General features: G+C 43.8%; 82 protein-coding genes, 1 pseudogene and 1 riboswitch. Of the genes and pseudogenes, 13 read left to right on the top strand and 70 right to left on the bottom strand.

Annotation, left to right across the window (positions count from 1 at the left end):
• Positions 1-202: 202 nt before the first annotated feature.
• The 12 genes from ABF487_RS08455 to ABF487_RS08400 form a co-directional block, all read right to left on the bottom strand.
• Positions 203-724, bottom strand: a complete 522-nt coding sequence (locus tag ABF487_RS08455) for a LysE family translocator (protein ID WP_415635012.1) — start codon at positions 722-724, stop codon at positions 203-205.
• A gap of 230 nt (positions 725-954) precedes the next feature.
• On the bottom strand, positions 955-1,665 hold the full coding sequence (locus ABF487_RS08450) for an ABC transporter ATP-binding protein (RefSeq protein WP_415635011.1): 711 nt from the start codon (positions 1,663-1,665) through the stop codon (positions 955-957).
• A gap of 10 nt (positions 1,666-1,675) precedes the next feature.
• Positions 1,676-3,157, bottom strand: a complete 1,482-nt coding sequence (locus ABF487_RS08445; protein ID WP_415635010.1) for an ABC transporter permease — start codon at positions 3,155-3,157, stop codon at positions 1,676-1,678.
• Between the two features lie 432 nt (positions 3,158-3,589).
• A complete protein-coding gene (locus ABF487_RS08440) occupies positions 3,590-4,840 on the bottom strand; it encodes a tyrosine-type recombinase/integrase (RefSeq protein WP_415632988.1) in 1,251 nt (416 codons plus the stop codon).
• Complete coding sequence (locus ABF487_RS08435; protein WP_415632987.1) at positions 4,827-5,060, bottom strand: DUF3173 family protein; 234 nt, start codon at positions 5,058-5,060, stop codon at positions 4,827-4,829. Before ABF487_RS08435 ends, ABF487_RS08440 begins: the two co-directional genes overlap by 14 nt.
• 16 nt (positions 5,061-5,076) lie before the next feature.
• Positions 5,077-5,916: a hypothetical protein gene (locus ABF487_RS08430; protein ID WP_415635009.1), complete on the bottom strand. Its 840-nt coding sequence runs from the start codon at positions 5,914-5,916 to the stop codon at positions 5,077-5,079.
• A gap of 29 nt (positions 5,917-5,945) precedes the next feature.
• On the bottom strand, positions 5,946-7,424 hold the full coding sequence (locus ABF487_RS08425; RefSeq protein WP_415632985.1) for an FtsK/SpoIIIE domain-containing protein: 1,479 nt from the start codon (positions 7,422-7,424) through the stop codon (positions 5,946-5,948).
• A 153-nt stretch (positions 7,425-7,577) separates the two neighbouring features.
• Entirely contained in the window at positions 7,578-7,967 is a 390-nt protein-coding gene (locus tag ABF487_RS08420; protein ID WP_415632984.1) for a hypothetical protein, read from the bottom strand.
• Between the two features lie 187 nt (positions 7,968-8,154).
• The gene (locus ABF487_RS08415; protein WP_415632983.1) at positions 8,155-8,931 is read right to left on the bottom strand and encodes a hypothetical protein; all 777 of its coding nucleotides are present in this window, start codon (positions 8,929-8,931) and stop codon (positions 8,155-8,157) included.
• Positions 8,932-8,963: 32 nt separating this feature from the next.
• Positions 8,964-10,055 carry an HNH endonuclease family protein gene (locus ABF487_RS08410; RefSeq protein WP_415632982.1) on the bottom strand — a complete coding sequence of 364 codons (1,092 nt, stop codon included), beginning with the start codon at positions 10,053-10,055 and terminating at the stop codon, positions 8,964-8,966.
• Positions 10,052-11,002 (bottom strand): adenine-specific methyltransferase EcoRI family protein, encoded by a 951-nt coding sequence (locus ABF487_RS08405; protein ID WP_415632981.1) that lies wholly within the window; start codon positions 11,000-11,002, stop codon positions 10,052-10,054. The genes ABF487_RS08410 and ABF487_RS08405 overlap by 4 nt, the downstream gene beginning before the upstream one ends.
• Positions 11,003-11,067: 65 nt before the next feature.
• Entirely contained in the window at positions 11,068-11,973 is a 906-nt protein-coding gene (locus ABF487_RS08400) for an abortive infection family protein (RefSeq protein ID WP_415632980.1), read from the bottom strand.
• Positions 11,974-12,091: 118 nt separating this feature from the next.
• Here ABF487_RS08400 and ABF487_RS08395 point away from each other — a divergent pair.
• Positions 12,092-12,175, top strand: a pseudogene (locus tag ABF487_RS08395) (IS6 family transposase); the annotation flags it as partial.
• Positions 12,176-12,318: 143 nt separating this feature from the next.
• Here ABF487_RS08395 and ABF487_RS08390 read toward each other — a convergent pair.
• Entirely contained in the window at positions 12,319-12,870 is a 552-nt protein-coding gene (locus ABF487_RS08390; protein ID WP_003680030.1) for a tyrosine-type recombinase/integrase, read from the bottom strand.
• A 292-nt stretch (positions 12,871-13,162) separates the two neighbouring features.
• Positions 13,163-15,082 (bottom strand): heavy metal translocating P-type ATPase, encoded by a 1,920-nt coding sequence (locus ABF487_RS08385; protein WP_003680028.1) that lies wholly within the window; start codon positions 15,080-15,082, stop codon positions 13,163-13,165.
• 253 nt (positions 15,083-15,335) lie between these two features.
• Between ABF487_RS08385 and ABF487_RS08380 the strand changes: the two genes are divergently transcribed.
• A complete protein-coding gene (locus ABF487_RS08380; RefSeq protein WP_086270979.1) occupies positions 15,336-15,656 on the top strand; it encodes an ArsR/SmtB family transcription factor in 321 nt (106 codons plus the stop codon).
• 479 nt (positions 15,657-16,135) lie between these two features.
• Here the strand turns inward: ABF487_RS08380 and guaA are convergent, their stop codons facing one another.
• The 34 genes from guaA to ABF487_RS08210 all read right to left on the bottom strand — a co-directional run bounded on the left by guaA (position 16,136) and on the right by ABF487_RS08210 (position 54,170).
• The gene (gene guaA / locus ABF487_RS08375) at positions 16,136-17,689 is read right to left on the bottom strand and encodes a glutamine-hydrolyzing GMP synthase (protein WP_415635008.1); all 1,554 of its coding nucleotides are present in this window, start codon (positions 17,687-17,689) and stop codon (positions 16,136-16,138) included.
• Positions 17,689-18,252 (bottom strand): hypoxanthine phosphoribosyltransferase, encoded by a 564-nt coding sequence (gene hpt / locus ABF487_RS08370; protein WP_415635007.1) that lies wholly within the window; start codon positions 18,250-18,252, stop codon positions 17,689-17,691. Before hpt ends, guaA begins: the two co-directional genes overlap by 1 nt.
• Positions 18,249-19,550, bottom strand: a complete 1,302-nt coding sequence (gene purB, locus ABF487_RS08365; protein ID WP_415635006.1) for an adenylosuccinate lyase — start codon at positions 19,548-19,550, stop codon at positions 18,249-18,251. The genes hpt and purB overlap by 4 nt, the downstream gene beginning before the upstream one ends.
• The gene (locus ABF487_RS08360) at positions 19,547-20,857 is read right to left on the bottom strand and encodes an adenylosuccinate synthase (RefSeq protein WP_415635005.1); all 1,311 of its coding nucleotides are present in this window, start codon (positions 20,855-20,857) and stop codon (positions 19,547-19,549) included. Before ABF487_RS08360 ends, purB begins: the two co-directional genes overlap by 4 nt.
• 86 nt (positions 20,858-20,943) lie before the next feature.
• Positions 20,944-22,092 (bottom strand): IMP dehydrogenase, encoded by a 1,149-nt coding sequence (guaB, locus tag ABF487_RS08355; protein ID WP_415635004.1) that lies wholly within the window; start codon positions 22,090-22,092, stop codon positions 20,944-20,946.
• 66 nt (positions 22,093-22,158) lie between these two features.
• A riboswitch (purine riboswitch) is annotated at positions 22,159-22,253 on the bottom strand.
• A gap of 51 nt (positions 22,254-22,304) precedes the next feature.
• Positions 22,305-23,585 carry a phosphoribosylamine--glycine ligase gene (gene purD, locus ABF487_RS08350; protein ID WP_415635003.1) on the bottom strand — a complete coding sequence of 427 codons (1,281 nt, stop codon included), beginning with the start codon at positions 23,583-23,585 and terminating at the stop codon, positions 22,305-22,307.
• Between the two features lie 23 nt (positions 23,586-23,608).
• On the bottom strand, positions 23,609-25,138 hold the full coding sequence (purH, locus tag ABF487_RS08345; RefSeq protein ID WP_415635002.1) for a bifunctional phosphoribosylaminoimidazolecarboxamide formyltransferase/IMP cyclohydrolase: 1,530 nt from the start codon (positions 25,136-25,138) through the stop codon (positions 23,609-23,611).
• Complete coding sequence (purN, locus tag ABF487_RS08340; RefSeq protein WP_415635001.1) at positions 25,135-25,725, bottom strand: phosphoribosylglycinamide formyltransferase; 591 nt, start codon at positions 25,723-25,725, stop codon at positions 25,135-25,137. The genes purH and purN overlap by 4 nt, the downstream gene beginning before the upstream one ends.
• Positions 25,722-26,774: a phosphoribosylformylglycinamidine cyclo-ligase gene (purM, locus tag ABF487_RS08335; protein WP_415635000.1), complete on the bottom strand. Its 1,053-nt coding sequence runs from the start codon at positions 26,772-26,774 to the stop codon at positions 25,722-25,724. The genes purN and purM overlap by 4 nt, the downstream gene beginning before the upstream one ends.
• The gene (gene purF / locus ABF487_RS08330) at positions 26,767-28,299 is read right to left on the bottom strand and encodes an amidophosphoribosyltransferase (protein ID WP_415634999.1); all 1,533 of its coding nucleotides are present in this window, start codon (positions 28,297-28,299) and stop codon (positions 26,767-26,769) included. The genes purM and purF overlap by 8 nt, the downstream gene beginning before the upstream one ends.
• Before the next feature lie 10 nt (positions 28,300-28,309).
• Positions 28,310-30,532: a phosphoribosylformylglycinamidine synthase subunit PurL gene (gene purL, locus ABF487_RS08325; protein WP_415634998.1), complete on the bottom strand. Its 2,223-nt coding sequence runs from the start codon at positions 30,530-30,532 to the stop codon at positions 28,310-28,312.
• The gene (gene purQ, locus ABF487_RS08320; protein WP_263779005.1) at positions 30,522-31,196 is read right to left on the bottom strand and encodes a phosphoribosylformylglycinamidine synthase subunit PurQ; all 675 of its coding nucleotides are present in this window, start codon (positions 31,194-31,196) and stop codon (positions 30,522-30,524) included. Before purQ ends, purL begins: the two co-directional genes overlap by 11 nt.
• A gap of 1 nt (position 31,197) precedes the next feature.
• Positions 31,198-31,461, bottom strand: coding sequence for a phosphoribosylformylglycinamidine synthase subunit PurS (gene purS / locus ABF487_RS08315; RefSeq protein ID WP_263779006.1), 264 nt, complete (start codon positions 31,459-31,461; stop codon positions 31,198-31,200).
• Positions 31,462-31,463: 2 nt separating this feature from the next.
• The gene (gene purC, locus ABF487_RS08310) at positions 31,464-32,189 is read right to left on the bottom strand and encodes a phosphoribosylaminoimidazolesuccinocarboxamide synthase (RefSeq protein WP_415634997.1); all 726 of its coding nucleotides are present in this window, start codon (positions 32,187-32,189) and stop codon (positions 31,464-31,466) included.
• Positions 32,186-33,301: a 5-(carboxyamino)imidazole ribonucleotide synthase gene (gene purK, locus ABF487_RS08305; protein ID WP_415635015.1), complete on the bottom strand. Its 1,116-nt coding sequence runs from the start codon at positions 33,299-33,301 to the stop codon at positions 32,186-32,188. The genes purC and purK overlap by 4 nt, the downstream gene beginning before the upstream one ends.
• A 1-nt stretch (position 33,302) precedes the next feature.
• Complete coding sequence (gene purE, locus ABF487_RS08300; RefSeq protein WP_415625554.1) at positions 33,303-33,797, bottom strand: 5-(carboxyamino)imidazole ribonucleotide mutase; 495 nt, start codon at positions 33,795-33,797, stop codon at positions 33,303-33,305.
• A gap of 235 nt (positions 33,798-34,032) precedes the next feature.
• The gene (gene ileS, locus ABF487_RS08295) at positions 34,033-36,798 is read right to left on the bottom strand and encodes an isoleucine--tRNA ligase (RefSeq protein WP_415634996.1); all 2,766 of its coding nucleotides are present in this window, start codon (positions 36,796-36,798) and stop codon (positions 34,033-34,035) included.
• 245 nt (positions 36,799-37,043) lie between these two features.
• Positions 37,044-37,817 (bottom strand): RNA-binding protein, encoded by a 774-nt coding sequence (locus ABF487_RS08290; protein ID WP_415625556.1) that lies wholly within the window; start codon positions 37,815-37,817, stop codon positions 37,044-37,046.
• Positions 37,817-38,098 (bottom strand): YggT family protein, encoded by a 282-nt coding sequence (locus tag ABF487_RS08285; protein ID WP_263779014.1) that lies wholly within the window; start codon positions 38,096-38,098, stop codon positions 37,817-37,819. The genes ABF487_RS08290 and ABF487_RS08285 overlap by 1 nt, the downstream gene beginning before the upstream one ends.
• On the bottom strand, positions 38,085-38,612 hold the full coding sequence (locus tag ABF487_RS08280) for a cell division protein SepF (protein ID WP_263779015.1): 528 nt from the start codon (positions 38,610-38,612) through the stop codon (positions 38,085-38,087). The genes ABF487_RS08285 and ABF487_RS08280 overlap by 14 nt, the downstream gene beginning before the upstream one ends.
• A 19-nt stretch (positions 38,613-38,631) precedes the next feature.
• A complete protein-coding gene (ftsZ, locus tag ABF487_RS08275; protein WP_263779016.1) occupies positions 38,632-40,017 on the bottom strand; it encodes a cell division protein FtsZ in 1,386 nt (461 codons plus the stop codon).
• A gap of 9 nt (positions 40,018-40,026) precedes the next feature.
• On the bottom strand, positions 40,027-41,358 hold the full coding sequence (gene ftsA, locus ABF487_RS08270) for a cell division protein FtsA (RefSeq protein WP_415634995.1): 1,332 nt from the start codon (positions 41,356-41,358) through the stop codon (positions 40,027-40,029).
• 104 nt (positions 41,359-41,462) lie between these two features.
• Positions 41,463-42,245, bottom strand: a complete 783-nt coding sequence (locus tag ABF487_RS08265) for a cell division protein FtsQ/DivIB (RefSeq protein ID WP_415635014.1) — start codon at positions 42,243-42,245, stop codon at positions 41,463-41,465.
• Between the two features lie 28 nt (positions 42,246-42,273).
• Positions 42,274-43,386, bottom strand: coding sequence for an undecaprenyldiphospho-muramoylpentapeptide beta-N-acetylglucosaminyltransferase (murG, locus tag ABF487_RS08260; RefSeq protein ID WP_415635013.1), 1,113 nt, complete (start codon positions 43,384-43,386; stop codon positions 42,274-42,276).
• 2 nt (positions 43,387-43,388) lie between these two features.
• The gene (gene murD, locus ABF487_RS08255) at positions 43,389-44,705 is read right to left on the bottom strand and encodes a UDP-N-acetylmuramoyl-L-alanine--D-glutamate ligase (protein WP_415634994.1); all 1,317 of its coding nucleotides are present in this window, start codon (positions 44,703-44,705) and stop codon (positions 43,389-43,391) included.
• On the bottom strand, positions 44,693-45,658 hold the full coding sequence (locus tag ABF487_RS08250; protein WP_415634993.1) for a phospho-N-acetylmuramoyl-pentapeptide-transferase: 966 nt from the start codon (positions 45,656-45,658) through the stop codon (positions 44,693-44,695). The genes murD and ABF487_RS08250 overlap by 13 nt, the downstream gene beginning before the upstream one ends.
• An 8-nt stretch (positions 45,659-45,666) precedes the next feature.
• On the bottom strand, positions 45,667-47,814 hold the full coding sequence (locus ABF487_RS08245) for a penicillin-binding protein (RefSeq protein WP_415634992.1): 2,148 nt from the start codon (positions 47,812-47,814) through the stop codon (positions 45,667-45,669).
• Positions 47,814-48,188 (bottom strand): cell division protein FtsL, encoded by a 375-nt coding sequence (locus tag ABF487_RS08240; RefSeq protein ID WP_415634991.1) that lies wholly within the window; start codon positions 48,186-48,188, stop codon positions 47,814-47,816. The genes ABF487_RS08245 and ABF487_RS08240 overlap by 1 nt, the downstream gene beginning before the upstream one ends.
• Positions 48,188-49,135 (bottom strand): 16S rRNA (cytosine(1402)-N(4))-methyltransferase RsmH, encoded by a 948-nt coding sequence (gene rsmH / locus ABF487_RS08235; RefSeq protein WP_415634990.1) that lies wholly within the window; start codon positions 49,133-49,135, stop codon positions 48,188-48,190. Before rsmH ends, ABF487_RS08240 begins: the two co-directional genes overlap by 1 nt.
• A complete protein-coding gene (gene mraZ, locus ABF487_RS08230) occupies positions 49,132-49,563 on the bottom strand; it encodes a division/cell wall cluster transcriptional repressor MraZ (RefSeq protein WP_415634989.1) in 432 nt (143 codons plus the stop codon). The genes rsmH and mraZ overlap by 4 nt, the downstream gene beginning before the upstream one ends.
• A gap of 123 nt (positions 49,564-49,686) precedes the next feature.
• Positions 49,687-50,040: a hypothetical protein gene (locus ABF487_RS08225; protein ID WP_415625563.1), complete on the bottom strand. Its 354-nt coding sequence runs from the start codon at positions 50,038-50,040 to the stop codon at positions 49,687-49,689.
• A 55-nt stretch (positions 50,041-50,095) separates the two neighbouring features.
• Positions 50,096-52,465, bottom strand: coding sequence for an FtsK/SpoIIIE family DNA translocase (locus ABF487_RS08220; protein ID WP_263779027.1), 2,370 nt, complete (start codon positions 52,463-52,465; stop codon positions 50,096-50,098).
• A 53-nt stretch (positions 52,466-52,518) separates the two neighbouring features.
• Positions 52,519-53,025: a tRNA (cytidine(34)-2'-O)-methyltransferase gene (locus tag ABF487_RS08215; protein WP_263779028.1), complete on the bottom strand. Its 507-nt coding sequence runs from the start codon at positions 53,023-53,025 to the stop codon at positions 52,519-52,521.
• Entirely contained in the window at positions 53,022-54,170 is a 1,149-nt protein-coding gene (locus ABF487_RS08210; RefSeq protein WP_263779029.1) for an AI-2E family transporter, read from the bottom strand. Before ABF487_RS08210 ends, ABF487_RS08215 begins: the two co-directional genes overlap by 4 nt.
• Positions 54,171-54,225: 55 nt before the next feature.
• On the opposite strand from ABF487_RS08210, the gene ABF487_RS08205 reads away from it, so the two are divergent.
• Complete coding sequence (locus tag ABF487_RS08205) at positions 54,226-55,242, top strand: lactonase family protein (RefSeq protein WP_263779031.1); 1,017 nt, start codon at positions 54,226-54,228, stop codon at positions 55,240-55,242.
• Positions 55,243-55,247: 5 nt separating this feature from the next.
• On the opposite strand, the gene ABF487_RS08200 is transcribed toward ABF487_RS08205, so the two are convergent.
• From ABF487_RS08200 to ABF487_RS08180, 5 genes are all read right to left on the bottom strand, one after another.
• Positions 55,248-56,147 (bottom strand): RluA family pseudouridine synthase, encoded by a 900-nt coding sequence (locus ABF487_RS08200; RefSeq protein WP_263779033.1) that lies wholly within the window; start codon positions 56,145-56,147, stop codon positions 55,248-55,250.
• Positions 56,144-56,950 (bottom strand): NAD kinase, encoded by an 807-nt coding sequence (locus tag ABF487_RS08195; RefSeq protein ID WP_318528701.1) that lies wholly within the window; start codon positions 56,948-56,950, stop codon positions 56,144-56,146. Before ABF487_RS08195 ends, ABF487_RS08200 begins: the two co-directional genes overlap by 4 nt.
• 108 nt (positions 56,951-57,058) lie before the next feature.
• Entirely contained in the window at positions 57,059-58,870 is a 1,812-nt protein-coding gene (gene pepF / locus ABF487_RS08190) for an oligoendopeptidase F (RefSeq protein WP_263779035.1), read from the bottom strand.
• Between the two features lie 26 nt (positions 58,871-58,896).
• Positions 58,897-59,985 (bottom strand): competence protein CoiA, encoded by a 1,089-nt coding sequence (locus ABF487_RS08185; protein WP_415634988.1) that lies wholly within the window; start codon positions 59,983-59,985, stop codon positions 58,897-58,899.
• Between the two features lie 31 nt (positions 59,986-60,016).
• Positions 60,017-60,742 (bottom strand): adaptor protein MecA, encoded by a 726-nt coding sequence (locus ABF487_RS08180; RefSeq protein WP_263779037.1) that lies wholly within the window; start codon positions 60,740-60,742, stop codon positions 60,017-60,019.
• Positions 60,743-60,796: 54 nt separating this feature from the next.
• Here ABF487_RS08180 and ABF487_RS08175 point away from each other — a divergent pair, with 54 nt between their 5' ends.
• Complete coding sequence (locus ABF487_RS08175; protein WP_263779039.1) at positions 60,797-61,279, top strand: hypothetical protein; 483 nt, start codon at positions 60,797-60,799, stop codon at positions 61,277-61,279.
• 96 nt (positions 61,280-61,375) lie between these two features.
• Here ABF487_RS08175 and ABF487_RS08170 read toward each other — a convergent pair whose 3' ends face one another.
• Genes ABF487_RS08170 through alaS form a run of 4 tightly spaced genes read right to left on the bottom strand, consistent with a single transcriptional unit; the run spans position 61,376 to position 65,074 of the window.
• On the bottom strand, positions 61,376-61,702 hold the full coding sequence (locus ABF487_RS08170; protein ID WP_007746269.1) for a DUF1292 domain-containing protein: 327 nt from the start codon (positions 61,700-61,702) through the stop codon (positions 61,376-61,378).
• Positions 61,695-62,129, bottom strand: a complete 435-nt coding sequence (ruvX, locus tag ABF487_RS08165; protein ID WP_263779040.1) for a Holliday junction resolvase RuvX — start codon at positions 62,127-62,129, stop codon at positions 61,695-61,697. The genes ABF487_RS08170 and ruvX overlap by 8 nt, the downstream gene beginning before the upstream one ends.
• On the bottom strand, positions 62,126-62,407 hold the full coding sequence (locus tag ABF487_RS08160; RefSeq protein ID WP_263779041.1) for an IreB family regulatory phosphoprotein: 282 nt from the start codon (positions 62,405-62,407) through the stop codon (positions 62,126-62,128). Before ABF487_RS08160 ends, ruvX begins: the two co-directional genes overlap by 4 nt.
• Before the next feature lie 18 nt (positions 62,408-62,425).
• Entirely contained in the window at positions 62,426-65,074 is a 2,649-nt protein-coding gene (alaS, locus tag ABF487_RS08155; protein WP_415634987.1) for an alanine--tRNA ligase, read from the bottom strand.
• Between the two features lie 333 nt (positions 65,075-65,407).
• On the opposite strand from alaS, the gene ABF487_RS08150 reads away from it, so the two are divergent.
• Complete coding sequence (locus ABF487_RS08150) at positions 65,408-66,859, top strand: amino acid permease (protein ID WP_263779044.1); 1,452 nt, start codon at positions 65,408-65,410, stop codon at positions 66,857-66,859.
• A gap of 1 nt (position 66,860) precedes the next feature.
• Positions 66,861-67,289, top strand: coding sequence for a universal stress protein (locus tag ABF487_RS08145; RefSeq protein WP_415625574.1), 429 nt, complete (start codon positions 66,861-66,863; stop codon positions 67,287-67,289).
• Positions 67,290-67,336: 47 nt separating this feature from the next.
• Here ABF487_RS08145 and ABF487_RS08140 read toward each other — a convergent pair whose 3' ends face one another.
• The 4 genes from ABF487_RS08140 to ABF487_RS08125 are packed head-to-tail and all read right to left on the bottom strand — an operon-like array spanning position 67,337 to position 71,606.
• On the bottom strand, positions 67,337-68,488 hold the full coding sequence (locus ABF487_RS08140) for a trans-sulfuration enzyme family protein (protein ID WP_263779046.1): 1,152 nt from the start codon (positions 68,486-68,488) through the stop codon (positions 67,337-67,339).
• On the bottom strand, positions 68,485-69,369 hold the full coding sequence (locus ABF487_RS08135) for a homoserine O-acetyltransferase/O-succinyltransferase family protein (RefSeq protein ID WP_415634986.1): 885 nt from the start codon (positions 69,367-69,369) through the stop codon (positions 68,485-68,487). Before ABF487_RS08135 ends, ABF487_RS08140 begins: the two co-directional genes overlap by 4 nt.
• Positions 69,366-70,478, bottom strand: a complete 1,113-nt coding sequence (locus ABF487_RS08130) for a trans-sulfuration enzyme family protein (RefSeq protein ID WP_415634985.1) — start codon at positions 70,476-70,478, stop codon at positions 69,366-69,368. The genes ABF487_RS08135 and ABF487_RS08130 overlap by 4 nt, the downstream gene beginning before the upstream one ends.
• Positions 70,479-70,481: 3 nt before the next feature.
• Entirely contained in the window at positions 70,482-71,606 is a 1,125-nt protein-coding gene (locus tag ABF487_RS08125) for a 5-methyltetrahydropteroyltriglutamate--homocysteine S-methyltransferase (protein ID WP_415634984.1), read from the bottom strand.
• A gap of 458 nt (positions 71,607-72,064) precedes the next feature.
• On the opposite strand from ABF487_RS08125, the gene ABF487_RS08120 reads away from it, so the two are divergent.
• A complete protein-coding gene (locus tag ABF487_RS08120) occupies positions 72,065-72,694 on the top strand; it encodes a superoxide dismutase (RefSeq protein ID WP_415634983.1) in 630 nt (209 codons plus the stop codon).
• 57 nt (positions 72,695-72,751) lie between these two features.
• On the opposite strand, the gene ABF487_RS08115 is transcribed toward ABF487_RS08120, so the two are convergent.
• Positions 72,752-74,092, bottom strand: a complete 1,341-nt coding sequence (locus tag ABF487_RS08115) for a dihydrolipoyl dehydrogenase family protein (protein ID WP_415634982.1) — start codon at positions 74,090-74,092, stop codon at positions 72,752-72,754.
• 146 nt (positions 74,093-74,238) lie between these two features.
• Here ABF487_RS08115 and ABF487_RS08110 point away from each other — a divergent pair, with 146 nt between their 5' ends.
• Positions 74,239-75,084, top strand: coding sequence for an aldo/keto reductase (locus ABF487_RS08110; protein WP_415625580.1), 846 nt, complete (start codon positions 74,239-74,241; stop codon positions 75,082-75,084).
• Positions 75,085-75,121: 37 nt separating this feature from the next.
• Here ABF487_RS08110 and ABF487_RS08105 read toward each other — a convergent pair whose 3' ends face one another.
• Positions 75,122-75,949: an alpha/beta hydrolase gene (locus ABF487_RS08105; RefSeq protein ID WP_415634981.1), complete on the bottom strand. Its 828-nt coding sequence runs from the start codon at positions 75,947-75,949 to the stop codon at positions 75,122-75,124.
• Between the two features lie 30 nt (positions 75,950-75,979).
• The gene (locus ABF487_RS08100; RefSeq protein WP_415633227.1) at positions 75,980-76,666 is read right to left on the bottom strand and encodes a flavodoxin; all 687 of its coding nucleotides are present in this window, start codon (positions 76,664-76,666) and stop codon (positions 75,980-75,982) included.
• Positions 76,667-76,950: 284 nt separating this feature from the next.
• Here ABF487_RS08100 and ABF487_RS08095 point away from each other — a divergent pair, with 284 nt between their 5' ends.
• On the top strand, positions 76,951-77,727 hold the full coding sequence (locus ABF487_RS08095) for an SDR family NAD(P)-dependent oxidoreductase (protein ID WP_263779054.1): 777 nt from the start codon (positions 76,951-76,953) through the stop codon (positions 77,725-77,727).
• A gap of 67 nt (positions 77,728-77,794) precedes the next feature.
• Here the strand turns inward: ABF487_RS08095 and ABF487_RS08090 are convergent, their stop codons facing one another.
• From ABF487_RS08090 to ABF487_RS08080, 3 genes are all read right to left on the bottom strand, one after another.
• Positions 77,795-78,835: a zinc-dependent alcohol dehydrogenase family protein gene (locus ABF487_RS08090; RefSeq protein WP_415634980.1), complete on the bottom strand. Its 1,041-nt coding sequence runs from the start codon at positions 78,833-78,835 to the stop codon at positions 77,795-77,797.
• A 68-nt stretch (positions 78,836-78,903) separates the two neighbouring features.
• Positions 78,904-81,693, bottom strand: coding sequence for a cation-translocating P-type ATPase (locus ABF487_RS08085; RefSeq protein WP_415634979.1), 2,790 nt, complete (start codon positions 81,691-81,693; stop codon positions 78,904-78,906).
• Positions 81,694-81,789: 96 nt separating this feature from the next.
• Complete coding sequence (locus tag ABF487_RS08080) at positions 81,790-82,755, bottom strand: choloylglycine hydrolase family protein (protein WP_415634978.1); 966 nt, start codon at positions 82,753-82,755, stop codon at positions 81,790-81,792.
• Positions 82,756-82,860: 105 nt separating this feature from the next.
• Here ABF487_RS08080 and ABF487_RS08075 point away from each other — a divergent pair, with 105 nt between their 5' ends.
• Complete coding sequence (locus tag ABF487_RS08075) at positions 82,861-83,010, top strand: hypothetical protein (RefSeq protein WP_263779059.1); 150 nt, start codon at positions 82,861-82,863, stop codon at positions 83,008-83,010.
• A gap of 3 nt (positions 83,011-83,013) precedes the next feature.
• On the opposite strand, the gene ABF487_RS08070 is transcribed toward ABF487_RS08075, so the two are convergent.
• The 3 genes from ABF487_RS08070 to ABF487_RS08060 all read right to left on the bottom strand — a co-directional run bounded on the left by ABF487_RS08070 (position 83,014) and on the right by ABF487_RS08060 (position 86,273).
• Entirely contained in the window at positions 83,014-84,165 is a 1,152-nt protein-coding gene (locus ABF487_RS08070) for a TPM domain-containing protein (protein ID WP_415634977.1), read from the bottom strand.
• A 118-nt stretch (positions 84,166-84,283) separates the two neighbouring features.
• Positions 84,284-84,955, bottom strand: a complete 672-nt coding sequence (locus ABF487_RS08065) for a hypothetical protein (RefSeq protein ID WP_415633512.1) — start codon at positions 84,953-84,955, stop codon at positions 84,284-84,286.
• Between the two features lie 469 nt (positions 84,956-85,424).
• A complete protein-coding gene (locus ABF487_RS08060; protein WP_415625588.1) occupies positions 85,425-86,273 on the bottom strand; it encodes a leucine-rich repeat domain-containing protein in 849 nt (282 codons plus the stop codon).
• 369 nt (positions 86,274-86,642) lie between these two features.
• Here ABF487_RS08060 and ABF487_RS08055 point away from each other — a divergent pair, with 369 nt between their 5' ends.
• The 3 genes from ABF487_RS08055 to ABF487_RS08045 all read left to right on the top strand — a co-directional run bounded on the left by ABF487_RS08055 (position 86,643) and on the right by ABF487_RS08045 (position 89,618).
• Positions 86,643-87,707 (top strand): restriction endonuclease subunit S, encoded by a 1,065-nt coding sequence (locus tag ABF487_RS08055; protein ID WP_415634976.1) that lies wholly within the window; start codon positions 86,643-86,645, stop codon positions 87,705-87,707.
• A gap of 48 nt (positions 87,708-87,755) precedes the next feature.
• Positions 87,756-88,613 (top strand): GIY-YIG nuclease family protein, encoded by an 858-nt coding sequence (locus tag ABF487_RS08050; RefSeq protein WP_415618435.1) that lies wholly within the window; start codon positions 87,756-87,758, stop codon positions 88,611-88,613.
• A 75-nt stretch (positions 88,614-88,688) separates the two neighbouring features.
• Positions 88,689-89,618: a tyrosine-type recombinase/integrase gene (locus ABF487_RS08045; RefSeq protein ID WP_415634975.1), complete on the top strand. Its 930-nt coding sequence runs from the start codon at positions 88,689-88,691 to the stop codon at positions 89,616-89,618.
• Positions 89,619-89,724: the final 106 nt, after the last annotated feature.

Raw genomic sequence — 89,724 nt, 5'->3', positions numbered from 1 at the left:
TACATAGATTTAATGCAACTTTTAATTTGTGTTTTTTTAAAATTACAAATTATGTATTAAAAAGCAGGCTATCAAATTGGTAACCTGCTTTTATTTACTAGATTAGATTCATTCCAAGAAAACAAAAATCTTCAATTTTCATTGCCACATCTCCACCGTCGCATACAGCAGCAAGACTGCCAATATAATGTTCAACACATGTTCATGACGCAGGAACAATCTCTGAAACAGAGAGCCCGCGCCGGCCCAAAGCAAGTTGCAGACAGCGGTGATCGAGCACATCACGATACCGAAAATAATAATCAGAAGGCGATTGTTCTGAAACAGAGGGATTAAAAAAGGAAATATAGCCAATTAAAAAATAGAGGATCACTTTCACGTTTGTTAGATTTAAAAGCATACCTGCCCAAAATTGCCTATTGGATGACACTATTTTCTGTTTCCCATGCGTATCACTCTTGGTTCTGAAAAGATCCAGGATCAAATGAATCAGATACAAGGAACCGAGGATTTTCATCAGCAAGACCGCTGTGGCAGAGATCGATTTTAAAAAATCAGTAAAAAAGAAAGCCAGAAAATCCAAGATAAAAAAGCTGACAAACAGACCGTTTAAAAACGGTATCGAGCCGCGAAAACCGTGCTGCCTGCTTTCTTGTAAAGCCATCAAATTATTCGGGCCGGGAGTGATTTCCATAATGATACTGTAAGAAAAAAAGCCGAACATTTTGAGGCCTCCCTATTGATAAATGGCTCTACTATAACACGATGAGTATGTGCGCACTGATTTGTTACCAAATAATCTCCTGAGTGTTTGTCTACATCATTGGTTACCCGTCACTTTAGAAAAATTCTGCATGGATGACGATCAAATAACTTAAATTTCGTCCTCCTCTCCACAAAAAAAGAGCAGCCAACAATGCGACTGCCCCCTTATTTACTTTTATAAAAATGTTTTTAGTTTATCGAAACTGCTGGAGGTTTATCATCTGAAACCTTATCGGGTGAATTTTTAACAGTAAATTGCCGATTTTCTAACGTAATCTTCACATCCGCCATGTCAGCTACTTTTTGATCATGAGTGATCATAATGACGGTTTTTTTCGATTGATGAGCAACGCGCCGGAAAATCTCAGTAATCTCTTTTGTGTTCTGCTCGTCTAAATTACCGGTTGGTTCATCAGCTACTACGATTGGTGCATCTACAGCTAAGGCGCGTGCGATCGCCACACGTTGTTGCTGGCCACCCGATAGTTTTTGCACGTTTTTTGTTGCCAATTCTCCTTCAATACCGACAGAAGCTAATAAGTCAATCGCGTACTGCTGATTACCAGCATGTTTTGATTTCGTGATTGATAGAGCCGAAACAACATTTTCTAAAGCGGTCATATAATTCATCAAATTATAGGCCTGAAAAACGACCGTCACGTCTTGATTTCGATATTTAGTTAAACCGATTTTACGAATGTCTTTGCCATTGTAGCAAATCACACCAGAAACAGGTGAATCCAATCCTGCTAGAAAACTGACAAAGGTTGTTTTTCCGGATCCGGATTCCCCAACAATTGCATATAGTGTGGCAGGATCGAATTTCAGACTGACATTTTTGTATAGGTAATCATCTGGATGGTTGAAATAATGTGTTAATTTTTGAACAGTTAATGTCATGGTTTTTCCTTCATTCTGAAATTAGAATCCTTTTTGGTTTGAGACTGATAATAGGAATCGCTCCTAATAATGTGGCTATAGCAACGATAACTAAACCGAAAGCGCCGAGTTCAAGCAAGGTTCCAATGTTAACGTGAGTTGAGAGTTTATTTAATTGAGAGTTTCCAGTGAGAGTCGTACCAAATTGACGCATTTGACCACCGAAAGCTCTTGAATTACTTGGGTTTCCTGAGCCAGTAGCATTGCCATTCGGACCAGCTTGGTTTGGATTCCCGCCTCCAGGCCCTCCAAATCCGCTTCGTAGACTTTGCTGCGATGTATTTTGCTGAGAAATTAGTTGCTGGCCAACGCTATTACCAAAGAAACTGCCAAAAACACCAGCGAAACATAATGAAAGTACTAGCACAGAGATCGTTTCAACAAAAATTTGACCAATAATTTTTGCTTTTTCTTCACCTAAGGACATCAAGATACCAATTTCATGCCTTCTCTCACGGACCATTAAGATAAGAATGAGGGTCAGGATAGCAATCCCTGCAATGCCTACGATCCAGACAATTTTAGACGCAATCGATTCAATTGATTTCACCGAACTAGTCAGCATTTCGTAAATCTGGTCCGAAGTGGTGAGTTGCAGGTTGCCTGAGATAATTTTTTTGGCCGATTTCACAAAAGCTTTTTCTTTGCTAGAGTCTGTCAAAGTGTAAACAACGTTGGAAACTTTTCCAGCATCTCCTGCCAAACTAGAGGCAAGCGTATAACTCGAAAAAATCGTATTTGAAGGATCTTGCATCTGGCCAAAAGTCTGATCAGTGCTTGTTTTCGCCTGGTAGATGCCCACAACCTTCAAATTTTTCACATTACTTGATGAATCCTTCACTTTAATCGTGTCACCCACATTGATGTGGTTATTAGAAGCTAATACTTCTTCAATAATGACGTTATTTGTATTAACGTCTGAGCTGGTAATACCTCTGCCCTTTTTCATTACATAATTTTTATTTTTGAAATTGGAATTGGCAGCAGTGGATGAAAGTCCCGAGACACTAATATCACCAGAGTCCATGCCTTGCATCCTGCCAAATCCACCATTGCTATTTGAATTACTGCTTAAGACAGCTGTGAAAGATGAAGCATTAACACTAGCGCTAGCCGTAATCTGGTAAGCTGCGACGTTTTCTAATGAAGCTATTTTTTTGGCAGTGTTAAGTCCAATGATCGCCTCATTAATACGAAAACGGCCTACAGGCGGAGTCTGCGTTGACGAACTTGCCGAACCTTGATTCTGCTGGAACAATTTTGCCCGATTCGCAGAAAGCGTCACGGTAGTTCCAACTGCATTTTTACTGTTATTAACAGCCGTTAAAGCAGCATTCTGGATAATTAATCCCGCCAACATAAAAGTTAGTATGGCAGTCATCACCAGTACAAGTAATAATGTTTTTCCAATCCTACGCCTAAGATAAAGAAAAGCGCGTTTCACATAATCCATATATTATATTCTCCTAACACAAAAGAGGTTATGGCTAGGGCATTAAAGAATGATTAAACAAAGACTAAATTAAGATTAATTGCACCGAACATTTTCAATCGGGTTCTTCTATCGAGTTCTTTATTTAATCTAGGTCGCTCTAAAGCTCTTTGGCTCCCCTATAATGAATAAGTAGTCAAATATTCAATATCACAAAACACTACCTGTCATGGTGTTTTTTATTCACTAACTAGTACAAAAAAACTTCTAACCTATCGTTAGAAGTTTTTATTTTGACATCTATTTGCAAATTGCCATACCTCACGGGTGATTGTTAGCTCTTTGTTAGCTCTAACCGCTACAGAGTGCTTAGAAAGCCTTTAAACAAGGGATTTTTTCTAATAACTCATTATTCCCACTCGATTGTAACGGTCGATTACAATCGTTGATATATCAAGCTTTCTGCACGTTCAAACTCTGTGGGCGGAGTTTCAGCGGAGCAACTGCTTGATTTCCGGTAAAATTTACCCTCGTTTTTGGTGGTGTTGAAAATGCTATATGACCTGACATCATTTTAGCAAGTTCTCTATCCGCACCGACATACATGTGTGCATAATGCCTCAACGTAATTTCCGGCGATGAATGACCTAATCGTTTGGATAAAACTAAAACAGAAACATTAAATTCATTAATCAAATAGCTAGCATGGCTATGTCGAAGGCCCTTGCCTTGAATTGGATGAACATTGGCTAATTTGGCGTATCGCTTAATTATTCTCATCAAAGTTGACTTAAGCATAGGATTTCCATCATAACTGAAAATGAAATCATCTGGATTTCCGAAGCCATTATTTCTTTGTCTTTTCTTCCACACACGCAGTATTTCTAACGTATCTTGATCTAGTGAGATTGTGCGCAATCCAGCTTCTGTCTTCGTGTAATTATGCCTTTCCCAATTATTTTTGCTCTTGAGGACTAGCATATGGGTCACACGCATTTGTTCATGAGTAAAGTCCACATCAGCCCATTGTAAAGCCATCCCCTCATTCACTCTAACGCCGGTCATGAAATAGCAGTACAACATCACAAAATTCAAATGTTCATAGTAATCAGCAATACATATCTGATTTAGCACTGCTTGAAATTCAGCTTTTGTCCAATATGGGACGGTAGCGCGACCCTTTGGAACGGCTTTGACCCTTTTAGATATATTACTGGGCAAATAATTCATTTCAACGGCAAAATCAAGAGTCTTTCGAAAAGTTCCGAAAATCATGCTCGAATAACTTTGTGAATACCCAGTACGGCTCATTAACCAATTTTTAAAATCCTGAACCATTCGAACGTCAATTTTACGAAGCTCAATTTCATCGAACCTATTTATCAAAGTATTGAGTACTTGCTTGCGTGATTCAAATGTGGCCGGCTGAACACTCGTTTGATAGGATGGGACATAAGTTTGACGCATAAAGACACCATAGGTTAAGGCATAAGCCGTATGGCCGCTATTGCGATCATACTCTGCTTTTAATCTAACAACTTCTTTATGTGCAGCAGTGGCTGATGTAAAAAATTGACCATCCGCATCTTTGGCACTCTTCTTTCTAATTCGTTTCCCTGTAGTGGTATCAACTCCTAACTGAACATCAAAGTAAAAGCGGCCATCTCGACTGCTATATACTCCTGCAAACTTAGTCTTTGCCATCTCTTTTCACATCCTTTATTTTTGTTAAAGATAAAGGTGCTCCAATAATTGCCTCGACTGCTTCAATCGGGACCCGACCAAGGCGACGATTGGCGTAAAACTCATATCCTTGTTTTATCATGCTTCTCTTTGCTTGTCTAATTATTTCTATTGCTGTATTCTCACGATAGCCCAGTTCAACAAGATCTAGCTTTGTAATCGTGCTGTTATTTATTAGCATCTGTTTTGCCCTCCTTTCAAACTTTATTTAATTTCCATATCGTCTCAGGTGGAATTTCCTGTCTTAGTTCACCATCTTTGGTAATTTCGATTTGATACATTGCCACATCTGTCTCCAAACGATTGGTGTTTACATCAATATGTCCAGCAACGAATTTAGGTTTAAACATTTTTAAATCGTCACCTTTGATATTGCCAAAAGATATTTTCGGTTGCTTGAGTCCGCGACCCACAAAATATCGAGGTTGATGATAGGCAGTCGGTATTTCCATCAATTCCTTTGTAATGTACTTTGCAATGTAGTTCGCGGTTTTATTCTTGTCCTGAATAGTACTAACAGTACTAAAACCGTTTTGCCAATTATCAGCGTTAAATATCTGTACCCCGTTCTTTACAATTAGTCTTCCGCTCTTGGGATATCTCGCTTCTGTTAAGGGCGGAGCTAAGCCACCGGTTACACCATGAAAGTGAATTCGGCCAGATTCAGGATGCAGTTCTGGGACAAACAGATACGCAAATTTACCATACTTCTCACGCTGATATTTTAGCCAAGCTTGAAGTCGTTTTCTTGAATAGATATAATCCTTAGCATTTACTTTTTGATCGTCAAAGGTGAGTGTCCAAAACAAATCAAACGAATTTGCTTTGAGATAATAGTTAATCTTGCGCTTGATCTTAAAAGCCTGTTCACTAAGTTGCTGATCACGGGTCTGCGCATCAATTGATGTTTGTTGCCTATTTTGTTTTATTGATTTATCACCAGCGGCTCCAACCAATCGAGTTCGTAAATGTCCATAGTATAGAATTTCAATGTGATCATCGAACCTGACAAACTTGGCGTTATAATTTTTTTCCATCAGCTCAGTCAGCTTATCTTGCCTGTCTGTCAAGTAACAGGCAAGTCCTTACTTTTTGCCGTAGCTTGTGGCGTTCCGCCACCGCCACGACGACCTTCAGCAAGTTTTGATAGAGTGGCTTTGAACGGCAATTTTTGATCATCATATCTAGATGGCAAAAACGCTCTTGGTCCATCCCAGTTCAGTCCGTCCAACCAGATTAGTCCGCCATAATTTGCGACGTCTACAGAAGGTAATTCACGACTACTAACCCCGAAGACTTCTTGTGCTTGCTGAGGTGATGTGCTACCCAAACTAATACGCATTCCAAGAGAAATTCTGGCCTCTGTTGGCAATATCGTTGCCGGAATCATTTGCCCAGACACCACCACTGAAATCGAACTTTGGCGTCCTTTATTAATTAAAGACAATAGGTTTGCGTTGAAACGTGGATATAGCCTCTCAGATGGACTTATTTGTCGATCGCTGGCCTGCATATTCGTTATCAATGCTAGTATTTCGTCAACAACCAGAAGAACGCTGCCGTTGTGAAACTTTTCAGCATAAGTAATGTCCCGCTCATCATTAACATCCGAATTAAGTTCTTGATATCGTTCTGCCATAATCTGACATAATTTATCCGTTAACTGGACAGCCTCGGCTGGATTCGTCGCCACATTGCCCAAACGTTTCATAGATTGTCCAAGAAATGCGGCCTTGCCGTCAATCGTATAAACTCTGTTATTTTTGTCATTGACCAGGAAAGAAATGATGATTGATTTCAGTAAACTTGTTTTTCCCGATCCTGTGGGTCCGACAATCTCCCCCATCTGCTGTCTAGCAGTCCATGAGAGCTTATGAGTCAACTGTATATTCACTTGCTCACTTCTTCTTAGCTTTGCTAAGTCGTCAATAATAATTCGTTTGTCTCGAAGATGGGTAAGTCGGATTGTAATCACGCCATTTTGATTGCCCGTATTTACAAGTTCCCAATAGTTAGTTGTCTCTTTAGCGAGAAAGGCAACCAACCGGCGACTGATGTCGTGCTCTATCTCAGAACTTAAACTGCCACCTGCTAGAAGGACAAGTGTGACCTCTGGAAAGGTAGTAATATACTCCCATCTAATAGATTTTTTGGAATTACCTTTGTCTGAATTAAGAAGAGACGCAGTCTCCGAAAACCGCCAGAGCAGGTTTGCTAGCTGCCAACGCTCGATGGGTGAGTTTTTACCATGGAGGTATTTCCATAAAGCATGGATTAACACAGAAAAGCCCAATCCGACCATCATTAAAATAGTTGGCTGCATGTCCAGAGATTCTTTCTGACCATTAATTTGTGACCATATCAGTCTAAGTACTTCCCAAAAGCTGATTGCAGTTGTCACAATCAACCAAATTTTGAAAAAAAGATGTCTACGCAAGCGTGCTCTTTGGTTTGCGCGTTCCATAGTTTCATACAGGTTCAATTTTGCTTTATGGGTAGATATTGGCATTAGACGACTCATGATCTCTTTTAGTTGTTCTATCATTCGAAAAATCCCCTTTCTCCAGTTAAAATCTTAAATACTGACTCAAACAACGATTCAGTTTGGCATCTATTAAATAACTGAGAATTTTCTAAATGATGCTTTTTTGTTTTCGTAAGACCGAGCAGAATATTTTTATTTGTATTCATTTAATGCCTACTTTTCGTTACTAATGTTCATAACTAGTTTCAACTCACGCCAACCACTAGTTCGGCCAGTGCTCCACTTCAGCATCACTTTGGCGTTCGCTAGCTGAATATCCGTCCCAAGAAGGGATGCCTCTGATACTTCTAACAAATCTTTTTCGTCTCCGACCAGCTCCAAGCTAAAAGTCTTGAGGTCACTTACGTCATCCCCTGCTTTTTCAAGGAGGATTGCTTTGGTCGAATCAACCACTTGACAAGCTATTTTTGCAACAGAACCATTAATCGGCTCGCCGTTGTCTCCATACCTTGGGCTCTTCGAGACTGATACCACACGCGCTTCTTTTGGCTTTTCAACATTACTAATTTCGACTTCAGAGAGTTTTGCTTTTCCTAATTTCATGATAATTACGTCCTTAAATTTGATTTCGCCAGGCCTGGCACATTTAGTTTCTCAAGTTCTGCTCATAACTAAAATGTCTGCAATTTTCAAGGCTCTTTTTTTTGTCACCATTGACAAACCTAAACTTTTGCAAATAAAAAGCTCACCTTTGTATTAGGCGAGCTTCACATAATCAATATGTAATATTCTATTTCTTGTCGTAAATTCCTTGTCCGATTATTCTGAGCAACGGGCCCTCTGCAAAACTACACAAGGACCGATTGATCTCCGCAAACCCTCTATACTCATTAGGAACAGAGTCATTGACCTTATCATTGCCTTCAATTCCCGATACTTCAGACTCCGATCGATTTTCGACAATAGCAAAATTGTTCTCAGTTTGATTCGTTGTAAAAATAACCCAATCTTCAAGGACGGAAACACGCATGATTCTATAAACATCTTCGCATTGGTCCTCGAAGTTCTTACCAGAGAAATTTTCTAATCTCTTTTGAATAGGTGTCATATTTTCAGTCAGTTGGTCATTGCTCTCTTTATCAGACATCAATTTTTTCTCTAACCTGCACTCTGCCTGACATAATTTCACAAATATTGTCGGCAAATAATTACAAATTTCTGACATAGTTCCCCAAAGAATTTCATAGGGACCTGGAAATCCAAGTTCTTCTTGAAAGGCCAGATAATATTTTTTAGCACTTAAAACTGGAAACAAGAATTTGTTCTTACCTTCTTTATGGTTGTTTTTTAGGATGCGATTAATTGCACCAACATCAACATCGGGCCGCGTAAAAGATTTACTCAGCGCAGTTTGCTCTTGAGTAATTTTGTTACCACTGATTTGCTCTAGAAAACCAATTCGGTTATTAATTCGATCTGAACATAATTGAAAAATAGTATCGGACACTTCTGAAAAAATGTCCACATATTCTGCACGTCGATTATTAGATAGCTTCTGTTCTATCAACCTACTTTCTAACCTGCTCCTTTTCGTCATGATCAAATACCAGATTTTTTTCGGTTATCGTCCTTACACAACATCTGTAAATTGGAAATAACCGTATGTCCACCTTGAGACCAAGGGGTGATATGGTCACCTTCCATTTCATCAAATTCAAAATGCTTTCCGCAAACAGGACAAACCCCCCGTTGCTTTTCATATACTAATCGCTTGTCTTTATCTTTAAATCCCCTGATTGACAATAAACGCTCTGGTCCACCAAGCACATATTCAAAAATGCCCTTTGGTTTAGACACATCTTCGTCTTCAAGTAATCCTACAATCCTATCTTCAAGCTCTTTGGGATTGTAATTGCCAGAATGATATTTATCGTAAATCGGACCCCAATCTAGGCCCTTCATTAGGTTTCGATAATTAGGAAAAATTGATTTTACCCAGTTAATAACATTTTGAAAGTATAACCAGAGCTCAATTGCGCTTTCATCAAACTGATGAGCCGCCATATATTCTTCAATTTCAATTTTCTGTTGTACAGACAACCATTTAAGGGCAGTTTCCAAAAATTCCTGGCGAATAGTTGAACCAGATAAATAGTCCGCACCGATTTGATAAGCAGGACACTGAGACTTGGAAAAATACTTCTTTGCATCAGTTAACCATGGTCCTGTGTAAATAGCATTACGTAATTCCTGCGTTGTTAGTTGTTCGCCAACGGTATTAATAACTTTAAACCAATCAAGCTTTTCTCGATCAGTACCTGTGCATATATAAACGGTCAAAGGATAATCTAAAATCTCGTCTTGTTCTTCTTTTGTTAACGTGTGGAAATATTTAAAGTTAATAGAGTAGTCACCCTGTACATACTGACAAATAGAAACGGTTCGCTGTTGACCATCCAAAATTTCATAATGTCCATCGTCAGCAACCACCCAGTACATCACATTAAGTGGAAAACCTTTACGGACAGTATTAATAACTTCATCTCGCTGCTTTGGTTTATACACAAATTCACGCTGAAAAGCAGGCCTTATGTTCAGCTTACCATCATAACCAAAAACACCATTTTCCTCCGAATCTACATAGCCATTAATTACATCTCGTATTGGTATATCTAATTTTTCAATTTTCATAAGCCCTGAACCCTCTTGTTTTTAATCAATACGCGCTTATACATAGATTTTACTGTTCCATTACCTTGGGTTAGCAGCAACCCAGAACTTTTAACATCTACAATTTCAAATTGGTCCGGATTGAACCTTGTTAAGAAAGTAATCGGAACCCCCATAACACCCTTGTAATCACTTGGGATATCAGAAACCTTAGGGACTTCGATTGCTTCGTAATTATCATATGATGGATATAATTCAGGTCTATATTTTTTGAAAATGGTTATATCTTCATGACGACTTGCGGTATCTAAATTGGTATACCAGCATATATTGCCCATCCTTCGCCATTTCTGGCCATTTTCATCGATTTTAAAATCTGTTCTTTTTTCTTCATAACTTTGAGGTACTTTGAACCAAAAATGCCCAGACGTATAACCTAGCCAAATTTCATTTGACCTAATAGAAGGTAATACTTCCTTATAGGTCACCGCATTAAGATTGCCAATCACCAAAAAGTCTTTATGAAAAGCCTTTAATTGAGCCATATAATCTCGAAATAAGCTAAAAGGTGGATTTGTAACAACGATATCGGTTTGTTTCAACAATTCAACTGCTTCAGGACTCCGGAAATCTCCATCACTCTGTAACGGCGTTTGAACATAATCCGGCAAAAATGCTAATTGTCCAATCTTATCATCTTGTCTAATAATTTCTAATTTATAGCTTGGCTTATCTTTTTCAAAGTGGGTAGAAATTAATTTTTTTAAACCAAGCATATAAAAATTGATTTGAAAATATCTCCAAAAATTACTCATCGCGGGATCATCACAATTACAAAACACAATTTTATCTTTAAAATATTCTCTATAATGTTTCAACTCATTTTCTACCATTGAAATATCTGTATAAAATTCATCAGTCTTTCCAGCTCGTGAAACATGCAGATTTGTATTACTTTGATCTTTCACGTTATTTCCTCCTAGTTTTCTTTCGCCTTTTATTTTTCTTCTTGATTAATTTTGAGACCGTAGCTCTACAAATGCCGATCATTAATTCTAAGATAATATGTAGCTAGGCTAACAGAGGTGTTCAATAATAGTTCAGCTTCAGCAGCCTGTATCTTCACACGTTCACTACTTGCATGTGCATCACTATCTTTGTTGCGCATTTCAGCAATTAAATCTGTAATGGCATTCAGATGACTAACCATTTTTGTTATCCGTGGATTCCAAACTTCAGACGGCCTCATACCTAGCAATTTAATCACCAAATTACGATACTGGGTTATGTTGCCATTTTGTTTAAACTGTATGTGATTATCCTCTAATATTTGCAAAAAAACATCTTCAATGAGTGTCCGAGACTTTGTCACAATGCTATCAAAGTCCTCATCTTTTAATGCATCAAGGCCATGGGATAATAGTTCGGAAATATAACCTGCATTTATTCGTTGCGTTGGAACAGAAATTGTAACTTCTGCGTCTACAGAAATAATACTCCACGAATTGCTATTAGATACCAGCTTGGCACCACTGTATAACAATATCCCATTTATTTTTTCAAGAATAACCCGTTGAATTTCATTAGCAACGATTGCGATATCTTTGGAAACATCTCCAGAGAGACCGACCGGATTGAACTCCTCGATTTCATTTAACTGGGAGTATGGGGCTCTATTAAGGTACTCTGTGATAATCGGACGCAATTGAGATGTGGAAAATAAAAAAGTTAATAGAGCTCCCGTCCGATTATTCGCATGTGCCGCTGCGATTATAGAGCTCATTTTAGAAGCTCTATTCGAACCCTCTGGATTCGGTACTCCAAATCGAAATCCTAGCGAATCGATATTTGAATTAGTGCGATATACAATCCATGGCCGATCGATAAAAAACGTTGTAATATCTGTATTTTCCAGCAGTTCAAATTTAGCTGATTCCAAGCTAATAATTCCTCCCAAATCCTGAAAGATTCCTCTTAATTGGGTTCTGTTGCAAAGTTTTTCTGATAAGTTTATTTTAGGGTAAATTAGAGTAAAAGGATAGCTTGGAGGAATGAAAATGGATCATTTTAAAGGCAAACAATTTCAAAAAGATGTGATTATTGTAGCCGTTGGCTATTATCTTCGTTATAACCTCAGCTATCTTTTTCTATTATTCTACCTTATTTGATAGTAGATTTAAAACTTTGCAACAGAACCAAGATATCTATGCTATCTTAGATACTTTTTTCGTGAATTTATCTAGATATCAAAAAACAATGAATTCTTGAAAATATTGTCTTAAAGTTAGAAACCTAAACGGAAGTTCAACAATGTCTCACTGATTTCATCTTCATTGATCCCGATATAGCGTTTGGTGATTTTTTCGCTGCTGTGACCGAATATTTCCATGAGTGTAGCCACGTCTTTGGTTTTCTTGTAATAGTGGTAACCAAATGTCTTGCGCAGCGTGTGCGTGCCAATATCGTCCCGATCTAATAATGCGGCGACCTTTTGAAACATCTGATAGACCGTATTGACTTCTAAATGACCGCCTTTAGTACTGGGAAACAAATAATCTTCTGGCTTCAGGTCTTTCGTGTAGTCCTGGATCAACTCCTGCAGGCTGCTTAAATATAAAATGCGTGTTTTTCCGGTTTTTTGCTCCACAATACGTGGGTTTTTCGAGGAAATCACGTCTTTTTTCTTTAATTTCACGATATCAGACATGCGTAAACCGCTATTAATGCCGATCAAAAACAAGAAAACGTCGCGTTCGGCGTTTTTGTTGCGTCTTAAACAGAATAAAAAGTCGTTGATTTCTTGCTGCGTTCGTAATGGTTGTACATTATAACTCATTGAAATGGTCTCTCCTCTCACAAAAAAGATACATGATTTCATTCATTATACCACGAAATCGTGTATTGGACACCGGTATAAAAAAAGAACCCTATAGATATAGGATTCTCGATACACGATTTTATATAATTTCATGTGTCTTGTATTCAAGTCACGCCACAAGAGTATGGTTGACATATCATTTTGACTTTGAACATCTAGATAAATATAAATAAATAATAGAGATAAAAAATGTAGTGTAATCCTTAATTATCTCTATTACTCGATTAATTTGAAGGTGTGCAATCATTCTTTAGACTGCCCTTAGCAATCGAAGTCCATTCAAAATAACAACCAATGTACTTCCTTCATGAATAATGACACTGATGGCAATATCCGTTAAGCCCAAGAAACTAACGACAATTAAAAAAGCAACAACGGCCATTGAAAAAATAATATTCTGCCAAATAACACGGTTCATTTTCGAAGAAATATTATGAGATTGTACCAATTTTGATAAATTGTTTTGCATTAAAACTAAATCAGATACCTCTACTGCCACATCAGTCCCATCTCCCATAGCGATTCCCACATCTGCATTAACAAGAGCAGGAGCATCATTTACACCGTCTCCAACCATGGCGGTCACACCGTATTTTTCTTTTTGTTCGTCTATTATTCTGGATTTGTCTTCCGGCATGACATTTGCAATCACTTCATCTATTCCCAATTGTTTAGCAACCGCTTTTCCCGTCATTTCTGAGTCACCAGTAATTAATGTGGTGTGTATACCTTGTTTTCTGAAATACTCAATGGTTGCTTTTGCATGTTCACTTGGAATGTCCATGAGGGCAATAAGGCCTAGAACCTCTTCATCTACTGCTACGTACACGACTGTCTTACCTTCTGAAGCCCATTCATTATTTAAACGACTATACTCATCTGAAACATCATCAAACGAAGTCGGTTTTCCTATACGATAATTTCTCCCTTTGTAATCTCCTGTCAATCCTTTACCAATCTGGTTTTCTACATCAATAGTTAGTTTGTTTTTTTGCTCAAACTTTCTTAGAATAGCATCTGCTAAAGGGTGATTGGATTCTTTTTCAAGAGCTACTACGATATCAATCATGTTTTCTTCGTTCACGGAATCAGCAAAATAATAATTGGTTACTTCAGGTTTTCCTTTGGTCAAGGTGCCCGTCTTATCAAATGCAATTGCTTTAATATCGGCTAATTGAGACAGGTAAGAACTACCTTTTGAAAGGACTCCTTTTTTGGCTAAATTAGAAGTCGTCGATAGCGTTGCCGAGACAGTAGCTGCTGCTAAAGCACACGGTGAAGCTGCAACTAAAAGGACTAATCCTCTATAGACACTTTGTGACCATGTCCAATCAAGTAGAAAAGGTGCCAATAACATGAATAACGGAATGGCAATTAAAACAACTGTGACGTATTTGGGTTCAAATTTTTGGATAATACTCGCAGCTTTTGTTTGGTTATCTTGGTTCTGGTTCACTAATTGTAAAATTTTTGAAAATACTGTATCTTCGTTTTCTTTGGTGACTTTCATCGTGAAGCTACCTGTTCCATTAATTGTACTCCCGAAGACGCCATCTCCTTTGTATTTCTCTTTCGGGATACTTTCTCCATTAATAGACGACTCATCAATGGATGTAGATCCAGACAAAATGACGCCATCAATAGGTACTTGATCGCCATTCAAAACTTGAAGTTGATCTCCCACTTTTAATTCACTGACATCTACATTTTTTGTACTGCCATCAGGTAGGATTAACCGGGCAGTCGTTGGATTCATTTCGAGTAATTTCGTTATTTCTCGTTTGCTTCTTCCTTCTGCATAATCTTCCAAAAAATGTGCTCCAGAAAAAATAAGAATCAATAATGTTCCTTCCCAAAAATTCCCCATTAAAGAAGCTCCGATTGCCGCTAATCCCATTAAAATATGAGAATTAGGCATGAACTTTTTTTGGTTTTTTGAGTTCTCAATTGTTTCTCCAAGGCCTTCAAGAACAATGACATGATACCCAGCGCTGATTGTAGCGAGTGAGAACATGATGTTTTTTATGAATTGATATTCGTCACTTAAGAACAGCGCAACAATTGCCAATGCTAAACCAATAAAGTACAAAATAATTGGCATTTTCCCATGATCATGGTCATGATCGTGACTATTATTTTCGTGTGAGTGTTGCTCTTGAATCTCTTTCATTTCTATCACCCTTCTTAATAAAACTATTTTTTTGAAATCGTAACGCTTACGAATTACATATGAAATAACATTCATATGTTTATGCGTTCATTATATATTGCTCTATCTGATTTGTCAAAAAAATAGTTATCTTATTTAGTTAATAAAAAAATTGGACTATAAAACAGCTCTGCTTATGGAAAAACCTTGCTTTATAAAAATCTTGTGCTAACCTAAACATGAACGAACACACATATGAAAGAGAGGAAGTTTTATGAAATCATCATCAACTTCTCCGTTAACAAATGATTCTATCCAAGAGGTAAGTAAGATATTTAAAATGATTAGTGACCCTACACGTCTTTCAATTTTATTTCTTTTACAGAAAGAAGAACTTAGTGTTGGAGTAATTGCGCAGTCTTTAAGTATGGAACAATCAGCCATTTCTCACCAGTTAAAAACTTTAAAGACTTCAAGATTAGTAAAATCAAAAAGAGCTGGTAAAAATATGATTTATAGCCTTGACGATCTTCATATTTTTAGTATTCTTGAGCAAGTTTCAACTCATATCGAAGAACAAGAAAAAGAAAAATAAAGACAAACTACAAGGTTAAAATGATTTTACAATTCATTAGTTCAAATAAAAAAAGACAGCGAGTTAAAATCTCGCTGTCTTTTTTTATTTGAACTTCACTATCGTAGTTGTTTATATAAAATTTAATAGTGTTTGAATCGTCATTCCTCCTGCTATCTTTTTCTATTATTCTACCTTATTTGATAGTAGATTTAAAACTTTGCAACAGAACCTTTTAATCCTATAGCCACCAACAAATGGCCTGACCATTTAAAGGAAAAATTACCATTATTTTTAATCTCAACAAAAAAACGCCAGAACCAGTTAAGTTCCAGCGAATTTCCATGAGTTTTACAAGCGGCAGTCCTAATCCACCGGATTCTAGCGGAGTTGCGGCGGAGCACCTTATAATTTTGGCGGATTTGGCGGAGTTTGAACCCAATAATAAAAATCTAAAACGCCTTTATACCGCTGTTTAAGCTTCAAATATGGTTACTTAATTATTCCCACTCTATCGTTGCGGGTGGCTTGCTCGTGATGTCGTAGACAACGCGATTAATATGGCCGACTTCATTGACGATGCGTTCAGAAATCTTGCCTAATAAGTCCCATGGCAGTTTGGCAAAATCAGCCGTCATACCGTCAATGGAGGTAATGGCGCGGATGGCGATCGTCCAGTCATACGTACGGCCGTCGCCCATAACGCCAACAGAGCGCAGGCCGGTCAGGATCGTGAAATACTGCCAGACGTTGTCTTCAAGACCGGCTTTAGCGATCTCGTCACGCAAAATCGCATCGGAATCACGAACAATCGCCAGTTTTTCTTCGGTAATTTCACCCAAAATACGAATAGCCAATCCTGGACCTGGGAATGGCTGACGCCAGACCAAGGCATGCGGCATATCCAGCTCTTCACCCAATTCACGGGCTTCGTCCTTAAATAAGGTGCGTAAAGGCTCGATCAATTTGAAGTGCATGTCTTTAGGCAGGCCACCGACATTATGATGGGATTTGATCGTCTGAGCCGTATCCGTCCCAGATTCAATCACGTCCGTGTACAGAGTGCCCTGAGCTAAAAATTCAATCCCTTTCAGCTTCTTGGCTTCGTCATTAAAGGTCTCGATAAATTCCCTACCAATAATCTTGCGTTTTTTCTCAGGCTCGGTCACATGCGCTAATTTAGACAAAAAACGCTGCTGTGCGTCAATTTTGATAATGTTCAAACCAAACTTGCCGACCAAAGAATCCATGACCATTGCGGCCTCATTTTTACGCAAGAGGCCATGATCAACGAAAATACAAGTCAGTTGTTTACCGATAGCTTTATGTAAAAGAACAGCGACGACTGAAGAATCGACACCGCCGGAAAGTCCCAACAGGACCTTCTTGTCACCGACTTCAGCACGGATTTTTTCAATCTGGTCTTCGATGAAATCTTTCATCTGCCAATTAGCCTGGCAGCCGGCAATCTTGAAGACGAAATTCTTTAAAATCTGATTACCATATTCAGACAAGGTCGTCTCGGCGTGGAATTGGACACCATAAAGTTTCTTGGCATCATCAGCCATGGCCGCGATTTTCGTCTTGTCCGTGCTGGCTGCAATGACAAAACCATCCGGCACCGTCTCGACAGAATCACCGTGGCTCATCAAGACTTTTTGGTCTTCGGGTGTGTCAGCAAACAAAAGCGACTTTTCATCAAAATGCAATGCTGCCTGGCCGAATTCGCCGTTTCCCTGATTGGCAGTGACTTTACCGCCTGGCAAGCGATAGGCAATCAACTGCATGCCGTAGCAGACACCTAGTAGCGGAATGCCCAATTCAAACATCTCTGGATCAATCGTAAAAGCATCCTCGGCGTAGACGGATTTTGGCCCACCGGATAAGATAATCGCCTTTGGTGCATAGGCTTTGATTTCGTCAATCGTCATCTTGCGCGATTTCAATTCGGAAAAAACGCCGAATTCACGGATTCTGCGTGTAATCAATTGATTATATTGGCTGCCGTAATCCAGCACCAAGACTTTGTCGTATTTTTTATCGATTTCTACCATTACTTAATCGTATCCAATTTTGTCGTATCAATGATCGCAATCACGGGCAGATTGCGAAAATAACTATTGTAATCCATACCGTAACCGACCAAGAATGAGTTCGGCACTTGCAGACCCGCGTAATCAATCGGGACTTCGACGATGCGAGCGGCCTTTTTATCAGTCAAGACGACCGTTGTGACTGACTTGGCGCCTTTTAACATGAAATAATCGCGCAGCCACTTCATTGTGCGGCCAGTATCGACAATCTCATCAACGACCACGACATCACGGCCCGTCATATCCGTATCGACATCATGGGTGACGCGAATATTGCCAGTCGACTCGGTATTATTGTAGGACTTGACGTCGATGTAATCCAAATCAACATCGACAGTCATCTTCCGCAACAGATCGGTCGTAAAAATCGCTGCCCCTTTTAGCACAGAGATAAAAAGCGGCCGTGGATCAGAGTCAGCAAATTTCTCGTCCAATTGATCAGCTAGATGCTGGACAACTGCCGAGATATCCGTTTCCGTGGCTAAGACTGATTTAATCGCCGGGTGGCTCACTAACGCGTTCATGATTCCTCCAAACCTATCCGTTCAAATATTTTGTCGACATTGCGCAGATGATAGTGATAATCAAAAGCGTCGTCGATTTCTGCTTGAGTCAAAATTTTTGTTACTTTGCTATCCCCTTCGACCAGATCCTTGAACATCTTGTGTTCGTCCCAGGAACGGGCTGTCAAAGGCTGAATTGTATCGTAAGCTTCTTCTCGGCTGAGGCCTTTATCGATCAGCTTCAACAGCAGACGCTGCGAATAAATCAGGCCGTAAGTCCGGTGCATGTTTGCCTTCATCGTCTCCGGAAAGACAGCCAACTTGCTGAGGATGCCGGTAAAACGCTGAAGCATGTAATCGATCAGGATCGTCGTGTCCGGCAGGATAATCCGTTCGGCCGATGAATGAGAAATATCGCGTTCATGCCACAAAGTGATGTCATCCATGGCTGTCTGCATGTGGCCGCGAATCACGCGGGCCAGACCGGTCATGTTTTCCGAACCAATCGGATTTCTTTTATGTGGCATCGATGAAGACCCTTTTTGACCGGCCGCGAAATTCTCTTCGACTTCATGAATTTCTGAGCGCTGCAGGCCGCGAATTTCCGTGGCAAAATTCTCAATCCCAGTCGCAATTAAAGCAATGTCATTGATATAAGCCGCATGCAGATCACGCGGTAGGACTTGAGAAGCGATCGGCTGAGGCGTCAAGTCTAATTGGGCCATCGCGTCCTCTTCGACTTCCATCGGGATATTAGCAAAAGTCCCGACAGCACCGGATAGTTTACCCGTCTCTAGTGCTTTAGAGGAGATATTAAAACGCTGGATGTTTCGCAGGGTCTCTTCATAATAACGTGCCACAACCAAGCCAAAAGTCGTCGGCTCAGCTTGAACACCGTGTGTCCGGCCCATCATGACAGTCTTTTTGTATTTCAGCGCCATGACCTTGATTTGGGCCAGATAGGCAGCTAAATCTTTTTTTATGATTTGATTAGCTTGTTTTAAACGCAAGCCTTGTGCGGTATCGACAACATCAGTGGAGGTCAAGCCAAAATGGATCCAGCGTTTTTCTGGACCCAAAGATTCTGATAAATCACGCGTAAAAGCGACAACATCATGATGCGTCTGTGCTTCGATCTCTGCGATTCGGTCAACATTGAAATGTGCCTTAGCGCGAATGGCGTCCACATCAGCTTGTGGAATCGCGCCATAATTGGCCCAAGCTTGGTCAACGGCAATTTCAACTTCCAGCCAGGTCTGGTACTGATTCTGCAGTTCCCAGACGGCGCCCATTTCCGGATTCGTATATCGATCAATCATGCGCTATGCATCGCCTCTCTGCCGTCAGACCAAAGATCTTTCAGCAAGTGAGTCTGTTCGGCATGCGGGCCGACAGCAAAGCTCAATAGCGGCCGCTCCAGCAATTCGGAAATCCGTTTTAAATAATTTTGTGCATTGACTGGCAGATCCTCAAAATGCGCGTCATCACTAATATCTTCCGACCAGCCCGGCAGCGTCTCATAGATCGCAGTCGCGCCTTTTAGCAAACGCAGATTGGCTGGGAAATTGTCGATACGCTGGCCGTCTTTTTCGTAGGCAACCGCGATTTTAACTTCTTTTAAGCCGGATAACACATCCAAAGAATTAACTGCTAATTCCGTGATGCCGGCGACTAGAACCGCGTGACGCAAAGCAACTGTGTCCAGCCAACCGATCCGGCGGGGACGCTTCGTAATGACGCCGTATTCGTGACCGATTTCGCGGATATGGCTGCCCATTTCGTTTTTCAATTCAGTCGGGAATGGCCCTTCACCGACACGCGAAGTATAAGCTTTGACAACGCCGGCAACTTCATGGATTTTATCCGGGCCGACACCTGTGCCAACAGCAGCACCGGCACCAACGGGATTTGATGAGGTGACAAAAGGATAAGTACCGTGGTCGATATCCAGCATGACGCCTTGAGCGCCTTCAAAGACGATCCGCTTGTTTTCCCGCGTCAATTCGTCCATAAGAACCGTGACATCCGTCACATATTTGGCTAGTTCTTTTCCGTAGGCGCTGTATTCGTTATAAACAGTCTCATAATCAAAAGGCTGTCCGCCGTATAATTTCGTAATTTCATTATTCTTTAAAGGCAGCACTTGTTTTAGTGCTTCGGCAAAGGCTTCTGGATCAATTAAATCCACCATGCGAATGCCCTGCCGATTGATTTTATCAGCGTAAGTCGGACCGATGCCCTTTTTCGTCGTACCGATACGGCCGCCGCTGGCTTCTTCTGCCAAGCCGTCCAAGGCAATATGATATGGCATAATCACCTGTGCTCGATCCGAAATGCGCAAGCCGGATAGATCAATACCGCGCTCCAACAAGCCTTTCATTTCTGTCAGTAATTCTTTTGGATTGACAACTTCACCGTTGCCGATAATTGCTAAATGTTTGGGATTGATAATACCCACCGGCAGCGCCGACAATTCGAATTTATTGCCGCCATGATATACCGTATGACCCGCGTTATCACCACCTTGATAGCGGGCGACTGCGTCAGCCGTTTGGCAAAACAAGTCAACAACCTTGCCTTTGCCTTCGTCTCCCCATTGCGATCCTACTACGACAATTCCAGCCATAAAATCTCCTAAAGTTCTAAATAATCAAAAAAACACGTCGTTGTTCTCGACGTGAATTACTATATGCGATTAGAACACGAACGTTATCAAATCCGGACGTAATTTGGGGCAGCTTTTGTAATATGGACATCGTGCGGGTGAGATTCGATCAAGCCAGCATTTGTAATCTGGACAAATTCAGCTTTTTCGATCAGATCTTTGATGTCGGCAGAACCTGTGTAACCCATGCCGGCACGGATGCCGCCAAGGTCTTCAAAGATCACGTCGTCGACAGTGCCTTTATAAGCAGTCACGGCTTCGATGCCTTCAGGAACCAGTTTGTTGACCTCTTTGACTTCGCCTTGGAAGTAACGGTCTTTAGAGCCATTCTGCATGGCAGCCATTGATCCCATGCCGCGGTAAGTCTTGTATTGTTTGCCGTCTTCGCCTGTGATCACTTCACCAGGCGCTTCTTTGGTGCCGGCCAACATGGATCCCAGCATGACGGCATTGCCACCGGCAGCGATGGCTTTGACGATATCGCCAGACCACTTCATACCGCCATCAGCAATGATTGTCTTGCCATAATCAGCCGCAGCTTGAGCAGCATCTGTGATAGCTGTAATTTGCGGAACACCAACACCGGCAACGACACGTGTCGTGCAGATCGAGCCAGGGCCGATACCGACTTTAGCAACATCAGCACCGGCATCGAATAAGGCTTTGGCGCCGGATTCAGTTGCGATGTTGCCGCCAATGATATTCAGAGTCGGATAAGCGCTGCGAATGTCACGGATTTTTCTTAAAACACCAGCCGAATGTCCGTGAGCTGAATCAACGACGATCGCGTTTACGCCAGCTGAGACTAAAGCAGTGACGCGATCTAAGGTATCGTTTGTCACACCAACACCAGCCGCAACGATCAGCTGGCCTTTTTCATCTGTGGCCGCATTGGGATACTTGGTCAGATCAACAGCTGTTGCCTTGACTTTGGCAACTTCGGCAGCTTGATCTGCAATCAGCATATTCTTGTGAATCACGCCCATGCCGCCATTTAGAGCCAGTTGCGCGGCCATGGCGTGTTCTGTAACCGTATCCATGGCTGCGCTTAGAATCGGAATATTCAAATGCAGGGTTGGCGTCAGGTCAGTACCCAGTTTGACTTGGTCAGGTGTCACGTCTGAAGCGGCCGGGATCAGAAGTACATCGTCAAAAGTCAATCCGAGTTTCTTATATTTGTTAGAAAAATCTGTCATATTATCCTCACGTTTATATACAAAAAGGCATTCGCAGAAAGCTTCAAGAAGTCCCTGCGGATGCCAAAAAGAACCACATCCACAGATAGTCCAGCATAGGTGCTGGGTAGAAACTGTCAGCCATTATCCGACGATATACCTGCTTGATTGTTATTTATCTTACCAAAGATCAGTAAAAAAGCAACAGCTAAATTGACCGAGGAGGTCAAATCTTAGTGCTGCCGGGAAAAATTCTTTTGGAATGCGGCCAATTGATAACCGATATCGTGACGATAAGCCAGTTTTAAATGTGCCTGATCTAAATATTTATAAATTTTTTCTTGTGCCGCCAGCATTGTCGCAGCGTGCACCACGATCGTCGCCACACGCCCGCCAGTCGATAGGAATTGCTGGCCGGACTTGCGAACAGCTGCATAATCAATCTCAAAACCATCTGGCAAGTCTGCTGGCAGTGGCGTTAGGAAGCCCGGCTGAACATCTTCGGGATAACCCGGAGCTGCGATATCAACGCCTAAATACACGTCTTGATCTTGCCAAGCTGCCTGAGTCGTTTTGCCAGCAAGCAGATCTGAGATCAATTCGTAAAAATCCGAGGTCAGCTGAGGCAGCACCACTTGTGTTTCCGGATCGCCAAAACGCACATTGAATTCGACGACTTTAACACCAGTTTGCGTCAACATCAAGCCGGAATACAAGACCCCGACAAAAGGCGTCTGATTAGCGGCCATGGCGCGGATTGTCGGCAGAATAATTTTGTCTGTTGTCTCTTGTAAGACTGAATCCGGCAGCTGCAGCATCGGGCTATAGGCACCCATGCCGCCAGTATTAGGCCCTTTGTCGGCGTCAAAACGGCGCTTATGATCCTGAGCCGCTGGCAAGTTAACGATTTGTCCATGACTGCCGACTAAGGTAAACATGGAAAACTCTATCCCAGACATGAAGTCTTCAATCAGTAGGTTTTCGCCGGGATTGATTTTGTAGATTTCAGCTAGTTTTTCGGAAGCTTCTGGGCGCGTTTTGATAATTGAGACGCCCTTGCCTGCCGCTAAACCGTCTAGCTTAAAGACAACTGGCAGCTGTTTGCCAGCCACGATTTTTTCAGCATCGACCAGTGAACTAACCGTATGATAAGCTGCCGTCGGTGCCTGGGCTAATTGCAGGATTTTTTTGGCGAATGTCTTGGATCCTTCTAATTGAGCAGCCGCTTTATTTGGCCCGAAAATGCGCAGGCCGGCTTGTTGAAAAGCATCAACGACGCCCAAAACCAGCGGCTCTTCACTGCCCACAAAAGTCAAGTCGATCTCTTCTTTTTTCGCCAGAGCGACCAAACCGGGTAAATCATCCACGGCCACGGACGCAGTCTGGATGCCAAGCTCTATCATCCCGTCATTGCCAGGTGCGACAATCACAGTGTCGACATGCTTACTTGCAAGAAATGTTTTGGCTAGGCTATGCTCGCGAGCACCTGTGCCAATGATTAATACTTTAGCCATGACTAATGAGCCCTCCTTTTGTGTTAGTGGCGGAAATGCCGGCGGTGTGAAAAGACGAGGACGACGCCCAGTTTGTTTGCCATGGCAATCGAATCTTTGTCTTTAATTGAGCCACCGGGTTCGACAATCGCAGTGATGCCCTTGGAAGCTGCAAAAGAGACAGAGTCGTCCATTGGGAAAAAGGCATCAGAAGCTAGCACAGCATTTGCAGAATCCGGCTTCGTCTCGGCATGTGCAATGGCAATTTTCACAGAATCAATGCGGTTAGGCTGACCGGCACCGATACCCAAAGTCTGGCCGTCAGTCGCGACGAGAATGGCGTTGGATTTGACATGTTTGACAGCTTTTTGGGCAAAAATCAAAGCTGAAATCTGCTCGGCGGTCGGTTGTTTTTCCGAAACGACCTCTAGGTCAGCATCTTCTTCGACGACATCATCCATTTCCTGAGCCACAGCACCGCCCAAGACAGAAGTCACTTCGATTTCTTTAGGCAGCTTATCGGCGATTGGCAGAGACAGCAAACGCAGATTCTTCTTTTTGGCCAGCATGTCAAAAGCTTCGGGCGTGAAACTTGGCGCAATAATGATTTCCAGGAAAATCGCGTGCATTTTTGTCGCAGTGGCCAGATCGATTTCGCGGTTAGCCACGACGATCCCGCCGAAAATCGAGATATCATCAGCCGCAAAAGCCTTGTCCCAGGCCGTTTCAATTGTATCCGCCTGGCCGATACCAGCCGGATTCATATGTTTGAGTGTCACGACAGTCGGCTTCCGATTGAATTCCAGAATCGTTCTCAAGGCAGCGTCGGCATCTTTGATATTGTTGTAGCTGAGTTTTTTACCGTGCAGGATTTTAGCCTGCAGAATCGAATATGGCGTCGGAATTGAATTGGCATAAACGGCCGCTTTTTGATGTGGATTTTCGCCGTAACGCAGATCGAAATCTTTTTCGTAGGTCAAAGTGAGTTTTTCCGGGAAGGCTGTCTTTGACAAATAGGACGCGATCAAAGCATCGTAAGCTGCCGTGTGACGAAAAGCCTTGGCTTGCAATGTCCGGCGCAGGTCGTCAGTGATCTCGTCTGCTGAGATGGCCGTTAAAACAGCGGCATAATCCGCCGGGTCAACGAGTACCAGGACATCTTTGGCGTTTTTGGCCGCCGAACGAATCATCGAAGGCCCGCCGATATCAATGTTTTCAATCGCCTGATCGTAAGTCGCGTTGGGATTGCTGGCGGTCTCTTTAAAAGGATATAAGTTGACAGCCACAAGGTCGATTGGCGTGATGTCCAGCTCTTTTAAAGTTGCCATATGATCAGCGTTTTCCCGTTTGGCCAACAAAGCCGCATGGACAGCCGGATGCAAAGTCTTGACACGGCCATCGAGAATTTCCGGAAAATGCGTGATCTCCGTGATTGATTTGGCCGCAATACCCGCTTCCTGCAGCGTTTTTAAAGTGCCGCCCGTGGAAATCAGCTCGTAATCGTTTTCAACCAGTCCCTTGGCAAAATCGACGAGGCCTGTCTTATCTGAAACACTCAACAATGCTCTTTTCATGCGGTAAATACTCCCTTTTTAATCAATTTTTTTAAAGTCTGCGGATAAAGCCGGTGCTCGACTTCGTGAATATGTGTTTCTACCTCGGCTAAAGTCTCACCATCTGCGATCGGAACGGCAGTCTGAGCAATTATTTTTCCTGAATCAACACCGCTATCGACGAAATGAATCGTCACGCCGGTCACTTTCACGCCGTAATCAAAGGCGTCGGCAATGCCCTGGCGGCCCGGAAAACTCGGCAGCAGTGCTGGATGGATGTTGATAATTCTATTTGGAAACGCGGCTAGCAAATCCGGCCCGATGATGCGCATAAAACCGGCCAGCAAAATACCTTGGACCTGATCTTTATTGAGAATCGCCAGAATCGCCTTTTCGGCTGCAGATTTGTCTGCGTAAGCTGAATATTTGATCACGCTGACCGGCACGTCGTGTTTGGCGGCGCGGTCAATGACGGGAACGTGCGCGTGGTCAACAATCAGACGGACAATTTGAGCTTGCGGCAATTCTTGCTCGATAAATGCTGCGAGTGCTGAAAAATTTGTGCCCTTTCCCGAAGCAAAAACAGCTAAGCGAATCGGCGCCGTCATGACTCCTGGCTCCAATCCGGCTGCCCGACAAATGTCAGGGCTTGATCGGACGCGGCCCTCTTTATTAGATGCCCGATTGGATAGACTTGCTCGCCGGCAGCTTTTAGGCTTTCTGAAGCGGCCGCCGCCTGATCAGGCGCAACTGTAACAACCAAGCCGATACCAAGGTTAAAAGTCCGCAGCATCTCTGTGTCTGATAATTGGCCGGCAGTCTGCAGGCGTTTGAAAATAGCTGGGATCGGCCAAGTCCCCCAGTGAATTTCAGCAGTAACATTGTTATTTAACATCCGCGGCAGGTTTTCCAGCATGCCGCCGCCCGTGATGTGAGCAGCCGCATGAATACGGTGTGCCTGCATTAACGGTAAGAGCGCTTTGACATAAATGCGCGTCGGCTTTAATAATTCTGTCTGCAAATTAGGATCCAGCTGTGCCCAGCTCAGGTCAGGATTTTTCATGAGCAGTTGGCGGACCAGCGAAAAACCATTCGAGTGTAATCCGTTTGATGCTAGGCCAAGCAACACATCCCCTTTGGCTGACCGACTGCCGTCCAAAATCGCTGTCTTGTCGACAACGCCAACGGCAAATCCTGCCAGATCGTACTCATTTTTGGGATACATATCAGCTAATTCGGCCATCTCGCCACCGATTAAAGCCATGCCAGCTTGGCGGGCACCATCAGCGATTCCGGCCACGATCTTGGCAACTTTGTCGGATTCAACGTGATCAATGGCTAAATAATCAAGCATAAACAAAGGCTTGGCGCCTTGGACGAGAATGTCGTTTGCCACCATCGCGACTAAATCCTGGCCGATGCTGCCATGCTGATCAGCAGCTTGGGCCAACAATAATTTGGAACCGACGCCGTCTGTACCAGAGACGAGGACGGGATTTTTGTACCCTGCCGGCAGCTGGAAAAAAGAACCAAAAGACCCGATGCCATCCAGTACGCCATCTGTATAAGTAGATTTGACTGAATCCGAAATTTTTGCGACTGCGTCTTCGCCGGCTTTGATATCAACACCGGATTTGGCGTAAGCGTCCTCACTCATAGACAGCTCCTTCTTGTTTGGAAATAATCATGTTGCTGGTTAAGACAGATTCAGCAGCCGGCTCTGGATCAAAGACCACCAGGCCAGCATCAGCTTTTGCCTGCAGAGACGGTGCGTAATCATAAATCGGTGACGGATAATGGCCGTCGAAATAGGCTGTCGTTAAACCCTTTCCCGGATAAGGCGTCTTGAGATTAATCGAATCAACCAAGCCTTCGACAGATAAAAAGGCCAGCGAATCAGCGTGAATCATCTCAGTCATTTCTGCCAGCGTGTGATTGGCAGCCAGCAATTCGTCGGTCGTCTGCATATCAACGCCGTAAAAAGACGGGTATTTAAAAGCTGGTGAGGCAATCCGGACATGCACTTCGCGTGCGCCGGCGTCTTTGAGCATCTGAATAATGTACATGGAGGTCGTGCCGCGAACGATCGAATCGTCAATCAGCACAATTGACTTGTCTGCTACGACTTCTTTAACTGGTGACAACTTCATGCGGACAGCCCGTTCACGCCGATCCTGGTTAGGCTGAATAAAAGTCCGCGCGATGTATTGATTTTTCACGAGGCCCATTTCGTTTGGCAGGCCGGCTTCTTCTGCGTATCCTTGAGCAGCCGACAGTGATGAATTTGGCACGCCGACAACCATATCAGCATTTGGGACTGGCTGTTCGATCGCCAGTCTGCGTCCCATGTGTTTGCGCGCCATGTGGACATTAACCCCGTAAATCGTCGAATCCGGCCGCGCGAAATAGATATATTCCATCACATCGATATTCAGCGAAACATGCTGCGTATAATGGTCGATTTGCAGGCCTTGATCGTTGATCGTCAATAATTCGCCGGGCTGAATATCGAATAAAAATTCCGCCCCGGTCATCGTCAAAGCGGCTGTTTCAGAAGCCACGACATACTGGCCGCCAGGCAGACGCCCGACACAAAATGGCCGAAAACCATGCGGATCCAAAGCGGCGTACATACCATCCGGCGTTAACAGCAGAAAGGCAAAACCGCCGCGCAGCTTTAATAACGATTCGGCAATTTTTTCTTTCATCGTGCTTTTGTGCGAACGGCGGATCAGATGCAGCAGAATTTCCGAATCAGAAGAAGACTGGAAAATCGATCCGGAATCCTCCAGTTGTTTGCGAAGAGTCAGCGCATTTGTGATATTGCCGTTGTGAGCTAAAGCAATCTGATAGTCATTAAAGTGCACCAGATAAGGCTGAATGTTTTCAATCCCATGCGTGCCAGCCGTGGCATAACGCACGTGGCCAATCGCCGAAGTGCCTTTTAAGCTTTCGATTTTCTCTGGGTCACGGAAAACATCCGACAATAGCCCCAGTCCCCGCCGCTGCCACAAATGGCCGTGATCATTTGAAACAATCCCAGCACCTTCCTGACCGCGATGCTGCAAGGCGTGCATACCGTAAAAAGTTGTCTGCGCCGCATCCGGCAATCCCCAGACACCAAAGAGGCCGCATTCTTCATTCAATCCTTGCACATCAGTTGCTGCTTGCAATTTCGTCATGATTTCTCCATTAGCTCATCAACTCAGCCAGTGCATTCTGCCAGCGATCGGCGGCTTGCTGCTTGCTGATTGAAAAACTGCCTTCAGCATCTTTAATTTCTAGTGTTGTGCCATCGGTGACTTTACCGATCAGCTCAGCCTGTTTACCGGCTAATTGTTCAAAGGCCTGCTGCTTGTCAGCTGTCACGGAGACGATAAAACGACCATTGGTCTCTGAGAACAAAGCTGCATGTGTGCCCTGAAAAGCCACTTGGAAACTGAAATCCGTATTGAAAACAGATTCGGACAAAGCCACAGCCAAACCGCCTTCAGACAAATCATGTGCCGAAGCCAGCAGGCCAGTTGCAATCGCCTTAGTAACAAACTGTTGGTTAGCTAATTCAGCCGTCTCGTCAAAAGTGAAAAGTTTTCCGGAAATCTTACCCGTTAACAGTTTTTGGATTTCCGTACCGTTAAAGTCGTCTTGTGTTTGGCCGATTAAATAAATCAAATCACCGGCCCGCTTGAAAGGTACCGAAGTAATCTGGCGGTTGTCTTCAATCAAGCCAACCATGCCGACCATCGGCGTCGGGTAAATCGCTTGATGATCTGTCTCGTTATATAGGGAAACATTGCCGGAAATCACTGGCGTATTTAGTTTTTTAGCCATCTGATTCAGACCGGCGATTGACTCTTTTAACTCATAAAAAATTTCTGGATCATCGGGATTGCCGAAATTCAAGCAATCCGTAATCCCGATCGGAATCGCACCGCTGGCAACGATATTTCTAGCTGCCTCGGCCATGGCCATGCGGCTGCCCTCATATCGGTCCAGATAGACATAACGGCTATTGACGTCAGTCGTCATCGCTAGCGCTTTTTTTGTCCCGCGAATACGCAAGACCGCGGCATCTGATCCGGGACGTAAGACTGTGTCGCTTCTAACCATGGAATCAAAATGACGATAAAAGGCTTTTTTTGAAGCAATTGTCGGGGATGCCAGCATTTTCAAAAACATTTCAGCCGGATCTTTCATAACTGGCTGGAATTGTGTTTGCTCAGCCTCGGCGATATGAGCCGGTAATTGACTAGGCAGTTCGCTGGAAGGCGCTTTTGTCAGCAGATTAATGTCGACATCAGCGACCGTTTCCCCTTGAAAGGTCAAACGATAACGGCCATCATCTGTGACTTTGCCAATCACGACCGCGTCTAATCCGAAATCTTTATAGAGATCGATCACGCGCTGTTCCTGCCCTTTAGCGGCGATTAGCAGCATGCGTTCCTGCGATTCGGACAGCATCAATTCATAAGGAATCATGCCGGTCTCACGAACTGGTACGCGATCCAGATTCAGCTCAATCCCTGAGTGGCCTTTTTCGCCCATTTCCGATGAGGAAGACAAAATCCCGGCCGCACCCATATCCTGAATGCCCAAGACAATATCCGGCAGGTCTTTAACAGCTTTGATTGTGGCATCCATGACCAGTTTTTCCATAAAGGGATCACCAACTTGGACGGCTGAACGCTGAGCAGCTTTTTCAGACGAGAATTCAGCTGAAGCAAAACTGGCACCGTTTATCCCGTCACGTCCTGTCTTGGCGCCAACATAAATTACCGAATTGCCGGCACCGCGAGCCTGACCGACTTTGATAATACTGTGATTCATCAAGCCGACAGCCATTACATTGCACAACAGATTGCCGCGATATGAATCATCAAAATAGACATCGCCACCAACTGTGGGAATACCGATTGAATTTCCATAACCAGCAATCCCTGCAATCACGCCGTCAATTAAAGAACGTGTCTTGTCATCGGTGACTTCTGGAAAACGCAAGGAATCCAAAACTGCGATCGGCTGAGCCCCCATGGCAAAAATGTCTCTTAAAATACCACCAACTCCGGTAGCCGCACCCTGATAAGGTTCAACTTGAGATGGATGATTATGACTTTCGGCTTTGAAAACAACTGCCTGACCATCACCGATATCCAAAATACCGGCGTTTTCGCCAGGTCCTTGCAGGACGCGCTCATTTTTTGACCAAAAGCTGCGCAGTAATGGCTTAGATTTTTTATAAGAAGCGTGTTCGGACCACATGGCTGAAAATAAGCCCGTTTCCGTGTAATTAGGCAAACGGCCCAGACGCGTTTTAATAATGTCGTATTCGCGCTCAGTCAGCCCCCAATCAGCGTAAATTTTTTCGGTTTGAATCTGGACAGCCGTTTTTGGTTCAGGATTTACTTTAGTCAGCATGGGTTAAAAGATCCTTTCTTTGCAGAATTGATTGGAAGAAAGCGCGCCCGTCCGTGTTGCCCAAAAGCGGATCGACAGCGCGTTCAGGATGGGGCATCATGCCAAACACATTTCCCGCCTGATTGACAATTCCGGCGATATCATCCAAGGAGCCATTAGGATTATCTTCATAAGTGAAAATAATCTGCTGATGTGCTTTTAATGATGCCAGTGTCTGTGCGTCAGCGTAATAATTGCCGGCACCGTGAGCAATCGGCAATGTGATTTGCAACTTGTCATAAGCCGATGAGAAGATACTGTCGGGGTTAGCAACATTTAATGTGATTTCATCGCAGATAAAGCCCGGTTTGGCATTTTCCCTTAAGGCACCGGGCAGCAAGCCAGCTTCCGTCAGAATTTGAAAACCGTTGCAAATGCCGACAACCAGCCGACCATCTTTCGCCGCTTTGGCAACGCCTTTCATGGCTGGCGCAAAACGCGCGATCGCGCCTGTGCGCAGATAATCACCATAAGAAAAGCCGCCCGGCAGAAAAATTGCTGAAAAGCCATCTAGATTTTCCTGGTTGGCATCAACAATTTCAGCATCAAGTCGAAAATCCTTCAGCGCATAATACATATCCAGTACGCAATTGGAACCAGGAAAATTAATCACCGCCGCGCGCATGTTAATCCACCGCCTCAGCCAGTTCGCTCAAATCGTAAGTAAAGCTCTCCATATTGATATTGATCAGCAGTTCGTCAGAAAATGTCTCGACTTCCTTAGCAGCTGCTGCTTTATCAGCAGTATCCAGCTTGATTTCAAAATATTTCCCGCAAGTAACAGCCTGTACATTCGTATAATTCAGACGATGCAGGGCTGACTTAACAACCTCACCTTGCGGATCCAGAATCGATTTTTTATAAGTGACGTAAATTTTAGCTAAGTACATAGTTAGTTTTCCTTTATGCTCAATTTATTGTTCAAACGGGTTAACACAGTTTGATAACCGACTCTCAAATCGCCGGTCTTTTTCCGAAAAACATCTTTATCCAAAGACTGCTGGCTCTCCTGATCAAGCAGCCTCATGTTATCCGGTGACAACTCATCAGCTAAAATCAACCGCCCATCATCTGTAAAACCAAATTCCAATTTGAAATCGACTAAGGTCACTCCGATTGAAGCAAACAATTCTGTTAACAGCTGATTGACTGTTTCAGCTTTTTCTTTTAAGGCCGCGATCGTCTTGCCATCAGCAATTTTCAAGGCCAAGATCTGCTCGTCATTGATAAAAGGATCATCTAAAGCGTCAGACTTGAAATAAAATTCATGAACGGCCGGTTTCAGTGGTAAATGTTCAGCTTGGCCGAATCGAGAAGCAAAGTGGCCGGCTGTCAGATTCCGTGTGACAACTTCCAATGGCACAATCGTGACTTTTCTGACCAGTGCATCGCCGTTATCCAGTTCCTTTATAAAATGGTTTTCAATGCCCTTGACCGTCAGATAATCAAAGAGCAGAGCCGAAATATGCGAAGCCAGCTGCCCTTTGCCAGGAATTTGTTCTTTGACCTTGCCGTTTAAGGCCGTCGCCTGATCTTTGTAACGGACGTGGATCACCCGCGGATCGTCTGTCTGCAGCATGTCTTTGGCTTTTCCTGAATACAATAATTTTTCTGTCATGGTCTCCACCCTTTTAATTCTTTGATTGCGTCGCTGCCGACGACTGTAATGTGCCCCATCTTTCTGCCGGGCCGGACTTCTGCCTTGCCATAATCGTGAAAATGCCACTCAGGATGTTCCAGCAAATCCTGGCGCGCAGCTAGCAGATCATCACCCAATAGATTTCGCATCGCGGCCGGTGCTTGTAAAATTGGATCGGCAATCGGCAATCCGCAGATTGAACGGATATGTCCTTCGAATTGGGAAACATTGCAGGCCTCAATCGTCAGATGCCCCGAATTGTGCGGCCGCGGTGCCAATTCATTAATAATCACGCGATCATCGGCTGTAAAAAACATCTCAACACCCAAGACACCATATAAATGCAATTCCCGTGCCAAATGCGTGACCTTATCACGAATTGATTGACGGACTTCCGGCTTGATATCGGCCGGCGCAATCGAGAAATGCAGGATGTGATGCTGGTGCAGGTTCTCTGTGACCGGCCATAATTTGACTTGATCTTGGCCGTCACGCGTGACCATGATCGAAATCTCTTTGACAAAGTCAACCCGTTTTTCTAGAATCGCGGTCAGCTTGTCCGGCCAGTTTTCTATCAATTGATCAACATCCTGCTGAGAATTCATATCCCATTGGCCGTGTCCGTCATAGCCGCCAGAAATCGTTTTTAAAATTCCAGGAAAACCAATTTCTTTGACCGCTTTTCTCAATTCTGCTGGCGAAGCGACCGCTGCAAACGCCGTTGTCGGCAAACCATGATCGCGCAGGAAATTTTTTTCATTCAAACGGTTTGAAGTAATGTCTAACAAAGCCACGCCTTGTGGAACAGCCGTACTAGTCGCTTTTGCAACCGCTGTGAGTGCTTTTTGATCGACATTTTCAAATTCATAGGTTAGCAGATCAGACTTTTCGGCCAGCTTAGTCAAGGCTTGTCGATCATCATAGGCAGCCGTAATTTGAAAGTCGGATACTTGAGCTGCCGGTGCATCGGGCGTTGGATCCAACACACCAACGTGATAGCCCATGGCTTTAGCAGACAAAGCCATCATCTGTCCTAATTGTCCGCCACCGATAATGCCGATCGTAGCTGGCGGAAAAAAAATAGACCTCATCTCAGTCATTGAGCTGCATCTCGCTTTCAATGGCCTTTTCAGTCTGTTTTTTCCTAAATAAATTTAATTGATCTAAAACTTCTGAATCAGAAAGACTCAGAATGGATGCAGCTAGATAAGCGGCATTTTTTGCACCGGCCGTGCCGATCGCCGTGGTCGCTACCGGAACGCCTGCCGGCATCTGCACAATCGATAATAATGAATCCAAACCATTTAATGCATGAGACTGCATGGGTACACCGATAACGGGTACAGTCGTGTTAGCCGCAAGCATGCCGGGTAAATGTGCAGCCCCGCCAGCACCAGCGATGATAATCTGAATGCCCCGATCTCTCGCGGATTTGGCAAAGGCACTCAGCTGATCCGGCATACGATGAGCGGAAATAACATGCTTCTCAAAGGGCACATGCAAGTTTTTCAAAACTGAGACAGCTTGCTTCATTGTGTCCCAATCTGAAACCGATCCCATTACTAGCGCAACCTTCGTATCTGACATCTTTCCTCCGAAATACTTGTTTAGTGTACCCCAAAAAAACTGAAAAATCCAGCCTATCTATTTCCGAACGTTCGTGTTTTGCTATATTTACGTAAATTTTGATTAAGAATTCTTATTATTTTTAATGTTTCCCGAATATTAAGCATATCGACAAGAATCCCTAGATAAGGGCATTCTTTCCAAAAAATGGCAAACAAAAAAAGAGCCTGAGCTCTTTTTAAAACAAATAATTAATTTAATCCTCCAAGTCTGCTGCAGTCAAAGTCGGGAAATCGTGCTCGACAATTTCAGCGTTTTTCTTAGAAAACATCGGGAACTTCTGGTCTGCCCCAATATCATCATGGAAAAGCCGGTCTCGAGGATCAACTGCTCCGCTAGCATGCGCCACTTGGACAGATGTCTCGCTGCCTTGGCTTTGTGTCAATTGGCTGACCATCAGCAATTTACGCAGATCCAAGCCGAGCTTTGCAAAAGTATCAGCCTGTTCTTGAGTCAAAACAACTGTCAAAGCTGCTTCGGCACTTTTTCCGATCAAGGATTTTTCACGGGCATTTTCCAATTCCTTATTCACCTGGTCGCGGAAATCAAAGAATGTCTGCCAATCAGCCAGCAAACTATCAGCTTCAGCAATCGGCTGGAATTCCGGCGCCTCAGACAAATAAGAATAGGCTTCCGGTTCTTGGAGATTTTCCCAAATTTCTTCGGCTGTATGCGGCAAAAACGGCGTCAGAAGTTTCGTCAGCGTCACAGCAGTCTCGTAGAAAACAGTTTGCATAGAACGACGCTCGGCCGAATCTGCTTCATCGATATAGACAATGTCTTTGGCCACGTCCAGATAGAAGGCCGACAAATCCGTGGAAACAAAATTAATCAACTGTTTGAACAAATCATAGAAGTCATAACGCTGCATCTTTTCGTGCCAGTCTTTGACAAATTGATTCAATTTGACCGTCATCCACTTGTCAACGGCTGCCCGTTTTTCAAATGGTACGCGGTCTTTTTTAGCATCAAAGTCTTCTGTATTGGCCAATAGGAAACGCATTGTATTGCGAATCTTACGGTAAGATTCAGAAACCTGTTTCAAAATACCGCGCGAGACATGTACATCTTCACTGGAATCAATGCTCATGACCCAGAGACGGATGATTTCAATCCCCATTTGATCAGCAATTTCGTTTGGCGAAATGATATTCCCCAAGGACTTGGACATTTTCTGCCCTTTATCATCGAAGACAAAGCCCTGAGCAATCACAGACTTATAAGGCGCAATGCCATTAACAGCCACAGACGTGATGATGTTGGAATTAAACCAGCCGCGGAATTGGTCGGCACCTTCCAAATAGACATCAGCTGGGTAATCGAGATTGTCTCTTTGCTGCATGACGCCGGCCCAGCTTGATCCAGAATCGAACCAGACATCCATGATATCTTCTTCTTTTGTGAATTCACCATGAGGGCTGTGCGGATTTGTATAGTCATCCGGCAGCAATTCTTTAGCCGTGTGTTCAAACCAGTAAGTCGATCCGTGTTTAGCAAACAAATCGGCCACATGATCAATCAATTTTTCATCAACGATTGGTGTCTTGTCTTCAGCATAGAAAATCGGCAATGGCACACCCCAGACACGCTGCCGGGAAATAACCCAGTCGCCGCGGTCTTTGATCATATTGTACAGACGGACTTTGCCCCAATCCGGATAGAAAGTCACATTGCCGATCTGATCAAGAATTTGTTTTCTAAATGGCTCAATGGAAACAAACCACTGCGGCACAGCGCGCCAGATAATCGGCTTTTTTGTCCGCCAGTCAAATGGATATGAGTGAACAATTTTTTCCGTTGCCAGCCACAAACCGGCTGCTTTTAATTTATCAATCACAATCGGTGTCACATCATCATAGAATTTGCCTTGAAAATCAGGTCCGGCTGAAGCCATCAAATACCCTTTTTCATCGACAGTCATGGCTACTTCGATGCCGTATTTCATGCCGACATTGTAGTCGTCTTCACCAAAGCCAGGCGCCGTATGAACAAGACCAGTTCCAGCATCCAAAGTGACATGATTCGCGTTCATAACAAGTTCGGTCACATCTGGATCCCAAGGATGTTCGACCGTGATTTTATCCAAATCGATGCCTTTATAAGTGGCAAGAACTTTGCAATCCTGCCAGCCGAAACGCTTAGCATTTTCTTCTAGCAAGGCTTTGGCAACGACAAACTTGCGATCATCATTAGCCGCTTTGACCAGCACATAATCAAAATCAGGTCCTAAGGTAATCCCGCGAGAGGCCGTAATCGTAAAAGGCGTCGTCGTCCAGACAACCAGATAAGTATCGTGATCTAAAATCCCTTTACCATCTTTGACACGGTTGGCATAAAAAAGCGACGTTGATTCCAAATCATGATATTCGATTTCAGCTTCAGCCAAAGCAGATTCCGAACTCCAAGACCAATAAACCGGTTTCAAACCACGGTAGATATAGCCTTTGCCAGCCATGGCACCAAAAACACGAATCTGAGCCGCCTCAAATTCCGGTTGCAGTGTCAGATACGGATGATCCCAGTCGCCCAAAACACCTAAGCGCTTGAAATCTTTGCGCTGCATGTCGACTTGTTTGAGCGCATAATCATGTGCCAAACGGCGCCAATCAGCTTTTGCCATCGCTTTACGGTCATGGCCGGCCTTAGTCAGCTGCTGCTCGATCGGCAAACCATGTGTATCCCAGCCCGGTACGTAAGGGGCATAATAGCCAGTCATATTTTTATAACGGACAATGATATCCTTGGAGATCTTGTTCATCGCATGGCCGATATGAATGTTTCCGTTGGCATATGGCGGACCGTCATGCAGGTTGAAATGCGGCTTGTTTTTATTCAATGCCAAACGCTGTTCGTAAAGTTTGTCATCAGCCCATTGTTTTTCGCGGACAGGTTCAGTCTTTGGCAGACTGCCGCGCATCGGAAAATCCGTATGGCCTAAATGTAATGTATCTTTGATCTTCATAGTCTCTTTTCACCCTTTTCCAGATAATAAAAAACGTCTCGAAATATCGGGACGTTTTCACGTGGTACCACCCAACTTCACACGCTGACAATCACAGCATGCCTCAGTATCTCAATTACTCCAACCGGCTGATCTGAAAAAATTCATTGACGGCCGGCTTCCATCAACCCGGCTTGCTTGGCGTCTAAACTTTAACTTTCTGTTCCAGTGATATAAAGCCATTATACAAAACTGTCAGCAAATTTCTAGTTTTTTCCGACAATTCCAATCTTCAATCTAATTTTGTTGCGATTCGTGGTCCCACGAGTCTCGATCAGGCGGATTCGCCCAAATGAGTGTGTTGAAATCACATCGCCCAATTTAGCCAAATAACTCGGGTTATCATTCTCAAACCAATTGACCATGACTTGACCGCTCTCGATCAAATCTTTGGCGTGTGCCCGAGAAAAGTTGTAAATCTGGCTGATCAGCAAATCGATTCGCTGAGATGCCACGATCACCTCTTTTTCTTTTTCATCAGATTCAGGTGTCAGCAAATCAGAAGCTTCAACTTCATGAAAAGCAATTTTTTTCGACCCGGCTCTTTTCACATTGTCAGTCACAAATTGTGCCAGCTGGGAATCAATCAAAATCTGCCAGCGATCACTCTCGTGGATCACGTCACCGATACGATCATAGGCAATTCCCTGATGCAGCAAAGAACCAAGGATCGTAGAATGATGCAGGTGAATATACTTGGCTGCATAATCCAATTGGAGTACTGCAATCTGAAAGTCAGGTTCTCCAGTACCAGCCGAGATAAGGGCACGCTTATTCTCAGCCTGCGGATAACCACCAGAAAAAACAATCGACAAGTCAGCCTGTTTGGCCAAGCCGGCCAGCAGCAGCTGTTCTCGCGGATTCAAAAAGACAGTTAAAAAACTGTCTTTGAATGCAGCACGCACCCAGCCAAGTGCCTTTTTAATAAATGGCCTTTCTGGCTCAGGATATGCGTCTAAATTAATCTCAAAATTTGTCATTAAAACAATTGTACAAAAATTGCGAGCAAAGCACGATCAGCAAACTGTAAAACCAGTAATGCGATCAAAGGTGAAAAATCGATTCCGACAATTGGCGGAATCAGGCGTTGAAAAATACCGATAAAAGGCTGTGTCAAACGATTCAGCCAGTAAGCCAGTCTCGAGGCTCGTAAATTCGGCAGCCAAGTGATCACGGCAGACAAGACAATCATCCAAGAATAGATATCCACAGCCCAATGAATGAGGACGTACAAATAATAGATAAAGTTAGAAACGGGCATTTTGCCCCATCGCATCTGCTGCCGATCCAGAACCAGACACTGCATAATTATTAGGAGCGATCAACCAAATGTCATCAGAAATTTTTTCGATGGAGCCTTCAACTGCATAAATCGCGCCGGCAACAAAATCCACAATCTTTGAAGACTGGGTGCTGTCAATCGCAGAAAAATTAACAATCACCGCCTCATGAAGCAGTAATTGATTCACGATCGTTTTGGCATCAGAAAATACTTTTGGAACAAAGAGCGCAATATGACTATCAATTTTAGCTGAATTATTATTATTCTGCGTTGAAGAGCCAACAGCAGACATACGAGGCTGCTGCCGATATTCGTTACTATATCCGTAGTTACCCCTGCCTTGATAATTAGCTGAGTTTTGTGCGGTTGCAGTTTGTGCTTGAGGATTGGGATTACGCTGCGCCTGAGCGGGCTGCTGTTCGTAATTCGCGTCTTCGTATTCCTCTTCGTCGTCATCTGCGCCGCCGAAAAAACTTTTAAATGAAAATGCCATATCTGCTCCTAATTAAATATTAATGACGCTTGAAAAATGAGGGCCTCGATGAGGAGTCATCATCATCCGAAGGATCGTTGGATTGATTAAACGCTGAACTCTGATTATTTGGACGATTAAATTGCGAATTATTGTTCTGCGGGTTCTGATTTTGATCGCGCCGAACTGTATTCAGCTGCCAATCTTCGAATAATTTACCTGAATTATTCTTTGGCTCTGCGGATTTAGGTGCCGCCGAAGCAGCGCTAGAATTCGGAACAACTTTGTTGTTACCGCTAATCGGATCGACAGTCACATTTGGAATATCATCGAAAACGGAAGATTTCTTACCCTGATCAGCTTCGGAATCCTGTGCCTCGCTATTCATCGTGAAAACGTCATTGGAAGACGAACCAGCTGGCTGGCTTGGTCCTTGATTAATGTGTGTGGCCACAACTGTGACACGAACCTCATCTTCAAGCTTGTCATCGACCGAAGTTCCAAAGACAATATTGACATCTTGTCCTGCAGCTTGTGTCACAACATCAGCCGCTGTCTGAGCTTCGTACAGAGACATATCAGCCGAACCGGTAACACTCAAAATAACGTCTGAAGCGCCCTTTAAGTCAACTTCGAGCAATGGTGAGGCAATAGCAGCTTTTGTCGCTTCTGCGGCACGATTTTCGCCCGTAGCAGAACCGATACCCATGAGAGCCATACCACCGTTTGTCATGATGGTCTTAACATCGGCAAAATCCAAGTTGATGATACCCGGCTTGGTAATCAAGTCGGAAATTCCGCGGACACCCTGCAGCAAAGTATTATCAGCCGCTCTGAAGGAATCAGCCAACGATGCCTTGCGATCCATGATTTCTAAAAGACGATTGTTGGAGACAACCACCAAGGTATCAACGTTTTCCTTCAATTTTGCAATACCTTCAGCAGCAAACCGGGCACGCTTCGGCCCTTCAAAATTAAAGGGACGAGTCACAACACCAACAGTCAGCGCACCAACCTCACGTGCAATGCGCGCGATCACAGGAGCAGCACCGTTACCGGTACCACCGCCCATGCCGGCAGTAACAAAAACTAAGTCAGCTCCTTGCAGCACTTCTTGAATTGATTGTTGTGACTCCTCACCAGCTTTTTCACCGACTTCCGGTGTCGAACCAGCTCCGAGGCCGCGCGTCAATTTTGGTCCTAATTGAAGCTTGTTTGGCGCTTTTGAAGCGCTCAAAGCCTGCATATCAGTATTTGCGACAATAAACTGAACGCCTTCGATCCCTTCTTCGATCATACGATCGATTGCATTGGAACCGCCGCCGCCAACACCGATAACCTTAATGTTTGCACCATAACCGGACTGAGCTGCTGGTGCAACCAAGTCGTTATTATTATTTTCTGTTGCTTTTCTTTTACCTACCATCTTTACCTCTTATTCGAACATCCGCGAATAATATTCTTTTATTTTATCAAGAAAACCCGGTTTTTTTTCATCTGACCCGGTTCTATTACGCTTTCTTGCCTTTTGCTGCTCACCTTCAGGGCTTGCCTGTGTGAAATCCGAACTCGGAGGGACCAGTGCCAAATTTAGTGTACGCTTTGCCAGCCAGTCTGTCACAGATTGATTTGCAACATAGTTAGCAACGGACAAAGAATTGACGAATGATGGATGCCTGAGTCCAATTTCCTGTGGAACAAACACATGCACTTGTTTATTGAAACGTTTATTAAACAGTTCGTCAATGCCAGCCAAAGCTGCGCCGCCGCCAGTCAAAACCATGCTTCTAGGTACCGGTAAGGACTGCAGCTGATTCAGATGGGCATATAGCTCAGACGAAATTTCTTCTAGGCGTGCACCAATAATTTGCGAGAGATAGGAAACCGTAACTTCCTGCACCTGCCCGCTGCCAGCACGATTGAGCTCGATCTTACGCCCGCTTTCCAACCTCAGGGGGTCAGCATACCCAAAATCACGTTTAATCTGTTCAGCCTGATCAAAACTAATCGAAATATGATTTTCCTCAGCCAAGACGGTCCGAATATCAGAAGTGACGTAGGCACCACCCTGCTGAATATTTGCGATGAACTGTAAACGATGATTTTTAACAATGGAAGCCGTTGTCTGAAAGGCACCTAAATCAATAATGATGCTGCCTTCGCTCTGTTCATTCTCAGAGAGTATCAATTCACTTTCCGAGATTGGCGAAAGAATTAATTCAGAGACAATCAAACCCGCTTGGCGGACGGCTGTTTTCAAATTTTCAACAATCGTCTTGGGCCCGATAAAAGCCTGAGCGTTCACTTCGAGAACCACGCCAACCATATCCAGCGGATTGGGAACCTGGCCGAAGCCATCAATCACAAACTCCTCTGGTATCAAATCGACAACTTCCTGGTTAGCTGGCAGCTGAGCCGTCGAAACTGCTTGTCGAAAGGCATTGACAACATCATCCTCAGTAATGCGTTTATCATTTCTGGCAACATTCACCGAGCCGTGCAGATGCCGCATCGAAATTTGAATTGCCGGTAAGGATAGGCTCACCTCGGTAATCGAGAAATTCGCTTTGCTTTCTGCCTGGGCAATCGCGTCGGCAATCGACCGGCTGGCTGCGGCTATATCTACTACCATACCATGCTTAACACCCTGGCTGACTGTCTCGCCGACAGCAACAATACCATAGTGCTGATTAGGCGTGCGTTTGATAATCACACATTTAATTTTATCCGAGCCGACATCTAGGCCGACAATCACATCATTATTCATATCCAACAAACACAAATTTAACAGTGATTACCATGATAATAAAGGTCTTTAAAACCATCTTAATTTTCAAACATTTGTTCGCTGTTTTCTGACCGGTAATCCAGTCACTTGTTATTTTGCATTGAATCAGTCAAATGTTTATCGCTTTCCTGAAATTTTCTTGCAAAAGAACCATATTGCAAATCGATCACCCCTTTTCCAATGCCTTGTGCTTTCATCGCCGCTGCCATTTGCGGATACAGTGCCATCTTGGCCGCCATCGAAGCAGGCTGTACATAAACGAGATTGCCATCGTTCATAATTAGTGCCAGTCTTGTCTGGGCACTTTTAACCGGCGAAAATACGATTTGCCCAATAGATAGACGAATCACTTTATCCGTAGACAAGTAGGCTTTGACGGCCTGTCTCAGAATAGGCGACTTCTGTGAAAAGTTTGTATAAACAGGTGTTCTGCCATCGGGCTGAGCAATTTTGCGACCCAGGTTTCCCCGCTGGTCCAAACGATACCAGCTTTGTCCATTCTGGACGAAACCAGCCGTTAAGATTTCTTGAACATGCAGACTCGCGACGCCGTTTTTAGACAAAGTCATACTGACAGATTTAATCATCGGATCGTGTTTAACCGGATAGTTGACGGTTTGCCCTTGGCCAGCCCAGCGCCAATAAGGATCACCAGTGTGAATACCAACGCGGTCCAAAATCTGTTTATAATCCATCTGGTCGGTATAAACTTTCACTTCGGTAATTTTTTGCAAAGGCCGCAAAAATAGCAGCATTTGAACAAGCAAAACAACAAATATCAAGGCAGAAAAAAATAATCCAATCTTATTCAGTATTGGATTTTTAAAATGCGGCAGATTAGGCGAGCCCTTTTGGAAATTGATCATTGTCCGTTTATGGACTTGATTGTGTGTTTTAGCGGCTCTGCTTGTCATTAATCACTTCAAGCAGCAGATCGTAAAGCCGGTCTGCGGCGTCCGGGTGACCAAGGCTTTTGGCTTTAGCCGCCATTTGCTCCAGTTTTTTTGAATCAGACAGCAGCTCTGTCATATCGTGATAAAGCTTTGCGGAAGTTAATTCTGATTCGACAATGACTTGTGCCGCACCAGCCTCTTCTAATTGGCGGGCATTTTTTTCCTGATGATTAGCAGTCACATTCGGTGACGGGATCAGAATCGATGGAATGCCTAGTGCTGTAATTTCAGCTAAGGTTGTTGCACCGGAACGGCTGACCAGCAAATCTATTTTTGGCAGTACTTCATCCATATTATCTAGATAAGGCAGCACTGCCAGATTGCTGCTATGAACGTCAAGATTAAGCAATTTTTCGCTAACAGAGGCAAAGTATTTTTTACCAGTAACGAAAATTGCCTGCATCTGTGTTTGTTTGGCAAAACGCTGTGCAAAATCAACAACAGCCCGATTTAAAGCCAAGGCACCACCGGAACCGCCAAAAATCAAAACTGTTGGCAGTTTCTCTTTAAATGAGATATCTTTCAGACTGAAAGTGCTCTTTTTTTCAGCCACCTGCTGACCGCGCGGATTGCCAGTCATGACGACCTTATCTTTCGGAAACTGACTGGCCGCGTTAGGAAAACTGATCGCAATTTTGTCAGCTCCTCGGCTAAGAAATTTATTTGTCATGCCGGCAATGGAATTCTGTTCATTAATCACTGTTGGGATATGCATGCGTTGAGCCGCATATAGGACAGCACCCGAAACATAACCACCAGTACCTAATACGATATCCGGTTTGAAATCAGCAATAATCTTTTTAGCCTCTTTAACAGCTTTTAAAAACAACCTGATTGTCTTGAAGTTCGTCAAAGAAAGTGAACGCGAAAAGCCCTGCACATGAAGCTGCTTAAATGACAGGCCCGTTTTCGGGACAATGCCGCCCTCTAAGCCGCGAAATGAGCCGACGTAAAGTACTTTGGCATCAGGATCTTTTTTTCGCAGCGTCTCTACTAAGGCCAAAGCCGGATAGATGTGTCCCCCGGTGCCGCCGCCTGAAACAATTAATCTCATACTCATGACCAGCCCTCCTCGGCCTGAATTAGTTTCTTAAACTCACGCCCTCGTATCTCAAAATTAGCAAATTGGTCCCAACTTGCAGCCGCCGGGCTGAACAAAATGACCTGACCAGGCTGGCTGATTTCTTTAGCCTTCGCAACAGCATCTGTTAAATTGTCAACGACAACAATCCGAGCAATGCCGGCCAGTTTCCCTGCTTCCTGCAGCTTGCCCTTGGTCTGGCCGTAAACAATCAGACTGACAACTTTTTTCAGATTCGGAACTAATCTGGTCAGATCATCGCCACGATCCAAGCCGCCGGCAATTAAGGTAATATCTTGTTTGAAACTGCCTAAGGCTTTTTGAGTGGCCTCAATATCAGTTGCCTTAGAATCGTTGTAAACAATGCGGTCGTGGATGGTGCCGACATGTTCCAAACGATGTTCCAGGCCGCTAAAACTTCTGAGAACGGCTTTAATCGCCTGATTGGATACGCCGAAAAGCTTGGCAGCTGTGATTGCAGCGAGAATATTCTCCAAGTTATGTTCGCCTACCAAGACGACTTCATCTAGATCAATAATCTTTTCATCCTCAAAATAGATGACATCATTATTGACGTAACTGGTCACATGCGTATTGCTTGGCGAGAAATAATAAGCCTGTGCATGGCTGCGTTTGGCGAAATCTTTTTCATCTGCCGAGGCATCATTTAAGACAAGGTAATCGTCAGCAGTCTGATTTTGTGTGATTGCGAATTTAGCCTTGAGATAATTAGCACGTGTGCCATGAAAATCGATGTGCGAAGCAAACAAATTGGTAATCACAGCAATTCTTGGTTCGATATTTTGCGCCCCTTCAAGCTGAAAACTGGATAATTCCAGCATTAGCACTTTAGGATAAGGTTTTGTTAACAATAATTCGCTGACAGGCACACCGATGTTCCCGCCAATTTTGACATCCACTTGATCAGCCTGAAGCATCTTGCCAATCAAAGTCGTGGTCGTCGTTTTACCATTAGAACCCGTCACCGCGATTACTTCACCATGATATTGGCTCAAAGCAACCTGCACTTCGGTCATGACAGGAATGTTTAAGGCTAATGCTTTTTGGATAATCGGTTTATCGTATCTGATCCCAGGATTTTTTACGAGATAGGCAAAACTATCATCGATATCGGTGACAAAATTAGTATCATCCGGCAAGTCCTGTGGTTTTTCATCTGTTGTTAAAAATACCTGAGCACCCAACTCTTTTAAAAATTGATAAGCAGCCCTTCCTGAACGTGCCCAGCCATAGACAAGCACTTTTTTATTTTCAAAACTCATCTGATCCATACATATACTCCAATCACGGTAATTATAAACTGAATCAGCCAATAGAGACTGTCAATGCGCCACTCCGGCCAGCCAATCTTTTGAAATGCATGCTGCAGCGGCGTTACCGGAAAGACACGAACGTGGAAGAAATGATAGACAGGAACCTGAATCATGACGGACAAAGTATGTATCAGCGGGATTAAGCCAAACCACAACAGGCTCCAAGGATTTCCTAAAATAATCACATTAACAGCCATTGCGGCGCCTAGTGCCATACTGCCGCAATCTCCCATAAAAATCGATGCCTTGGGCTTATTGAAAATCAAATAGGCCAATAGAGATCCGATCAAAGAGACATCAAACAAGAACAGTACCGTTGAGCCATTCCGCCAGGAAATCAAAGCAAAGCCCGCAAACATAATGATGGCAACACCTGCCAGCAAGCCATCGATACCATCAACGAAATTAGCGGCGTTGCTCCAGCCGACAAACCAGACTAAATAAAAAATAAATTCAAAAAGCAGGTAAATCGGCAGCTGTTTGAGAAATGCGAAAGTCAGCTGATCAGATAAGCCGGAAAAGAGAAGGACAAGCGTTGTTAACAATCCGGAAAAAATCTGAGATAGCAGTTTCGGAAGAAAACGGAAACCATCGTCACGGTGGTAGAAGGCCTTCAGCCAATCGTCAATAAAACCAATCACGCCATAGGAAAATACCGAGACTAAAATCAGCAGGTAAACTGTGGTCACCTCGTGAAAAATCATGAGCAGCAGCAGAGATGATAACAGAGACGATAAGATAAAGGCCAAGCCGCCCATCGATGGTGTCCCGTTTTTTGCAGAAGTATCTACGCCAAAACCATGTTTGCCACTTCTTTCGACGCCAACCTCGCCTCTTGCTTTCAAGTATTTTGTCAGAATTGGAATTGCCAACAAAACAATCAAGAAATTAATAATTAATGCTAGAAACATTTGAAACATCATTGCAGATCTACCTCTAATTTTTGTCCTTTTGTGAGATTGCTTCCGGGTTTGATATTTTGCGAGACGAGCTGGCCAGTTCCAGAATAGGATAGATTTAATTTTGCCATACTACTGAATGTGGAGATATCAGAGATCGACCAACCCTTCATATCCGGCATGATTATTTTGCCAGATGTTCTCAAAAAAATCTTTTGTCCAGTAATCACCTGAGCGGATGGGCCAACAGACTGCCAGCAGATTTTTTTGTCAGCATCACCGGCAATCACAACAGTCAAACTATTGCTTTGAGCAGTTTGACGAGCTTGGTCAACTGTCTGCCCAACAAAATTCGGCAGAAGTAAATTTGTATTTTTCCCCGCTACGGAAGTTTTAGCATCATTGAGAGCCGACAAAATCAAAGGATGAAAAACTGTATTGATCGTGGCATCAGCAAAACCGCCAATAAATTCTTTCGGCTGCCGCAAGTACATGTAAAAAATAAATTGCGGATCATCAGCTGGAACTAAAACCTCTACGGAATGTGTCGAAGCCGAATAATTATTCGTATATTTACCATTGATAGCGATTTGAGCCGTTCCGGTTTTTGCTGCAATTTGAATACCTTGTTGAGCTAATGAATAGATCCGAGCAGTCCCATCTGGTAAATTAACAACGTCAATCATATCTTTTCTGACCTGCTGTGCTGTTGTCGGACGCATCACGACAGATAAGTGCTGCACTTTATGTTCATAAGCCGTTTTCTTGCTGTCAGGATTAACAATTTTTGAAACAATATATGGGCGCACCATTCGGCCGTTATTGGCAACTGCTGTGAGCGCCTGGACGATCTGCATGGGCGTCACTTCAATTCCTTGACCGAAAGCTGTATTCGCCTGCTCGATTGGCTCATTAAAGACCATTGATCCGGCTGCTTCGTTTGGCAGCATCGTCTGTGTGGCTTTCAGAAAATTAAAACGAGTCAGATAGTCCCGCCAGATAGACGGCCCCATGGCCATCTCTGTTTTTGCAAAGGCCACATTGGAAGAGCGCGCAAAACCTTCCCGATAACTGATATTGCCCATATTCCTGTTAAAATCAAAGACTTTTTGGTTACCAATATTTAAGGTACCGGATTTATAGATAGCATTCGGATTCCAATGGCCGCTGTCAATCGCTGCAGAAAGCGTAAAAGTTTTCATTGTTGACCCAGGCTCTACCGGATCTTGCACCAAAAGATTGTCCCACATTTTACTTAAGCCGGCCTTTGTCGAGGCATTGAAGGTCGGCCTTTGCGTCGCAGCAAGGATTGCACCCGTTTTAGCATTGGCAAGAATAGCTGTCATTGCTTGCGGCTTAGTCTTATCAAAGACATTGCTCATTAAATGTTCGAGCTGAAACTGCAAATGATAATCCAGAGTCAGATAAACGTCATCACCATTTTTGACCTTTTTATTTGTAAACGATGTCAAATCCACACCACCTGCAGTCTGTTGGCCGGTTTTGATGCCTGCCTTTCCTGTTAAGTAGCGGTTTAAAGACTGTTCCAGGCCCATAATGCCGGTCATCTTAGAAGGTTGATTGCCGTCATTGTTGTTCGCAACAAGGCCGATCAATTGTGAGGCAAAAACACCATTCGGATAAAAACGAGCTGCATTACTGACAAAATTCAGGCCTGGCAGTTTTGCCGCCACAATTTTATCATGCTGAGCAATGGACAGATTGTCTCCTGCTGAACCAAATTCGACCTGAAAAGTACCAGGACTGGCCTGCAAGTGATTTAAGACGTCCGCCTCTTTCATGCCGAGTATTGGTGCAAGAATACGTGCGGTTTTCTGCTTGTTGACAACATAGAGCGGTTTAGTACCCGAACGAAAGCCTTTTTTGACAATGGCATAAAGATTGTAGGTTGTCGTATTTTCGGCCAATGCCTGACCGCTGGCATCAAAAATATTGCCACGATGAGGCTGAATCGCCTGATCGCGCATAAAATGACGCAGTTCGGTTTCGGAGAGTTTGCGTCCTTTAATATTGCGAGTTGCAGCGACATAAACAAAATGCCCGGATAAGAGTAAGAGAACCAGCGAAATGGTAAAAAAAATCACCACACCAGCTCTTTTGCTGCGGTTAATCGGACTTGATACTTTTTTCTTTCTCTTCTTTGCCACTATTTATTAATATTCTGAACGTTTGCTGAGTTCAACGTCATGCCATTCTGTTTGGCAAAACGCTGCAAAGCTATCACGCTCGTCGCCTTATTAATCTCTTCTTTGGATTTATCGTTTTCGCTACGCAGTGCCTGAATTCGTCCGTTCGCTGCCTGCAGCTGGTCATCAACGCGTGCAGTCGTATTGGAAAGCAGAATACTGGCAAACATGACAGCCGATACGCATGCTGCAACTATAAAGACAAACACAAAATCGCCAAGCGACCAGCGAGCTCTCTTATAGGTTCGTACAACTGGTCGGCTTTTAACGAGTTTTAAAGTCGATGCTTGTTTATTGACTTTTCTATATGTATATGAAGGTGCATTTTCTGCCATTAGTTTTTCTCCAAAACACGCAGCTTTGCGCTGTGAGATCGATGATTTGCCGAGATTTCTTTTTCATTAGGTATGATCGGGTGCCGCGTGACCAATTGGAAATCTTCTTTAATGTCTTTGTCTAAGACCGGCAGCTTGTCAGGAAGCTGATTTTTCGTTGACATTTCACGAAAAAATTGTTTAACAATGCGATCCTCTAAGGATTGAAAAGTAATCACTGCAATTCGGCCATGGGGCGCTAATAGATTAGCCGACTGAGCCAGCGCTTCTTTAAGGACATTCAATTCGTCATTAACTGCGATTCGAATGGCCTGAAAAGTTTTTTTAGCCGGATGCCCTTTAGCATGCAGAACCCGGTCAGGAAGTGCTTCTTTGATCACCGCGACCAGTTGTTCAGTCGTCTCGATCGGAGCCTGCTCACGCTGCAACAAAATCCGTCTGGCAATCGAAGAAGCAAACTTTTCTTCGCCATAACGATTCAGAATCTGAGCTAGTTCCTTATAATCCCAATGATTGACAATCTCATATGCATCGAGGGATTGTTCCTGATCCATTCGCATATCTAAGCGCGCATCACTACGATAACTAAAGCCGCGGCCTTGTTCGTCAAACTGTGGCGAACTGACGCCCAGATCAAAGACAATGCCATCAATTTGTGCAACGCCGTATTTTGCAAGTTCACTGGCCAAGTTTTTAAAATTATCGTGAATCAGCGTCATCCTGCCAGCAGCAATTTCATGAGCAAAACGTTTTTCATTGAAACGAATTGCTTCTTCATCCTGATCAAAGCTGTACAGATGGCCTTGCAGTGCTTTTTTGAGAATCAAGTCGCTGTGACCGCCGCCGCCAAGCGTTGCATCAACATAAATCCCATCAGGACGGACTTCCAATGCTGCAACCGCTTGCTGTAGGAAAACTGTGATATGTCCATAGTCGTCTGTTTTCATAGGTCAAAGTCCGTTAATTCTTCGGCAATCTGATCAAAATTCTCAGTTGTACCCGCTGTATATTCGTCCCAGTTATTCTTGCTCCAGATTTCAAACCCATTACCAGAACCAGTAATGACAACGCTTTTAGCCAACTGAGCATGTGTTTTTAATACGGCCGGAATAATAATTCTTCCCTGTTTGTCAAATTCAGCTTCCACCGCGCCAGCCAGGACAAAACGCCGAAAAGCCCGTGCGTCTTTTGCACCTAAAGGCAGTTTATCCAGCTTGCTTTCGAACTTGTCCCACTCGTCTTTTGGGAAGGCAAATAAAGAATGTTCCATCCAACGGGTCACAATAAAAGTGTCCCCCAGTTGATTTCTAAACTTGGCCGGAATAATTAAACGGGATTTATCATCCAGCGTGTGCTGATACTCGCCCATAAACATGCGTCTAATCCTCCTTTCAAGTTCACTTCATAAATTTACCACTTTGCCCCACTTATTTCCACTCAAAACCCACTTTGAAAAACGCCTATTTTGGACACAAAAAAAGACCTTTCGGTCTAGCTTTTAATCTTTGTTTAAGAAAATATAGGCGGCAATTCCGATCACCTCTAACAGTAGTAAAATGCCGCTTAAATTAATAAAAAATGACCAGTAACGCTTGAGGCTCCGACGATCTTCGGACCGCCAGATTAGCAAAATAATAATCGAAAGCCATAAAATCAGCCAGGCGGTGATCAGGATATATTGAAAATTAAAACTTAAATATTTATTAATAATTCCAATCGCCAGGAAGAAGTCTGCTGGCAATAACCAGGTCCAAAAGGGCAGGTCGCTAATATGATATTGGCGTGCAAAAAATTGCAGTGCAACCCAGGAGAAAAGTGAGATCAGCCAGAAAGTTATTGCAGAATAGAACATAGTTTATACAATACGTTAAATATCGGCCGCTGGAAAGTTTTTTTAAAACTCAAGACTAGCGATCTTCTTCCGGATTATCTTGGTGACTAACCAGCACATCCCTGGGGCGGCTGCCATCTTGCGGCCCAACAATGCCAGCCGCTTGCAAATCATCGATAATTCGGGCTGCTCGATTATAGCCAATACGGAAACGACGTTGAAGCAGACTCGTAGATGCTTTTTTCTGTTGAATGACAAACTCAGAAGCTTCGTTAAACAAATCATCAACTGGCTCGCCATTGGCACCTGTTTCATCCGTTTGGTCATCTTCCTGGCTGTCATCGTCTACCAGCATACTGGAAGCGTATTGAGCCGGAGATTCCTTTCGAATAAAGGCCGTTACGGCCTCAACGTCCTGGTCAGAGATAAACGCGCCTTGAATTCTCGTTGGTTCCTTGCCAACCGGCGCAAATAGCATATCCCCCTTGCCTAGCAATTTTTCAGCCCCATTTTGGTCCAAGATGGTGCGGCTGTCGATACCAGAGGAAACGGCAAACGCAATCCTGGATGGGACGTTAGCCTTGATCAAACCGGTAATAACATCGACAGAAGGCCTTTGCGTTGCCAAAATCAGGTGTACACCAGCAGCTCGGCCCATCTGTGCAATACGCACAATTGTCGTCTCGACATCGCTTTTAGCAGTCATCATCAAATCGGCCAGCTCATCAACAATGATCACGATATAAGGCATTTTGGGCATCACATGTCCCTTTGTTTTATTGTAATCAGCGACTTTTTGGTTCCAGCCATCAATGTTGCGGACGCCATGGTCGGCGAAAAGCTCATAACGCCGTTCCATCTCTTTAACCGCTTTCTGCAGTCCGCGTGCTGCTTTTCTCGGCTCTGAAATAACAGGCGCAAGCAGATGCGGCAAATCATTATACATAGACAATTCAACCCTTTTAGGATCCACCATCATCAGCTTGACTTCGTTAGGCTTCAGGCGCATTAACAAAGAACTGATAATGCCGTTAATAGCGACCGATTTTCCAGAACCAGTCGCACCAGCAATCAGCAAATGCGGCATTGCCGCTAAATCAGCTGAAATGACTTGATTATCAACATCACGGCCCAAAGGAACCGTCAATGGGTGTTTCGGATTAAAGCTTGAATGTTCAATCACATCAGAAAAGCCCACAGTTGCCTGAACTTCATTGGGAACTTCAACACCAACGAAGGGTTTGCCAGGGATTGGTGCCTCAATACGAATAGATTTTGCCGAAAGAGCTAAAGCCAAATCATCAGCACGGTTGGCAATCGTCGAGACTTTGACACCGCGTGCCGGCTTGAGTTCATATTGTGTGACAGTTGGGCCCAAGCTGACAGAACTCACTTCTGTCTCGATATTGAAAGACTTGAGCGTATCACGGACAATTTGAGATTTTTTGTTCAACTGGCGAAATTCACCGGTCTGATCAACTGCACGTACGTGAGATAAGATCGTCGCCGGTGGTACCTGATAATCAGGGTTATCAGCTGTTTCAATCGAATCTACCACCTGATCGTCCGAAATTGCCGTAGCAGCATCTTCGCCAAAATCATCTGGCGCAGCACTTGTTGGAACAGGACGAAGGCTATTCAGCAAAGCAGCGCTTTCTTTGTCGGCAGAACTACTGTCTGTGGGACTTGTTGTCTGATTCCAATGGATTTTTGGCTGAACCGGTGATGGCTGGCCACTGGTTGGCTTGCCTGCCTGCGCATCGCTTTTGGGGTCAGCACTATTAGGATCCTCAAAATATTTTTTGAAAAAGTTCGACTCTTTGCCATTATTTGGTGCGTTGAGCCGCTTTTCTTGAATGTCTGAAATCTTATCACGGCTGAATTCAGCAGCCTTGGAGGCAGAATGCAGAACCGATTTATTCAACAGACGGAAAATGCCAAAAATCAGAGATAGAATCGAGATCACCCAGACTCCGGCGTTTGCAATCAGGCGTGCCAACCCAGTATAGATGGCTGCACCGATAATCCCGCCGCCGCTGGCTGATTGTGAATGCCCGCGACGCATATCATTTATGATAATTTGGCCCAATTGAGATATCAGGCTGCTATCGTTTTTCAGAGTTGATGCAAAAAAAAGTGAACTGATTGTCAAAAAAGGCAAAGCGATGAACAAGATACCAACTATAATCCGGCCGGGAATTTTAGGAAATTTGCGATATAACAGCCAATAAGCGAAGAAAATAGCGATCATCAAAACAAAAATGACAAAATAGTCGCCAAAAACATATTTATAGGCATCTGCAAGAAAATTCCCGACAAGGCCCAAGCGAAAGATCCCTAAAGCAAAAAAGATCTCAAAAATGAGAACCACCACAATTTTCGGATCAATACCTTGATTTTTTCTGCTTCTTCTTGTACTTGCTTTTTTTCTAGTTCTAGCTGCCATAGTCCACAATTAAGTCTATAAAAAAACAGGTTCAGTTAAAAATGCCTTAAGGTTTACTTTAACTTGTCCTGTTCATAAAAATGTTCACGTTCCAAACCAGAAAAATTCTGTTGACGCAAGACTTCGTATAAAACAATTGCCACAGAGTTGCTTAAATTCAATGATCGGACATGCTGATCATTTTGTGGAATTCGAACGGCTTTTTCTGGATTCCGGCGCATAAATACTTCCGGCAAACCATAAGCCTCATTGCCAAATAGAAAATAACGATCTTGGCTGCGATCCGAATAATCTATCTGATCATAGGATTTTTCAGCATACTTGGACACAAGAAAGAGCTGAGCATTATCGATGGTCGATAAAAAAGCAGGTAAATTTTCGTGCAGGGTAATATCAACATTTTTCCAGTAATCTAAGCCTGCTCGAATAACCTTTTTATCGTCCAGATCAAAGCCCAATGGCTTAATCAAGTGCAGCCGTGCATTAATGGCGGTCGCAGTACGGGCGATGTTCCCTGTATTTGCCGGCATAGACGGCTCAAATAAAACAATATGGTTCATGACTTGAATAACTCCGAATTCTGGCGCCACCAAAGATAAATTCGGCTAATTAAGACCTTCAGAACCGCGTAGGCTGGAATGCCAAAAGCGACGCCAAGCAAGCCGAACATCTCGCCGGCAGCTAATAAAATAACTAGAATCGTGACCGGATGAATGTGCATTGAGGCACCCATAATTTTTGGATGAATCAGACGAGACTCTAAGGTCTGTTCAATAGCAAACACGACCAAGACGGCCAATAAGAGATTTGTACTTCCGAGCAGAGCAATGATGACAGCTGGTACCATAGCGAGAAAAGAGCCTAGATACGGGATCAGGTTCAGCGGCCCAGCTAGCAGGCCGATCCAAATACCGTAAGGCAAGCCAATGACTGAAAAACCGATCATGAACATAATCGATACTGCTAGTGCAGTCAAGATCTGGCCTCTTAAATAATCGGAAATCTGTTTGTTAATTTCATATAAGACTTCCATGAGGCTTGAGCGTGTTTTTTCAGGAAAAAATTGCGATATATATTTTGGGAACTTATCACTCTCTTTTAGCATGTAATACAGCATAAAGGGAAAAGTGACTAGCGTGATCGCAGTCATTGTCAAAAAGCGTGTAATCCAGCCAACACCGGCAATGCCATTGGATAAATAACTTCGAGACCAATCGATAATTGTCTTGTTCAGATTATTGTTGGCATCCAATGCCCAGTTCTTAATCGGGTTGAGTGCTGGATAGTCCAGCCAGACCAATAACTGGCGTGACCAGTGTTTATAGTAGTCCGGCCAGTGTTTGGCAAATTGAACAAAATTAGTTCGAATAATCGGCGAGATAAAAATAATACCAAGAATCAAAATTGCAAACACAATCAGAAAGATAATCAAAACGATCGTCTGCTTGGACCAGCGGAATTTTCGGTTAGCCCAATTCACAATCGGAATTAGCAGATAGTAAAAAATACCAGCTGTGATCATCGGCGCACCAACTGCTGTAAATAGTGCCGTAATTGGTTCGAAAATGAAACTGACTCGGCGCATCATATAGACAGCTGCGAGAAGCACAATAACCACTATAAGTGCCGCAACTAAGCGGTTATTGACAACCCAACGATAAAACCAGCTTTTTTGTTCAGTGCTATCATTTTTATTCAATCGCATTTCCCTTTTACTCTATCATGAATGATAATAGTAATGTAACACGAAAGGAAAAATAATGAGCTACAAATTGTTATTTGGAACTTATACGAAATCTGATTCCAAGGGTCTATATGAAGCCTTCCTATCAGATGATGGAAAACTTAATAACCTGGAAAACGTTGCACAGATAGGATCTCCGACCTATTTCGCACTTTCAAACGCAGGTTTGCTTTACGCCGTAGATAAACAAGGCGATCGCGGCGGCGTCTCCGTCTGGGACACATCGACGATGCCCTTTACAAAAACAGACGAGCAGATTAGCGATGGTGCTTCGCCAGCTTACGTTTTTGTCGATGAAGGCCGACAGCTGGTGTTCACAGGCAACTATCATACCGGCTTGATCACAATTTTCAAGATTGACGGCCAAAAATTAATTAAGACAGATGATTTTCAAAACGAAGGTAAAGGGCCAAAAGCCGAGCAGGATTCGGCTCATATCCATTTCACGAGTCTAACACCCGATAATCGTTTGGTGGCTGTTGACCTAGGAACTGATGAAGTACTGACTTTTGAAATTTCTCAGGATGGCAAATTATCAGAGCCGATTCGTTTTCGGACTGAAGCCGGTTTTGGCCCGCGCCATATTCGTTTCAGCGAAGATGGCAAACGTGCATTTCTATTAGGCGAACTTTCTTCAAAACTGTCCCTATTGAAATATCAGGAAGGAAAATTCAAGTTAATCTCGACAATTTCGACTATCCCAGCTGATTGGACCAAACATAACGGCGCAGCAGCGATCCGCCTGTCGGATGATTATAAGTATATTTACACGTCAAATCGTGGATATAATTCAATCGCCGTTTTCAAAATCGCAGACGATGAGAATGATGTCAAACTCATCCAGCAGATCCCAACCGAGGGTGATTTCCCGCGCGATTTCAATATCACACCGGACGGCCGTTATCTGGTCGCGGTTAACCAAAATACAAATAACGCTTCTAGTTATGCCATTGACAAGACTAGCGGCGAATTGACCCTGATTCAAAAAGACTTTTACGTGCCTGAAGCCGTTCGTGTTTACTTCCAGGCGTAATTGAATTAGTAGTGTCCAGCATCAATCAAACGCTGAATATCTTCTGGCAGGCCAGCATGAAAATGCTGGTTTTTGTTTGCAAAAGGATCAAAAAAAGTCAAATCCGAAGCGTGCAGGGCCTGACGGAAGATAAAAGCTGATTTCGGGCCGGCATAAAGTTCGTCGCCGACCAAGGGATGGCCCGCCCAAGCTAAGTGAACGCGAATCTGGTGAGTACGACCCGTATGCAGCTGGACTTTTAACTGGGTAAAGTTGTCAAAACGCTTTTCGACCCAATATTCAGTCAACGACTCCTTACCGTCCGGCCGCACCTGCCGCCTGATAAAGTCGCCTTCAATACGTCCAATTGGCTGATCAATGATGCCGTGGTCTTCAGGAAAATCACCGACAGCAAAGGCTTGATAAAATTTCTCGATGTCGTGATGATCCATGAGCGCGTCATTTAACAACGCGTGTGCAAATTTATGTTTGGCCAGCAAGACCAGCCCGCTTGTATCACGGTCTAAACGCGTCACAACATGCGGCACAAGACTTTCGGCTTCTTCAGTAATCAGATGGGCTTTCACCATATTGACCAGTGTCGTTTGCCGGTCAGCGTGGCCAGGAACAGTCGTCACAAATGGTGCTTTATTGATAAGCAAAAAATTGTCGTCCTCAAAAACGATATCCAGCGAATCTTTAAAATCGGCTGTCAGTTGATCGTTTTCTTTTTCAGCTGGCATGAAAATACTGATCTGTTGACCTGGCTTAACATAATCATTCGTGAAAACCTCACGATTATCCACGACGATTTTGCCGCCAAAATGCTTTAATTGTGAAAACATCCGATGCGAAACGCCGCGCGCTTTTAAAAAGAGACGAACTTTTTGCATGTCGTCTAGATCAGAAACCCAGGAAAACTTCATTGATGGCCGTCTCCAATAAATGAATTCTTGACGCGTTGCCAAAAACTAATCTGTTTGTAATTGGCCATTTTTAATGGTTCTTTGGAAATTTTGAATAAAATTTGTCTGTAGGCTACCTGCGGCAATTGGAAACTATCATAATTAATTGTCGAATTCCCCACTTCCAAGACAACACGAATGCGTGTATCAGCTGACACAATAATCGGTGAGCCTAATGTCCGATAAACACGGTTATTAATGGAAGCAATCTCGGTCATCTGTAAAGCTGCAAAATCTGGATCAATCAAAGCGCCGCCCAAAGATTTGTTATAACCTGAAGAACCAGCCGGTGTGGAAACAGCTAGGCCATCCCCGCGAAACTTTTCAAACAGCACATCATTGATATAAACATCAATCGCCAATGAATTGGTAATTCTGTTCAAAATGATTTCATTGACCGCTAATATCTCGGCAACCTGCCCATCGGCATAAAAAACCTCGCCCTCCATTAACGGGTATTCGTTCAACTGCCCGTGATCATGAGTAATTTTATCCACCAGGTCATCGAGTTCATCAACGAGCCAATCCGAATAAAAGCCTAGATGCCCTGTATGTACGCCAACAAAACGAATGTTGGCTAATTGATTGGAAAACTGGTGAACTGCTGACAAAAAAGTGCCATCTCCACCGATTGAGACCACCAAATTCGGCTGTCGGCTGGAGACTTCCTGGCCGGCTGCTTCTAATTTATTTTTTAACAAGTCAGCAACCTTCAAGGACTGCGGCTGGTCATTAGGAAACAGGCAAACTTTCATATCTTCCATTCTAGCGGAAAAGCGATCATTATTAATCCCTGCCGCGTTTTTTCCAGAAAAATCATGATTAATCAGCAAATAAAAAACAGCCATCAGGCTGTTTTTGATGCGATATTGTTACTTGGACATGAGTTTTTCAAATTCATCCAAACGATTCTCAAAGACGGCAAAGGCCTTGTCCAGATAATCAGTTTTCTCCATATCAACACCGGCCTTTTTAATCACATTCAAAGGATAATCTGAAGAACCAGCTGACAGATAGCCCAAGTAAAGCGGGACATTTTTCTCCGGATCGTCAATAATTCCCTGTGAAAGCGTCGTTGCCGCTGATTCGCCAGTGGCATATTGGTAAACATAGTAGTCATAGTAGAAATGTGGAATTCGTGTCCATTCCAAAGCGATCTGCGGATCAAAAGTGAGTGCGTCGCCATAAAACTTTTTGTTCAAATCGCCATAGAACTTAGACAAGGCATCAGCTGTCAAAGCAACACCGGCCTGAGCCTGTTTATGCATCCAATCCTCAAATTCAGCAAACTGTGTCTGACGGAAAACCGTACCCTTAAAGCCATCCAGATAATGATTCAAAACATAAGCTTTAATCTTTGGATCTTTCTGTGTCTTCAGCAAATAATCGGTCAACAGCATTTCGTTGGTTGTTGAAGCAATCTCCGCCAAAAAGATTGGATAGTCACCGTACTGGTATGGTTGATTACTACGGGTCAGCAAGGAGTGCTGAGAATGTCCGGATTCATGAACCAAAGTAAAGATATTGTCTAAAGTATCCTGCCAATTCAGCAGCACATAAGGATTGGTGTCATAAGCACCACCTGAATAGGCACCTGACCGTTTGCCGGCGTTTTCCGGAACATCAATCCAGCGCTCGTCAAATTCGCGCTGCAAACCGGCCAAGTACTTGTCGCCCAATGGCTTCAAGGCTTCTAAAGCAATTGCCTTGGCACCTTCAAAGTCGACTGGAAAATCAACATCACCTGTAATTGGCGTATAGAGGTCATAAGTATGCAATTCGGAAACACCTAATAATTTTTTGCGCAGTGCCACGTAGCGGTGCAGCAAACCCAAGTGAGCGTCCGTTGAGGAAACCAGACTTTCAAACACAGTTTCCGGAATATCACTCCTAAAAGTAGCAGCTTCGCGCGCACTTTTAAAATGATGGGCACTGGCAAGGAAATTATCGGCTTTCATCTGCCCGTAAAGCGTTGAGGCAAAGGTATTTTTGTAGGTGCCGTAGGCCGCATATAGAGTCGTAAAGGCAGTCTGGCGAATCTTGCGATCACTGGATTCCAGCATTGTCGAATAAAGGCCTTGCGTTAGTTGGACTGTATCGCCATTTTCATCAACGACATCGCCATATTTCAAATCAGAATCGTTCAACGTACTAAATGTCTGAGAACTTGAGGAGAAGACATCCCCTGCACTGGCCAAGAGCTTTTCCTCGGCTGGTGGCAATGTATGATCACGTTTCTTTGCAAAAGTATCAATCAAATGATGGTAGTCTTCTAATTCTGGCGCATCTTTGTAAAAAGAAGCCAGTTGTTCAGGCGAAAAGGCGATAATTGCCGGTGTCAAAAATGAGCTGGCCGAGTCGGATTTAGCAGCCAGACCTGCAACACGTGCATCAAAAGCAGCGTATTTATTATTGCTGGTATCCTGATCGGATTTCATCGAAGCATAGACATACACTTTTTCTACCAAACGGAATAAATCCAGAACAGCTTTGACTGCAGCGAGCAAACTGCCCGCGTCTTTGACTGTATCTGATAATTTTGCAACTGCTTGGGCTTTTTCTTCGGAAAGCTTAAATGCCGCTTCCCAATCATCATCTGTCTTAAAAATCTGACTCAGGTCCCAGGTCTGAGAAGGATTTTTTTCCACCTCGGCCCTTGTGATCTGTTTTTTACTCTCTGTCATAAAACCTCCATCAATTGAGAACTATTCTACCGCAAAAGTGCCAGTTTCTGTTGATAATTGTCAGGCCATGGCGGCAGTGATCTCACCAAAATATAGGCACTTTTCAGATAAATATAGTCCACCAACGATAATTCTCGCAGGAAATTAACAACCGCCTGCTGGGAAAGATGGTTCTCCCAGCTGCGTTCATAAAAATAGCTTTCTGATGAAAATTCTTTAATAAACGCATTACGAGATAGACGGCCAGTCTCAGAACCTGCTTCCAAAGCTAAAAGCATTGCAAGCCGCCAATGCTGGTTGCTGACTTTTAATCCGGCCTGGTTGCCACCATGAACTAGCCAAGGCGCATTAATCGGGCTGGTGTGTTTTTGTTCATAGACAAGACGAACCACGTCTGGCGAAAATCGTTTCAAAGTTAACTGCTGCTGCATATGTTTGAGATCTCGACGCAAATAGCTCTTCGATCTTATCGCCTGCACTTGCTGGCTTGAGTGATGAGAACCACGTAAAAAAATATCAAAAAAAGATTCCGGAGAATATTGATGCTGCTGCATTTTTAAAACTGATAAATCATTTTTTTGAAAACAGCTACAGACCGTTAATTGATTCGATGATGGCGCCCAAGTGAATATCATGTCATTAGCGTCAGCAAATTTAAAAATCGTTCTTTCTTGTAAACGCTGGCGAAAATAATTGGGCCCCAGAATCCAAATCACTTGCAGGCCAATGCGATGATAGCCTGCCGTACGCTGTCTTAATTTGTCAACGCTGATCGGGCTTTGCTGAAATTCAATCGCAAGCTGCCTGCCGTCAGCATCTTGTATCCAAAGATCAGCTCGTTGTTTGATTTCTGGAAACACTTTTTCCAGCTGAGTTTGGTAGCCTGCTTGGGTTAAGGTCTGATTCAAACACTTTTTAGCCACTAAATGCAGCTGACTTTCATTTTCTGAAAAATAATCGCAGACCATACCAGGCCGATGGGCAAAATGCGGCATTTTGATTTGCCCTTTTTTTAGGCATAAAGGCCGCTGACATCCAGGACAGGAAAAAAGCTGGCCGGCAATAGCCTGGTCAGCCTCAATTAATTCACCAAATTGATTCTTCGCAATCAGCACTGACTAGTATTACGACATCAGCAGGTGAAAATCAAAAAATATGTTTTGAAAGTTCTAATGCAAGGTTAGTGAAAATTGGTTTAGTCAAGTCAGTCTCTTGAATCTTGCCGCCATCGAGACGAACACCAAAGTCTGTCATCAAGAGTTGGATCGCTGGTGCTTTTTTCGTTCTTGAAAACAAGTGAAGCAGGAAAGCACGATGGGTTTGCGAATCAACCCCCGGTGCCTGAATTTCATAAAGATCAGATACGACTTGTCTAGCATCAATCTGACGGGCAACACTCAAAAACTCATCAAAGTCTGTCAGCAGATACCAGCTGTCCAGAGTTGCGTTCGGTGTGCTATCTGTTTTCTTCATTACCGATGAATTTGAAGTCTTTTGTTTGATCGTTTTTCTTTGCCCCGCTGATGAACGGTCGTAACCCGACAGCAGCTTGGAAACTGCCGGATCTACCTGCTCGTCTTTTAACGCAAATACTGTATTGCCGCTCTCATCAATTGAAATATTCGGATCGTCAACAATTTTCGAGATAAACAACTCAACACCGTGCTTGCCCGTCGGCAAAATCTGAAAGGTCACCTGGTCATCATTGCTAAAGGAATGGTCTGCATCCGCCTCGTCTAAAATTGCATAGAAAAAACTTTCGACTTGATTACGGTCGGACATCAAATCCATCATCGAGACATGACGATCATCAAGATCAGCCTTGGTCAACATGATATGCAGAGTATTCGCATCAATTTTTTCTAATTTCATTATCTCTATTATACCAATTCGTTTAGTTGCTTATTATAGCGTTAAAATTTAGTTATGGATAAACTATATTTAACCTTCGGAAGTAAAGATTATCTGCTCGGATTAGCAGACCGCTCGAATGTTTCAGATATCCAATTCATCTCCAAACCGGGTCAATCGCAGTTTGGCATTATTTCTCGGGAAATTTTAGCTCCCAATGCCCGCCCAATCGAACTGGATATTGAACAAGAATATGCCAAACCGATTAAGGGACCGGAATTGATTGGGCTTTTCTACTTTATCGGTGAAGACAAACAAGCCGAGATTGCCAAGAAAACACTTGAAATCCACCGGGACGAATTAAGACGGCTTGGCGCTCATGGTAGTGCTATTTGGGCTAAAGAACACAAATATCTGCATCGAAACGTGCTGCTGGTCCAATTAGATGACGCAGCAGCCTACGAACATTTCTCACACTCCAAGATCATGCAGGGAATTGCTGCTGATTTTTACTCGAGCTTCAATGTCCTATACGCAGATGGCTTTGACCAGGATTAACATAATTAGCCATTTGAAAAACAGCCTCAAAAAAACGAGCCTCGCTGTCGGGGAAACCTAAACAGGAAGTTCGTTAATGTCTATGAAGCTGTTTTTTTATTCGTCGTCTTCAGTCTTTAATGAATCATCTGCAACGAATGTATTCAAAACTTCAGCCACCATGTTCCATTCATCTTCATCTTCGATTGGGAACAAATCAGAATCAGTCTCGGAGTCCCCAGCCTGCGGGTCGAAACTAAAGGCCTGAATCTCTACTTCCTGATCGGGATTCTCAATTGCAATCTCATCAGCGCCAGCCGGCGTAAAAAGGATGTAATCTTTGTTGTACTCATCAGAATGAAAAGTAAACAGTACCTCATAGAGAGATTCATTGCCCTGATCATCAGTCAGAGTTACATATTTGTCATTATCTTGGTCAGCCATTTACGAGTTTTCCTTTTCTATCTAGATAATTTTGCAGAATCAACTGAGCCGCCAGGCTATCGATGACTTTTTTGCGCTTCTCGCGAGACAAGTCAGCTTCCTCAATCAGCATTCGATTGGCTTGGACGCTGGTCAGACGCTCATCTTCATAATCAATCGGCAAATGAAAGCGGTCGATGACCATCTGGCCATAGCGACGAGATGCATCCACACGCGGCCCTTCGCTGTTGTTCATATTCTTGGGCAAACCAATGACGATGCCAGTCGCCTTCTTTTCGGCAATCAGTTGAGCTAAACGGTCCAGACCGAATTCGCCTTTATCCTCATTGATCCGAATGATTTCAACAGAACTGGCCGTCCATCCAAGCGGATCGGATTGTGCGACACCGACTGTCCGAGAGCCGACGTCGAGACCCAAAATTCTCATTTGTCTTTATCCGTCGGCTTTTTAACATCTTCAGCCAGGTAATTTTTGACCAATTCTTCGACGATCTCATCGCGTTCGAAACGGCGAATCAGATTCCTGGCATCGTTAAGACGCGGGATATAAGCCGGATCGCCAGAAATTAAATAACCGACAATCTGATTGATCGGGTTATACCCTTTTTCCTCTAACGCCTCGTAAACCAACTTCAGCATCGAACGGACGTTTTCCGGTTTCTGTGAACCGAAATCAAATACTGTTGTGTCTTCAAATTCTGCCATCTACTATATTCTACCCTATCATAGGTTTTGTAGATATTGCTTAACAGCTGATAACGCATCTTTAATACCGGCCGGATTTTTTCCGCCAGCCTGCGCCAAATCGGGTCGTCCGCCGCCGCCGCCCTGAATCTTCACAGCAAGGTTTTTGATAAGATCGCCGGCTTTAATCTGTTTTGGAATTCGCGATGCAGCAACTAGAATTGGGCTGCCCGCATTATTGCTGGCGAGAATAATCAAGTCAGAAACCTGTTTGGCACGCCAATCATCGACAATCAACCTCAGGCCATCAGCAGTCTGACCATCTATTTGAGCAGCAACGTAACTGATGCCGTTAACCGTCTGGCTCGAATCAAATAATTTTTCGGCTGCTTGATTGGCAGCTTTGGCTGATAAGGCCTCTAAGGCCTTTTTACTGTCTTTGAGCTCCTGAATTAATCCAGCGACTTTTTCTGGGACATCTGTGATTTTCTGAGTCTCCAAAATGGCAGCCGTCTTTTTTAATTCATCTTCGTGCTGTTTGAAAAGGCGAAAAGCTGCCTGCCCGGTAACGGCTTCAATACGCCGAGTGCCGGCACCGGTTCCTGACTCGCTGACAATCTTAAACAGGCCCAGCTCGCTTGTATTGGAAGCGTGCGTGCCGCCATCAAACTCTTTGTTGTAATCGCCGATGGAAACGACACGTACTTTTTCACCATACTTCTCGCCAAAGACAGCCACTGCACCCAATTTCTTGGCTGATTCGATATCAGTCTCAATCCAAGTAATCGGCAATGCTAAGGCGATCTGCTGATTCACTTGGTCTTCAATCTGATCCAAAATTTCTTGAGAAACAGCACCTTGATGGGTAAAGTCAAAACGCAGATAGTCTGTCTCAACCAGCGAACCGGCTTGGTGAATATTGCCGCCAATCACATTTCTTAAAGCCTGATCTAATAAATGTGTCGCCGTATGATTTTTAGAAACCGCCAGATGACGCGCCATATCAACTGCTAAAGCAACCTGTTGTCCAACTTTGACATCCCCTGACAGTTTGACGGTGTGAATATGCTGCTTATTGGGGCCATTTTGAACATCCAAGACTTGGCCTAATAATTGGCCGTCAAGAGATTTCACCGTGCCATGATCGGCGACTTGGCCGCCCATTTCAGCATAAAATGGCGTCTTGGCAAAGACTAGTACAGCCTGTTGCCCAGCCCGTGCTTGGTCTACCTGCTTATCGTCAACGATGATCGCATTAATTTCTGTGTCATCAACTGAAGTCTGCGACCAGCCAACATACTCGGAAGCCACTTTTAAGTTCATTAAGGCTGCATCTTGAACACCGAAAGTCCTCAACTTGCCCTGTGCTTTGCGGGCTCGATCTTGTTGCGCTTTCATTTCAGTCTCAAAGCCCTTGCGATCGACTTTTAATCCGGCATCAGCTGCCTGTTCTTCGGTTAATTCCAAAGGAAAACCATAAGTATCGAATAATTTAAAGGCTTTGGCGCCGGATAATTCAGTTTCATGTTTGTCTTTGCTTTCCTGAATATCCTGGTCCAATAAAGCCAAACCAGCTGTCAAAGTCTGGTCAAAGCGGTCTTCTTCAGCCTTAATCACTGGGATAATCTGATGCTGATTGGCCAGGATTTCCGGATAATATGAGGACATAATCTGCCCGACAATCGGTACAAGCTGTGTCAAGAACGGCTTTTCAATGCCTAATTTACGCCCATGCATGACAGCTCGGCGAAGCAGGCGGCGAATGACGTAGCCACGACCACTGTTGCCCGGCAATGCACCATCAGAAATAGCAAAAGTCACAGCACGAACATGGTCGGCAATCACCTTAAAACTGACATCCAATGTCTTGTCCTGACCATACTTTTGACCGGAAAGCGATTCGACTTTATGAATGATCGGCAGGAAAAGGTCGGTTTCAAAATTAGTCGGCGCATTTTCAAAAATCGAGACAACACGCTCCAAGCCCATGCCGGTATCAATGTTTTTATGCGGCAATTCGGGATATTGAGAGTTATCGGTCATGCCGGGAAGATGATTGAATTGTGAAAAGACGATATTCCAAATTTCCAGATAGCGTTCGTTTTCGCCGCCGGGATACATTTCAGGGTCATCATCAGGAAGATCCTGAAATTTCGGCCCGCGATCAAAGAAAATTTCCGTATCCGGTCCAGAAGGGCCTTCACCAATGTCCCAAAAGTTGCTCTCTTCGGCAACTGTGTGATTGGGCAGAAAACCTGGCTGAGCTTCCCAAAGAGCCTTGGTCTCGGTATCGCGCGGATAATAAGTGATATACAATTTTTCCGGCTCAATAGCAAACCAATCAGGGCTGGTTAATAATTCCCAGGCCCAGGGAATAACCTCTTTTTTAAAATAGTCGCCAACTGAAAAATTGCCCAGCATCTCAAAAAAAGTATGGTGTCGTGCAGTGTGGCCGACGTTTTCAATATCATTAGTCCGGATCGATTTTTGTGCGTTCGTAATCCTTGGATTTTCCGGCACGACAGAACCGTCAAAATATTTTTTAAGGGTCGCGACACCGGAATTAATCCAAAGAAGGCTGGGATCGTCTTTTGGAATCAAGGATTGGCTGGGTTCGATCTTGTGTCCTTTAGATTGAAAGAAATCAAGAAACATTCGACGAATTTGTGCAGAATCAAGTTTTTTCATTTTTCCTCATTACTGTAAATAGAAAAACACCGCGTAATGCCGGGGCGAAAATTCGCGGTACCACCCGGCTTCACACAGTGCTGTGTCTCTATCTGCTATTTTTTAAATAAACGGGAGCATCCTGATTGAGATTTCAAGCCTCGCAGCACCGGCTTGTCTCTTAAAAATCCGCTTCAGGACATATCCGCTTTCCTACATACTATATCACGGCCGGAAAAAATTGAAAACGGTAAATTCAAATTGAAAAATCTGTTAGCTTTCCTGACATTAGTTTCATTGCTTAAAAAAATAAGAGATAGAATTGTGACTAAATTTTAGAAAGGTGGTAGTTACATGGATGTGTTTAGAAAAAAAGACGTCAACGAGATTTTGAAATACTCGTCGCCGTTGAAAAGAACGTTAAAAACCTGGGATCTTACCTTCCTAGGCATCGGTGCCATTATCGGTACCGGAATTTTCGTCCTAACTGGTAGAGGAGCACTGACCGCTGGTCCGGCTTTGTCGTTATCCTTCTTGATTGCGGCAATCTGTTGTGGATTTGCCGGCTTGTGTTACGCGGAATTTGCTTCAATGGCCCCTGTCTCCGGGTCAGCTTACACCTATTCCTACATTGCTTTTGGTGAGATTATTGCTTTCATCATTGGCTGGGATTTAATTTTGGAGTATGCCCTCGGGGCTGCGACCGTCTCAGTCGGCTGGTCAGGTTACTTTGTCAATCTGCTGCAAAATCTCGGAATTCATATTCCAACAGTTCTCACAGCTGCTGCAGGCACAACACCTGGCGTGACAACATTCTTCAATTTACCGGCGTTTTTAATTGTTTTACTGATTACTTGGATTATTTCTATTGGTATTACACAGACAAAAAGAGTCAATGATACGATGGTTATCGTGAAATTAGCCGTCATCATCCTCTTCATTGTCTGCACGATCTGGTTCATCAAGCCACATAACTGGGTACCATTTTCACCTTACGGCTTGTATTCGTTTCATGGCGGCAGTGCAGCTGGTATTATCCCGGCTGCCTCGATCGTTTTCTTCTCCTTCATTGGTTTTGATTCAGTCTCTTCCAGCGCTGAGGAAACGATCAACCCCAGCAAGACCTTGCCAAGAGGCATCCTGGGTTCGCTTTTGATCTCAACTGTGCTTTACATTATCATGACCTTGATTATGACTGGTGTTGTTAAGTACACAGTCTTCGCTCGTTTCTTGGATGCACCGATTCTTGCTGTTCTTCATTCAACCGGCCAGACTTGGTTGTCGATTATCGTCAGTGTCGGCGCGATTCTTGGTATGACAACAGTTATTCTTGTTCAGCTTTACGGTCAGTCACGGATTACCTATTCAATGTCTCGTGACGGTTTATTCCCGAGTTTCTTTGGTTCAGTTAATCCCAAGTACCAAACACCCTTCAAAGGGACTTGGTTCTTTGGTATCGTCACTGCCATTGCAGGCGGCTTAATCAATTTGAACATTCTGTCCGAACTGGTTAACATTGGTACTTTGACAGCCTTCGTGCTTGTTTCTGCAGGTATACTTTGGATGAGGCACAGTCATCCAGAACTGCACCGCGGTTTCCGTGCTCCCGGCGTTCCCGTGACACCAATCATCGCGATTCTCTTCTGCTTGGTACTGATTGCTGGTCTGAACTGGGAAACCTGGGTTCGGTTCATCGTCTGGTTTGCTATCGGTATGGTGATCTACTTCGCCTATGCTAAGCGCCATTCAAAGTTGAATCCGTCCAATTCTGACGGCACGGCCTCTGCTAAAAAAGGAGCTGATTAATATGACTTACAAGCATATTCTGGTTGGCCTTGATGGTTCCAAGAAAGCTGATAAAGCCTTTGAAACAGCTTGTGCACTGGCCTCAGCCTTGTCTGCAAGCCTCAGTGCTGTTTGGATTGTCAATCGCGACCGCGGCATGGATTCGACCTTTGGCGTTAGCGAAGATTTCTATCAAGACCGTATTGGCCAAGTGAAACAGAAACTGACCCCATATGTCGAGAAAGCTAAAAAACAGCATATCGCTATCACGGCTGAGACGCTGTTGGGCAACGTGAAAATGCTGCTGGCTAAAGAATATCCCGAAGCGCATGGTATCGATCTGATTGTTGTGGGCGATACAGGCCTCAATTCAATTGAAAGACTGGTCGTTGGTTCACACACAAGTTACGTGATCCGCAACGCCAGCTGCGATGTTCTAGTCGTTAAATAAGCAAATTAAAAGCCATCTTGCAAATTACAAGATGGCTTTTTTGTCGGCTATTTGATCTGACCAAGGGCTTGTTTGAAATCGGCGATCAAATCATCGACATCTTCCAAACCAACAGAAACACGCAGTAAACCGGGCGTAATGCCCTCTTTTTTTAAGTCTGCCGCACTTAATTCGGCATGGCTCATCTTCGGTGGATAGGACACAATTGTCTCTGTCGCACCCAAAGAAACAGAAAATATCGGAATTTTCAAAGCCGCGACAAAGGTTCTCACTGCAGCCTCACTGCCAATATCAAAAGAAAAGACAGCACCACCGTTTTTTGCCTGCTTTTGTTGAATCTCATAGCCCGGATGGCTGGGCAGTCCAGGATAAAGGACGCGCACCACTTGGGGCTGATTTTCCAGCCAAGAAGCTAGTTTTAAAGCCGAAGACGATGAACGGTCCAGACGTACAGCTAGTGTCTTTAAGCCGCGCAATAACAACCAGGTATCAAAGGAACTCAGTGTAGCACCGACAGCGTTTTGGATGAAATAAATCTGTTTGGCTAATTCTGGCTTGTTAGTCATAACCGCACCGGCTAAAAGATCGGAGTGGCCGGAAAGAAATTTAGTCGCCGAGTGAACGACAATATCAGCACCCAAAGACAGCGGCTTTTGCAAATAGGGCGACATAAAAGTATTGTCGGCGATCGTGATCAGGTGATGCGCTTTGGCGATTTGAGAGATGGCAGCAATATCCGTCACATCCAAAGTCGGATTCGAAGGCGTCTCAATATAAAGTGCTTTCGTATTGGGCTTGATTGCTGCTTCAACTGCACCTGGGTCACAAAAATCTGCGTAGCTGTGACTGATGTTAAAACGGGTCAGAATTTCATTTAAAACACGATAGGTCCCGCCGTAGACGTGTCCAGAAATCACGAGATGATCGCCGGCACTAAAAGTCAGCAGCACACTGGAAATAGCTGCCATACCAGTCGAAAACAGGTAACCATATTCGGCCCCTTCCAACTGAGCCAGTGCTTTTTCACCAGCTTGGCGCGTCGGATTCCCAGATCGTGCGTAATCAAACTCATGAAAATGATCCAAATCCGGCTGGCTGAAAGTCGATGTCATATAAATCGGCGTATTCAGCGCACCATTCTCTGGATCATGCGGTGTTGTTAATTTAATTATTTTTGTCGGATCACTAAAATCACTCATGCCACCTCTTTAAATAAATTTTTCTTACCTTTTGCAGCAGAATTTCCAGCTAAACCAAGCCAGTCTGAAAGCAGCTCGGATGCCGGCTGACGCCAATCGTTCACCTGCTGATTATCAAGCAAGTAATTTTCGGGTTTGGCCTGTTTCATTCCCTTGCCGATATCACGCAAATACTCTTTTTGCAGCGTATCTTGATCATATTCAAAATGCCCGGAAGATAGCAGCACGCGGCCTTGTTCTAGTTCGGCTAAGGAAACACCAAAGCGCTGGTCACCTGACAGAATCCGCCAACCGGCTTTTTGCGCCGCCTGAAAATCAATCGAAAACCAGCGGGAATGCGGTGCACGGTCAACAAGTGCCTCACCCAGGTCAAAACGATAGATACCAAAACGCTTGCGTTTTAATTGTGTCACATGAACTCGTTTGACGTGTGCGTAAGCCGCAGCCGACCAGCAGGCAAAGAAAGTCCGCTTGGAATTCTTGTTCTGCCAGTCGACAAAGTCAGCAAATTCCGACCAGTAATCGACCTCTTCAAAAGCTATTCGATCCACTGGTGAACCAGTGACAATCGTCCAGTCGTAGTGGTTTTTTTCGGCTTTTGGCAGGGGCTCATAGCAGCCGCGAATCGTTTCCGACTCTTTTTTTAGATGATGTGTCGCCGGCATAGCAAAACAGACATTGAAATCCTGCCCGGTCTGATCAGAAATCAGTTTCAGCAAAGCCAAATACTGCAATTCGCTTTGCTCCCGAGTCGACATCAGACAAACAATTAAAACATTACTCGCTTTGTCCGAATAATCGCTGTCCTTGTCGGCCAACTGGCGAAAGTTGTTTTCAGTCTGCCTGGCTCTGGCCAAACCATTTGCGACATAAAGCGTCATACTTTTGCCCCCTTAATCGCCTGCTTGAGATCGGCCAACAAATCGTCCTGATCTTCCAATCCAGCACTCACACGCACAAGATTATCCGTAATGCCCAGCTGATCGCGCCTTTCTTGACTCATGTCATGATGCGTCTGGATACTAGGAATCGTAATCAGGCTTTCAGCGCCACCAAGGCTTTCAGCAAAGGAAAACACTTTTAATCCCTTCAGGAATTTATCGGTGTCATAACCGTCAGCCAAGTAAAAGCTCAGCATGCCGCCCAGACCTGGATACAGGACTTTTTCAACACCGGCAAATTTTGGCAGGTGTTTAGCTAGAAAACGGCCATTGCTATCGTGCCGGGCCATCCTGAGATGCAATGTCTTCAAACTGCGCAGCAACAGCCAGCAGGAAAATGGATCCAGTACCTGTCCGCGCGTAACCAGATTATAGTCAATAGTTTCGCCTAAATCATGCGATTTTGTGATCACAGCACCAGCCAGAATGTCGTTATGTCCACCCAGATACTTTGTCGCTGAGTGAACGACAACATCAGCACCATCGTCGATCGGATTTTGAAAAATCGGCGACAAAAAAGTGTTGTCAACGGCCACGATAATATTGGGATTCTTCTTGTGGGCAGCTTGCGCACATTTTTTGATGTCAATGATTTTCATGGTCGGGTTGCTAGGTGTTTCCAGCCACAAAAGGCGCGTCTTGTCGTTGATTTTGTCTGCTAACGCCTGCTCATCCTGGCCATCCCAAAGTGTGTAGCTGACGTTATCCTTTTTGGCAATATCATCAAAATAGCGAAAAGAGCCACCATATAAATCATCGGAACTGACAAAATTCTCACCACTGTGCATGACACTGGAAAACAGCAAATCAATCGCCGCCATACCCGAAGAAACAGCAAAACCATCGGAACCGTGTTCCAAAACGGCTAACTGTTTTTCCAAAATCGCCCGCGTCGGCGTCTGCAAACGGGCGTAATCAAACCCGGTCGACTCGCCTAATCCCGGATGACGGAAAGCCGTCGAAAAATACAGGGGCGTACTGACAGCGCCGGTCTTTGCATCATCAGACCCATTGCTGGCCTGGACCAAGATTGTGTCGATATGTGCCAATGTTTAACCCCATACCTCTTCGATGATTGACTTCACCAGAGCTAATTTCTTCCATTCGTCGGCTTCGGTTAATTCATTCCCTTCTTCGGTCGACGCAAAACCGCACTGGGTCGACAACCACAAACGATCCAGAGGTAGGAATTTTTCCGCCTGATGAATGCGGTCGATAATCACTTGACGGTCTTCCAACACTGGACTTTTAGAGGTCACAAGGCCTAAGACGACTCTTTTGTCACCACTAACTTTAGCTAGGGGTTCAAAACCACCGGCACGATCAGAATCATATTCCAAGAAGTAGGTTGAAACATTTTCCTGGCCGAAAAGCTTGTCGGCGACTGAATCGTAACCGCCTTGTGCTGCCCAATCAGAGTGATAATTACCTCTGCAGACGTGTGTATTGACTGTTAAATCTGAAGGCAGGTCAGCGATCGCACCATTATTTAGCTTCAAATAGGTATCCTTCAGCTTTTCGGGATCGAAACCGGCACCAACCATTGTCTGCCAAAAATTCTTATCTACCAGCATCCCCCAAGTGCAGTCGTCAATTTGTACAACACGAGCGCCGGCATCATAAAAGGCCAAAATAGCTTCGTGATAAACTTTGATAATATCGGCAAACAAGGCATCATCTGTGGCATAAAAATTGCGGACTGTTTTTGCGTTATCGCCGCGGACTAATTCAGCATAAAATTGTGCGGGTGCAGGTATCGTGATTTTAGCTTTAACATTATTTTCATCAGCAAAGGCTTTTGTGATTTTAAAGTCATTGATAAATGGATGTTTCTCAGCATCAAAAGACAGCTTGCCATCCAACACGGCCGAGTCATCACGTGTCTCTTCATGGGCAAAACGATAGCCTTCACCGTAGTGAATATGTTTTACGCCACCAAATCCCCAGAAGAAATCAAGATGCCAGTAACTGCGGCGGAATTCGCCATCCGTGACATAATCAAGTCCAGCTTCAGCTTCTTTTTTGATTAATTTTTCAATTTCCTGATTTTCAATCTCGTGCAGCTGGTCGAAAGTAATTTCCTTTTTAGCAAACTTTGCCCGCGCCTCCTTGATTACCTGCGGCCTTAAAAACGAGCCAACGTGCTGAAAACCGATTTTACTTGCTACTAATGTCATAATTTTTCCCCTATTCTTAATTTGTCTGCCATCTGCACAAAAAACCCGCAAACAGAAAGACCTGTTTACGGGGCGAATAAGCGCTTTACCACTCGTGTTCAGCATACAGTCACCTGCATACCCTCTGTGGCTACGTCACAAGGTAGATGAACCTGTGATAATAGTCTGACGTGATAACGGACGCAACCGATCCCTACTTGCGGTAAACCACTCGTAGAAACAAAGCTCAAAGACCATGGTTCATTAGCTGTCATTATCGGATCCCAGCGACCTCCGACTCTCTTAAAATTTCGCTAATTACTTATCTTCTCTCTGCCAATATATTGTCTTCAATGATACATGAATTTATTGGATTGTCAAACGATTTTCCAAGATAATCCGCTTCAGAAACAAATGCCGAAATTTGATAAAATTGAGGTGGATGTAAGCGCTTAATCCCAAAACAAGGAGGTTATCCGATGGTTTTTGTTTTACCCGAATTACCCTACAATTATGATGCGTTAACACCTTATATTGACGAGAGAACCATGCATCTGCATCACGACATGCACCATCAGACCTATATCGACAAATTGAATGCGCTGCTCGTAGACTATCCCGAATTTGCAAATTGGCCGATTGAAAAAATATTGACAAATCTGAACAAACTGCCGGAAAAATTACGGACACCGGTACGAAATCAAGCTGGCGGCCACTATAATCACAGTCTTTTTTGGAAGATGCTTTCTCCAGATTTTGATCAGAAAATCGATGCCGGACTATTGGACAGGATTAACATGGAATGGGGAAACCTGCAAGAATTTAAAAACGCCTTTTCCAGCAGCGCCGTTGCCGTCTTTGGATCAGGCTGGACATGGCTTGTGATGAAGCCGGATGGAAAGCTGCAGATTGTCTCGACGGTGAACCAGGATTCGCCAATCTCAATGGGGCTGACACCACTTTTGGGAATTGATCTTTGGGAGCATGCTTATTATTTGAAATACGAAAATCGCCGGCCTGAATATATCAAGGCTTTCTGGCATGTTGTCAATTGGGCACAAGTTGCCGAAAATATGTCACAGTCTTCGCTTTCAGAAATAGTGATGTAATCTCTCCGGACAACAAAAAACGCTGGCCAAATGGCCGGCGTTTTTTAATGATTAATTTTATAATTGACCATAAGCCGCAGAGGTAATCGATGGGAAAAGGTAAACCAGGCGATTCAACTCAGCCGGCCCAAATTTGAACTCAATAGCAGGCAGCAGACTGTTGATCACATTTTCCGCCTGATTGCTGACCTCAGTCGCGCCTACCAAATGATGTGCCTTATCAAAGACTAGCAAGTTATCGCCAAGCGTTTCCTTGCTTGCCTGGCGATACCAATCATTAGGAGTGTGATTGGCAGAAACAGTGTAATCAGATGGTGCTGCAGCGGCTGTTTCCGGTGAAACTCCTGCTTTGGCCAGACGCGGCGTCGTAAAGACAACCGACGGAATGACCGGATACTTGATCGGGTCGCTTGATTCGCCGGCAAACTGTGCGGACAGATACTTGGACTCAAAGATCGCCGTCGGTGTGAGCTTTGGCTGTGCCTTATCAATGACATCGCCAGAAGCATAAATACTTGGGACAGAGGTCTGCAAGTGGTCGTTAACCGTGACGCCCTTAGCCGTATAATGCACACCTACCTTCTCAAGGCCGATATTTTCAACATTCGGGATTCTGCCAGTGGCATCCAATACCCAATCTGTGGTGCTTGATTGGCCATCTGCTGTCAGCACTTGAATCTGGTCGCCAGCGGCTTTCAGTTCTGTTACTGAGATCTCGCGTTTGAATGTAACACCATGTTTTTCCAAATCGCTGATAATTGTTTCGACAAATTCCTGATGAAAGGCACGCAAAGCCTTATCGCCACGAAGCAAAACAGTCACATCAGCCCCAGTAGCATTAGCAATCGTCGCAAACTCCATCGCGATATAACCACCGCCGATAATCGTGATCTTTTTTGGCATCTTCGTCAGATTCATGAAATCGCTGCTGTCATGAGCCAAATCAATACCGGGAATATCCAGACGATTTGGACGCAGACCAGTCGCGATCACGATTTTGCCAGCTGTTTTCAAAGTGCCATCAATCGAGACTGTATGAGGATCCTCCAAAACACCTTTGCCGTGAATCACATCGATATGGACTGAATCCAACAGGCCGCCGATAAAGCCGGGAAGTACCCCAATAACTTCATCTTTATGAGCAACATTCTGAGACCAATCAATGGCAACACCGCCAGTCACGACACCATTTAAATCCTCGAATTGGCGACGAAGTGCAACAGGCATATCCAAAATAATTTTCGCGTTGCAGCCGCGGTTGGGACAGGTGCCACCAATTAGATCGGCCTCTACAACTGCTACTTTATAACCCTTGGCTGCAAGTGGAATCGCACCGTCAAAAGTACCATGTCCGCTTCCAATGTACAAAACATCATAATCAAACTGCTTTTCAGGCATTGTCGTTCCTCCAATTTCTTCTTATACTATCAAGGCTACACTAGTTTTTTTAGCCTTACAATATGTTAGTAGCAAATGAAAAAAATAACTTGAAATGCTTTGACTATCATTTGACACGCGCCTATGCTATATGCAAGAGGTGAATAATGCTGGAACAGAAATTTCAGTTTGATGATGATTTGACCGTTAATCGCTTGGGATATGGCACAATGCAGCTGCCAGGACCAGGCGTCTGGGGGCCTTCTGCCGACCCGCAAAACGCCGTTCGCGTGATCGAGACCGTGATTGACCATGGCGTGAATTTTATTGACACAGCCGATGCCTACGGCCCGCTGTTTGCCAATCTTTATTTGAAAGAGGCCTTGAAAAATAGGCCGGATGCCAAGGTCATGGTGGCCACAAAAGTCGGCTTCACACGCCAAGGACCTGATGAATGGACAGCACTCGGCCGCCCTGAATATCTCCGTCAGCAAGTCGAAGAAAATCTCTATACTTTAGGGTTGGATCACATTGACCTGCTCCAGCTCCATCGGATTGACCATAAAGTCGACTTGGCAGATCAAATCGGCGTGCTTAAAGATATGCAGGACGAAGGTAAAATCAAGCATATCGGCCTCAGTCAGGTATCAGTCAAGCAGATTAAAGCCGTCCGGAAGATCGTGCCGATTGTTTCCGTCCAAAATCGCTACAATCTGATCGACCGCCGCGATGAGGATGTCTTAAAGTACGCCGAAAAACACCATATCGCTTTCATTCCTTGGTTCCCCTTAGCGACCGGCAAACTGCTGGAAAATCCTGAATTGGCTGCGCTGACAGAAAAATACGTTGCCAGCCCTGCCCAGCTTGCATTGGCTTGGCTGCTAAAAAGGTCCGATGTGATCCTGCCGATTCCGGGAACCAGTAATGCAGGCCACGCGATCGACAATATCGCCGCTCAAAAGATTGAGCTGGATGATGCCGATTTCAAAGCACTGAATAAGCTTGGCAAATAAAATAAAACCGACCAATCAAGGCCGGCTTTTTATTAGCTTATTTAAAGAAAAAACGCATGCCAAATTTCAGCTGCCGCATGGCACTTGGTAAATCATGACTGCCGTTTTCATCGATGTGGAAACGGATGTGCGGCACGTTTTTCAGCGTATTCATGGTTCGGTCGATATCATAGGGCGTCCCATTATTCACATAATCATCACTACCGACACTAACTGTGACGTCATAAGCCAGCTTACTTTTCAAAAGCTTGCTGCGTAATTGAGCAGCCCGGTTATCCCCACCTGCGATCATTTGAAAATATCTAAAATGGCTTAATTGATCCTGCATGACGGCCCAGCCTGTAATGGCACCAAAAGAAAATCCGGCAAAAGCATAGTGGTTACGGCTTTTATAAACATGATACTGGGCTTGAACAACTTTTAAAACCTGATTGATTTCAGTTTTAGCAAAACGCTTTGTCAGCTTGTCCTCGCTAGCTTCGTCATCATTTGTAAAGGACCGATTGGGATAATAGGTCGGAGAGACAACGATAAAAGGATTTTTCTCGTCCTTCATTAAATCATCAATCACAGGTGCTTTGTCATTGGGATCGCCTTTGATAAAATCATTCTCGGACATCCCCCATCCATGCATCAAAAACAGCACATTATACTTTTTTGATGAATCCTGATAGCCACGCGGCAGATAAACCAGAGCCGTCTTGTCATAGGGCCTACCTTTGTAAACGGTCCGATAGCGAACTAATCGATTGCGAGCCTGACTAACATGTGATTGGTTTACAAAAAATAGACAAACTAAGACAGAAACGGCAGCAATGGCCGCAATGATTAAAATGGTGATGCTGATTATCCGTTTATGCTGCATCTTTTCATGAACCTGATTACTTCAAAGAGGTTACTTCCGATTCTGTCCGATTTTCGAAAGCCAACTATTGACTTCTTTGTTGACTTGAACGCGTCGATTGCCCTTAATAGCTAGCAAAATGCCATTCGTCTCCTGGCCGCCTTCGACAGAAAAGCCTTGAAGCACACGATCTGCATTTTTTGCACCTGACCTAATCTGTGTGAAGACAGAACCCACACCATAGCCGCCATTGGTATTAAAAGGAATCACTGTCTTGTTGGAAAAATTATAGCTATCCAAAAAAGTGACAACAGCTTGCGGCAGAGCCATATTCCAAGTCGGCGACCCAATAAAGACACGATCATAGGATGCAAAATTCGGGACTTTGCTTTTCAGGGCCGGCAAAGTATTATCATTTTGCTCCTGCTCATTTTGATTAACCTCGGCACGATAATTTTTTGGCCGCGGAACTTTCGTCTCGATTTGAAAAAGATCGCCGCCGACTTGATTTTGAATTAATTGAGCCACTGCCTTTGTATTGCCTGTCCGAGAATAGTAAACGATCAATGTCTTCTGACTAGACCCTGTCCCCGATCCTGATCCGGAGGTACTGCTTTTGGACATTTGCGAGCTGCTTGAAGATGTCTGAGGTGCAGTCCTCAAGCCATTCATCGCCCAAACAACCCCTCCGATGATGACAATAGCGGCAGCGATAACTGCTAAAATTATTTTTTTCATTTGGCCTCTTTTCTAGTAATTGGATTAACTGCAAATAACGGATTAGCTAAAGCAGCAAAAATGACAGTAGACGCAATTATTGAGATAAAACGCTACTTTTAAAGAATAGTAGCATAAAGCCAGCTCCAACCTCTAGTGCTAAAAATAAGATGACGATTAAAAAACTGCGCCTTAGTTGATAAATAAAGTCCGCGGTTTATATAGGTAATTTCAAAATTGTCGCTACCGATGAAGTTGCCTATAATTAACTTGCGTCCTTTTTGGCACAATCGAAAGGAAAATCAATGACAGAAAATCATTATCAATTCCAAAATAAAGTTATCCTAATCACTGGCGGCGGCAGTGGAATAGGCCGAGCGATTACGCAAGCCTTTTTGGAAAACGGTGCCAGCGTTGCAATTGTTGGCCGTCGGCTTTCAGCTTTACAGGAGACACTCGCCGGCTATCCAGCAGAAAAAACACTAGCTATCGCCAAAGACATTTCAAAACCTGAATCTGCTGGAGAAATTGTTGAGCAGATTCTGGCACGTTTCCACCAATTGGATGTCGTCGTCAGCGATGCCGCTGTCTTTCAAGGCGGCGATTTCGATAAAGTCAGCTTATCTGATTGGGAAACACTGCGTTCAATTAATATCGATGCCTTTTTCTACTTAGCTCAAGCTGCCCTCCCTGCTTTAAAAACCAGCAAGGGTAATTTCGTAGCGATCTCCTCTGTCTCCGGCAGTTTCGGAGATTGGAAACAAGCTATTTATAATGCCAGCAAACATGCGATTAACGGTTTCGTCCGCTCGCTAGCCCTGGATTGGGGTGCCTTCGGTGTCCGGATTAATGCCGTCGCACCAGCTTTCACGCTGACCGATATGACAAAAAACGCTGTCCAAAATCCAGCACAATTAGCACCTTTCAACAACCGAATTGCCTTAGGCCGTCCGGAAAAACCCACTGACGTGGCTCCGGCTGTCCTCTTCCTGGCCTCGGCAGACGCTGCCTACATTACAGGCACAATCTTGACTGTCGATGGCGGCACAAGTGCTTCAACTGGCCAACCGCATATCGTGTAATAAAAAGAAAACCCAAGCAATTAAGCTTGGGTTTTAATTTATCCAAATTTCCGAATTATGAATCTAATCAAGCGCTCACAACCAACAGCGACTTGATCGCCTCACGCTTGTCCATGGCTGCATAGGCATCTTCGATATGATCCAAGTCAAAGTGTTTTGTAAAGACTTTGCCTGGATGAATCTCACCTTTTAAGACAGCATCCAACAATACTTGACGGTCGTCAGTCGTCACAGAGGCAATGCCTCCGCGCAGGCCGATGTTGCGCCAGAATAAATCATTTGTATTCATTTCGGCTTTTTGCGGCACACCGACACGACCAACAATCGAACCCGGACGACCGACTTTGACGGCTGTATCGACAGACTGCTCAGTACCAACACATTCAAGGACAGCATCTGCACCAGCGCCATCAGTCATTTCCAAAACGTGCTTAACAGCGGCATCGCCACGTTCCGGCACGATATCAGTAGCGCCAAAGGCAGTTGCGAGTTTCTGACGGTCTTCATGACGGCTCATGGCAATAATCCGTTTGGCACCCAGCAATTTAGCGCCAATAACCCCACAAAGGCCAACAGCACCATCACCCATGACAACAACTGTATCGCCAGCTTTCACTTCAGCACTCTTGGCTGCATGATAACCAGTCGCCATCACATCGGCCAGCGTCAGCAAATCATTCAACTGGTCGTCACTGTAATCTTCAGGCTGTCCCGGAATCTTCACCAGCGCCCAATTAGCATTTTTAAAACGCAGATATTCAGCTTGGTAACCAACAATTTCAGAATCTGTCTTCGTCATGCAATCACCATCAAATCCAGCCAAACATGCGGCACAATGACCACAGCCATGCGTGAATGGCGCAATGACAAAGTCGCCAGGCTTCACATTTGTGACTTGCGAACCAACAGATTCAACGATCCCAATTGCCTCATGGCCAACCTGCGAATTCAGCTGGCGTTTGGAAATACCGCGGTACCACCACAAATCCGAGCCACAGACACAGGTGCGAACGATTTTCAAAATGGCATCAGTCGGCGCCTTGATTTCAGGTTTAGGCAGATCCTGCGTTTCAATCTTGCCTGCTTCAACAAAAATTCCTGCTTTCATCTTCCCATCTCCATTTCATTTACTTTTATCATAACGTTATTCGGGATAGCAATGAAGAACGCGTCAAGTCACCAGATTTTAATTTCCCAAAATTCCTTCATACCGGAAAGTACCAGTGTCGGAATAGCTGGTAAGAAAATAACTGCCAAGTAAATCGGCCAAGTCAAAGGGCGTGTTCCCATTAACGTATTGAAGAAAGGCAGCATCGTCACGGTCAATGAGGCAATCGCTGCAAAGAGAACTGCCGCTAACAAATAAGGATTGCTGAAGGGATTTCGATGAAACAAACTACGCGAGCTGCGCGCGTCAAACACATGCCATAACTGACCGAAGACCAGAGTCAGAAAAGCAATTGTTTGCGCCTCTGCGATTTGATAACCGGCTGAGGCGGCCCAAAGAAAGGCTAAAAACACTTGCAAACCCATGAAGAACCCGCGAATCAAAACCCTCGTCCACATATGATCCGACAAAATCGATTTGGCTGTGTCACGCGGTTTTTCTGCCATAATCTCATGTTCCGGTTCATCGTATCCCAACGAAAATGACGGCAGCGAATCGCTGATCATATTGACCCAGAGCACCATCAGAGTAGTCAGGGTTGGCGTTACTTCTGAAATATGCCCAATCGGCGCTGTTATCAGAAAAGTTGTGAAAAGCAGTGAAAGCACTTCAGCCACATTGGTTGTTAATTCTTGCCGGATAAAATTTTGAATGTTAGCAAAGATAGTTCGACCAGCGGCGACTGATTTTTGGATCGTCGTAAATTTATCGTCCAGCAGAATTAAATCAGCCGAATCTTTTGTCACTTCGGTCCCGTTAATGCCCATTGCAATACCGATATTGGCAGCTCGCAAAGCAGCCGCATCGTTGACGCCATCTCCAGTCATGGCAATAATTTCGTGGTGCTGCTGCAGGGCTTTAACGATTCGCTGCTTATGGGCCGGCGCGACCCTGGCATAGACACGTATCGGTTTAACAAGATCAAAAAGCTGTTTGTCAGACATTCCTTCAATCTCGCTCCCGGTCACAACGCGAACATCTCGATCAGAAACGATTCCCAAGCGGTAGGCAATTTCCCTTGCCGTCGCTGCATGATCCCCTGTGATCATGATCACTTGAATTGATGCTTCGTGCAGTGTTTTAATGGATTGCCGAACCTCGGGACGCGGCGGATCAATAATGCCCGCCAGGCCAAGTACCTTAAAGTCGTTTTCCAGTTCTTCTTGACTGGCGTGCAGCGCCTCTTCTTCGGTCAGATCACGTTCAGCGACCGCAATTGTTCTTAAAGCATCATGGGCGAAATCTAAAATCTGCTGGTCAAACATTGGCCGGGCAGAATCAACCGACTGAAATTGACCATGGATCTGAATACTTGCAGCCTTGTTTAAAATCACATCCGGGGCACCTTTGGTCAACAGCTTATATGAAGATGGCCCGCACTTCAATACGGTACTCATCATCTTTCGCTGGCTTTCAAAAGGGAGAATCCGTAAAATATCGTAGTCGATCCCATCGGTCTGGTTCAATAAAGTTTCCCGAATCAAGCCGGCTTTTCTTGCTAATACCACTAGAGAAACATCCGTCGGATTGCCTAAGGGCACATAATTGCCGACTGAATTTTTTTGAATGGCAGCCTCGTTATTCAAAACAGCACTTAACAAGAACTTCTGATAATCATAATTTTCCCCCATCTCTGACGATGGCAAGATTTCGCCGACTGGTTCATAGCCATTGCCGTCAACTTCATAATTGACGCCATTCGCATAAAAACGTGTGACAGTCATCTCGTTCTTAGTCAAAGTGCCGGTCTTGTCTGAAGCAATAAAAGTCGTTGCGCCAAGTGTCTCGACACTGTTTAAAGATTTGATCAAACCGTTATTGGCAGCGAGCTGCCGAGCGCCAACGGTCAGTACAATCGATAAGACAACCGGCAGCGCATCAGGAATCGCGCCGACGGCCAAAGCGATTGCACCGGAGACATTTTCAAACAGATCTGCAATTGTTAATTGCCCTGTGGAGACAAATTCTTTGATAAGGTTATAGGCCAAAGCTAGAATAACCACAGCTGCTGCCAAGATCATCAGACGCCTGGTCAGCTGATTAATTGTGATTTCTATCGGTGTCTGTTTGACGGCCGTATTTTGGATCAGGCCGGCAATTTTCCCCAATTCAGTCTCCATACCCGTAGCTGTGACTACGCCGATACCACTGCCGTTAACGACCACTGAAGCCGAATAGCCCATGTTGCTGCGATCGCCTAATTCAGTATTGGCCGGTAAAAGTTTATTATCTTTTAAAACTGCCTGCGATTCGCCGGTCAGATGGGACTCATCAACCTGTAATTCGCTAGTCGACAACCATCGCAGATCTGCCTCAACAAAATCACCCATCCGGACTTCGACAATATCGCCGGTTACCAGCTGTTTTGCATCAATTTTCTGCCAATCGCCATCACGAAGCACTTTTATCTGCCGATGAGACATTTTTTGAAGCGCATTTAAGGATTTTTGCGCCATATAGCTTTGCCAAGAAGTGAGGCCAGCATTAATAAAAATGACGATCAAAATAACTAGTGCTTCATAAATAGCCTCAAGGCCGTGTTTGGCATTTTCAGCGACAAAAAATTCAAAAAGAGAATTGGAAATGGTTAGCGCGATCGCAAACCACAAAATAATCATGATTGGTTCGCTTAAAGCATGTAAAAAAATTTTCCAAATTGGATCCGGCGCGTCGCTTTCGATACTATTAAAACCGTTCGCCAAGAGGCGATTCTCAGCTTCTTGACTGCTCAGCCCCTCGTAACGCGACGTCTTAAGGTCGTTAAGTAATTCTTTTCGGTGTGACGAAAATGCTTGCATAATCTTCTCCTGACTGTTGTATAGCGCGTTTACATAATCTATTTTTATTATACATGAGACAAAAAAAGACCGGTTTCTCGGTCTCGCAAATGATTATCATGCAGTCGCTTTATCCAATTCTACGACTTGATCGCTCGCCAAAAGATGGGCATCCAAGACATATTTTGCCGGCCCGAACTGATCATAAAGCTGGAAATAGTAGGCTGAATCCGTCAAATCCATGACAGTCTTGTACTGCGTGTAATCCGACTCGCCATTAGCCTGAATTTTGACGCCCTTGGGAATATCAAAAGCATTCAAAAGATGGAAAACGGCCTTCGCGCCAGCTTCGCAGCCAGTTGTCTTTCCTATATAATTTCTCAAAAAGACGGCTCTGATAAAACGAGAAACAGAACTATAATCGCCAGGCAAGCCCATCGCACCGTATCCCGGGCCATCGGCAATCGCTTTAAAGCTGCCATACTGTCTGTCAACATGATCCTGCGGCTGCAAATGATTATAGCGGCGCAGGTTTTCCATATGCCAACCGTAAGCCGGCGAATTGGTCATGACACCGACCTGATTATCGTAATAATGCACACCAGTCGCTGTGATTTCCAGAACTTTTGAGACGCCGGATTTATCAGCCAGCACCCAATGCAGCGGGACGACAATTTTCAAGAAACGATTTTCCTGATTGACGATCACGACTTTTTGAAAACGATCGATAAAGTCTGCCACAGAAGACGCCTGGCCGAGACCCCAAGCCACCAAATCAGCTGATTCAAGATTGGCCTTGTCAGGATCTGGCTGATCGGCATATTGGGCGTTTTCCGAAAAATATAAAGCCGCCATCAAAAAGCCTGCTTCATTGAGACCGTCGGCGAAAATATAGCCGCCGACATTGGCACCAGCACCCAAAAAAGCGAGACGGCTTGTGAATCCCGACTGTCCTGCCAACGTTGCAAAATGGTAATTGCGCGGGATGTAGATGGGTTTGGCACCCAGCTGAAATGAAAAATCCATCGTCCGAGCCAGCATGCGGACATTGTCCTCTGTCTGATACGTAATTGATGTGCACATAAAAACTCCTTTCAGATTTGATTGAGATCATTATAGGAGTATTCAGTAATAAGTTGTCAACCTTAGCCAAAATAAGGAATAATTAAGGAAGCAAGGAGCGAAAACATGACCAAATATCTGATTTTTGCAGCTGAATTAATCGCAATTTCTCTGTGGCTCTTCTTCGGAGCCAAATCCTTTTGGGCCGGCCTGATCGGCGTAGTTGTCATCATTGCCATCTCGCAGTTCCTGCATTGGTGGCTGAAAGCTCGATAAAAATTACTGCTGGCTATCCGATTTTTTCAATACATCCAACGCTGCCAAATCCGCAGCAAAGGCCACAGGATCAAAAGTTGGCAAAGCCAGATTCGCCCAAGTCATCTCGGAACCCTGATAGTTTTTGCTACCGCCATAACCCGTATAGAGCTTAACCGCGCGAGAAAAATCCTCGAAAACCTGTGTCAGCCCTAAGGAATCAGGATGCCCATAACGCAGCATGTTCACTGCGATTTTAAGGCGTGTCGATAAATCGGCATCGACAGTCTGCAGAGCCTGAGTGAGCAGGACTAAATTATCTTTCAGCTCAGGTGTCATCTCCCCTAGAGTGGGCTGAATGACAGGCTGCAGGGAAACAAGTGCCAGACGCATCTGCTTATTTCGGCGCGCTCTCGGTAACAAGAAGACGAATAACGCAATAACCAGAACCACTCCAACAGCCAAAAAAATGAGCGCAAATTGGTTGAATTTCTGCAAATAAGTCTGGGCATAGGCATGCTGACTGGCTTTCGTTTTGGCTTTGACGCTCGGATCCATATAAAGATTAATCAGGCCCGCAGCACGGCGTACTATCTTATCAATACCCTCACCATAGGATTGTTTTTGCATCATGAGTTTATCCTGATCGTTCACAATCCAAGAAATTCCATTATTCCCTATCTTGCTGCGTAAACCACTGCCCGTCACCACCGATACTTTGCGGTCTTTGATTGCCACGTAAATCAGTAAAGCCGTATCGTGAGGCCGTTTATCAAGCTTGTGTTTTTTAAAGGCCTGCTCGGCTTGTTGAGCAATATTCGCGCCATGAGTTGTCGGCACAACCACCACAAAAATACCCGGGCGATGCTGGTCGCGAGCCATATAGTAGTGATTAATGAAGTTAATATCGTCGACAAAAAACCCAGATATGTATTGCGACTCATCAAAGACATATCGTGTGTGCGTATCCTTGTCCCAATAATCGGCCGGGTAAGCCCTCGCAAACGCTTTAACCCTTGCTGAAGGCGGCTTGTAACCAGCTAATTTTTCAGTACTCGGCCAGCTGGCAGTAGTCGACGGCCATGTCAGAATGAAAAAGTGGATAATCGTCCACCCCAAAAAAATCAGTAAAACACCAGCAATAAGAATTCTTAGCTTCTTGAATTTGATAGGCATGCCCAGCTTTCTTTATTTAGTCGGCGGTGTGGATGCGGCCAAGTTATACAAACAGCATAAGCCTAAATGTTGTGGCACGTGGTGTCAAAGAAGCATCCGAGTATTCAAGTCTAAAAAATCAGTAATCGCTTTTTAGCAAATTGCCCAAATCACTATCGAGACTATTATATTTGTCGGTCCAACCATTGTAGGTGCCAACAGGGTTCGAACAATTATCGTAAAACTTATTTAACAAATTCAGCATTTTTTTGCTGCTTGAATAATTACTTGCAATCCGCGTGATATTCGGATATTTGTCATAAATCAGCCTAATTTTAGAAACATCATCTTCTATAGCAGAAATCTTAGCCTGCGCTTTAGACAAGTTACTAGATTGATCACTCACAGCCGCGCTAACAACTTTGGTGATGCCATCTGAACTGTAGTCCGCATTATCATCGTTAAAATAGCTTTGCCACTTACCATAAATATAAGATCCAGATTTTTCAATTTCCGAACCAGCAAGATATCCGTCTGCCAGCACATCTGCCTTATAGGTACTTGATTTTTTAATAGCAACTTTCCGCTCCTGCTTTTCCCGGGCAATTCGCGCTTGCCTCAGATTGGCTTGATATTGATTATTAGAAGCCCATCCGCCAATCACTGCGAAAATAAGTAAAATCGGCGATAGAAAAAGAACGATTTTTGAAACCGTTCTAAATTTCTTTAAGATTAATAAAATTCCCGAAACAACAAATAAGACCAAACTAATTGACGCAATTATTACGCACAACAAAAACAAGCTCTTCATAATCTCCCCTTTAAATCCTTTTACTCATTTAAATTTTAGTTTAAAAACGAGATTCTCCGACAGGAAATTTGAATATTTACTCAATTTCATTTGCAAACCGTAATATAGAACATTATTTGTCACTTCTAATTGATCTTGCGCGTCCGAAACTTTGCCTTCGCATGGCACAGACCACAGATCGGACTCTACCTCATTGATCTGACACACATCTGAAGCGCAAGTACACACCTAAAAATGACCAAGAACAACTCTACGATCCTATGTCGTTCCAATCGTACAAACTAGGGAGGTGCTGCATACGAAGTGGGCTCTTAAAGCTAAAGACCGGCAAATGGTTATTCTCTATACCAAAGAGGACTAAAGATATAAGATGATCGGTTTAGCACAGAACGATTCAGGACCTATTGCCATCGCAATCAAAAAGATTGGCTGAGTGTTGTACAGCCTTTAAAGACCCGCACAACCTATTTTATCGTCTCACAATCGTGACATTCCTAGAAAATGTTTGTGGCCTGACTAATAATTGACGCGGCAGAGAAACCCAAGCTAAGTTTTGATCATATGCAAAAGCTGAATTATCTAGAACAGTGACTGAGTCAGGAATGTAAACGCGCCTTAGAGCGGTACAAGAGTAAAAGACAAACTGTCCAATCGTAATAATCCGGTTGCCCAGATCCACATCTGTTAGTGAAGTATCACCCATAAAAGTATTTCCCAGCTTGACTGCAAGATCGTCTAGCCGGGCACTTTTAAGTGACGGATCCCAGGCAAAAGCGTTTGACCCCAAATATTTTACCGAGTGCGGTACGACAATTGATTCTAATTGCTGGTCATGACTAAAAGCCCAGTTGCCAATGGAAACGACACGATCAGGAATAACCACATTAGAGAAGTCGCTTTTTGATAGTGCCCAGGCATTAATGGATTTCAAGGTCTTAGGAAGAACAAGCGTAGTTGCGCTGTGTCGCGGCAATGCAGATTTTTTGCCATCACCAAGAGAAGTCACAGTGTAGGTTACGCCGTGATAAGACACGCGACTTGGTAAAGTAATAACCGCCGTGTTCTTTTCTGTACTGTTCTTTTGGTATCCAACCAGTATGGCGGTCTTAGATTCATTTTTTAAAGTAAAGGCCCAAAGGCCAGTTGACGCCTGGTCATGATAAACCTGGCCGGACTTTATTTTTAAATGCCTATTAAATTTTATTTGAGATAAACGTTCATACACGGGCCTGAGCACAGCAAAAGAAAAACCCGCTACCAATAAAACAAACGCAAGCGTCTCTATCATAACCTTTAATTTTGAATGACGATCTGGCACTACACCTATTTTACCTACCTTACAGTCCCCAGGCCTACCTATCATCAAACAAATAAGGGCGGGAATTCTGCCTCATTAATCTGACACATATCTGAAGCCAAAGATGCCAGGAATTATTTTGTCGTATAGATAGTGATAATTTCACTTTCTGAAATTGCTGCATGATAAAACCAGAGATTGTTTAAGACAAGAGAGCTATTTTTTTGTCTACCATCTTTCCAATATTGCATTCGAAATGAAAAATCAGTAGTAATTAGTTCGTAATCAACCTTTATATTCTATTCATTTTCACCATAAAGTTCGTTATTTTTTAAAGATAACTATATTCTTATATTTTTTAAAAAACGCCTTACTTGGGAAAAGCGTAAGTTGGCTGATATTCTCAGTGTTAACGGTGGCAGGGACTATAAGCATTTAAAAATTGGTCCGATTCCTGTTTATGGGACTGGAGGATATATGTTGAGCGTTAACCAGGCTCTTTCTGAAAAAGATGGAATTGGAATTGGTCGAAAAGGCACGATTGACTCTCCTTTTATCTTAAGAGCACCATATTGGACTGTCGACACGCTCTTTTATGCCATTCCAAATAGCTCAAGCAGCCTGGGATTTTTATATGCTATTTTTCAGCGCATTCCATGGAAAAAACTTGACGAGTCAACTGGTGTGCCTTCGCTTTCAAAACAAATAATAAATTCAGTAGAAGTCAAAATACCGCAAACAGAAGAACAAACAAAAATCGGTTCTTTCTTTAAATCTCTTGATGATCTAATAACTGTGAACCAGCGTAAGTTAAATACACTGAAAAAACTTAAAAAGAGCTATTTGCAAAAAATGTTTCCACAAAATGGTTCTGAATTTCCGGAACTCAGGTTTGCTGGTTTCACGACACCTTGGGAAAAGCGTAAGTTAGGTGAATTTTTGCTTGAGAGTCGCGAAGCAGGAACAAATGGATTAACAGCTAAGAAATTAACAGTGAAATTATGGGGAAAAGGAGTCGTAGCAAAATCAACAACATACGACGGTAGTATCGCAACGAAATACTATATTCGTCATGCTGGTCAGCTCATGTATGGAAAGCTAGATTTTGTTCACGCGGCTTTTGGAATTGTACCTAAAAATCTAGACGGATATGAATCAACTCTAGATTCACCTGCATTTGACATACATGATTTAAATCCAACTTTTTTGTTGAAAAAAATCCAACAAAAAAATTTTTATCTTTATCAAGGGATGATTGCAAATGGGTCACGTAAAGCAAAGCGTATTCATGTTGATACATTTCTCAATATGACTATTTTGGCTCCATCGTTGCGTGAGCAAACCAAGATCGGTAATTTTTTTAAGTCTTTAGAGAAAACTATCTCGGTCAACCAGCGTAAACTGGATGCTTTGAAGAAACTCAAGCAAGGATATCTTCAAAAAATGTTTTGTTAATTTTTCATAGGCTACATTAAAAAGTGGGTCAAGATAGGAGCAATTGCTGTGAAACCATTTACTATTAATACTTTTTTTCCAAATGGAGATGCATCTGGATTTAGAATTTCTGAAATTCCGACGATGCAAATACAAGCATTTTATATTCCTAGGAATTTAATGAAGAAGGTTATTCAAGAAAGAAAAGAATTGCAATGGAATGGCGTTTACACCTTATTTGATTTGAGAAATGATGAAGCAGTCAGGCGAACTGTATACATTGGCGAATCTGAAAATGTTGGTGGACGATTAAATCAACACAATAACAAGCAGGAGGACTGGTGGGGAATAGCGGTTGTTTTTGTGATTAACAGCGAGACTCATCAATTATCTAAAGCCGACATTAAGTATTTGGAGAATTTAATGTATACCCGAGCTGTTGAAGCTGGCACCATGGATATTTATAATGGCAACACACCACACCAATCGTTTGTGAATGAAGCCAGAAAATTTGATTTACAAGATTTCTTTATTAATATAGATTTGCTCCTACGTTCTTATGGCTTTTCCGTTTTTTCTAATCCTATTCAACCACCAATTCCAGAAACTGAGTCTGATTCAGTAACCGATGAACTCGTCTATTTTAGTGGTCGTGGTGGCGAAGCAACAGCCAAATACACTAACGAGGGGCTTGTTGTCCAAAAAGGTTCTAAAATATCACCCTTAGAGCCTTCGGCAACATTTCCGAACCTGTCACTTTTAAACAAATTGATAAAAAATGGCATCATCAAAGATGGTCTCTTTACTGTAGACTATCCATTTTCATCCCCTTCAGGAGCTGGCAATATTATCTATAAGGCCAATTGTAACGGCTGGACTAAATGGCACGATAAATCTGGTAAAACCTTGGAAGAATTATACAGATAGATATAGCAAGTTAATCCAGCATAATAAAATAGCGACTCATAAAGGGCCGTTATTTTTATTTTGGAGGTGGTTACGATGCCACAAGGAAGCAAGATTCTTTTTCATGTCTATTACAAGCAGTGGATGCTGCTTTATAAAAAAGGAGCCATTCGCCGCATTACCTATGACAAATATCGACAGACATTGAAGCATTTACGCACATTAAAGCCGGATCTCAGGCTTTGCGATTTAAATCGGCAAACGTATCAGGAACTACTGAACGATTATGCCCAAAATCATGAGAAACAGACAGTAATGGATTTTCATCACCAACTAAAGGCGTCAATTTTAGATGCCTTAGAAGAGGGACTACTGACAATTGATCCGACTAGAAAAGTTGTTGTCAAAGGCGTTGTCACACAGCATCACAAGACCAAATTTTTGAATCAGCAGCAACTCACAAAGTTATTGGCTCAGTTTACGCTGGATGAATATATTTCTTGGGATTATTTTTTTCTCTTAATTGCTAAGACCGGGCTTCGATTTAGTGAGGCTCTGGGTATTACGCCAGACGATTTTGACCTCAGTCGGTTAACTGTATCCATTAACAAGACTTGGGATTATAAAACGAGTTCAGGTACCTTCGCTTTAACTAAGAATCGGGCTTCCATTCGAAAGGTGCCTGTCGATTGGCAGGTCGCTATGCAATTTGCTCAGTTAATTAAGGACAAACCTAAGGATCAGCCGATTTTCGTTTTGCCTGGACAAAAGATTTATAACGCCACGGCTAATGATCGTTTGGAACGATATTGTTCTCGAGCGGGGATCCCAGCCATCAGCGTTCATGGTCTTAGACACACTCACGCTTCATTGCTGCTATATGCTGGTGTCTCAATTGGTTCTGTAGCTAGGAGACTGGGACATTCGAATATGAATACGACTCAAAGAACTTATTTACACGTGATTCAGGAATTAGAGAACCAAGATACTGAAAAAATCATGAGATACCTGACAACTTTAATGTAAAAAATGTAAGAAACGCATGGCAACATGCGTTTTTGCTTAATTGGGTGCATGACGCTGGTTCACAGTTATCAGATTATCAAGTGTTTTTAAGAACGTACCAATTTGG

The sequence above is a fragment of the Oenococcus sp. genome (assembly GCF_047725585.1).
GTDB lineage: Bacteria > Bacillota > Bacilli > Lactobacillales > Lactobacillaceae > Oenococcus > Oenococcus kitaharae_A.
The sequence above is the reverse complement of the archived record's forward strand: the minus strand, read 5'-3'. Positions and strand labels throughout refer to the sequence as shown.

Bases quoted from the DNA above. Each gene is read 5' to 3' on its own strand.
- guaA (WP_415635008.1), bottom strand. From the start codon at position 17,689: ATGGTAGAAATCGATAAAAAATACGACAAAGTCTTGGTGCTGGATTAC.
- ABF487_RS08090 (WP_415634980.1), bottom strand. From the start codon at position 78,835: ATGAAAGCAGGAATTTTTGTTGAAGCAGGCAAGATTGAAACGCAGGAT.
- ABF487_RS08095 (WP_263779054.1), top strand. From the start codon at position 76,951: ATGACAGAAAATCATTATCAATTCCAAAATAAAGTTATCCTAATCACT.
- ABF487_RS08250 (WP_415634993.1), bottom strand. From the start codon at position 45,658: ATGTTTCTAGCATTAATTATTAATTTCTTGATTGTTTTGTTGGCAATT.
- purH (WP_415635002.1), bottom strand. From the start codon at position 25,138: ATGAAAAGAGCATTGTTGAGTGTTTCAGATAAGACAGGCCTCGTCGAT.
- purB (WP_415635006.1), bottom strand. From the start codon at position 19,550: ATGATTGATCGATATACGAATCCGGAAATGGGCGCCGTCTGGGAACTG.
- ABF487_RS08210 (WP_263779029.1), bottom strand. From the start codon at position 54,170: ATGCGATTGAATAAAAATGATAGCACTGAACAAAAAAGCTGGTTTTAT.
- ABF487_RS08200 (WP_263779033.1), bottom strand. From the start codon at position 56,147: ATGAAGTTTTCCTGGGTTTCTGATCTAGACGACATGCAAAAAGTTCGT.
- ABF487_RS08290 (WP_415625556.1), bottom strand. From the start codon at position 37,817: ATGACAAATTTTGAGATTAATTTAGACGCATATCCTGAGCCAGAAAGG.
- ftsZ (WP_263779016.1), bottom strand. From the start codon at position 40,017: ATGGTAGGTAAAAGAAAAGCAACAGAAAATAATAATAACGACTTGGTT.
- ABF487_RS08215 (WP_263779028.1), bottom strand. From the start codon at position 53,025: ATGAACCATATTGTTTTATTTGAGCCGTCTATGCCGGCAAATACAGGG.
- ileS (WP_415634996.1), bottom strand. From the start codon at position 36,798: ATGAAGATCAAAGATACATTACATTTAGGCCATACGGATTTTCCGATG.
- murD (WP_415634994.1), bottom strand. From the start codon at position 44,705: ATGGATCAGATGAGTTTTGAAAATAAAAAAGTGCTTGTCTATGGCTGG.
- ABF487_RS08110 (WP_415625580.1), top strand. From the start codon at position 74,239: ATGCTGGAACAGAAATTTCAGTTTGATGATGATTTGACCGTTAATCGC.
- ABF487_RS08070 (WP_415634977.1), bottom strand. From the start codon at position 84,165: ATGCCTATCAAATTCAAGAAGCTAAGAATTCTTATTGCTGGTGTTTTA.
- ABF487_RS08125 (WP_415634984.1), bottom strand. From the start codon at position 71,606: ATGACATTAGTAGCAAGTAAAATCGGTTTTCAGCACGTTGGCTCGTTT.
- purC (WP_415634997.1), bottom strand. From the start codon at position 32,189: ATGACAGAAAAATTATTGTATTCAGGAAAAGCCAAAGACATGCTGCAG.
- ABF487_RS08180 (WP_263779037.1), bottom strand. From the start codon at position 60,742: ATGAAATTAGAAAAAATTGATGCGAATACTCTGCATATCATGTTGACC.
- ABF487_RS08420 (WP_415632984.1), bottom strand. From the start codon at position 7,967: ATGAAATTAGGAAAAGCAAAACTCTCTGAAGTCGAAATTAGTAATGTT.
- ABF487_RS08170 (WP_007746269.1), bottom strand. From the start codon at position 61,702: ATGGCTGACCAAGATAATGACAAATATGTAACTCTGACTGATGATCAG.
- ABF487_RS08430 (WP_415635009.1), bottom strand. From the start codon at position 5,916: ATGGAAAAAAATTATAACGCCAAGTTTGTCAGGTTCGATGATCACATT.
- ABF487_RS08410 (WP_415632982.1), bottom strand. From the start codon at position 10,055: ATGAAAATTGAAAAATTAGATATACCAATACGAGATGTAATTAATGGC.
- ABF487_RS08135 (WP_415634986.1), bottom strand. From the start codon at position 69,369: ATGACGCTTTATGTCGCAAATGGTTTGGCCAGAGCCAGGCAGACTGAA.
- ABF487_RS08085 (WP_415634979.1), bottom strand. From the start codon at position 81,693: ATGCAAGCATTTTCGTCACACCGAAAAGAATTACTTAACGACCTTAAG.
- ABF487_RS08160 (WP_263779041.1), bottom strand. From the start codon at position 62,407: ATGGCAGAATTTGAAGACACAACAGTATTTGATTTCGGTTCACAGAAA.
- ABF487_RS08145 (WP_415625574.1), top strand. From the start codon at position 66,861: ATGACTTACAAGCATATTCTGGTTGGCCTTGATGGTTCCAAGAAAGCT.
- rsmH (WP_415634990.1), bottom strand. From the start codon at position 49,135: ATGAAAACAGACGACTATGGACATATCACAGTTTTCCTACAGCAAGCG.
- mraZ (WP_415634989.1), bottom strand. From the start codon at position 49,563: ATGTTTATGGGCGAGTATCAGCACACGCTGGATGATAAATCCCGTTTA.
- ABF487_RS08380 (WP_086270979.1), top strand. From the start codon at position 15,336: ATGAAATCATCATCAACTTCTCCGTTAACAAATGATTCTATCCAAGAG.
- ABF487_RS08240 (WP_415634991.1), bottom strand. From the start codon at position 48,188: ATGGCAGAAAATGCACCTTCATATACATATAGAAAAGTCAATAAACAA.
- ABF487_RS08075 (WP_263779059.1), top strand. From the start codon at position 82,861: ATGACCAAATATCTGATTTTTGCAGCTGAATTAATCGCAATTTCTCTG.
- ABF487_RS08100 (WP_415633227.1), bottom strand. From the start codon at position 76,666: ATGAAAAAAATAATTTTAGCAGTTATCGCTGCCGCTATTGTCATCATC.
- purD (WP_415635003.1), bottom strand. From the start codon at position 23,585: ATGGCTAAAGTATTAATCATTGGCACAGGTGCTCGCGAGCATAGCCTA.
- ABF487_RS08385 (WP_003680028.1), bottom strand. From the start codon at position 15,082: ATGAAAGAGATTCAAGAGCAACACTCACACGAAAATAATAGTCACGAT.
- ABF487_RS08065 (WP_415633512.1), bottom strand. From the start codon at position 84,955: ATGAAGAGCTTGTTTTTGTTGTGCGTAATAATTGCGTCAATTAGTTTG.
- ABF487_RS08225 (WP_415625563.1), bottom strand. From the start codon at position 50,040: ATGTTCTATTCTGCAATAACTTTCTGGCTGATCTCACTTTTCTCCTGG.
- ABF487_RS08105 (WP_415634981.1), bottom strand. From the start codon at position 75,949: ATGCAGCATAAACGGATAATCAGCATCACCATTTTAATCATTGCGGCC.
- alaS (WP_415634987.1), bottom strand. From the start codon at position 65,074: ATGAAAAAACTTGATTCTGCACAAATTCGTCGAATGTTTCTTGATTTC.
- ftsA (WP_415634995.1), bottom strand. From the start codon at position 41,358: ATGAATAATGATGTGATTGTCGGCCTAGATGTCGGCTCGGATAAAATT.
- purN (WP_415635001.1), bottom strand. From the start codon at position 25,725: ATGACGGCGCCGATTCGCTTAGCTGTTTTTGCTTCGGGAAAGGGCACA.
- purE (WP_415625554.1), bottom strand. From the start codon at position 33,797: ATGTCAGATACGAAGGTTGCGCTAGTAATGGGATCGGTTTCAGATTGG.
- purS (WP_263779006.1), bottom strand. From the start codon at position 31,461: ATGTACTTAGCTAAAATTTACGTCACTTATAAAAAATCGATTCTGGAT.
- purM (WP_415635000.1), bottom strand. From the start codon at position 26,774: ATGAGTGAGGACGCTTACGCCAAATCCGGTGTTGATATCAAAGCCGGC.
- ABF487_RS08220 (WP_263779027.1), bottom strand. From the start codon at position 52,465: ATGGCAGCTAGAACTAGAAAAAAAGCAAGTACAAGAAGAAGCAGAAAA.
- ABF487_RS08265 (WP_415635014.1), bottom strand. From the start codon at position 42,245: ATGATCAATTTCCAAAAGGGCTCGCCTAATCTGCCGCATTTTAAAAAT.
- purL (WP_415634998.1), bottom strand. From the start codon at position 30,532: ATGCTGACTAAAGTAAATCCTGAACCAAAAACGGCTGTCCAGATTCAA.
- ABF487_RS08435 (WP_415632987.1), bottom strand. From the start codon at position 5,060: ATGCTAATAAATAACAGCACGATTACAAAGCTAGATCTTGTTGAACTG.
- ABF487_RS08150 (WP_263779044.1), top strand. From the start codon at position 65,408: ATGGATGTGTTTAGAAAAAAAGACGTCAACGAGATTTTGAAATACTCG.
- ABF487_RS08440 (WP_415632988.1), bottom strand. From the start codon at position 4,840: ATGGCAAAGACTAAGTTTGCAGGAGTATATAGCAGTCGAGATGGCCGC.
- ABF487_RS08045 (WP_415634975.1), top strand. From the start codon at position 88,689: ATGCCACAAGGAAGCAAGATTCTTTTTCATGTCTATTACAAGCAGTGG.
- ABF487_RS08450 (WP_415635011.1), bottom strand. From the start codon at position 1,665: ATGACATTAACTGTTCAAAAATTAACACATTATTTCAACCATCCAGAT.
- ABF487_RS08445 (WP_415635010.1), bottom strand. From the start codon at position 3,157: ATGGATTATGTGAAACGCGCTTTTCTTTATCTTAGGCGTAGGATTGGA.
- ABF487_RS08080 (WP_415634978.1), bottom strand. From the start codon at position 82,755: ATGTGCACATCAATTACGTATCAGACAGAGGACAATGTCCGCATGCTG.
- ABF487_RS08285 (WP_263779014.1), bottom strand. From the start codon at position 38,098: ATGCCCGTTTCTAACTTTATCTATTATTTGTACGTCCTCATTCATTGG.
- pepF (WP_263779035.1), bottom strand. From the start codon at position 58,870: ATGACAGAGAGTAAAAAACAGATCACAAGGGCCGAGGTGGAAAAAAAT.
- ABF487_RS08425 (WP_415632985.1), bottom strand. From the start codon at position 7,424: ATGATAGAACAACTAAAAGAGATCATGAGTCGTCTAATGCCAATATCT.
- ABF487_RS08360 (WP_415635005.1), bottom strand. From the start codon at position 20,857: ATGGCTGGAATTGTCGTAGTAGGATCGCAATGGGGAGACGAAGGCAAA.
- ruvX (WP_263779040.1), bottom strand. From the start codon at position 62,129: ATGAGAATTTTGGGTCTCGACGTCGGCTCTCGGACAGTCGGTGTCGCA.
- ABF487_RS08120 (WP_415634983.1), top strand. From the start codon at position 72,065: ATGGTTTTTGTTTTACCCGAATTACCCTACAATTATGATGCGTTAACA.
- guaB (WP_415635004.1), bottom strand. From the start codon at position 22,092: ATGACAGATTTTTCTAACAAATATAAGAAACTCGGATTGACTTTTGAC.
- ABF487_RS08390 (WP_003680030.1), bottom strand. From the start codon at position 12,870: ATGAGTTATAATGTACAACCATTACGAACGCAGCAAGAAATCAACGAC.
- ABF487_RS08195 (WP_318528701.1), bottom strand. From the start codon at position 56,950: ATGGAAGATATGAAAGTTTGCCTGTTTCCTAATGACCAGCCGCAGTCC.
- ABF487_RS08455 (WP_415635012.1), bottom strand. From the start codon at position 724: ATGTTCGGCTTTTTTTCTTACAGTATCATTATGGAAATCACTCCCGGC.
- murG (WP_415635013.1), bottom strand. From the start codon at position 43,386: ATGAGATTAATTGTTTCAGGCGGCGGCACCGGGGGACACATCTATCCG.
- ABF487_RS08175 (WP_263779039.1), top strand. From the start codon at position 60,797: ATGGATAAACTATATTTAACCTTCGGAAGTAAAGATTATCTGCTCGGA.
- purF (WP_415634999.1), bottom strand. From the start codon at position 28,299: ATGACGAAATTGCAAGCAGCAACTGATGTGCAAGGATTGAATGAAGAA.
- ABF487_RS08280 (WP_263779015.1), bottom strand. From the start codon at position 38,612: ATGGCATTTTCATTTAAAAGTTTTTTCGGCGGCGCAGATGACGACGAA.
- hpt (WP_415635007.1), bottom strand. From the start codon at position 18,252: ATGAACGCGTTAGTGAGCCACCCGGCGATTAAATCAGTCTTAGCCACG.
- purQ (WP_263779005.1), bottom strand. From the start codon at position 31,196: ATGCGCGCGGCGGTGATTAATTTTCCTGGTTCCAATTGCGTACTGGAT.
- ABF487_RS08115 (WP_415634982.1), bottom strand. From the start codon at position 74,092: ATGCCTGAAAAGCAGTTTGATTATGATGTTTTGTACATTGGAAGCGGA.
- ABF487_RS08205 (WP_263779031.1), top strand. From the start codon at position 54,226: ATGAGCTACAAATTGTTATTTGGAACTTATACGAAATCTGATTCCAAG.
- purK (WP_415635015.1), bottom strand. From the start codon at position 33,301: ATGAGGTCTATTTTTTTTCCGCCAGCTACGATCGGCATTATCGGTGGC.
- ABF487_RS08140 (WP_263779046.1), bottom strand. From the start codon at position 68,488: ATGAGTGATTTTAGTGATCCGACAAAAATAATTAAATTAACAACACCG.